Source organism: Bradyrhizobium sp. USDA 3364 (genome assembly GCF_054056355.1).
Genome location: NZ_JBSRYG010000002.1, coordinates 3894038 through 4009380, shown reverse-complemented (window position 1 = coordinate 4009380; position 115343 = coordinate 3894038). Strand labels below are relative to the sequence as shown.

The following is a 115343-nucleotide window of genomic DNA, read 5'->3' as shown; positions in this document are numbered from 1 at the left end:
CTTTCGTGCCTGCGCCTCTACACCGCCGTCGCCAAGGCGAACTCGACATAGATCTCGCGCAGGCGATCGGTGATCGGGCCGACCTTGCCGTTGCCGACCTTCTTGCCGTCGATCGCGATCACGCCCTGCACGAACACCGAGGCACTGGTGATGAAGGCCTCCTTGGCGGCGAGCGCTTCCTCGACCGTGAAGGCGCGCTCCTCGATGCGGAGCTGGCGCTCTTCGGCGAGCTTGACCACCGCCTTGCGGGTGCAGCCGGGCAGGATCTCGTTGCCGTTCTGCCGGGTCACGATGACATCGTCCTGGGTGACGATAAAGGACGAGGACGAACCGCCCTCGGTGACCTTGCCGTCCTCGATCATCCAGGCCTCGCCGGCGCCGGCCGCGGCCGCGGCCTGCTTGGCCAGCACCTGCGCGAGCAGCGCCACGCTCTTGATGTCGCGCCGCTCCCAGCGAATGTCGGGCACCGTGATGACGTTGATGCCGGTCTTGGCCGAGGGCGCGTTGATGATGTCCTTTTCCGAGGCGAACATGACAAGGGTCGGCTTGACGTCCGCCTTCGGGAAGGCGAAGTCGCGGCCCATATCGGCGCCGCGGGTGACCTCGAGATAGACCATGCCGTTGACGAGGTTGTTGCGCTTCACCAGCTCCTTCTGGATCTCCTCGATCCGCTCCAGCGTCTCCGGCAGCGCAAGCTGGATCTCGCCGACCGAACGCTTGAGCCGCGCCAGATGCGAGGCGTTGTCGATCAGCTTGCCCTCGAGCACCGCCGCCACCTCGTAGATGCCGTCGGCGAACAGGAAGCCGCGGTCGAACACCGAGACCTTGGCCTCGGAATGCGGCACGAACGAGCCGTTGACGTAAGCGATCTTTTCCACGCGAGTTCTCCTGCGGACGAAGGGGGAGTTTCGGGCCTTCGTATACGCAAATTGTTAACGGGGATAAACCCCCGAGGGGCCCCGTGGCCCTTCCCCGTCATTGCGAGCGAAGCGAAGCAATCCATGGCTCCGCATATGCGGACAGGTGGATTGCTTCGTCGCGGAGCCTGTCATCGGGCGCGCGTTCGCGCGACCCGTTGGCTCCTCGCAATGACGAGGATAGGCTCAGCCTAATGCTGCAGGATCTTCGACAGGAACTTCTGCGCGCGGTCGCTGCGCGGCGTGCCGAAGAAGTCGGCCTTCTTGGCGTCCTCGACGATCTCGCCGCGGTCCATGAAGATGACGCGGTCGGCGACCTTGTTGGCAAAGCCCATTTCGTGGGTCACCACCATCATGGTCATGCCCTCACGGGCGAGGTCGACCATGACGTCGAGCACCTCGCTGATCATTTCCGGGTCGAGCGCCGAGGTCGGCTCGTCGAACAGCATCGCGATCGGGTCCATCGCCAGCGCGCGGGCGATCGCGACGCGCTGCTGCTGGCCGCCGGACAACTCGGCGGGAAACTTCTTCGCGTGATCCTTCAGCCCGACCCGCTCCAGCAGCTTCATGGCCTTGGCCATGGCGTCGTCATGCTTGCGGCCCAAGACCTTCTCCTGCGCGAGGCAGAGATTGTCGATGATCCGCAGATGCGGGAACAGCTCGAAGTGCTGGAACACCATGCCGACGCGCGAGCGCAGCTTCGGCAGGTCGGTCTTGGGATCGTTGACCTTGACGCCGTCGAGCGTGATGTCACCACCCTGGATCGGCTCCAGCGCATTGACGCATTTGATCAGGGTCGACTTGCCCGAGCCGGACGGGCCGCAGACCACCACCACCTCGCCCTTGGCGACGCTGGTGGTGCAGTTCTTCAGCACCTGGAAGGTCGGCCCGTACCATTTATTGACGTGATTGATCTCGATCATGATGGCTCAGCTTTTTGTTTGGGCATGACCTTGTCGGAAAACCGGTTCCCACTTTTCCGGGTCATGCCTCAGCGAACAATGGCAATGCGCGCCTGCAGACGGCGGACGCCAAAGGATGCGACACAGGAAATGACGAAGTAGACCAGCGCGGCGAACAGATACATTTCGACCAGACGGCCGTCGCGCTGCGCGACCTTGCTGGCGGCGCCGAGGAAATCCGGGATCGACAGCACGTAGACCAGTGAGGTGTCCTGGAACAGCACGATGGTCTGCGTCAGCAGCACCGGCAGCATGTTGCGGAACGCCTGCGGCAGCACGACGTAGCGCATCGACTGCGCGTAGGTCAGGCCGAGTGCGCTGGCCGCGGCCGGCTGGCCCTTCGAGATCGACTGGATGCCGGCGCGCATGATCTCGGAGAAGTACGCCGCCTCGAATGCGATGAAGGTGATCAGCGAGGAGGCGAACGCGCCGACCGTGATCGGCCGCGACGCTCCGGTCAACCACTGCCCGATATAGGGCACCAGGAAGTAGAACCAGAAGATCACCAGCACCAGCGGCAGCGAGCGGATGAAGTCGACATAGAGGCCGGCGATGCGCCCGAGCACCTTGTAGCTCGACAGCCGCATCAGGGCGATCAGGGTGCCGAACACCAGGCCGCCGAACGCCGCGAGCGCCGTCAAGGTCAGGGTGAAGCGCATGCCCTCCAGGAACAGGTAGGGCAGCGCGCGGCGGATGACGTCGAAATCGAAATTGCCGAGCATCGTCATTTGCCCGTGATGTAGCCGGGGATCGCGACATAGCGCTCGAGGAAGCGCATCGCGGTCACCACGACGAAATTGAGAAGGAGATAGAGCACGGTCGCCGCCGTGAAGGCCTCGAACACCTGGAACGAGAACTCCTGCATCGAGCGCGCCTGCCCGGTCAATTCGATCAGGCCGATGGTGATGGCCACCGCGCTGTTCTTGATGGTGTTGAGGAATTCGGAGGTCAGCGGCGGCAGGATGATGCGGAACGCCATCGGCAGCAGCACATAGCGATAGGTCTGCACCGTGGTCAGGCCGAGCGCGGTCGAAGCCTGCTTCTGGCCGCGCGGCAGCGAGGTGATGCCGGCCTGCAATTGCACGGCAACGCGCGCCGACATGAAGAGGCCGACGCCGATCGCGGCCGTCCAGAACGGCGCATTCGGCAGCTGCTTCAGCCACAGCCCGGCCGATTTCGGCAGCAGCTCTGGCAGCACGAAGAACCACAGGAACAGCTGCACCAGCAGCGGCATGTTGCGGAAGAACTCGACCCAGCAGAAGCCGATCCACGACGCCGTCCGCGACGGCAGCGTGCGCAGCACGCCGATCACGGAGCCGGACACCAGCGCGATGATCCAGGCGAGCACCGATACCTTGACGGTGACCACCAGCCCCGACAGCAGCAGGTCGAGATAGGTGCCGGTCCCCATCGGGTTCGGCTCAAGAAAGATGTGCCAGTTCCAATTGTAGTTCACAGGTCCCCCACGCGGCCGCGCCGGTCACGCATTACGCCGACATCGCGAGCGGCGTCTATGCAAATGTCCGGCCATTCTCCTCCAAAAATGGCCGGACATGCTAGCTTTCAGGACCCGCGCCCGAAAGAGGGCGACGGGTCATACGCAGCGGTCAGTTGACCAGATAGGCATCCGGATCGGGCGAGTCCGACGGCTTCGCGAACTGCTTCTTCATCTCCGGTCCAGCCGGCGAGTTGAGATTGAGGCCCTTCGGCGGGATCTTCTGGGTGAACCACTTGTCGTAGATCTTCTGGCCCTCGCCGCTGGTGTAGAGCGCGGCGGTGGCGGCGTCGACGACCTTCTTGAACGGCGCATCATCCTTGCGCAGCATGATGCCGTACGGCTCCGGCTTGGAGAACGCATCCTTGGAGATGACGTAATCGTCCGGCGACTTCGAGCCGGCCACGAGACTTGCCAGCAAAATGTCGTCCATCACAAAGGCGACCGCGCGGTCGGTCTCGACCATCAGGAAGGCCTCGGCATGGTCCTTGGCCGGGATGATATTGACGCTGAGCCCGCGCGCGAGGTTGGCTTCGGTGAGCTGCTTGATGTTGGTGGTGCCGGCGGTCGAGACCACCGTCTTGCCCTTGAGGTCGTCGATCGAATTTATCTTGTTCGCCTTCTTCGTGACGTAGCGGCTCGCGGTCAGGAAGTGGGAATTGGTGAAGGAGACCTGCTTCTGGCGCTCGGCATTGTTGGTGGTCGAGCCGCATTCGAGGTCGACGGTGCCGTTGGCCATCAGCGGAATGCGCGTCGCCGAGGTCACCGGGTTGAGCTTGACCTCGAGCTTGTCGAGCTTCAGCTCCTTCTTCACCGCATCGACGATCTTGTAGCAGATGTCCATCGCGTAGCCGACGGGCTTCTGGTTGTCGTCGAGATAGGAGAACGGGATCGAGGAATCGCGGTAGCCGAGCGTGATCGCGCCGGTGTCCTTGATGTTCTTCAGCGTTCCGGTCAGCTCCTCGGCCTGCGCCTGGCTCGCGCCGAACGCGGCGGCGGCGAGCGCGAGGCCGATCAGATATTTGCGTGTCATACGTCTACTCCTTCGTGGAACGATGATTTAATGCGTGAGAATGTCGGCGAGGACGGGTGCGATGTAGCGGCGAAACTGCTCCGGATTCTCGCTCATCGGAAAATGACCGAGCTGCTCCATGATCGTGACGCTGGCGCCCCCTATTGCCGCTGCTGTCCGCCTCGTGTCCTCGGGCGTGCAGGAGAAATCATACTCGCCCGTGAGCAGATAGAGGTTGCATACTTTAGTATCGATTGACGCGACCCGGCCGCGCAAGTCGCCGTCGACACGGTAGAAATACAGGTCTCCCTCGAACACGCCGGGGCCGCCCTGCTTGTAGGCCCACAGCGTTTCCGTCCGCGCGGCTTGCGGACTCTGCGGGGCAATCAGCCCGGACACCAGCGCGGCGCAGACTTCGCCGCCGTGAACGTCGGGGCGGTTCAGCCAGCCGGTGTCATACCACGGCGCCTGGAAATCGGCAGCCTCGAGCCCGATCAGCGCGCGGAACTCGCTGGCATATTCGATCGCAAGGTTAAGCACGATGCGGCCGCCGATCGAGCAACCCATCACCACGGGCTTATCCAGCCGCAGCGCGCGGCAGAAGGCGCGGATGGTCTCGGTGTAGCGCGCAGTGGTGAGTTGGTATTCATCGCCGGTCCAGTGCATCGGCGGATTCGACTTGCCATGCCAGGGCATATCGAAGGCAATGATGCGGAAATTTTCGGCAAATTGCGCATCTGCGAGCAGATGCCGCCACTGCCGCGCGTCCGATCCCGCGGTGTGCAGGCAGACCAGCGGAATGCCCCTGCCGTTCTCCTCGAAATAGATGCGGTGCAGCTCGCCGCCGATCTCGACGTGAACGTAGCGGCCGACCATCGGCTCGATGTGACCGTTCATGATAGTGCCGCTCATGCTGCGGCCGCCGCGAAATGCTGCCGCGGCAGCGCCAGCAGGTCCTTGAAATATTGCAGGTGCGTCATGAAGGGATAAAGATCGCCTTCCAGCACCGCCTCGCCGCGCTTGGTCAGCGCCAGCAGATCGTGCCAGCCGGGCTTCGGCTCGGCCTGCCAATAGGCCGCCCAGGCCTGCGGCGTCGCCCGATAGGCGAAGCGCCACGAGCGCATCAGGACCGGCGCAGGCACGAGCTGGACGATCCGGCCGCTGCGGATCGCGGCATGAAACGGCCGCGCCATCGGGCCGATCAGGCAGTCGCAATCGAGCAGCCGCCCGCGCGAGACCAGCGCGGGAGCCCGGTCGAGCAATGCGGGAAGGCCGGCAAACGCCGTCGTCACAGCGTCGTCGGTGGCGTCAGGCGATAGCGTCATCTGTCGGGGAAAGTTTCCTGCGGGCGGACGACGCCATGATGGACCGGAAGGGCGCGGTCCCGCAAGGCACCGACGCCCTTTGGTTCCCCGGATTATTCGCTTGACCAAACGCCGCTTGCCGGTCAGGGCGCCGACCCGCGCCCCCACACCCTATGCAGCCAAAAACTGCCAATCGGTCCGACCAAGGACCGATCTAATTCCGCGGCTCGGCAGGCCGCGGCAGGCCAATTGTCGCAGCCGGCGCCTTCGCTCTTCCGTTGCCCGCGCCGTTCTGTCCAATGCGCTGTGACGTCCGTGCGATGACAGGGACGATCATTGCCAACGCCAAACAAGACGCGGCCGCGATCGAACGCGGCCACAAGGGAGAGATCGAGATGTCGCAGCGCAATCGCTTGATGGTCCTCGCCGCCGCCGCCGGCATGCTGATGTCGGTCGCGGCACAGGCGCAGGATTATCCGACCAAGCCGATCACGCTGATCGTGCCGTGGCCGGCGGGCGGCTCCACCGACATCTCGATGCGCGCGATCGCCGAGAGCGCCTCCAAGGTGCTGGGCCAGCCGATCGCGGTCGACAACAAGGCGGGCGGCGGCGGCACCGTGGGCCCCGCAACCATGGCCGCGGGCGCCAAGCCCGACGGCTACACCATCGCGCAGATCCCGATCACCGTGTTCCGCCTGCCACTGATGCAGGAGGTGTCGTGGGATCCGGCGAAGGATTTCTCCTACATCATCCACCTCACGGGCTACACTTTCGGCATCACCACCAATGCGGAGTCGCAGTTCAAGACCTGGCAGGACGTGGTCGACTTCGCCAAGAAGAATCCCGGCAAGGTGACCTATGCGACGCCGGGCACCGGCACCTCGCTGCATATCGGCATGGAGCAGATCGCGCTGATGGCCGGTGGGATCAAGCTGACCCAGGTGCCGTTCAAGGGCGGCGCCGAGACCAACGCCGCGGTGCTCGGCCAGCACACCATGCTGCAAGCCGATTCCACCGGCTGGCGGCCGCTGGTCGATGCCGGCAAGCTCCGCCTGTTGATGGTGTGGACCGGCGCGCGCTCGCCGAACTATCCCGACGTGCCGACGCTGAAGGAGCTCGGCTACCCGATGGTCTATGACTCGCCGTTCGGCATCGCCGGCCCCAAGGGCATGGACCCCAAGATCGTCGCCAAGCTGCACGACGCCTTCAAGAAGGCGATCGAGGATCCGGCCGTGATCGCGACGCTCGCCAAATACGACATGGTGCCGAACTACAAGAACACCGAGGACTACAAGAAGTTCGTGGTCGAGGTCACCGAGTCCGAGCGCAAGGTGATCGACACGCTCGGCCTGGCGAAGAAGTAGGACAGGCCGCGAAATCTCTCTCCGTCATTGCGAGGAGCGACCAGCGACGAAGCAATCCATCGTTCCGCACAGGCGGTGAAATGGATTGCTTCGCTTCGCTCGCAATGACGGGGATAGGTCGGTAGCCCCTTGCGACGCGACGAGAGCATCCCAATGACAGACCAAACCAACGTCAAACTCCGCCTCAACAATTCCGAGCTCTGGGGCGGCCTGATCGGGCTCGCGCTCGGCATCTTCGTGATCTGGTCGGGCCTGAAGCTCAAGCTCGGCACCATCAACGATCCCGGCTCCGGCTACGTGCTGTTCTACACCGGCATCCTGATGTGCGTGTTCGCGATCTCGATCATGATCGCGGCGGTCACCGAGGGCGGCCCGAGCTTCGCCTCGCGCTGGGAGAACGCGCGCTGGGGCAAGCCGGTCCTCGTTATCGTCTGCCTTACCGCGTTTGCCTTTGCGCTGGAGCCGGCAGGCTTCCTGCTGTCGGCGATCCCGCTGATGCTGCTGCTGTTGCGGGTGATCGATCCGGTGCGCTGGTCGCTGGCGATTCCGCTGTCCATCCTTGCCCCGCTCGGGATGTGGTGGGTGCTGAAGCACCTGCTCGCGATCCAGTTGCCGAGCGGCATGTTCGAGATCGGTTGAGCGCTGGCCATGGATACTCTCGTCAACGTCGCCCACGGCCTCGGCGTCGCGCTGCTGCCCGTCAATCTGCTCTACTGCTTCATCGGCGTCTTCATCGGCACGCTGGTCGGCGTGCTGCCCGGCATTGGCCCGATATCCGCGATGTCGCTGCTCTTGCCGGTGACGCTGTCGGGCACGCCGGAATCCGGCATCATCATGATGGCCGGCATCTATTACGGCTCGATGTATGGCGGCTCGACCACCTCGATCCTGGTCAACATCCCGGGCGAGGCCGCCTCCGTGGTCACCTGCATCGACGGACACCAGATGGCGAAGCAGGGCCGCGCCGGTCCCGCGCTCGGCATCTCCGCATTCGGCTCGTTCATTGCCGGCACCTTCTCACTGGTCGCGTTGATGCTGGTGGCGCCGTCGCTTGCCAGCGTCGCGATCGCATTCGGGCCGGCCGAATATTTCAGCCTGATGGTGCTCGGCCTCGTGGTGCTGACCTTCCTCACCCAGGGCTCGATGGCGAAGGCGCTGCTGATGGCCTGCATCGGTGTCGTGCTCGGCCTGGTCGGGCTCGACAGCATCACCGCGCAGCCGCGGCTGACCTTCGGCCGCATCGAGCTGATCGACGGCATCGGCCTCGTGCCGGTCGTGATGGGCCTGTTCGGCGTCGCCGAGGTGCTGCTCAACACCGAGCAGGCGATCAAGCGCGACATCATCAAGACCAAAATCACCCAGTTGCTGCCGAGCAAGGAGGATTGGAAGGCCAGCGCCGGACCGGTCGGCCGCGGCACCGTGCTCGGCTTCTTCCTCGGCATCCTGCCGGGCGGCGGCGCCGTGGTGGCGTCGTTTGCGTCCTACGCACTGGAGAAGCGGCTGTCGAAACATCCGGAGCGCTTCGGCCACGGCGCGATCGAAGGCGTGGCGGGGCCGGAATCCGCCAACAATTCGGCGGCCGGCGGCGCCTTCATTCCGCTGATGACGCTCGGCATCCCGCCGAATGTCGTGATGGCGCTGCTGCTCGGCGCCTTCGTGATCCATGGCCTGCAGCCCGGACCGCTGATGATCTCGCAGAACCCGACACTGTTCTGGGGCATCGTCGCCAGCATGTATATCGGCAATTTGATGCTGCTGGTGCTCAATCTGCCGATGATCGGCATGTGGGTGCAGCTGCTGCGGCTGCCCTACAACGTGCTGTTCCCGCTGATCATCCTGTTCACGATCATTGGCGTCTATTGCTCGAGCAACAACGTGTTCGACGTCCACGTCATGATCGCATTCGGCGTGATCGGCTATTTCATGCGCAAGCTCGGCTACGAGCCGGCGCCGCTCGTGCTCGCCTTCGTGCTGGGGCCGATGCTGGAAAACAATCTGCGCAAGTCGCTGATCCTCTCGCAGGGCGATCTGATGACCTTCGTGGAGCGGCCGATCTCGGCGATCTGCCTCGCCTTCGCGCTGGTGCTGCTGATCGGCCCGCTGCTGCCCTCGCTGCGCAGGAAGCGCGAGCTGGTGGCGCTGGATGAAGGGGCATGATCTCGCGCATCGCGTTCACCCTTGCCGGAAGATGGACTCGAATTAACAAAGCATCGCTGGCCGTCGCGGCCGGCGTCGCCATATGTCCTGATGCATGCGGTGAATAATCGCAGCGAGACGCACAGCCTCCGATCCTGACCAAGGACGCCGTCACTGGCTCGCTCTGGGCCAGGATCGGACGGTGCGCCGATTGTGAACAATCCGTCGGGATCGCCAAGCTCGATCACGCAACGCTTCGGTCGTCCGCGTTCCCCTCGCCTCCCCTTGGACAAGGAGGTCCCCGCGATGGCCGATCCTGTTTCCACGGCAAAAATCGCAACATCCGGTAAGGCCTCGCGCCGCGACTTTCTCTATGTCGCCACGGCCGCCTTCGGCGCGGTCGGCGCCGTTGCATCCATCATTCCCATGATCAGTCAGATGAACCCCGACGCCTCGACGCTGGCCGCGGGTGGACCCGTCGACCTGGACCTGTCGAAAGTCGCGCCGGGCCAGCAGGTGGTAGTGCGCTGGCGAACCCGGCCGGTGTTCGTGACCCACCGCACGCCGCAAGCCGTCGAGAAGCTGAAGGATCCGGCGCTGCTTTCCGAATTGGCCGATCCGCAATCGACCGAGTTGCAGCAACCGGACTACGTCGCGAACTGGCACCGTTCCGTGAAGCCGGAGTACGGCGTCGTGGTCGGCATCTGCACCCATCTCGGATGCATCCCGTTGTACCAACCGGACCCGAACGCGACCTCGCCCGCGCCGAACTGGCCGGGCGGCTATTTCTGCCCGTGCCACGGCTCCAAATACGATCTCGCAGGACGCGTCTATCATGGCGTGCCGGCGCCCTATAATCTGCCGGTTCCGCCGCATCACTTCCCGAGCGACACCATGCTCCGCGTCGGCGAGAACCCGCCGAACTCCGATTTCGAGTTTGCCACGATCCGGCAGATCTAGGCGGCGGGCACGTTTCGGTGGTCAGCCCGCCTTGGCCGCGCGCCCATTCTTTGGCGCCTGGGCCATCGCGCGGGCGAGCACCTGGGCTTCCTTCTTCAGTATGTCGGCGAGCTCGCTTTCGCGGCGGCGGATGCGGTCGGTCGCCGCGCCGATCGAGAGCGCGGCGACCACCTCGCCGGCGTCGTCGCGAACGGGAACGCCGACGCCGCCCATACCGGGGAATGCAGCATCGAGCAGCACGGTGTGGCCGGCCTTGCGCGCCAGCGCGATCCGCTCGCGCAGGAATTTTGGCGTGATGCGCGGCGATTTCGCCAGCCGCGGCACGATCACCTCGATGATGGCCTCGATCTCGGCATCCGGCAGCCAGACCAGAAGCGCCAGCGCGCCGGCGCCGACACCGAGCGGACGGCGGCTGCCGATCTGCAGATAATTCGGCTGCAGCGGATGGCTGCCGACCGAGCGCGCGAGATAGAGCGCCTCGACACCGGAGCGCACCGACAACAGCGCCGTATCCGCGGAGCGCTCCGACAGCCGCAACAGGCTTGGCTGCGCGAGCTCGGCGATATCGACCGAGCGGCGCGCGCCGACCGCCATCACCCGCGCCTCCTGGCCGAGCTCATAGGTCTTGGCGCCGGCGACCCGGCTGACGAAACCTTCCTCGATCAGCGAGTTGAGGATGCGCAGCGCGGTCGCCTTGTTCAGCGAGGTGGTGTCGGCGATGTCGGTTAGCCGCAGCGGCGAACGCTGCGCCAGCACGCGCAGGATCGCGCAGACCTTCTGGATCGCATTGAATTTGTCGGGTTGGCCCGGCTCCGGCAGAGGCCTCTTGCGGCTGGTCCGTGCGGTCGCAGTCGTGGAGGCGTTCATGTCCTGGCCTTCCTTGCCCTCAATCGAAATCCTGAGCCGGGCACGACGAAAAGACGCGCCCGGCGGCATCATCCTAAAACGGATGCTGCGCGCCGGACACCGTATACTTTCGTCAGATGAAACTCTGATCTCGACTATCCGCACTGCTTTGCAGCATTCGAGATATTCGAATTTCGTGTTACGAAATCAGGCGAGTCGCATGCGCCGGATCGTGAACAGCGCGCCAAGGCTGAGGATGCAGACCGCGGTGAGATAGTAGCCCGGCGCGAGTTCGCCGATCGGCGGAAAGCTCCCCATCCATGTCATGATCGCCGGCCCCATGCCGCCGAACACGGTGACGCCGATATTGTAGCTGAGACCGAGCCCGGTCGCACGCGTCGCGGGCGGAAACAGCTCCGACATCAGCGCGGCCAGCGGCCCGTAATACAGCGACTTGAGGATGCCGAGCCAGAGCACGCCGAACAGGATGACGGTCGGCGTCGGCTTGCCTGTGAGCAGCAGAAAGGCCGGGAAGATCGACACCAGCATCAGCAGCGCAAACAGGATCATGTGCGTGGTGCGTCCGATCTTGTCGGAGACGAGGCCCGCGATCGGCGCCAGCAGCGCGACCGCCGTCTGCGCGGCGAATGCGGCGATGAAGCCGACCGATGGCGCGAGATTGAGGGTCTTCACCACATAGGTCGGCATGTAGACGATCAGATAGTTGACCGCGGTCGACACCGCGAGCGCGCCGATCGCAAGGATCGTGGGAAGCATCTGCCGCGTGAACACCTCCACGACCGGTGAGCCCTGCTGCCCCGCCGCCGGCGGCGGGGTCGCATCGTCGACATGGTTGCGGATGTAGATGCCGACCGGGCCGATCAGCACGCCGAACAGGAACGGCAGCCGCCAGCCCCAGGATTGCAGGTCCTCGGGGCTCATCAGCGAGGTCAGGAGCGCACCGAAGCCCGCGCCCAGCAGGCCGCTGACGCCCTGGCTGGCGAATTGCCAACTCGCCACGAAGCCGCGCCGCTCCGGCATGTGCTCGACCAGGAAGGCGGTCGAGGAGCCGAACTCGCCGCCGGCGGAAAAGCCCTGCACCAGCCGAGCCAGCATCACCGCGATCGGCACCAGGATTCCGATCGTCTGATAGGTCGGCATCAGCGCCAGCACCAGCGTGCCAAACGTCATCAGCACGATCGACAGCATCAGCGAGGCCTTGCGGCCGTGACGGTCGGCATAGGCGCCGAGCACGATGCCGCCGATCGGGCGGATCAGGAACGACAGGCCGAACGAGCCGAAGGTCAAAAGCAGCGAGGTGGTCGGGTCATTGGCCGGAAAGAACGCCTTGGAGAGGTAGACCGCGAAATAGGCGTAGACCGAGATGTCGTACCATTCGAGCGCATTGCCGATCGAGGTGGCGACGATCAGGCGGGTGATGTTTTTCTTGTCGACCGTTGCTGCGCGCTGCGCGTCGGCCGGCGTTGATAGTGTCATCAGAATTTCCTTGGCAACGTCGTCCACCAATTGCTCGCCCCGTCATGCCCGGGTTTGCCCCGGGCATCCACGTTCATCCGTCATCCTGAGGTGCGAGCGCAGCGAGCCTCGAAGGATGCACGGCCCGGCTGGTGGCCGTCGATCCTTCGAGACGCGGCTGACGCCGCTCCTCAGGATGACGGGCAGGATGCGCCCCGCCCCTCAACCCTTGTGCGGTGCCTCGCCGAGATCCCAGAACAGGCCGGCCATGATGGTCAGAGCCTCCTCGGTCACCGGCAGCAGGATGTGCTCGTCGGGCGCGTGTTGCGAGCAGCCCGGATAGGAGTGCGGCACCCAGATCGTCGGCAGACCGAGGCCTTCCGAGAACACGTCGTTCGGCAGCGAGCCGCCGAAGTTCGGCAGCACCGCCGGCGCCTTGCCTGTCGTGGTGCGGATCGAGTTCGCCGCCCAGTCGATCCACGGGCTGTCCATGTCGGTGCGCGAGGCGCCGAAGCGTTGCGCGCCCGACACTTCGACCATCGGGAAGCCGTTCCTGTGCAGATGGTCGCGCACCCCGTCGATCACTTCGAGATACTTCGTGCCGACCACGAAGCGCAGTTGCAGCACCGCATTGGCATGGCCGGGAATCGCGTTGGCTGGCTTCTCGATATTGCCCGACGACATCGCCAGCACTTCCAGCGTGTTCCAGGCGTAGAGCCGTTCGGCCGCGGTCAGGCCCACCTCGCCCCAGTCCTCCGCCAGCTGAGGTTCGTCCGCCGATGGTTCGACCTTGACGTCGGCGAGCGCGGCGCGGACGCGGTTGGAGATCGGCGGCGGCTTCAGGATCTCGAGTTTCATGCGGCCCTTGCCGTCGACCAAGCTCGCGATCGCGTTGGCCAGGATCGTCGCCGGGTTGGCGAGCACGCCGCCCCAATTGCCGGAGTGATTGCCGCCCTCGCGCAGATTGACGTCGAGATGGATGCGGTTGCCGCCACGGCAGCCGAGGAAGATGGTCGGCCGCTCCGCCGACAGCCGCGGCCCGTCGGAGGCGATGAACAGATCGGCCTTCAGCTCCTCGCGATGCGCCTCGCAGACCTCGCGCAGGTCGGGCGAGCCGATCTCCTCGCCGGTCTCGATGATGAATTTGGCGTTGAAACCGAGCTTGCCGCCGCGCGCCTGCTTCACCGCCCGCAGCGCGGCCATGTTGATCGAATGCTGGCCCTTGTTGTCGGCGGTGCCGCGGCCGTAGACGCGATCGCCCTTGACAGTGGTCTGCCAGGGATTGAGCCCGTCGCGCCATTCGCCGACCATGCCGTCGACGACGTCGCCGTGACCATAGGTCAGCACGGTCGGCCGCGCCACGTCTTCCTGGTAGCCGGCGATCAGATAGGGCCCGCGGCCGGTCGGCGACTCGATCAGCCTTGTCTTGAACTCGAGCTCGGCGAAGGCCGGCTGCAAATTCTCCACCAGATAGGCGCGCAGTGCATCGGCCTTGTCGGCATTCAGGCTCTCGGTCTGGTAGCCGACCCTGCGGTCCAGTTCCTTCAAGAACTGTCCCGATTGAAAATGCTCTCGCACCTTTGCGATTGCGTCGGCCCGTGTCGCCATGATTGTTCCTTCGTCCGGTCGCGTCTTGGCATGAACTGATCGGAACGCCGCGTCGTGCATCCGGATCATGCTCCTTGAGGCGCGCAACCTATCGGGATCGGACCGCGACCGGAAGGGCAGGAAATGCGAATGGGCCTTGCCAAAACGGGGGAAGTCGCAACAAGTTGGTCGACGGGGAAGGCCCGGCATCGGGCAGGCGCTCAAGGTTTCGACAATGACAAAACAAATCCGGCTCAACGCCTTTGCCATGAACTGCGTGGCGCATCAGTCGCCGGGGCTGTGGACCCATCCGCGCGACCGCACCAAGGATTACAACAAGCTGTCCTACTGGACCGATCTGGCGAAGACGCTGGAGCGCGGCCGGTTCGACGGGCTGTTCCTCGCCGACGTACTCGGCGTCTACGACGTCTATGCCAATAGTCCGGATGCGGCGCTGCGCAACGCGGCGCAGACCCCGGCCAACGAGCCGCTGATGCTGATCCCGGCGATGGCCGCGGTGACCGAAAATCTCGGCTTCGGCGTCACCAGCAATCTCTCCTTCGAGCCGCCCTACCCGTTCGCGCGGCGGATGTCGACGCTCGACCATTTGACCAACGGCCGGGTCGGCTGGAACGTGGTGACCGGCTATCTCGATAGTGCCGCGCGCGGCGCCGGCAAGGACAAGCAGACCGCGCATGACGACCGCTACGAGCTCGCCGACGAATACATGGAGCTGGTCTACAAGCTCTGGGAAGGCAGCTGGGAGGACGACGCCGCGATCCGCGATGTCGCGCGCGGCATCTTCACCGATCCAAAGAAGGTGCATCGCGTGCAGCACGAGGGAGCCAACTATCGGCTCAACGCGATCCATCTGTCGGAACCGTCGCCGCAGCGCACGCCGGTGCTCTACCAGGCCGGCACCTCGCCGCGCGGCCGGCAGTTCGCGGCCGAGCACGCCGAATGCGTGTTCATGTCGGGCCCGTCGGCGAAGGTGATCGGCCCGCGGGTGTCCGCGATCCGCGAGCTCGCCGCCGCAAAAGGCCGCAACGCGGCCGAGATCCTGATGTTCTCGATGATGTGCATCGTGGTCGCGCCGACCGAGGCCGAGGCGAAAGCGAAATACGCCGAGTATCGCAGCCATATCAGCCACGAGGGCGCGCTGGCGCTGATGTCGGGCTGGACCGGCGTCGACTTCTCGACCTATTCGCTCGACCAGGAAGTCCGCCACGTGCAGAACGACGCCGGCCGTTCCGCGATGGACAACGTCACCCGCGCCGATCCCGACCGGGTCTGGACCGTGCGCGAGGTCGCCGAGCATGTCGGCATCGGCGGCGCCGGCCCGGTGGTGGTCGGCACGCCGGAGCAAGTCGCCGACAAGATCGAGCAATGGTTCGAGGACACCGACGTCGACGGCCTCAACGTCGCGTTCGCGATCTCGCCCGGCGATTTCGAGGACATCGCCGACATGCTGGTGCCGGAACTGACCAAGCGCGGCCGCTACAAGGAAGCGTATGCCAAGGGCACCTTGCGCGAGAAGCTGTTCGGCGAGGGCCGTGCGAAGCTCAACGACACGCATCCGGCGAGCCGGTATCGGGTGAAGCAGAGTGGTGCGGCGGAGTGACCTCCGCCGTCATTGCGAGCGAAGCGAAGCAATCCATCGCTCCGCGCATGCCGATGTATGGATTGCTTCGTCGCTACGCTCCCCGCAATGACAGCGGATAGTCCCGTCATCCTGAGGAGCGCGCTCTTGCGCGCGTCTCGAAGGATCGACGGCCACCGGCCGGGCCGTGCATCCTTCGAGGCTCGCTCCGCTCGCACCTTGTACTGGAGAGCCCTGCTATCTTTGTTGCGTTCAGGATGACGGGGATAGTTTGAGCGCACGCGGCGAATCTCAATTCACCGAATTGCTCACGACCACTTCGATCAGCTTCGCGCCCGGGCGGCTGAACGCCGACGTCATCGCGCCCTTGAGCTCCTGCGGGTCGGTGATCCTGATCGCCTCGAGCCCGAGCGAGCGGGCAAGCGCGGTGAAATCGACCGGCGGGTCGATGAAATCCATGCCGACATAATGATCGTCGCCATGGAAGGCGAGCAGGCGCTGCTTGATGATGCGGTAGCCGCCATTGTTCACGATGACGAAGGTCAGCGGCAGCTTGTGGTTGGCGGCGGTCCACAGCGACTGGATCGAGTACATCGACGAGCCGTCGCCGGAGTAGCACACCACCGGCCGCTCGGGATTGGCGAGGCTGACGCCGACCGCGGCCGGTAGGCCCCAGCCGATGCCGCCGGAGGCCAGCGCATGATAGCCGTAGCGGTCGCGATGCGGCCGCAAGCCGATGATCTGGCGCGACGAGGTCAGGCCCTCGTCGACCAGGATCGCGTTGTCTGGCATCGCCTCGACGACCTGCAGCGCAAGCCAATCCGGATCGATCGGCGAGGTGCGGCTTGCCTTCGATATCTGCTCGACCAGCGCCTTGCGCTTCGCCGCCCAGTTCTTCGTCGACAGCGCCGCGAGCCCTTGCGTTGCGCGCGCCTCCAGCGCGCTGCCGCCCGCCTCCTTCAATGCCGGCACCAGTGCGCGCAGCGTCTCCCTGACGTCGGCCTTGACCGCGATGTCGGCGCCATAGTTTTTGGCGAGATCGCTGTCGACCAGGCCGACCTGCACGATCGAGAGCCCATCCGGCAGCGGATCGACCTCGCTGTAGACGGACATCCGCAGCGGATCGCCGCCGAGCGCTATCAAGAGATCATGCGGCGCCAGCACGTCGCGCGCGACCTTCTGCAGCCGCGCGATCGCGCCCATGAAGCTCGGGCTCTCGGAGAGGAACTGCGCGCCATAGGGCGTCGACGACTGCCAGGCCGGGCAGCCCAGCGCCTCGGCGAGATCCGCCGCCTCGCGCAACGCATCGCTTTTCACGATCTCGTCGCCGACCACGATCACCGGACGCTCGGCCTTGAGGATGCGTGCAGCCAGCGCCTTGAGCGAATCCTCCGACGGCCTGACGCGCGTGTCGACGCGGGTCGCGCGGCCGAGCTCGATACCGGCTTCGGAATTGAGGATATCGCCTGGCAGCGAGATGAATACCGGTCCCGTGGGCGGTGTGGTCGCGATCTTGGCGGCGCGGCGCACGATCCGCGGCAAATCTTCGAGACGCGTCACCTCGACCGCCCATTTCACCAGGGGAGTGGCCATCTGCACCAGCGGGCCATAGAGCACCGGCTCGGTCAGGCCGTGGCCCTGTTCCTGCTGCCCCGCGGTCAGGATCATCGGCGTGCCGGTGAAGCTTGCGTTGTAGAGCGAGCCCATCGCATTGCCGAGACCGGGCGCGACATGGACGTTGCAGGCGACGAGCTTGCCGGAGGCACGGCTGAAGCCGTCGGCCATCGCGACGACAAGGCTCTCCTGCATCGCCATCACATAGGTGAGATCGGGATGATCCTTCAGCGCATGCATGATCGGCAATTCGGTGGTGCCGGGATTGCCGAACAGATGCGTGACGCCCTCATCCTTCAGCAGTGCCAGAAATGCCGAGCGGCCGGTAATGCGATTCTTCATGTTCCCTCCAGGCCTGCCGGCGCGTTGGCCGACGGGATCGAGGGGAGATGACCAAACTTGCGCGCGAGGGGCAATCGAGCGGCCGGTCATGGCCGCATTCCGCAGGCGCGCGCCTGAAGTCATGCGCGCCCTAGAACATGCCCTCGCGCTCGCTGCGCTTTTTCTTCTTCGAGCGCTGCCAGACCACGCCGGGATAGCCCTTCAGCGGCACCAGCGGCTCGCCGGTGTAGGCCCATTCCTGCAGTTCCTCGATCGCGATGTGATAGAGCGGCTGCCGGCCGGTGCGCCCCGAAAATAGCGCGCGCGGGATGTTGACCATATGCGGTGACCGCGCGCGTTCGTAGATGATCGGCGTGCCGCAATTGGCGCAGAAGCTGCGCACGGTCTTGCTCTTGGCGTCCTCGTAGCGCGACAGCTCGCTCTCGCCTTGCGTGATGCGGAAGCGCTTCTTCCAGCTGCCGACATAGGTCGCATAGACCGCACCATGGGCGCGGCGGCTGGCGGCGGTGTGATCGTGCCAGGCCCAGCGCGCCGGCACGTCGATCTCGAACCGCACCTTGCCGCACAGGCACTGGCCGGCCGCAGGCTTCGCCAGCGCCACCGGCTTTGGCTTCTTGGTCGGCTCGAATTCGTCGTCCGGAAACATCGGGGGACTCCCGGTTGGCTCACCGAGCTATCGTAGCCCGGATGCAGCGAAGCGAAATCCGGGGACGGTCGATCCGCGGGTGCAGAGGCCCCGGATTACGCTACGCTGCATCCGGGCTACAGAGCGGCGGAGTCAGGCCTGCGCCAGCTCGTCGTGCACGGGATAATCCGTGTAGCCCTTCTCCTCGCCGGCATAGAAGGTCGCGCGGTTGTATTTGGTCAGGGGATAACCGCGCTGCAGGCGGCGCGGCAGGTCCGGATTGGAGATGAAGTAGCGGCCGAACGCGATCGCGTCGGCGTGGCCCTCGGCGAGCGCGCGTTCGGCGCTGTCACCGACGAAATTGCCGGCCGTGATCAGCACGCCGCTCCACATCGGGCGGTACAGCACCATCGCCGACGGCACGTCCTTCCAGTCGACGTCGGCGCGGCCGGTGCCCGAGGCACGCGGCTCGATGAAATGCAGATAGGCGAGCCCGAACTTGTCCAGCGCCTTGATGGCGTGGCTGTAGAGCGGCATCGGGTCGGCCTCGCCGCTGCCGTTGGCAATGCCGTAGGGCGACAGCCGCACGCCGACGCGGTTGGCGCCCCACACCTCGGTCACCGCCTGCGTCACCTCGAGCAGGAAGCGGACGCGGTTCTCGATTCCGCCGCCATACTGGTCGGTCCGCAGATTGGTGCGCGATTGCAGGAACTGCTCGATCAGGTAGCCATTGGCGCCGTGGATCTCGACGCCGTCGAAGCCGGCGGCGAGCGCGTTCTTCGCGCCCTGCCTATAGGCCTCGACCATCAACGCGACCTCGCTGGTCTCGAGCGCGCGCGGCGTCTCATACTCGACCACCTTGCCGTCCGCCGTCATGCACTTGAACTCGGCGGGGATCGCGACCGCCGACGGCGCCACCGGCAGCGCGCCGCCGGGCTGGAACGAGGAATGCGAGACGCGGCCGACGTGCCAGAGCTGCAGGAAGATCAAGCCGCCCTTGGCGTGCACGGCATCGACCACCTCGCGCCAGCCCGCGATCTGGGCCTCGCTGTAGATGCCGGGAACGCCGGGATTGCCGAAGCCGGTGGCGACCACGGGCGAAGCTTCCGCGATCAGCAGGCCGCCCGGCGTGGCGCGCTGCGCATAATATTCCGCGTTCATCGGCCGCGGCGCGAGGCTCGGCGCGCGCCGCCCGCAGCCGCGTCAGCGGCGCCATCACGACGCGATGCTTGAGCTCGTAAGGACCGACCTTGAGCGGAGAGAACAGCGACGGAGGATTCATGCCTGCCCCAAATATTCTTACGTGGTTTCCATTTTATTCCGGGCGTGCTCCGCCCGGAAAACCGGTTACCACTCTTATGGATCATGCCCGTTATCTAACGGGTTCATCTTGTTCATAAAAGCGGGTAGTGGCAATCTGTTGCCGAGAGAACAGGTCTCCCATGTCGAAATCGAGCGCCTCATCGCTCCCCTCCCTGAGCGTCCGCATCGACCTCGATGCCGAGGACCGGATCGGACCGGGAAAGATTCTGCTGCTGGAACATATCCGGGAATGCGGCTCGATCTCGGCTGCCGGCCGCGCCATGGACATGAGCTACAAGCGCGCCTGGGACCTGGTCGACGAGATCAACCGCATCTGCCGGCAGGCCGCGGTGGAACGGCAGACCGGCGGCAAGAACGGCGGCGGCGCGGTGCTGACCCCGTTCGGGCTTTCCTTGGTGGCGCGCTACCGCAAGATCGAGCGCGATGCGGCGACCGCGGTGCGCAAGGATCTCGAGGCGCTGCGCAGCGACATCGGCAAGCCGAAGAAGGCCGCCGGGCGGTAAACGCACTGGACCTGCGGCCGTCACAGGGGCGCGCTGCGAAAATGTCGAAAACAACCCCATGCAAAGGAGCCGGCCGCCGCCGGCCTCGACAACGCAACTTGACACGTCGGGCAACTCAGGGATATATTTCTAATATTCCGAAATCGCGCCAAGTGCCCCCTGCAAGCGCAGGGCAATCGCATACGGAAACGTTCGGTGTCGTCCCGGCGTAGGCCGGGACCCATCACCCCAGGGAGCGGTTGCGGCGTGGGCGAACGACCACGAGTCTTCGTCAAACCAAATCCTGTGGTTGATGGGGTGGACGGCCCCCTACGGCATCAGTGTGCCAGAATGAGGTTGTTGCAAATCTCAGACAAGGGAGCCGTCCGTGAGAGAGATTATCCGCATTGGAATGGATACGTCGAAGCATATTTTTGTGCTGCATGGGGTTGATGCGGCGGAGCAGGCGGTGTTGCGCAAGAAGCTGTCGCGCAAGCAGGTGCTGGAGTTCTTTGCCAAACTGCCGCCGACCGTGGTCGGGATGGAGGCGTGCGGTGCGGCCCATTACTGGGCTCGGGAGCTTGGCAAGCTCGGCCATGAGGTGAAGCTGATGGCGCCGCAGCTGGTGAAGCCGTATGTGGAACGCAACAAGAATGACGGGCGAGACGCGGACGGGCTGTGCGAAGCGATGAGCCGGCCGCGGATGCGGTTTGTGCCGGTGAAGAGCGCCGAGCAGCAGGCCGCGCTGATGCTGACGGGCGTCCGCGACGGGCTAATCGCCCGCCGCACCCAGCTCAGCAATGCGATCCGCGGCTATGCGGCGGAGTTTGGCCTGGTCGCCGCCAAGGGACTGGACAAGATCGAGCCGCTGCTGGCACGGATTGCGCAGGACGAGAGCCTTCCGGCGCTGGCGCGTGAGCTGTTCGCCATGCAGGGCCGCGACTACACGCAGCTGCAGGGCGAACTGAAGACGATCGAGGCCAAGCTTTTGGCCTGGCACCGGGCCAACGCCACGAGCCGCCGTCTGGCCCAGATCCCCTCGGTCGGTCCGATCATTGCGACGGCGTTGGTGATGAAGACCCCCGACCCGCACGCGTTCCGCTCCGGCCGGTGGTTCGCGGCCTGGCTCGGCCTGACACCCAAAGACCATTCCACCGCCGGCAAGACCAGGCTCGGCAAGATCACCCGCGCCGGCGACGAGACCCTGCGTCGGCTGCTCGTGGCAGGAGCCACTGCGGTGATCCGGCAAGCAAGGCTCGGACGCGGCCAGCCCTCGCGCTGGCTCGTTGCGCTGCTCAAGCGTAAGCCGCCGAAGCTGGCGGCGGTGGCGCTCGCCAACAAGGTTGCCCGCATCGCCTGGAAGCTGATGGTCACGGGCGAGAACTACGACGCCGCACGGATCAATGCCGCGCCGGCAATCGTCACCTAAGAGTTTGGCCGGCCGGACGCTGCACTCGCCGGCCGAACCGGAGCTGCAAGAGCAGATGGAATGATCGATCGATCCAGCACGCGAGACAAGCCGCGGGACCCATTGGCCTTCAGAAGGTCGCCAGGTTGTTTGGCACTCGCGTCGCGGAAACCATCTTGGCCCAGCGGTCAATCCGACCGCATCAAACAGGCCGGACATATGGATGACAGCGATCCGACCAGTTCCAGAAACCTCTTGTGCCACGGGGGCCGTCCACATATGGGTCCCGGATCTGCGCTCCGCTTCGCTGCGCTTGTCCGGGACGACGAAGTTCCTTTGCCATATGCGATCCCCCTCCCCCCGCAAGCGGGAGAGGGAGCGCAGTGTTTTCGCGGCCCTAGCCCGTCTTGATCCAGACCGCCTTGACGTTGAGATATTCCTCGACGTGCTGCTTGCCGGACTCGCGGCCGTAGCCGCTCATCTTGTAGCCTCCGAACGGCACCGCCGGGTCCATCGTCTGGTAGCAATTGACCCAGACCGAGCCGGCGCGCAGCGCCTTGGCGACCTGGTGCGCCTTGCTGACATTGGTGGTCCAGACGCCCGAGCCGAGGCCGAAGGTGGTGGCGTTGGCGCGCTTGATCAGCTCTTCCGGATCCTTGAACGAGATCGCCGAGATCACCGGGCCGAAGATCTCCTCCTGCGCGATGCGCATGTTGTCCTGCACATTGGCGAATACCGTCGGCTGCACGAAATAGCCCTTCGACAGCGCGCCCTCGGTGAGGCGGCCGCCGCCGGCAAGCGCCCTGGCGCCTTCCTTCTGGCCGATGTCGAGATAGCCGGAGACGCGGTCCATCTGCTGCTGCGACACGAGGGGGCCGATCTGGGTGTTGGGATCGATGCCGTTGCCGACCTGCAGCTTCTTGCCGAACTCGGCGACGCGGCCGACGAATTCGTCATAGACCTTCTGCTCGACGAACAGCCGCGTGCCGGCGCTGCAGATCTGCCCCGAATTGGCGAACACCGCCATCGCAGCTCCCGGCACCGCCGCATCGAGATCGGCGTCGGCGAACACGATGTCCGGCGACTTGCCGCCGAGCTCGAGCGAGACCCGCTTGAGGTTGCCGGCCGAGGCGCGGATGATCGACTGGCCCGTGATGTGCGAGCCGGTGAAGGCGACCTTGTCGACATCGGGATGCGAAGCGAGCGCCGCGCCCGCGGTCTCGCCATAGCCCGGCACGACGTTGACGACGCCGGGCGGAATGCCGGCCTCCATGCAGAGCTCGCCGATGCGCAGCGAGGTCAAGGGCGATTCCTCGGCCGGCTTCAGCACCACGGTGCAGCCGGTCGCGATCGCGGGGCCGATCTTCCAGATCGAGGCCGTCAGCGGCCCGTTCCACGGGATGATGGCGCCGACCACGCCGATCGGCTCCTTCAGCGTGTAGGAGAAGATCTCGCCGGGCAGCGAGTTCTCGATGGTCTCGCCGTGGATCGCGGTCGCCTGGCCCGCATAGTAGCGCAGCATGCCGAGCGCGCGCAGCTTGTTGCCGCGGGTGCGGCTGATCGGCGCGCCCATGTCGAGCGTGTCGAGCTGGGACAATTCCTCGAAATTGGCTTCGACCAGCTCGGCGAGCTTGAGCAGCATGTTCTGCCGCTCGAACGGCTTCACCTTGCTCCACGGCCCTTCGAAGGCGCGGCGCGCAGCGGCAACGGCGCGGTTGATGTCCTCGGCATCGCCCTCGGCGACCGAGGCGAGCAGTTCACCGGTGGCGGGGTTGTGGGTTTCGAATTTCTTGCCGGAGGCGGCGTCGACCCATTTGCCGCCAATCAGCATCTGCTTGTAGGAGCCATCGGCATAAGGATGGCGCGTGATCGGAATAGCCTGCGAAACAGCCATGTTTGCACTCCCTGTCAAATTGTCGGCTGAGGTCTTTTGAAAGCGTTATATCCGGAATTCTACAGCGCAGGCGCGAAACCGTAAAGCCGAGCAGGCGTTGTCGAGGGCGGCGCGCATGAAAACCTCCCATGCGCCTGCGTGCGTGGTGCGCACCGTCGCGGCACGTTCCATGGCTTGATGGTTCGAGACGCGCGGCATTGCCGCGCTCCTCACGATGAGGTCTGCTACCCTCGCCACGAGGTCTGCTATAAGACCTCATCCTGAGGAGCCGCAAAGCGGCGTCTCGAAGGATGCAGCCCCCTTCTGAAAACGTCCTTGCCACATATGTGTCCGGAGACCGCCGATGCCCCACCCCGTGATATCAACCAATCATGTTGCCGTGATCACCGGAGGCGCGTCCGGCATCGGACTTGCCGCAGCGACGCGATTTGCCGCGGCCGGCATGAAAGTCTGCATCGCCGATCTCGGCGATGACAGGCTGAAGGACGCCGCAACGAAACTGTCGTCTGCGGCGCCGGGCGGCGCAGCCGATATCATGACCGCAGCCGTCGACGTCAGCCGGGCCGACGAGGTCGCAAGCCTCGAGGCCGCCGTCGCGAAAAAATTCGGCGGCACCGACATCCTGATGAACAATGCCGGCATCCAGCCCGGCAGCGCGATGTTCGGTCCATCCGACAATTGGCAGCGCATCCTTGGCGTCAATCTGTGGGGCGTGATCAACGGCACGCAGGCCTTTGCACCCGACATGATCAAGCGCGGAAAGCCGGGGCTGATCATCAACACCGGCTCCAAGCAGGGCATCACCACGCCGCCGGGCGATCCCGCCTACAACGTCTCCAAGGCCGGCGTGAAGGCGTTCACCGAGGCGCTGCAGCACGAGCTGCGCAACACCGACGGCTGCAAGATCACGGCGCATCTCCTGATCCCGGGCTTCGTCTTTACCGGGCTGACCGCGCGCGGACGTACCGAGAAGCCGCCCGGCGCCTGGACGGCGGAGCAGACCATCGACTTCATGATCGAGCGGCTCGAAACGGGCGATTTCTATATCCTCTGCCCCGACAACGACGTGCCGCGCGCGCTCGACGAACGGCGCATCCTGTGGGCCGCCGGCGACATCGTCGAGAACCGCCCGCCGCTGTCGCGCTGGCACAAGGATTACGGCGATGCGTTCGCCGCGTTCGTGAAGGGGAAGTAAACGCCGCCCGTCATTGCGAGGAGTGAAGCGACGAAGCAATCCATGCGTCCGTGCATGCGGAGCGATGGATTGCTTCGCGGAGCCTGTCATCCGGCGGCGCTTCGCGCCGACCGGGTGGCTCGCAATGACGTGGAGGCGTCATCGATCTCCCTCAATTCGCCCGCACCCGCAGCGTCGCCGGCTGCGCCACCAGCGCTTCGCCGAGCTCGCTCTGCTGCGCGCGCGGGATCGAAAAGCAGACGCTGAAGCCATCCGAGGTCTTGAGCGTCATCATGCCCTGGGTCGGATCGGTCGACTGCTCGATCGTCCATGAATCCAGCGGATAGGCATAGCGCAAGGTCTGGTCGCCGAAACGGGTCTGCAGCGCCTTGCTGATCAGCCCGGGCAAGGTCATCACCAGCGCGCCGACCTGGTTGATCGACAGGCGGATGGTTGCGGGCTCGCCCTTGCCGTCCACGAACCCCAGCGAAATGGCACAGCCGTCGGGCGCGACCTCGCAAGTGGTGAGCTCCTGGGTTTCGATCTGCATGCCGGCACTCCGGATCATCGTTATATTCATTGCAATATATCGCAGCGACGACCAGCGTCCAGCCCCCAAAGTATAGCAGCCGACCGTCCAGCGCGGCCGCGCGCGGCGTTAGAATAGATTGAAGCCCGCGGTGTTCCCGTTGACGCCACGCCGGCGACCGCGAATAAATGCGCGTGAAGATCAGGCTGACTTTTCTTCACGTTTTTCCTGAGAATTCATTCGGTTCGGCAGTGCGAAGCCCGCCCCTGGATGGCCGTGGCGCCCGTGTCGCAACCGTGATATACGTTAGAATATAGCGAGGTCCGCGAAGGGCCCGTTTGACCAGGGAGAGCAAAGCCAATGAGTGATTACAGTCTTCTCATCGACGGCAAGATGGTACCCGGCGACAGCACGATGCCGGTGCTCAATCCGGCCACCGAAGAGGTGGTGGCGCAATGCCCCCGCGCCTCCAGGGAGCAGCTCGACAAGGCCGTCGCCGCCGCGAAGGCCGCCTACCCGGCCTGGGCCGCAACCCCGATGGACGAGCGCCGCAAGCTCGTGATCAAGATGGCCGAGGTGATCGAGGCCAATGCCAGCGAGCTCGCCCACATCCTGACCGGCGAACAGGGCAAGCCGCTCGCGGATGCCACCGGCGAGGTCATGGGCATGGCCGGCTTCTTCCGCTATCTCGGCTCGCTCGACCTGCCGATGCGCGTGATCGAGAATTCCGGCGACCGCAAGGTCGAGGCCTATCGCCGCCCGCTCGGCGTGGTCGGCGCGATCATCCCCTGGAACTATCCGCTGCTGATCCTGGCATTCAAGCTGCCGTCGGCGCTGCTCGCCGGCAACACCCTGGTGGTGAAGCCTGCGCCGACCACGCCGCTCGCCTCGCTGCGCTTTGCCGAACTGGTCAAGGACATCCTGCCGAAGGGCGTCCTGAACTTCATCACCGACGCCAACGATCTCGGCGATCACATGACCAAGCACCCTGACATCCGCAAGATCTCCTTCACCGGCTCGACCGCGACCGGCCAGAAGGTGATGGCGAGCGCATCGCAGACCCTGAAGCGCATCACGCTCGAGCTCGGCGGCAACGACGCCGGCATCGTGCTCGACGACGTCGATCCGAAGAAGGTCGCGCCCGGCATCTTCGAAGGCGCGTTCCAGAACTCCGGCCAGGTCTGCCTCGCCATCAAGCGGCTCTATGTGCACGAATCCGTCTATGACGAGATCTGCAACGAGCTGGTCGCGATCGCGAAGAACACCGTGGTCGACGACGGCTCCAAACAGGGAACGAAGCTCGGCCCGCTGCAGAACAAGATGCAGTACGAGAAGGTGAAGGCGTTCCTCGACGACGCCCGCAAGAACGGCAACGTGATCGCCGGCGGCGCCGCGATGGACCGTCCCGGCTACTTCATCGAGCCAACCATCGTGCGCGACATCAAGGAGGGCTCCAAGCTGGTCGACGAGGAGCAGTTCGGGCCGGTGCTGCCGGTCATCAAGTATTCCGACAAGGATGACGTGATCCGCCGCGCCAACGCCACCACCTACGGCCTCGGCGCATCGGTGTGGTCGTCGGACATCAAGCGAGCGCACGAGATCGCGACCAGGATCGAGGCCGGCACGGTGTGGATCAACAAGCACCTCGACATGGCCCCGAACATCCCGTTCGGCGGCGCCAAGCAGTCGGGCATCGGCACCGAATTCGCCGAGGAAGGCCTCGCCGAGTTCACTCAGCTGCAGATCATCAACGGCCCGCCGGCCGCCTGATCGGAAAAACATGCGGCCGCGACGCTTCGGCGCCGCGGTCGCTCCACTCCTCCACAACGAGCAGAGCCCATCATGTTCGATGCCCAATGCGACCTCGCCGCCCTGGTCTATGACGACAAAGACGATCCCGACGCCGTTCTGCGCGATTTCGCCGGCGATCTGAAGGCGCACGGCACGCGCGTCGTCGGCATGGTGCAGACAGGCCAATGCGCGGATTCCAGCCTGTTGGCGGTGCTGGTGCATAACGGCGAGACGCTGCTGCTGGCGCAGCCGCCGAGCGAAGGTGCCACCGGCTGCAAGCTCGATCTGTCGCGGCTGCAGGATGCAGGCGTCCGCGTCGCCGACGCGCTCGCTGACGGCGCCGATCTCGTCATCGTCAACCGGTTCGGCAAGCGGGAGCGCGACGGCAAGGGCCTCGGCTTCGTGATCGAGCGCGCGCTCGGCGCCGATATTCCCGTCGTGATCGCGGTGTCATGCTCGAGCTTTGCGGACTGGATCAAGTTCGCCGGCGGGATGAGCGTGAAGCTCGCCTGCGACCGCCATGCGCTCGACGCCTGGTGGCGCAACGTCTCGCTGCGGACGGCGGCGAAGATCGCGCTGGATCACACCACGGTGTGCGAGGCGTTCAAGTAGATTGCGCTCCGCCAATCCACTCTCCACCCCGTCGTCCTGGCGAAAGCCAGGACCCATAACCGCCGAATTTGATCGTGTGCGGGATCGTAGCCCCAGCGTCGCGCAACAACTAGCGACTGGGGTAATGGGTCCTGGCTTTCGCCAGGACGACGCTGAACGTTTGGTCCCGCTTGTGAACCATACATTCACATTCTCTCGGGATGGCGGTACAAACAGAATCATGGGATGGGTTAGCTGACCCACCCTACGCAGCCTTTGCGATCACTCAGAGCGTTTCCTGCTTGTGGTCACAGTTCTTGCAGGTGAACTTGACGCGGGTCTGGCCCTTCTCGGCCTGCACCCGGTTCGGCGCGCCGCACTTGCCGCAGACGGCCTCGATCCGGGTGGTGCCCTGCTTGATGACCAGGTTCCGTTTTTCCATGGTTTCGCGGATCAGCCGTTCGGCTTCCTCGCGCAGCGATTGCTTCGACATCATCCCACCGGTCATTGGTTTGCGGGCCGCCTCTTAGCACGGCCGCGTGAAGCTTTGACAGGGGGTACGATCAGACAATCAACCGATCCACCGGCAACCGGAAATGCCGGGGTTTCACCGGTTTTGCCGGACGGCCGGCGCGGAAGACGTTGACGAGGCGCTGATCGCTGCCGATTTTGCCGAGCTTGCGCAGCCGCTCGTTGAAATCAGGGTGATCGGCCAGCGCCGAGATCGGACACGCCGCGAACCCGGCGCGGTCGATTTCCAGCCAGGTGCGGTAGAAATGCCGCCCCGTCGTGAGCGGATCCTCACCGACCGGACGGCAGAACAGGATGATCGCCGCTGCCGATGCGGTCTTGGTGTTGTCGGCGAGCAACGATGCCGCGACGCCGAGACGATCGAGCGCCTTGAACAGGTTGCCCAGCACGTAGCGGGCAGCCGTGGCTTCCACCGCATTCATCGCGAGCGCATCGCGGTTGAGGCCGTCGAGCAGATAATGCGGATGACCGGGCGACAGCCGCATCCAGTCGAGCAGCTCGGCCCGGTAGTCGTCGCCGCGGACGAAGGAGAATTCGGCCTGGTCGGCCCAGCCCGCGATATCCGCGATCACCCGGCGCTGACAGATGCAGATCACATCGTCCCGCGCGGCGGCAACCTCCGCCAACGCCGCCGCATCGTCGGACGAGGCCAGGAATTTGCCGCGCCACGACATGCGGCGTGCCACATGCTCCGCCAATGGATCGGGCGCAGCGCCGTGCCTGATCGCAAAGCTGCACAGCGCGGCAAATTGCGGCGACAGCGGCTGCTCGATCGTCGTCATGGCCGTGATCGCGAGGCCGCGGCGGTTGAGCGCGAGGCTCATGCCCTCCAGCGCCGCGCCGTGCGACACCAGGACATCATGTCCCGCGGGGTCCGCGACCGGCGCGCGGACGCTCGTGTCGTCGACCAGCGCCAGCCGCCCGTCGTCGAGCAAACGCCAGCGGGTCGGCTGGATGTTGTGGACGCTCGGCGCCAGCCGCGCCTCCGCGACCAGCTCGCGCAGCAGATCCGGCGTCAGCGCGCTCATGCTGCGGCCAGCCGCTTGGTGAACAGATGCAGCCGGTGCAGCGGCTTCGCCCCGACCTTCTCGGCCTGGCGCAGCGACGGGCCGTTGATGTCTGATATCCAGGTGCCGCCGAGCGTACGGTAGCCGGCCTGCTGCAACGCCAGCGCGGTGCGATAAAGCATCGCGCCGTTGAGCCCGCGATTGTGCAGGTCGCGGCAGACCGACTGATAGATCAGCACGGCGCGGGTGTTCATCATGCGGTGCTGCACGAATTTGAAAGGCGCCGTCAGCCCGATCCGGCCGCCGATCGCCCTGATCAATGGGTTGAGGTCGGGGATCGCGATGATCGCGCCGGCAGGGCGGCCGTGATGATAGACCACGGTCGAAATCCGCTTGTCGATGATCCACATCATGTCGCCGGCCTGGAACAGGTATTCGGCCGCGGTCGGCGGCACGAACATCGGATTGTCGGCAAAGCCGTCATTGAGGATCAGCCGCGCGTCCTCCAGCCGCACCTTGAAGGCGGAGCGCTTGATCGGCTGCCAGACGAAGTCCTTGTCGGCAAGCACCGCGCGCTGCTTGTCGCCGAGCAATTGCTCCGGCTTGCCGCCGTCGAGCGCGATCTCGAACGTCGTCATCGGGAAGGTCGCGGTGTAGCCCGTGCGTTCGAGGTGGTGCGCGATGTGCGGCGGCGACCACATCATGTCGGTGAACGGCGCATGGTCGAAACCGTCGGTCATGACGCCGATCTGCTGCATCGCCGTGAGATTGAAATTGCCGGCGATGCGGCTCATGCCGCGGGCGGACAGCCACTGCTCGGCGGCGCGCAGCAGCGCATCGGCCACCTCGGGCTCGTCGACGCAGTCGAAGAAGCCGAACGCGCCGTGGCGGGTGCCGTGCTTGCGGTTCGATGCGTCGTGGATCGATGCCGCGATGCGGCCGACCGGCCGGCCGTCGCGATGCGCGGAGAACAGCGCGTAACGGCCGTGGCCTTCGGTGACGAACGGGTTCTTCGCGGCATCGAACATCCGGTCGAAATCGCTCCACAGCGGCGGCACGTAGAGACTGTCGGGGCCATAGGCATTGAGGGCGGCGTCGAATGCCGCTTTGCGGTCGCCCTCTCGGATCTCTGTTGTCATTTGGCCTCCGGGGTCAGCGCCAAGAGCCGCCGCACCAGCGCCAGCGCAGTCTCGGTGGCGGGATCGGCCGCGGTGACGGGCACGGCGAGCACGATCAGGTCGAGCGGATCATGCGCGAGCACGATGACGTGGGTGGCGCTGTTGGCCGACATCAGCGAGACCATGCGCTCGGCGGCGGGGTCGTTCGGCGCCAGCCCCCACGGCGCATCAGGCCGGCGCAGCACGCGCCGCGTCGACAGGAAGTCGCGCAACAGCGGCGGATCGTAGAGCCCGAGCTCGTGTTCGCGGAAACGCCGCGCGCTTTCGAAGATCGGATGCCGCGCGAGCTCGGCGATCAACTGCTCGCGGGTTTGCGCCGGCGAGGCCGCGACCGAGTTGAGCACGCCCGGCTCCTGCGATTCGAACAGCGCCCGCAGCGCGTCGGTCATCAGGCCGATGGTCAGCACGCCGGCGATCGCCACCGCGACGAACCGGACCATCTGCGCCGCATCGACGTCGGGCGCCATGAAGGCGGCGGCCAGCCCCAAGAGGCCCGACGAAATCAGCCGCAGCGCCATCATCGCAAGCCCGTGCCGCCGCGTCTCGGCGCCGCCGCCGGCGATCAGCATCACGGTCACGGTGAGCAGCGCACCGAGCGCACCGAGCCGCACTGGAATGTCCGGGAATAGCGTGCGGAAGTCGGTCAGGATGAACGGGATCACCACCAGCGCGCCGACCGCCATGCGGCCGATGCTACGGTTTTCCGAGGCCATCAGCGCGGTACGGTCGCGCGTCGCCAGCAGCAGCGCGCAGGTGGCAAAGGCCAGCAGCTGGAACAGCGCCAGCGCGATCGCATAGGGCATCGCGAAGCGTTGCAGCCCGAACGTGCCGCCGAGGCCGAGCAGGATGGCACCCGCGAGCGCCGCGATCTTCACCGCGCGCGGCGCATGGCGGCGCAGGATGCCCTCGGTGACGATCAGCGCGCCGAGCGGGATCAGCGCGGCCGGGATCACCGAGAGGCGGTCGAGCACAAAGCTTCCGGTCCACCACGCCAGGCCGCGGTCGAGGAACAGGAGCGCGATCACGCCGAGCGCCAGCAGCAGGCGGCGGGTCAGCGGGCTGCGTGGATCGCGCCGGTAGAACGTCATCATCGCCACCGCGACGCCGATGGCACCGCAGAGATTGACGATTGAATCGGCAATCACCCCCGAGGTCATGCGCTGCCCGTCAATTGATCGATCGCGCGGCGCACCAGCGGGCGCATCATGGCGGCAAGCAGCGCATTGCGCGGCTTCTCGATCGCCGGCCGATGCGGGTTGAGGAACCAGCCGCGGCAATCGGTGCCGGAGGTGCGGCCGAGGATCAGCGCCACCGCCTCATAGGCCATCAGCATGCCGGTCGAGATCACCATCGGCGCGAACGACATCCGGCTGCGGCGGCCGGCGGCGACTTCGCCGGCGATCGCGAGATCGACATAGTTTCGCGACGAGGAATGCAGCATCACGTGCTCGATCTCGGCACGCATCGCTGCGCGGCGGTCGTCCTCGGTGATCGCTTTCCAGTCCTTGCCTGATGTCGGAAAGCCGAGGCGCTCTTCGGGCCGCGGATCGTGCGGACGCACCACGATCACCGACGGCAACGGCGACATGTAGGCGTCGATCACGGTCGACTCCGCGGACTTCGCGGTCCGGTACAGGTGCACGCCGGCAGCGATATCGTCCATGCCGTTGACGATGACCGGACAACGCGCGGCGATGCCGGGCAATTCATCGGTCCAGTTCTCGCCGAGCACCTCGATCTCGATGGTCGGGTTGATGCGCCTGGCAGCCTCGGCGGCGACTTCCGCCTTCTCGCGGCCGACCTCGTCGGCAAAGGCGAACACCTGGCGGTTGAGGTTGGAGACTTCGAAACGATCGATGTCGGCGATCACGAACTTGCCGACGCCGGCGCGCGCCAGCGCCATGAAGGCCGCGCCGCCCATGCCGCCGACGCCGCAGACGAACACCCGCGCCTGGCGCAACAGCTGCTGCTCGTGCTCGTCGATGAAGCCGATGTTGCGGCCGGTGAAGGAATAGTAGTCGAAGTTCATCGCGCGGCCCCGTTATCCTGCTTGCGCGGACGCAGCGTGCCGAAGGCGCGGCTGTCGTCCATCCAGTACACCACCGGCAGCACCAGCCGCTGCAACGCCAGCATCGCGGACGCGGCGAGCAGCGCCGGCAGCGAACCCGAGGGCACCTCGCTCATGACGTAGCGGCGCGCACCGGCCAGATCGACGCGGCCGAGCTGCAGCACGTCGTCACCGCGGCCGTAATCCAGCTCGCGCTCGCAGAACTCGTTGTAAACGGCGTCGCGATGTTTCGGCGCGATCTCAAAAGTCTTCTTCAGCGCATCCGAGCCGCCGGTATAGGCATTGGTGATGACCGAGCGCGCCTCGTCGAAGCCGGCTTCCTCGCCGACGCCGAACACCGCGCGATGCCGCGCCATGATGCCGCGCGCGAGCTGCAGATGCGCAAAGCTCTGCCGCGCCCCCGGCAACGGCGACGGAAACACGTCGGAGAAGGTGTCGCTGACCATGCCGACCACGGCCGGCACCTGGGTGACGTTGGAGATCCATTTCGGCCGCAACCCGTCGCGGGCGAACAGCACCAGCGCGGTCAGGCCGTAGAGCACCCAGGACAGCCCCTGCCCGCGCACATCGGGATCGACCATGACGAGGCCGAGATGGGTCACTTCAGTGGGCTCGCCGTCGAGCGGCACGTCCATCACCGACAGCGCGTTGAAGGCGATCGGCCGTCCGGTGTCTTCCTCGGAGATGACGGTGACGATGGCGCGCGACAGCCGCTCGGGCTCGCCGGAGAAGATGCCGTAGGTCAGGCTCTCCTCGGGCAGCGTCTTCGCAGCAACGATGCGGAGCTGCCCGACCAGCGCGTCGAGCTCGTCCTGCGGCAGCGACAGGCCGGGCGATTCGACGATGCGCGTGCGCTGCCCGGCCTGGGTGCGCAAGGTGAGATCGATGGTCGGCTGCGACAGCGCCTTCAGCCAGAAGCCGCCATGGCTGCGCAGGCCGTCAAAGGCCGCGCGCGCCTTCGCAATTGCCTTGGCAAGGCCCCTGCTGCCGCGCGACGCGGGCGTGCGATTGTCCGTGGACGCCATTTCTCTGTCCCTCGGGCGCGATCTCTGCACTGGCCCCTGTTAAGGAGCCATGAGCGCAACCCGGCGCGGTTTGCCGCAGGGTAAACAAGGCCTTCCGGAAACGGAACAAAGTTGCCCCTGCCACGTCCCAATCGGCGTTATCCCCTCGTCCTGAGGAGCTTGCGAAGCAAGCGTCTCGAAGAGACGAGGCCACGGACCGGGCCTCATGGTTCGAGACGGCGCTGACGCGCCTCCTCACCATGAGGATGAAGAACGGCGCAGACGCCCCGAACAACGAAAGCGGCGGGTGAAAAAGCACCCGCCGTTTCGTGCCGGACCCGGCTCACCCGGCCTTCTCACCCGGCCTTGGAGACTTCCATCAGCAGGCGCTCGGCCTTGGCGTCCTCGATGCGGTTCACGAACTTGCTGCTCTCGTAATTGTCGCGCACCGTCTTGGTCAGCGTGACGCAGGTCTGGACCAGCATCACAATGCCCATCGTCAGGTAGCCCTTCATCCAGAGGTCGATCGGCAGGAAGAACACGCCGACGGCGACGAGGAAGGCGGAGGCCGCGAAGGACGCGTAAGTGAAGGTCACCCAGCTGCCGCTGTGGGGTTGGATGGTCTGGTTCATGGTCGTCTCCTTGATGATAATCGGGTTGAAATTGATTTGGTTTCAGACTTCAGGGTTCAGGCTTGAGGTTTTCAAGGTTGCGGCGGGCGCTTGGCTTTCAGGCGCGCCAGCACGTCGTCGGCGGTCGATTTCATCCGCGGGCCAAAACCCTGCTCGGCGAGCCTTTCGGCGACGACGAGCGGGCCCGAGGCGGTATCAATCTCGAACAGCGCGTCGTCAGCGGCCTGGGCTTCCATCTGCCGCTCGCGCAGCCGCTTCAGCGTCGCTTCGGCTTCCGGCAAGGTCGACTCGTAGGGCCGTGACGCCTCGATGCCGCTGCGGCGCAGCGATCGCACCGCCTCCGAGGCACGGGCGAGCCTGCGGCCGCGATCGAGCTCGGCGATGCGCGCCTCGGCATTGGCGACGTGGCGCTTCAGCCGGACGATCTCCGAGGCGAACAGCGTGCGCGCGGTCATCGCGGCATCCCGTTCGGCTTCGAGGTTGGCGATCGCCTGCGCGGCGTCGCGGGCGAGGTCCTCCCGGCCGCCCTCGAGCGCCGCCGACGCGCGCACCTCGAGATCGGCGATCCTCCCGTTGGTGGCGTCGAGCCGGCGGCCCTCCTGCTGGTCGCCGGCGATGGCGAGCGCCAGCGTCCGCTTCGAGCGGTCGACGGCGGCGGCCGCATCGCGCATCTGCTGGTCGAGGATGACCAGCGCCGTCCGGTCTTGCAGTTCCTCTTCGGCGACTGCAACGGTGCCGCGGAAAAGAGTCAAAACAGTTTTGAACATTTGATCGCTCCCTGTTATGAGCATCGCTCATGAATCTCTTGTACCATATAATGAGCAACGCTCAAGAATTATTTGAGCGACGCTCACGACGACGGTTAACGACGGGTGAAACATGTCCAAAGCATTGGAACGACGTGCAAAACTGCGGGAAGCGCTGATCGAGGCGGCGGAACGGGCGGTTGCGGCAAAGGGTCTCGGCGGCCTGAAAACCCGCGACCTCGCCCAGGAAATCGGCGTCGCCAATGGCGGCGTCTACAATCTGGTCGAGGATGTCGACGAGCTGATCCTGCGCGTCGGCTCACGCACGCTGGCGCGGCTGGACGCGTCGCTGTCGCTGGCCGAGATCGGCGGGTCGGCGGCGCCGCGCGAGATGCTGGTGCGGATCGCGGTCGCCTATTGCGACTTCGCCGCCGACAATCTCGAACTGTGGCGCGCGCTGTTCGAGCATCGCATGCAGCCCGGCAAGCCGGTGCCGGAATGGGCCATCACCGAGCAGATGGAATTGTTCCGCCACATCTACAAGCCGCTCGCTACACTGTTCCCGCAGCGCACGCCGGCACAGCTCGGCGTCACCGCGCGCAGCCTGTTCTCCGCCGTCCACGGCATGGTCGCGCTCGGGCTGGAGCACAAGCTGATCGCGGTGCCGATCGGCCAGCTGCGCAGCGAGATCGCGACATTGACCCGCGCGATGGTCGACGGATTGACCGCGAAGAAGGAATAGCGCAGGTGCCCCAAACCAGCGGAACATCCGCGCGCGGCATCAGCTGCGGCAATCGGCGCCATGCTGCTTTGACAACCGATGTACTAGCAGAGCCACTGGTTTCGCGACGCCGCGACTTGTCTGCCGGCCGCGGGGTTCCATTTATTACACCGCGCAAGAACCGCCTGGCCGGGCGGCCTACGCATTGAAACAATCGAGGTCGCGACCGTGTCCAGCAATATCGATCCAGATCCGCAACATGATGACATCATGTACCCGCAGGTCCTCCCGTTTGTGCTGGTCCACGCAGGGTGTCTGGCGGCGATCTGGTCGGGCATCTCATGGCCGGCGATCGCCATTTGCGTCGCTCTATACTGGCTGCGCATGTTTGCGATCACCGCCGGGTATCATCGCTACTTCTCGCATCGGGCTTACGCAACGAGCCGGACGTTTCAGTTCATCCTTGCATTCCTTGCCCAGAGCAGCGCCCAGAAGAGCGTGCTTTGGTGGGCGGCGAAACATCGACATCACCATCTTCATTCGGACACCGAGCAGGATGTGCATTCGCCCGGGCACAAAGGCTTCGTGTACAGCCATCTCGGGTGGATCTTTTATCGGCAGCACGATGCAACTGAACTGACGAAAATCGCGGATTTTGCCTCGTATCCGGAGTTAATGTGGCTGCACAGATTGGAGGTCTTGCCGGCTATCGTGGTCGCAAGTCTGTGCTTCCTCATTGCCGGATGGCCGGGGCTCGTGGTCGGTTTCTTCTGGAGCACGGTGCTGCTGTATCACGCGACGTTCTGCATCAACTCGCTCGCGCATGTTCACGGACGCAAGCGCTACGTTACGGGCGATGACTCCCGCAACAATTGGCTGCTGGCCCTGTTTACGATGGGTGAAGGTTGGCACAACAATCATCACGCCTACCAAAGCAGTGCGCGGCAAGGCTTCCGCTGGTGGGAGATTGATGCGACCTATTACGTTCTGGTGGCCTTGTCCTGGCTCGGTATCGTCTGGGACATGAAGGCACCGCCCGCGCAGGTTCTACGCAACGAGCAGCGCTTGGGATCGCGCGTGATCAAGCGGACGGCTGAGCAGCTCGCCGGCCGGTTCAACCCGGAATACATCGCGCAGGCGATCAGATCGTCGGTCCACGAAACCGGATTGTCGGTGCGGGAAGCGCTTGTTCTGCTGCAGCACCGTGCCGACCTGCATCTGCCCAGCATCCCGACGCGTGAGCGGTTGCTGGCTGAAGCCCAGGCCATGTTCGCGAAGACGAGTTCGTTGGACGACATCGTCGACCGCGCCCATGAACTCCTCGTGGAATCGGTTTGCCTTCTGCTGGCCGTTCCCCTGCCGCTGGCCGGCGCAAATTCGAAACCTCAAGCGAGCCAGCGCTAGAGCATGATCCGGAAAAGTGGAAACCGGTTTTCCGAAAAGATCATGCTCAAACAAAGAGACGAGATCGTGATGCGTTTCCGCGGAAACGCATTACGACCTAGCGTTTTGCGGCCTCACGGCTCCATCGTGTAGCCGCGCCCGGGCTCGAGCGCGTAGATGGTCAGGAAGCGCAGCGGCCGTTCCGGGTCGCAATTGCGAAACACCGTGTGCGGAATATCGGGACGATCCTGCAAGGTCTCCCCTGCCCGATACTGCCGTGGCGCCTCGTCACCATAGGCGGATTCGGCAACGCCTTCGACGATGTAGACCACGCCGCCGACCGGATGCCGGTGCAGTGGAGCGACGCCGCCGGGCGGATAGGTCACCTCGGCGACGACGAGTTCGCGATGATCGCCGGGCAGCTCGAGGCGCTCGAGGGTCTTGCGCGTGACGCCGGCAAACCCGGCTTGGGGTGCGTTGGCGTTACCGTGGTTACTTTCAGCCATTGGAACCTCTATCCTGTCACGCGAGCCTTTGTCCCGATCCGGCTGACTATGGGGGCACACGCACGACGCAACAAGCGCCCAAGCATTTCAACAGGTGTCGCACGGATGAGGCGAAGTCCTTGCCACTCCTGCTCCGGCGTTGCAGGATTCCTGCGCCGAAAACCTTCAGCAGTGGGCCTTGCATGAAAATGGGTATCGTCACGATGCGATTGGCGGGAGTCGCCGCCCTGGCGCTTGTCCTTGCAGCGTCAAATGTCACGCCGGCGACTTCGGCGCAGGCCGTGCCGGAATGCTCGATGTCGGTGACACTGGCGGATTGGGGCGAGAATTCGACCGGCGATATCGACGTCGCGTCGGGCGAAAGCTGCCGGATCCCGATCGGAATCCGCGGCACCGTGACGGACTCGGCGATCTCGCAAAAGCCGGCCTACGGCAAACTGAAGAAGATCAACGCATCGACCTTCGAGTACAGGGCGAAGGCCAAGTACAAGGGCAGCGATACGTTCGCCATCAAGGCGACCGGTCAAGGGCCGAAGGCCTCCGGCACCTCGGTCATCACCGTGCGCGCGACCATCAAGTAATCGCCGGCTCGCGGTGAGCTGGTCGCGCGCCGGCAAACACGGCGCGCGACCGTTGCATTCGTATCAGGCCGGCCGGGCGCCGGTCCGGATGATCGAGCCGACATGCTGGCCGCGCAGCGCCGCGGTGAGACGGCCGGGAACCAGGCCGTTGACGACCTCCACGCGCTCGATATGCCGCGCATTCGCCATCACCTCGAGCAGCGCGGGATCGAACGGCAGCGTGCCCTTCAGCTTGGCGAGGTCGGCGAGGCTCGCCTCGCGCAGCAACTGCGCCTTCTTGCGGTTGGGACCGTTCGGATCGTCGGTGTACACGCCGTCGACGTCCTCGACGATGGTGAGCCCGGCTGCGCCGAGCGCGTCCGCAATCAGGAACGCCCCGGTGTCGGCGCGATGCAACGGGATGCGCGAGGCCGGGAATTCATGATGGTGATAGGGCGGAAACGCGCTGCCCACCACCGCGCGAGATGCGGAGAGATGGATCGCGAGCTGGCTCGCGATGGTCGGATGCTCGATATAGGACACGCCCTCCGGCGCGAGCAGGCAGCCCAAGATGTGGCCGTTCTGGCCCGCCTCGCTCGCGGCGAGCGGCTGAAGCGAGCCGACCGGCAGGCCGAGGTCGAGGCCGACGCTGTAGAGATGGCGGGCACGGATGCCGGCGCCCGTCAGGATCAGCATGCGGTGCTCGGGCAGCAGCGAACGCAGCTCGTCGACGATCGGCAGGATCGCCTCGTGGCCGCGATCCATGATCGAGCGGCCGCCGATCTTGATCACTTGCACCCAGGGCAGCAGCGGCATCGGACGGCCGCCGGCGACGGGACGGGTGAGATCGCTGTCGAGCAGGGTCTGGCGCGCGAGCGGCGAAGCGACGTGCTTGATGGTGTCATCCATGGTCGTCTCTCTTCAGCTCGCGGTGATGATGGTGCCGACATGCTCGCCCGCGAGCGCGCGGGTGAGGTTGCCGGGGACGAGGCCGTTGATGACCTGCACCTGGCGGACATGGCGCGCGGTGGCGAGCAGATCGAGCACCGGGAATTCGAGGATCGAATCCTGCAATCCCTTGGCCTTCATCTCGGCGACCGAGATCTTCGGGATGAAGGTGGCGCCCTTCGAGGTCTTCGGGTTCGCGCTGTAGAGGCCGTTCTCGTCCTTCACATAGATCATCGCCTTGCAGCCGAACTGCTCGGCAACCAGAAAGCATCCGGCGTCGGTGCGATAGGGCGGGATCATGCCCTCGGCGGCGGGCCGCATCCACAGCCCGTAAGGCGGCATGCCGCTGAAGATCACGGCGTTCACCTCGGCAAGATAGAGAGGAACGGCCGAAAGGCCCGCGCCGCTCACCGCGGAGATGCCGTGCTTGGCCAGCAGCTGGCCCAGCATCACGGCGTTCTGATCGGCAACGGAGGCACCGAGCTGCGAGAGCACGCCGGCCGGCAGCCGAAGCCCGGCGGCGATCGAGTAGAGATGCCGGGCGCGGGTGCCCGCGCCGGTCCCGATCAACAGCTTGTGCGCCTTGCGGGCCGCGACGATCTCGTCGACCAGCGGATAGACCGCGGCGCGGCCGCGGTCGATGACGCTCTGGCCGCCGATCTTGATCACCGTGGCATCCGGCAGGATCCGGAAGTCCGATGCCGCATCCGCCGCAGCCAAAAGCTGCGGGTCGGTCAGCGACCGCTGCATCAGGAGCGATTCAAGCTCCGCCGTCGTGTTTGCCATGAGGAACGTCCTTATCGCCAATGCGCCCGGCATTGCTTCCGTCGGCCCCGCGACATCCGAACCGGTCGCCACCGGCCGCTCGCGGAGGCCCGCAGCCGAACCGCACTGGTAGCGATAGTCCGGGCCGGTCTCAAGATGCAATGGCAATGGCCGGAGCCTACGATGGCTGGCCGAAACCGGCTCCGATAATTTTGCTTATTTGCCGAGGTTTGGCCTAGTAAGAGACTATGAATGATTTTACCCAAGCGCTGGAACTGGCTGCCAGCCTTATCGGCCGCTTTGATCCGGAGCTACGCCAGATCGTCGGCCTGTCGCTCGGCGTCAGCCTGACGGCGAGCCTCTTTGCCTTCGCGATCGGGGCACCGATGGGTACGGCGCTGGCCATCTACCGGATCCGTGGCAGAGTTGCGTTGATCGTCGTCGTCAATGCGCTCTTGGGGTTGCCGCCGGTCGTGGTGGGACTTGCCGTTTACCTCCTGCTATCCCGATCGGGGCCGTTGGGGGCGCTGGGGATCTTGTTTACGCCAACCGCCATGGTGATCGCGCAGGCCATTCTCGGGATTCCGATCGTCATTGCACTGGTGCACCGGACGATGGTGGGTGTCTGGGCTCGTTACGGCGATGCCCTTCTCGTCGACGGCGCTTCGCGCCTGCGTGCCACCTCGCCGCTCATGGCTATCGGACGCGACGGGCTATTGACCGCGTTTCTCGCTGCTTTCGGCCGGGCGATCGCAGAGGTCGGCGCGATCATCATCGTCGGCGGCAATGTGCGCGGGCATACGCGCACCATGACCACTGCCATCGCGTTGGAGACGAGCAAGGGAGAGCTAAGCCTTGCGCTTGCGCTCGGCATCATCCTCGTCATCCTGTCGATGACCGTGAGCGCGTTGAGCTTCCTGATCGGACGCATCTTGGCCGGTCGCTGAAGCGCCAAACAATCTTGTTGTTCAAAGGGAGATCGCTCGCATGAAGCACTGGTTCGGCTCACTCCGTATCCTCACAATCATCGCGCTTGCCGCGCTTGGCGGGCAGACCTTCACTCATCCGGGTTGGGCGGAAGATCAGACAATCGTCGTGGCGTCGACGACGTCCACCCAGGATTCCGGGCTGTTCGGTTACCTGCTCCCGATCGTCAAGCAGAAAGTAGGTCTCGAGGTGAAGGTGCTGGCACAAGGCACCGGTCAGGCGCTTGACACCGCGCGCCGCGGCGATGCCGACGTGGTGTTCGTTCATGCCAGATCAGCCGAGGAGAAGTTCCTTACGGAGGGATTCGGTGTGAAGCGTTATCCCGTGATGTATAACGACTTTGTCGTCATCGGTCCGAAGGACGATCCGGCAGGCATCAAGGGCAAGGATGTCGTCACCGCGCTGCGAACCATCAAGACCAGAGCCGCGCCGTTCGTCTCCCGTGGCGATCATTCCGGCACCCATATTGCCGAGCTGAGGCTTTGGAAAGAGGCCGGCATCGATATCGTGAACGACCGCGGCCCATGGTACAAGGAAATCGGCCAGGGCATGGGTGCGGCGCTGAACATGGCTTCGGCGTCGAGCGCCTACGCGTTGTCCGACCGCGGCACATGGCTGGCGTTCCAAAATCGCGGCGACCTGGCAGTCCTCGTTGAAAGCGACAAGCGGCTGTTCAATCAGTACGGCGTGATGCTGGTAAATCCGCTCAAGCATCCCACGGTGAAGAAGGAAGCCGGCCAGCGCTTCATCGACTTTCTGATTTCACCGGAGGGACAGAGCGCGATCGCCGGCTACAAGATCAACGGCCAGCAGCTATTCTATCCCAATGCCAACGATCCAAATGCTTGAAGGGAGCGGCCCGGTCGCGAGAGACCTTCGTCCAGTCCGCTAGATCGTGATGCGTTTCCGCGGAAACGCATCACGATCTCATCTCTTTGTTTGAGCATGATCTTTTCGGAAAACCGGTTTCCACTTTTCCGGATCATGCTCTAAATGGTGCCAATCAATCGTGGCAAGTCCGGTTGTGGCCCTTCGCGCCATCTGGTCGAGTTGCTGGCAAGGGACCCGCACAACCCGCCGCTGAGCCTGCAGGTTGAAAGGCGATCATGGTGTCCGGCGGCCCGGCGACGAGAGGGGCTTCCTTTTTGCTCGCCGCCGGTGTTTCCTCTGCACGGCGGAGAACAGGCATGCAGGGATCGCTGGGAGAGAAGATCGGCACGGGCGTCTTCGCTGACGTCCACGCCTGGGCGCCCGGTCGGGTCGTCAAATTGTCCAAGCCAGGTATCCCGCAGTGGGTCGTCCAGCACGAGATGCAAATGACCCGCGCGGTCTTCGCCGCCGGCGGCCCGGCGCCGGAGGTACTCGGCGAAGTCGCCCTGGACGGACGCTTCGGCATCGTGCTGCCGCGGTTCGATGGACCAACCCTGTTGCAGGCGACGCGCACCGGCGCCATCACGCGTCAACAAGCCGGCGCAATCCTTGCGACGCTCTGCCTTGCCGTTCACAAGACGCGACCGCCGCCGGGCGCACTCTCGCTGCGCGAGGCGATGGACGCCAGATTGCGGTTCGGCGGCAGCGTGCTTCCGGAGCGCATCACCACCGGCGTCCTTGCGCTGATCGAGCACCTCGCGCCCGATGACGTGCTGTGCCATTCCGATCTTCACCCCGGCAACGTGATCATGACGGCGCAGGGTCCGAGACTGATCGACTGGCTCGGCGCGGCTCGTGCGCCCGCCGCCTACGAGATTGCACAGTGCCATGTCCTGCTTGCCGAGATTGGCCCGGATCACGCCGACGATCCGGAGCGGGTCACGGTCAATTCGGTTCTGCAGGCGGAGTATGCGCGGCTGGCCGGCATAGCCCCTGCAGCGCTGACGGCGGCGATGCAGCCCTATTTGCCGATCGTCCGCGTCTTCCTCCTGCTCGGCGGGGCCATGCCTGACATGCGGGAGCGGCTGATCCAGCGCGTCGAGGCGGCCCTGCGCCCGGAAGGTTGAATTGTTTAGTGAGTCCGATCGCGTCCTAGTTCGGTGTGAAGATGACCTTGCCCTTGAATGCAGCCGCCTTGGCGATGGCTTCCGCGAAGCCCTCGAGGCCATAGATCCCGACGACCGGCGCGCTGATCGCACCTGACGCGACCATCGGCACGAGATGACCGTACATCGTCGCCAATGTTTCATCCGACGCCGTCTTGCCCCAATGGCCGAGCCAGAAACCGCGCACCGAGACCTCGTTGAAGATCACGCTCAAGGCCGAGCCTGAGAACGGCTGTCCGCTCATCGCGCTGTAGATGACCAGCACACCCTTCGGCGCAAGGCAGTTCATCAGGTTCAGGGCGGACGAGCCGCCGACGACGTCGAGCGCCAACAGGATCGGCGCCTTGCCGGTCTCCCTGGCGACGCGCTTGGCAAGATCCGGCCCGTCGACCAGCACGATGTCGCCGCCGGCCGACCTGACCTCATCCACCACCTCCTCGCGGCGGACGACGTTGACCGTCTTGAGCTCGAGCGACTTGGCGATGGCGATCACCGCGCGGGCCGTCGCGGAATTGGCGCCGTTCTGGATCACCCAGCCGCCGCGCGGGAGCTTCACGAAATCGGTCAGCAGCAGATAGGCGGTGGCCGGATTGACCGCGATCATGGACAGTTGCCGCACGTCGGCATCGTTGGGCAGCGGCCGCTGCCATGACGGCGTGAACCTGACGCGTTCGGTCCAGGTCGGGACCGTGAATGGGATCAGCGTGCGGTCGCCTACCTTCAGGTTCTTGACCTGCTCCCCCGCGGCAATGACCCGCCCGACGCCCTCGATCCCGAGCGTGGCCGGCGGCGCCGGCAGAAAGCCGTAGCGTCCGGCCATGATCATGAAGTCCGAATTGTTGATCGGCGCGGCTTCCACCGCGACCACCACCTCGTTGGGGCCGGGGCTACCTACGTCAGCCACCTCGTTCAGCTTCACCACGTCAGCCGGACGTCCGAACGCAACAACCTGCACCGCCTTCATGGCACGCTCTCCCGATTTCATTATGTACTTCTAAGTACAGAATTGATTTAGCGTCAATGGGCAAAAATACCTTCACAGCAAGGTGAAGGCTTCACAGCCGACGCGGGAGTACATAAAACGGCGACATGGCAAGGCCGCGCAGCTTCGATCCGGACGACGTCCTGGAAATCGCCCGTCAGGTGTTCTGGCAGAAGGGTTTTCAGGCGACCTCGCTCGACGAGATCACGGCGGCGAGCGGCATCGCCAAGCCGAGCCTCTATGCGGCCTTCGGCGACAAGCACGCGCTGTTCCTGAAAGTGCTGGACCGCTATCACGACGGCATTCTGGGCTGGGCCGAGCGCACCCTGGCGCAGCCGGAGCCGGCGCGCGAGGCGATCAGGCAGTGGCTCACCGGCTTCATCCCGTATTGCTCGGGCGAGAAGGGACAGCGCGGCTGCCTGTCGATCAACTCCGCGACCGACGGCTCGCTCGACCAGGCCGAGGTCCGCAAGAGCATCGAGCGGTACAACCGGCGGCTCGAAGAGCTGCTGCGCGCGCGGCTGCGCGGCGATCGCGCGGAGTTCAGGAAGGGGTTCGACCCCGACATCACCGCGCACACCATCATGGTGGTGCATGCGGGATTGCTGGCGCTCGCGCACCAGAGGCCGGATTCGAAGCGGGTGAAGGCCGTGATCGACCAGGTGATGGGCCTGCTAGCCTGACCTTGTCTGCACCGGCATTCCGGCCGCACCCGCTGCGCCTCTCACGAATGTGATTTATATGACGAACATCATCTATTGATGAATTGAACCCGACGACCATTTCCGGATTGGCTGACATGGGCTTCCGGAACTGGGAACCAGATGAACACATCGTTTTTGCGTGCGACGCTCACTGTCCTCACCGTCCTGCTGCCGATGCCGGCGATCGGTCCGGCCCAGGCCCACGACCATCAGCATCCCGAACTCAACGGCTGGTACGAGAGCCTGCACAGCGGCAAGGGGCCCTGCTGCGACGGCAGCGATGCGAAGCGCGTCGATGACGCCGATTGGGACACCAAGGACGGCCATTATCGCGTGCGCCTCGAGGGCGAATGGGTCGACGTTCCCGATGAGGCCGTGGTGCCCGGACCGAACCGCGCCGGCCACACCGTGGTCTGGCCGTATTACCTGAATGGCCACCCGCGGCCGCGCTGCTTCATGCCGGGCAGCATGGGCTGAGCGGGCCCGCAGGCGCACGGCGCAAGCCCGGCGATCAGAGCTCGAGCTGGATCCGATCGTCGCCTTCCGCCGCCGGCTTCGCCGGCACCGCACAGCAGATCAGCACCTCATCATCAGCCACCCCGGCGGTCGGCTCCTTAACATAGGTGACGGCGCCCGCCTGCAATCTGGTCCGGCAGCTTCCGCAATTGCCTTCCCGGCAACTGAACGCCGGGCTGAGGCCGCGCGCTTCCGCGAGCTCGAGCAGCGTGCCGGATTCCGGCGTCCAGCGCGCTTCCTTCAGCGATGCAGTGAAGGCGACCGGGACCGATGTGGTCGCGGGCGGCCGGCGCGGCGCCGCCGCACTGGCAACGTCGAACTTTCTCACCAGCGACGACGGACCAAACGCTTCTGCGTGAATCCTGCCGTCAGCAATGTTGTAGCCGCGCAGGGCGTCATAGAGCGACTGGGTGAATTGCGGTGGGCCGCACAGATAGAAGTCGTAGTCGTTGAACGGCAGCACGCGCGACAGCAGCGCCATGTCGATCCGTCCCGCGACGTCGTAGTCGGTGCCCTGCTCGGCGCCTTCGACGTCACCGAGCACGCGGATGATGCGCACCGTGCCGCCGGCGGCACCGGCGAGTTGCCGCAATTCGCCATCGAACGCGCGGTCCGCCTTCGCATGCGCGGCCTGGAACAGGAAGGTCGGCCGGATGCCGCGGGTGCGCAGGCCTTCGTAGACCACGTGGCGCAGCATCGCGAGCAGCGGCGTGATGCCGACGCCGCCGGCGAGCAGCACAGCGGGCCGCTTCTCGCGCGCATCGATGGTGAAGCCGCCAGCCGGCGCGCGCGCCTCGATGATGTCGCCGACATGGACGTTGTCGTGCAGATGCTGCGACACCAGGCCGTCGCGCTTGACGCTGATGCGATACATGCCGTCCGACGGCGCGACCGAGAGCGTGTAGGTGCGGATGAGCGGCTTGCCGGATCCGGGCAAGGAGACGCGGATCGGCAGATGCTGCCCCGCCCGGTGCGGCAGAAGCCCTGCGCCATCGTCCGGCTGCAGATGAAACGAGCGGATCGAGCGGCTCTCGTCGACGATTTTGATGACCTTGAACGGACGCTACTGCGCCGCGCGCTCGGTTGCGCGGATGCGATCTGCGGCCTGCACCCAGTCGCCGGTCATCAGCGCATTCGGCGACCAGCCCTCGGCCCGGAACGCCCAGCGCAGCGGCAGCGCGCCGCGCCGGCGCACCACGCGGCGGGCGCGAAAACTCCAGAGCCGTTCGGCGCCCTGGAACGCCGCGATCTCCGGTGAATCCAGGATCACTTCGGCATCGCCGGTCAGTTGCAGCAGGTCGCCGGTCTCGAAATCGACGAACACCAGCCCGGCCTTGCCGTTGACGAGGATGTTGCCGAGCGTGTTGAAGAACAGATTGCCGGCGAAATCGGGGACGGTCAGCGTGCCGTCGGCGGCGACGCGAACGAAGCCTGCCTTGCCGCCGCGATGCGAGACGTCGACCTGGCGATGGTCCTCGCGCTCGGCATAGGACGCCACGAAGAACGTATCCGCCGCCGCGATCATGTCGCGCGCGGCCTGATTGAGCGTCGTGCTCGTCTCGATCGCTCCGGTGAACGATTGATCCGGCTCGCGCACGAAAGTGAAATCCCGCAACTGGATGTATTGCGGACAATTGCCGAAGCTCTGGTCGAGCTCGAAGCTGAGTCCCCTGCCTGACGACGCACGCAGTAGCCCGTTGGCACGGTTGCGGCGCCGTGTGTGCAATTCGATTCCGAGCAATGCGATGGCCTCGCCGTCGCGCATGCCTTCGCTGACGGGATCACTGGGGTCGGGCCGCACATCGATCTCGAGGCTGCGCGGTGTCGGCGAGGAAATGAAGCCCGGCCGGCCGGCCAGCAGCGAGGCCCAGGCGTCGCCGCTGCGGTCGATGCTGCCGACCACGATGCAGGGGATTTGCGTAAAGAAATCGCGATGCTGGTCGGGCATGAAGTCGCGCACCGCGCGCTGACCGACGGCCTCCATCCTCTCGGCAACGCCGACCTTCTGCTGGATCGCCTTCTCGCCGGCATGCCAGGTCGGAAGCTTCTCCTTGGTTCGCCTGTCGCTCATCTCGTCGCCCTCCCTTCCCGGGATTGGACGGGCGTGCCCGAACGGCACGCCCGGTCACTACGTCATGCAGCCGCCGACAGACCCACGGGGGTCTTGGCAAAGGGCACGAAGCCCGGCAGCCCCTCGATCCGACGCAGGAAGGCGTTGACGCGCGCATAGGCGGAGAGATCGACGTTGCCTTCGGGCGCGCTCGACAGGTAGCTGTAGAGCGCGACATCGGCGATCGTCGGCTGCGCGCCGACCAGCCAGCCGCGATCGGCGAGATGGGCTTCGAGCCGCTTCAGCAGCACGTGCGCCCGCGCGATCACTTCTTCTGAATCGCGCTTCGCGCCGAATACGGTGATGAGCCGCGCCGCGGCGGGACCGAACGCGAGATCGCCGGCGGCGACCGACAGCCAGCGTTGCACGGCAGCAGCGCCCTTCGCATCCTGCGGCAGCCAATCGGTGCGGCCGAGCTTGGTAGCGAGATAGACCAGGATCGCGTTGGAGTCGGGGATGATGGTGCCGTCATCGTCGAGCACCGGCACCTGGCCGAACGGATTGAGCGCGAGGAAATCCGGCGTCTTGTGCGCAGCGGATTTGAGGTCGACGTCGATCACCTCGTGCGGAATTCCCAACAGGGAGATGAACAGACGCGCGCGATGCGCGTGGCCGGAAAGTGCAAAGTGGTAGAGCTTCATGGTGCCGTTCCTGATGTCGTGGGCGGGACCATTCCCGGCCGCGACCTCAAGGTGGCCAATTGCAGCAATTATTATAATTACCACCACCGGAACTTCATTGTTGCAATAATTGCAACAACGCGGTTTTCGCGTCATGGCCGGGCTTGTCCCGGCCACCCACGTCTTTCTTGCTATGGAAACGAAGACGTGGATGCCCGGGACATCAGGCGAGCGGAAGCGACGCTGTGCTTCGAACGGCGATGCCCGGGCATAACGAGGTTACGTACGCGTGTCCGTCAAACCTCGACGATCACGTAATTGTCTTCGATGTGCACCGGAAACGTTTCGGCGACGTAAGGCCCCTTCTGCAATTCCGCGCCGCTTTCGACCGCGACGGGATAGGAGCGGATCTTGAAACGCTTCGGGTCGAACCAGGACTGGCCGTTGCGCATGTCGAATTCCCAGCCGTGCCAGGGACAGCGCAGCATCTCGCCGACGCGGTCGCGCTGATAGATGCCGGGCTCCGGCGAGGTCAGGCGCGCGACGCAGGCCGCCTTCTCCAGCGGCGCACCCTCATGCGGGCAGCGATTGAGCAGCGCGAAGAACTCGCCATTGACGTGGAACACGACGATGTCGCGGCCCTCGAGGCCGAACACCTTGTTGCCGCCGGCCGGAATCTCACTGGTGCGCGCGACGATGTGACGGGTCATCGAGTCCTCATAGCGTTTTCAAGCGAAGTGGCCTTCCGGTTCGCGTGAAGAAAACGCGTCAAAACAAGAGTCAAAACTTGTAAACCGCGCGGGCGTTGCCGTTGAAGATCTTGCGCCGCTCGGCTTCCGTCAGCGGCGTCTTGAAGGCGTAGCGCGCGTCGTCATAGTCCCAGTGCGGATAGTCCGACGAGAACAAGAGCCGGTCGATCCCGACCCATTCGATCAGCTGACGCAGGTGCTTGGCTTCATCGGGCTCATCGATCGGCTGGGTCGTGAACCAGAACTGCTCTTTCACATATTCGCTCGGCTTGCGCTTCAGATGCGGCACCTCGCTGCGGAAGCGCTCGAGATGCTGGTCCATCCGCCACATCGTCGCGGGGATCCAGCCGAAACCGCCCTCGATGAACACGATCTTCAGCTTCGGGAAGCGCTCGGGAACGCCTTCCAGCACGAGGCTCGTGAGGTTCGAGGCCACCGTGTGCGCGTTCGACTGATGCTCCTCGCAGTAATAGGACGGCCAGCCGCCGCCGGTCGGTGCGTGCCCGCCATAGCCGCCGACATGGATGCCGAGCGGCAGATCGAGCTCCTGCGCGCGCTCATAGATTGGCCAGTAGCGGCGGCGGCCGAGCGGCTCGTTGGCGCGCGGCGAGACGTTGATCTGGATGTATTCGCCCGTCTTGGCGCAGCGCTCGATCTCGGCGAGGCCGAGGTCGGAGCCGTCCTGCCCGACCAGGATCGAGGCCTTCAGCCTGGGATCGCGATGCGCCCAGAATGCGAGCTGCCAGTCGTTGATGGCGCGCTGGATCGCGGCGCCGAACTCCAGGTTCTGCTGCGAGAAAATGAAGAGGTCGAGCACCTGCAAAATGCCGAACTCGACATCGAACGGATCGAGGTGCTGCTTGCGCATGAAATCCAGGTCGGAGCCGGGCACCCCGCCGGTCGGCGGCCAGGCATCGCGCCGCGCGATCAGGGGCGAGGAGCGCGGATAGGGCGTGGTGCCGATATAGGGCGTGCGCAGATGGCTGCCATATTCCTTCAGATGCTGCTGCCAGCGCTTCGGCAGGAACTCGTTGAGGTCGCTGTGCGCATGGATGCTCGGATGGATGTCGCAATCGATGATCTTGAGCCGCGGCGCCGCGGTCTTCTCCTGGTCGAGCATCGGGCGGTCGATGACGTCACTCATGCGATCCTCCTTTTACTTTTACGAGTCGAGTTTCAAGCGTGGAAAGGTTTCCAGTGGATTATCTTCGCTCATCCGCCTGACGATGCTGTCGGGCAGATATCGCGGGATCGGATCGTCGCCGTCGAACTGCCAGTGCGGGTAGTCGGATGCGAACAGGAACATCTTGTCGGAGCCGATCTGGTCGATGATGTCGGCAACGCCTGTCGCATCCATCGGCGCGTCGAACGGCTGCATGGTGACGCGGAAATGCTCGCGGATGATCGCGGCCGGCTCGCGCTCGACCCACGGCACCTCGACGCGTACGCCGCGCCAGGTCTTGTTGGCGCGCCACATGAAGGCCGGCAGCCAGCTGACGCCGGACTCCATCAGCACCACCGTCAGTCCGGGATATTTCCCGAACACGCCCTCATAGATCAGGCTCAAGGCCTGGGCCTGGAACGCCTGCGCTTCGGCGAGATAATATTCGTAGCGATAGGACGGCCAGCCGATCGAGCTCGGCGCGCCGCGATAGGCGCTGCCGGCGTGGATCGCGATCGGCAGCCTGTGCTTCTCTGCGGCCTGATAGATCGGCCAGTAGTGCCGCCGCCCGAGCAGCGTCTCGCCCTGCGAGGGCACCAAGACCGAGACGAAGCGGTTGTCGCCGGCGCGGCGCTCGATCTCCTCGACGGCAAGATCCGGCGCCTGGATCGGCACCACGATCGAGGCGCGCAGCCGCTTATCCTTCGCGAGCCACTCGGCCGCGATCCAGTCGTTGATCGCCTTGCAGAAGTCGGCCGCCATGTAGGAATCGAACACCGCCTGCGCGCCATAGACGACGTTGCAGATCGCGTGGCTGGCGCCGAGCTGGTCGAATGCGCCGCGCTGCACCATGGATAGATCGCTGCCGGGCTTGCTGCCGTCGGCCGGCCGCCAGTCGGCGCGGCCGGACAGCGGCATCGACGGCGGATAGGAATTGAGATCGAGCCCGTCGATGGCGCGGCTGACCACCTGTTCCCTCCAGTGATCGCTCAGATAGGGCAGCAGCGTGGTGCGCGTTCCCCCCACCGCGGGATGGATGTCGCAGTCGATGCGCGTGGCCGCCATGGCGTTCCTCGAATGGATATTCTTGTCTTCGTTGTTGGTGGCATCGCGGCCGCCAACCGGACTGTGACGCCGATGGCGCGTTCGCGCAAGCCGATCCACGCGGGGCCGCCCTGCCATCAGCGCGCACCGCCTCTCACGCGAAGTTGCGAGATGGCACGTGAATGACGTCACCTGATCAAGCTGCGAGACGTGCTAGCGATTCCGCGCCGCGGAAAGCGCCACAACAGGAGACGGGAATGAAACTCGGCCGATTGATTTTCCTCGCATGTTCATTGCCGCTGGCCTCGTCGGCCGCATGGGCCGCACCCGCGACCACGTCCGGCTCCGTCGCGCTGGCGCTCGCCGGCGTGGTGGCACCCTATTCCTCGCTGCCGGCCAAGGAGAAGAAGGCGGTCGCCGCGTTCTTCAACGGCGACAGCAATGTCCGCATCACCAGGAAGATCACCGTCACCGCGGACAAGGTGGTCTGCCGCGCCAGCAATGTCGACATCACCTCGCGCTCCTGCGCGCTGACCTTCGGCAGCACGACCCACACGGTGAAGGGAAGCACGGCCAACGCGATCTTCGCCACCGTGGCGCTCGCCGGCGTGCCCGGCGACGGCGCGGCGGGCACGATCTACGAGGCGCTGTCGAAACTATCCTGCACGCTCGATCCCAAGGTGATCAAGGACAAGGCCGGTGGCGGTGCGGATTGCAGCTTCGAGCCGGGCAACTAACCAACACGCTCGATCTCCGGCACGACGATGCCCAGCCGGGCGGCCACGCGGCGCGCAGTTTCCTCCCGCTGCGCCGTGATCGCGCGCGTCGCCTCGCGCGTCCGCTGCAGGATCTCGGGCGGCGCGGTCTCCGGCGTGCCGCTGTCGAACGGCGGTTCCGGCGCGTACGCCATATAGAGCTGGATCGCCCGTGCGGCGTCATCGCCGCGCAGTTCCGCTGCGAGCCGCAATGCACCGTCGATGCCTGCCGTAACGCCGGCGGCGAAGACATAGCTGCCGTCGACCACCACGCGTTTCGTTCACGGGCGTAGCGCCGAAGAGCGGCAGCAGATGGAACGACGCCCAATGCGTGGTCGCCCTGCGTCCCTTCAACAGCCCGGCCGCGCCGCAGATCAGGGCGCCGGTACAGACCGAGAAGATGCGGCAAGCGCCCGCCGCTTGCCGGTTGATCCAGCCGAGCACCTCCGCATCCTCCATCAGCGCTTCCTGACCGAATCCGCCCGGCACATGCAGCACATCGAGCGGCGGCGCATCGGCCAGCGTGGCATCCGGCGTCAGCCGCAATCCCTTGATGTCGCGCACCGGCTCCATGGTCCTGGCGTAGATGCGATAGGTCGAATTCGGAATCCGCGACAGCACTTCAAAGGGACCGGTCAAATCGATCTGGTCGACGCCTTCGAACAGCAACGAACCGATCCGTAAGTGGACATCATGAGCAATCATCGAACTTTCCTCGAGGTTTCCTGGCGCTATGGACAAAGCACATCTAGCGCGGCACGTTTCGGCGATGACGCCAAAGCCCCCACATTCTCCGCCAAAAGCCCGCCGCGTGATCGAAGTGCTGGCTTATCCGGCGGTGCAACTGCTCGACGTCACCGGGCCGTTGCAGGTGTTCGCGTCCGCCAACGCGCTGACGGCCAAGGCCGGCAACGCCGAGCCCTACGAGGTCCGCGTCGTCGCCAAGGATGGCCCGACGATCGAGGCATCGGCCGGCGTCGGGCTCGCGGTCAATCCATTGCCCGCGATCGGCAGCGCGGTCGACACGCTGATCATTCCGGGCGGCGACGGCGTCAACGCCGCGGCGGCCGACGACGTCCTGGTCGACTGGGTGCGCAGGCGCGCGGGAGACGCACGCCGCACCGCATCGGTCTGCACCGGCGCCTTCCTGCTCGCCGCATCGGGCGCCCTCGATGGCCGCCGCGCCGTGACCCATTGGGGATTCTGGCAGGAGCTCGCCGAGCGCTTTCCCGAGGTCCGCGTCGAGTCCGATCCGATCTTCGTGCGCGACGGATCGTTCTGGACCTCGGCCGGCGTCACCTCGGGGATCGATCTCGCACTGGCGCTGCTGGAGGATGATCTCGGCCGCGCAACGGCGTTGGCGGTCGCGCGCTATCTCGTGGTGTTCTTCAAGCGGCCGGGCGGGCAGGCGCAATTCAGCGAGATCCTGTCGCTGCAGGCAACCGACGACAGGTTCAGCGCACTGCATGACTGGATCAGCAACCATCTGGCCGGCGATCTCTCGCTTCCGACATTGGCGAAGCAGGCCGGCATGAGCGAGCGCAGCTTCAGCCGGCATTACGCCGAAGCGACCGGGCTGACGCCGGCGCGCGCGATCGAGCGCTTGCGGGTCGAGGGCGCGCGGCATCTGCTGTCGGAGACGCGGCTGCCGATCAAGCGGATCTCACAGCGTTGCGGTTTCGGCTCCGAAGAGACTATGCGCCGCAGCTTCCTGCGACTATTGGCCACCACACCGCAGGACTACCGCGCCAGGTTTGCGTGCTAGAGGGGAAGCGCACGCCGGCCCATGGCCGGCGCGCAGTGTTCGACACTCAGCCCTTCCAGGCATGCGCCTGCAGGCCCGCCTCCAGCGGCGGATTGGTCACGCTGCCGGTGTAGTTGGTGATGGTCGACGCCGCCACGATGGTGATCACCTCGAGCAGCAGTTCCTTGCTGAACCCGGCCGCCAGGAATTGCTCGGTGTCCTGCTCGTCGAGCCGGCCGCGCTTCTCGATCAACGTCCTCGCCACTGTCGAGAGTGCACCGAGCTGCTTGTTCGCAGGCGATCGGCCGGCCCGCATCGCATCGACGTCGGCCGGATCAAGCCCGGCCTGCAACCCGAGCGCGGAATGCAACGCGACCGCCCAGGTGCAGCCATTGGTCACGGCGTCGGTGAGCAGCACGGTCTGGATCTGCGGCTCGGAAAAGCTGCCGCCATGAACCTTGTCGAAGATGCCGAGAAAGCTCTGGATCAGCACGGGCGACGTCGCCATCGCTGCCGCAAGGTTGGGGATCATGCCGAACCGCGCCTCCACCTCGCGCAGCACGGGCTTTGAGGCTTCAGGGGCGGAGTCGAACGTATGGACAGGAAAACGTGCCATTGGAACGGCCTTTCAATGCGTTGATTGAACCCGAAGCCTCCGGACGCAACAGAGCTGTTGCGATCGACACGCAGGCGACCCGGATCAGTGCAGGCTATCTAGCCGCACCCGGACACGCGCGTTCGCCAAACTCCCCACATTCCGCGCCATCCGTCCGGCTCGCTCAACGAGCCGCACGGATGCGCACAAATGCGGACAAGTCGGCACCGCGCCAGCGCCACGGTGCCTAAGCTTGCGGGCATTGACCGTTGCGACAGATCGGCTTGTCGCCGAGGTTCTGCTCACTCACCGTATTCAATTCCGACTGGCGACATGAACCCCACAACAGAACCCGTCCCTTCGCGTCTGCAACCCGTGACCTGGTCCACCTGGCTCGCCTGGGTGTTCGTCTCCGCGCTGCTCTCCGTCTTCACCGCGCTGTCGGCAACGGCCATCGGCAAGCAGGTCTCGCGGCACGCCGAACACCGCGAGCTCATCATGTTTGGCCTTCTGGTCGCCCCCGTCCTTGCCACGCTGGCCTCGCCGCTGATGCAGGGGATCGTGCTCAAGCGCCTCCTGCCGAAGCTGAGCATCACGATCTGGTTTCTGGGCGCGCTGCTGTCGGCTGCGTTGTGGCTCGTCGCCGCCTTGCACGTCTATGGCCGAGGACCGGCCGTGATCGGCTTTCAGGCCGAGTTCCGGCTACAACGGGCCGCGTTGGCGGAGCGCGTGCACGGCACGCTGACCGCCTTGCGCATTCTCGACCTGCCATGGGGATCGTTCCTGGTTTGGACGATCGTGATCAGTGCGCTGACTTCGCTGATTCCGGCCTGCGTGCTCGGCATCGCATCCGGACGGCGGAGGACGACGCTGACATTCCTCACCGCATCGATTGTCGCCACCGTCGTCTCGGCGATCGTCGCGCAGCTCTATCACATGACCATCGACCCGCTGTTCTCGGACCAGTGGGCTCTCAATGGACAGCCGTGGTCCCGCCGCCTTCAGATGCTGGCCAGCCATTTCAGCGCCGGCGCGATCTGGGGTGCGACCACCGCGATTTTCGTGGTGCTGATGACCCGAGACCTCGCGAATACGGCCGCGCCGCGAGACCATGTCTTCGCTCTCCATCGCGCCGGCGGCATCGCCGCGGCGTTGATCGCACCCTTGCCTCTCGCGTTGCTGGCGCCGCTAGCGGCTTACTGGCTGAGGCCGTGAGGCCTCGCTGCCGGCGCTTCCGGCCTGCACAGGACGCTACGCCCCCGCCCAATCCTTGACCCGCCGCGTCACGATTCCGAGCAGGCGGCCGAGCGTGCCGCCGGCGGGGCCCTTCTTGCGCGCCAGAGCGAGCGGCGCGACCAGGCCGGTGGCGCGGTCGAGGCGGAGATAGGAGACGCCGGCGGTCTCGAGCCGCGCCATCGATTCCGGCACGATCGAAATTCCGAGCCCCGCCGCGACCAGGCTGAGCGTCGACACCATCCGCGTCGCCTCCTGCGCCACCTTCGGGCTGAAGCCCGCCGCCCGGCAGGCTGCGATGATGCTGTCATAGAGGCCCGCCCCGGTCGGGCGGCGGTAGAGGATCAGCGGCTCGTCGGCGAGCGAGGCCAGCGCAATCCGCCGCCTTGTGTCCTTGCGGGCGCGCGGATGATGGTCGGGCAACGCAACCAGCATCTCCTCGTCGAGCAGATGCGTGATCGTCAGGTTCTCCAGCCGCTCGCTCGGCGAGCGCACGAACGCGGCATCGAGACGATCCGCCTCGACGGCCTCGATCAGCTCGCTGGTCGAGGCCTCTTCGAGCGACAGCGTGATCGCCGGCGCGCGCTCGCGCATTTCGCGCATCACGCCGGTGACGAAGGGATGAAAGGCGGCCGACGAGGTGAAGCCGATCGCGAGCTGGCCCTCCTGGCCGCGGCTCGCGCGCCGCGCGGCCTCCACGGCCAGCTCGGTGTCGCGCAGGATCGCGCGCGCCTTGCCGACGAAGGCGCGGCCGGCGGCTGTCAGTTCGACCCCGCGCGGCTGCCGGCGGAACAGCGGTGCGCCGATCGCGGCTTCCAGCGCGCGGATCTGCTGGCTCAGCGGCGGCTGCTGGATGCCGAGCCGCGCAGCGGCGCGGGTGATGTGGCCTTCCTCGGCGACCGCGACGGCATAGCGGAGATGGCGCAGCTCGATCATCGGACGATCCATATGTAATGGATATGATAATTCCATGGTCCATATATTTGATATTTGGAGCATCGCAAACTAGGTTCGGATCGAACAGGACAAGAAACGGAGCCGACGCGCCGATGGATGCAGCCCCCGCTACCCTCACCAAGCACGAGGCGCCCGATATCGGCGAGTTGTTCACGGGCTTCTTCATCCTCGGATTGACCGGCTTCGGCGGCGTGCTGCCGCTGGCGCGCCACATGATGGTGGAGAAGCGCCGCTGGCTCACCGGCGCCGAGTTCACCGACCTGCTCGGGCTCTGCCAGTTCCTCCCCGGCGGCAACATCATCAACATGTCGGTCGCGGTCGGGCTGAAGTTTCGCGGCATTCCCGGCGCGTTCGCTGCAATCCTCGGCCTGATCGCGGTGCCGACCGCGGTGGTGATCGGGCTCGGCGTGATCTATGGCCAGTTCGCCAACGATCCGGTGGTGCGTCATCTGTTCGGCGGGCTCGCCGCCGCCGCCGCCGGGTTGCTGATCTCCACCGCGATCAAGATCGCCTGGCCGCTGCGGCGCGATGTCGTCGGCCTGTTGATCGTCACGCTCGGCGTACTGGCGATTGCGGTGTTCCGGCTGCCGCTGCTGCCGACGCTGTTGACGCTCGCGCCGCTCAGCATCTTCCTCAGGTCGAGGCAGGCGTCATGACTGCGACGCTTGTCACCCTCGCACTGATCTTCGCCGAGCTCTCGCTGCTCGCCTTCGGCGGCGGCAACACCATCCTGCCGGAGATGCAGCGCCAGGTGGTCGACATCCATCACTGGATGACGGCGCAGGAATTCGGCGCGCTGTTCGCGCTGGCGCAGGCCGCGCCCGGTCCGAACATGATGGTGGTCCCGCTGATCGGCTGGCATGTCGCGGGCTTCTCGGGCGTGCTGGTGACCTCGCTCGCCAAGTTCGGACCGTCGTCGCTGGTCACCGGCTTCGCGCTGCAACTCTGGGAACGCTTCAAGGACCGGCCGTGGCGCAAGACCGTGCAGGCCGGGCTCGTGCCGGTCACCGCCGGCCTCGTCGCCGCCAGCGCCGTCGTCATCACCCACACCTCGGTCTCGAGCTGGGGCACCATCCTGATCGCGGCTGGCGTCGCGATCGCCACCACCACGACCCGCGTCCATCCGCTGCTCGCGCTCGCCGCAGGTGCGGCGCTCGGCCTAACCGGCATCGGCCAGCCCTGACGCGCGGCGCGTGCGCGCTTTCGCCGCAATGGATGCGACGCCGGCAGCGGGTATGTTGATGTCGCCATGATCGACATGTTGAGCATCGACACCCGCATTGCGCGCCTCGGCTTGCGCGCCGGACGTCTGCACGCAGGCACTTAGCCGGCCGGCGATCCGCGCGCCGTCCGGATTCTTTTAAGACGTCATCAAGATCATTTCAGTCCGTCGCGTCGCGCGAAGCATTCGCGCGCCGGCGCTGTTGCGTTTCCGATCAACCCGCAAAGGTCAAACCAACATGACCCAGAGCATTCAGAATAGCTTTACCGCCGCGCCATTGCCGCCGATCGTCATCACCGCGAGCGAGGCGCATCGCCTCAGCGCGCTGGCGGATTCCAGCATGGCGGTGTTTCCCCGCGTGGCCCAGTTCCTCGCTCGCGAGACCGACAGGGCGAAGCTCGTCGCCGACGATGCGGATCTGCACGACGTGGTCCGCATGGGCTCGCGCGTGCGCTACCGCGACGACGAGACCGGCGACGTCAGGGAGGTCGTGCTGGTCTATCCGCACGAAGCCGACATCGCGCTCCGGCGCATCTCGGTGCTGACGCCAGTTGGCGCCGCGTTGATCGGATTGTCGGTCGGCCAGACGATCGATTTCGAGACGCCGAGCCACCAGACGCGTGCGGTGACGATTTTGGCGGTGTCGCATCAGGGTTAGAGCGCGACGCTTCCACATTCGGTGTAAGGGAGCCACCGGCGGAAGGGCTCCCTCCCCCCTTGCGGGGGAGGGTTGGGGAGAGGGGTGCCACACGGCACACGCTCTCAACATTTGAAAGACACGCGACCGCAGTAGCAAGGGTGGGGCTCGGGTCGGTCATCTCGCCCGGGGCCACCCCTCTCCCCACCCTCCCCCGCAAGGGGGGAGGGAGCCTGACGAGCATGCTCACCTCACATCAGCGATGATGCGTGCTCACCTCACGTGGACAGGTCACGGGTGTGCGCGCGCTATCCGAACGCTCGCTGACCGCAGCCTCACGCCGCGAGGTGGCAGCTCTGCCCCATTTCGAGGCCGTGCCGGCGGCCGCGCGCGATGCCTTCGGCGATGGCTTTCACGACAAGCTCGGCGTCGTCGGGCGAAAGGTGGTCGAGCGGCTGCCACGCACGCAGGATGTCGCGTGCGCGATCCAGATCGCCATAGATCCCCAGGGGAAGAAGCGGCTTGATCGACATGTCGGTGGCTCCGAACCGCAAATCTGCTGCGAGCCTATCCCAGCCGGACCGGCCGAGCCATGCGTTCGAGAGTCGAGGTGACCGGCTTCGCCGATCGCCGATGCATAGCGAGGGCGCTTGCCGCCCCCGCCATCAACTCACTCCGCGCCGGAGCCGCCCTGCACGATCTTCTCGTTCAGCTTCTGATCGACGGTCTCGACCGTGCGGTCGATCTCGGCGCTGGGGTTACCGAGCTGGTGCGAGATCAGCTTCACCAGGAGGTCGACGCGCTCGATGAACGGCGCGCCAGCGGCGACCGCGCGGGCCGCCGAAGACGGCTTGAGCAGGCTTTCCGCCGCCTTGGCGTATTTCGCGAACGGCACCTGGTCCGCCGGGTCGGCGCCGAGCTTGCGCGCGATGCCGTCGACATGGTCATAGATCGCCTGCGAGCGCGTCAGGTCGCCGTGGACGGCGTCGCGGATCGATTGCGGCTCGGTCGGCGTGATGCAGCGGTAATTGCCGGTCAGCAGCATCGACCACTTCGCCAGCGGCACGAACAGCGACGAGAACACTTTCAGCTTCACCGGCACGTCCTGGCCGTCGAGCGTCACCGCGTCGATGTCGGCTTCGAGCTCGCGCAGCACCTTGTTGTGCTTGTCGTCGGCGAAGGCGGAAGCCTTGAAGTTGGTCGGCAGGCCGACATGCAGCACGTTGGCCTTCTCCTCCGGCGGACGGAAGGCCTGCGGATCGGGCGAACACAGCGTGACGAGGCCCGGCTCGAAGCGCTCCCAGACCTGCGCATTGGTATAGGCCTCCTCGAGGTCCATGCCGGCGAGCGCGGGAATCCGCTTCAGATACGGCAGCGGCGGCATGTTCATGATCGACAGGCACGGCAGCTTGGCCGCTGCGATCTTGATCATCAGCACGCGCACCGTGTGATTGGTGTATTGCGGCTCCTGCATCGCCAGCCCAACCATGTCGTAGCGCGACACGTCGACATCGGCGGGCGTGACGGCATCGAGCTTGCCGGGCAGGTCGCGCGAGAAGATCGAGCGATGCTCCTTCTCGTCGCGCAGCTTGATGCGGACCTCGGTGCCTTCGCGGTTGATCAGGTCAGCAGTGTTCTTGCGGCACACCAGGGAGACATTGTGCCCCGCCATCAAGAGCTTGGTCCCCAGCAGGGAGCCGTAGGAAGCTCCCAGAATCAGAATGTTGCGTGCCATGCTCTCTCCAAAAGATCGCTGGTGTATGGTATGCCACCGTCTATCGCAGATCGACAAGCTGCTGCCAAGGGGATTATCTCGCGTGCGGTTTTTCGTTCCGCGATCAGGAAGGGCATTCGAGCTTGCAAGTCGCCGCCGACCCGACGGATCGGGCTGAAGAAATCCTCGTCTCAGCTTCCCGGCTGTTTGCCCGCCACTCCTATGCGAACGTGACGATGGAGCAGGTCGCGGCGTCGGTTCGGGCCGTGCCGGGCGCGCTGTATCACTATTTCCGCGACAAGGAAGATCTGATCTTCCACTGCTATCGGCGCGGGCTTGATATCTACCGGCATGAAATGGAGGCGGCCGCCGAGCCCGGCATCGACGGGCTCGAGATCGTCAGGCGCTTCGTGCGCGGCAGGCTGCGGCCCGAAGGCCAGCGCATGATCCTGTTCACCGATATCGATGCGCTTGCCGCACCGTACAGCAGCGAAGTCCATGCCAAGCGCTGGCAGAATGCCGCGCTGCTGGCGGACATTCTGGATCGCGGCGTCGCCGACGGCTCGATCAGCTGCGACGAGCCGCTGCTCACGGCGGTGGCGCTGATCTCCATCCTGGACTGGGTTCCGTTCTGGCTGTCGGAGCGCGACTACTACACGCGCCAGCAGGCGATCGATGCCATCGACGACATCATCACGCACGGCGTGTACCGGCGCGAGATCGCCGTTCCCGACATGCCCGAGCCGCTCAGCCTCGCGCCTTTCCTCGAGACTCGCGCGAGCTTGAACAAGCGGGCGGCAAAATTCGACAGGATGCTTTCGATTGCCTCCGACAGCTTCAACCGAAGGGGCGCGTCAGGCACGTCGCTCGAGAGCATCGCCATGGATGCCGGCATGACCCGCGCCGGCATCTACTATCACTTCAGCGAAAAAGAGAGCCTGCTGCTGGCGTGCCTGCGCCGCGGGCTTGCCGGCGAGATAGCCATTCGCGAGCACCTGCAGGACCAGAACCTCGGCGCATTCGATCACATCGTGCAGCGAATCCGCCTGCTGTTGATGCTGCACGATACGCCCTGCGGTCCCAAGGCGACCTACCACAACATCAATTATCTCAACGACGCCGACCGGAAGACCTATGTCGGAGACGTGCTGGCGACGATCCAGCAGGATCAGAACAGCTATCAGCGCTGGATCGACGAGGGCCGCTTCCGGCGCATCGATACATATTTCGCCGAGCGGATTTTAACCGGCATGGGGCATTGGTATCCGATCTGGTTCAAGACCAGGCGCGACTGGTCCCCCGTGCAAATCGCCGATCATTTCGCGCGACTGTTCCTCTCGGGCCTCAAACCGCGCCAGCACGCGGCTTGAATCGCTGGAGAGATGCCAGTGTTCTCCTTCCCCCGGAAAGGGGGAAGGTCGGGATGGGGGTCAGCCGCAGGCGAAGCTGTATGCGGAGAGAACCGATCCCCACCCGCTTCGCTCTGGCGAGCGAAGCGACCTCCCCTTTTCAAGGGGAGGTTAGGGCAGCGGGCCTTGAACGAGCTCGGTTCCAAATGGTGAACCAGAGCGCGCGCCTCATCCAAAAGTTTACTTGTGGTTCAAAACGGCGTCGGATTCCGGCGGCTTATAGCCTATAACATCATGGTACCTTCCGCTAAAACTTGACGCAGTATTCAAAGCGAAAGTTGCGAAGGCTCGGCAATTGAGGTTATGAGACGGCCTCGATCGCTGAAGATCAAGAAACACGAGCAAGGGAGAACGCAGGATGCATAAGCTGATCGTTGCCGCCGCGGCAGCGCTGACGGTGTTGGGGGGCGCGGCCTCCGCGCAGGAAACCATCAAGATCGGCTACATCGATCCGCTCTCCGGCGGCGGCGCCAGTGTTGGTGAAGGCGGCCTGAAGACGTTCCAGTATCTCGCCGACGAGTTGAACGCCAAGGGCGGCATCCTCGGCCACAAGGTCGAGATCGTCCCGCTCGACAACAAGACCAATCCGCAGGAAAGCCTGGTGCAGGCGCAGAAGGCGGTCGACGCCGGCGTCCACTACATCACGCAGGGCAACGGCTCGTCGGTCGGCGCTGCGCTGGAAGACTTCGTCACCAAGCACAATTCGCGCAACCCCGGCAAGGAAGTGCTGTACTTCAACTACGCCGCGGTCGATCCGAGCATGACCAACGAGAAGTGCAGCTACTGGCATTTCCGCTGGGACGCGAATTCGGACATCAAGATGGAAGCGCTGACCAACTACATGAAGGGCCAGACGTCCATCAAGAAGGTCTATCTGATCAACATGGACTATTCGTTCGGTCAGTCGGTGCGCACAACGGCGCGCAAGATGCTGGGCGAAAAGCGGCCGGATATCCAGATCGTCGGCGACGAACTGCACCCGATGCTCAAGGTCACCGACTTCTCGCCCTACATCGCCAAGATCAAGGCGTCCGGCGCCGACACCGTCGTGACCGGCAACTGGGGCCAGGACTTCGCACTGCTGCTGAAGGCCGCGGCTGACGCCGGCCTCAAGGTCAACTGGTACACCTATTATGCCGGCGGCGCCGGCGGACCGACCGCGATCAAGCAGACCGGTCTCGAGAACCAGGTGTTCCAGATCAGCGAAGGCGTGCCGAACTCCGGCAACAAGGCGGCGATGGATTTCGAGAAGGACTTCCGCGCCAAGACCGGCATTTCCGTGTGGTATCCGCGCGCGGTCAACGAGATGCGGATGTTCAAGGCGGCCGCCGAGAAGGCCAATTCGATCGATCCGGTGAAGGTGGCGGCAGCGCTCGAAGGCATGAAGTTCGACGTGTTCGACGGCGGCGAAGGCTTCATGCGCAAGGACGACCACCAGTTCTTCCAGCCGATCTACATCTCCTCGTTCGGCTCGCTGGCCGACAAGGCCAAGGAGCCGTTCGACGAAGAGAACACCGGCTGGGGCTGGCATATCGTCTCCAAGATCGACACCGATCACACGATGCTTCCGACCACCTGCAACATGAAGCGGCCCTGATCGGTCGCTTCTCTCCCGTCATTCCGGGGCGATGCGAAGCATCGAACCACAGGTGCGCAATTGCGCACCGGGGAATCTCGAGATTCCGGGTTCGGTCCTGCGGACCGCCCCGGAATGACAGGTAAGTTCCTTCGTTCGACAGGTCTTGATCACGTGAACCGTTCCAGTCCCAAGCGAGTGCGCCGTGGCTGAGCTGATCGTCATCTCGACGCTCAATGGCGTCCTGTTCGGCATGCTGTTGTTCCTGCTGTCCAGCGGGCTCACCGTCATCTTCAGCATGATGGGCGTGCTCAACTTCGCGCATGCCAGCTTCTACATGCTCGGCGCGTTCTTCGGCTATCAGCTCACCCGCTGGATCGGATTCTGGCCCGCCTTGGTGCTGGCGCCGCTGCTGGTCGGCGCGGTCGGCATGGCGGTCGAGCGCTACGGCCTGCGCAACACCCACAAGCACGGCCATGTCGCCGAGTTGCTGCTGACCTTCGGGCTGGCATTCGCGATCGAAGAGATCGTCTCGATGATCTGGGGCAAGAGCCCGGTCGACTACCGCGTCCCGGCGATACTCGACTTCCCCGCCTTCACCGTGTTCTCCACCAATTATCCCGCCTACAAGATCTTCATGCTGGTCGTGTCGGTCGTGATCTTCATCGCGCTGCTGGTCACGCTGAAGAAGACGCGGGTCGGCCTCATCGTGCAGGCCGCGCTGACCCATCCGAGCATGGTCGGCCATCTCGGCCACAATGTCGGCCGCGTCTTCATGCTGGTGTTCGGCGTCGGCAGCGCGCTTGCCGGCCTCGCCGGCGTCATCGCCGGGCCCTCGCTGGTGACGCAGTCCGACATGGCCGCGCTGCTCGGCCCGATCCTGTTCGTCGTCATCGTGTTCGGCGGCCTCGGCTCGCTGCCCGGCGCCTTCATCGCCTCGCTCTTGATCGGGCTGATCCAGACCTTCGCGGTCGCGCTCAACGGTTCGCTCGCCAGCGTGTTCGGTCCGCTCGATCCGAGCCTCGGCCCCTCGCCGCTGACGGACATCTGGAACGTCACGATCGCGCAGATCGCGCCGATCCTGCCCTATCTGCTGCTGGTGCTGGTCCTGATCTTCCGCCCCATGGGCCTGTTGGGGACGCGCGAGTCATGACGAACGCTCCCACGCCCTCCCTCGCCGCAGCCAAGCAGGAGTCCGGCGGCGCCCTCGGCTTCTACGGCGTCTGGCTGGTCGCAGCCATAGCGCTGGTCGTGCTGCCGCTGGTCTTCTCGTCCGGCGGCGCGCTGACCTCGTTCAGCCTGATCGGCATCGCGATCATCTTTGCGCTGTCCTACAACATCCTGCTCGGCCAGACCGGCCTCTTGTCGTTCGGCCACGCCGTGCAATACGGCCTCGGCGGCTTCCTTGCCGTGCACGTCATGAATGCGGTCGCCAACCACAACTGGCCGATCCCGCTGCCGGCGATCCCGCTGATCAGCGGCATCGGCGGCATGGCCTTCGCGCTTCTGGTCGGCTGGGTCATGACCAAGCGCGCCGGCACCGTATTCGCGATGATCTCGCTCGGCATCGGCGAGCTGGTCGCCTCGTCGTCGCTGATCCTGCGCAGCGTGTTCGGCGGCGAATCCGGCATCACCACCGACCGCACCTCGCTGATGCCGATGTTCGGCTGGACCTTCGGGCCGCAGATCCAGGTCTACTATCTGATCGCGTTCTGGGTGCTGGTCTCCGCGATCGCGATGTACGCGCTGACCCGCACCCCGCTCGGGCGCATCTGCAACGCGGTGCGCGACAATCCGGAACGCGTCGAGTTCATCGGCTACGATCCGCATGTGGTGCGCTATCTCGCCTACATGTTCGCCGGCTTCTTCGCCGGCATCGCCGGCGGGCTCACCGCGATCAATTTCGAGATCGCCAACTCGGCCTATCTCGGCGCGACGCAATCGGGCCTGGTGCTGTTCTCCGCCTTCATCGGCGGCACCGCCTATTTCTTCGGTCCGATCCTCGGCGCTATCCTGGTGACCTATCTCCAGCTCGGGCTGACCAGCGTCACCTCGGTCTGGCAGCTCTATTTCGGCATCATCTTCATCGGCATCGTGATGTTCGCACCGGGCGGCATTGCCGGCATCCTGATGAAGCACCGCCCGCTGATGCGCGCCGGCACGCTCGGCACCGTGATCCCGGCCTATCTGGTCGCGGTGATCCCGACGTTGGCGCTGGTGCTCGGCATCATCCTGACCATCGAAACCGTCGCCCGCTTCTCGGGCGGCGCCGTCATCAACCTGCTCGGCATCCCCTTCGTCGCGACCGCGCCGACGACCTGGGCCGCCGCCGCGGTTCTGGTGGTCGGCGGCTTCCTGGTCGCGCGCATCACCTGGCGGCGCGTCGCCGAAGCCTGGGATCGCGCCGCGACGGTAGCCCGTGATCGGGGGTATCTCGCATGACCGCGGCCATTGAAGTCAACGCCGTCGAGAAAAGCTTCGGCAATGTCGCGATTATCCGCGACCTCAACCTGAGCGTCGCCAGGGGCGAGCGTCACGCCATCATCGGCCCGAACGGCGCCGGCAAGTCGACGACGTTCAATTTGATCAGCGGCCACATCAAGCCGACCTCGGGCGAGATCCGCCTCAACGGCGAGGTGACCTCGGGCTTGCGGCCATTCGAGATCAACCGGCGCGGGCTGTCGCGCTCGTTCCAGGTGACCAACGTGTTCGCCCGCATGACGGTGTGGGAGAACGTCCGCTGCGCCGTGCTGTGGGCGACCGGTCACCGCTACGCGTTCTGGAAGAACGTCGACAGTCTGCCCGAGGTGAGGCAGCGCACCGCGCAGATCCTCGACGACATCCATCTCAGCCATCGCCGCGACGTGCCGGCGGGCCTGCTCACCTATGCCGAGCAGCGCGAGCTCGAGATCGGCATCACGATCGCCGGCGGCGCCAGCGTCATCATGCTGGACGAACCGACCGCGGGCATGAGCCACGCCGAGACCGAGCGCGCCGTCGCGCTGATCCGCCGCCTCACCGAGGGCCGCACGCTCGTCATCGTCGAGCACGACATGAGCGTGGTGTTCGGCCTCGCCGACCGCATCTCGGTCCTGGTCTACGGCCACATCATCGCCTCCGGCACGCCCGAGGAGATCCGCGGCAACCCGAAGGTCAAGGAAGCCTATCTCGGCGAGGAGGTCGACTGATGCTCGAGGTCAGGAATCTTCACGCCTATTACGGCAAGAGCCACATCCTGCAGGGCGTCGATCTCGACATCGCCGCCGGCGAGGTGGTGAGCCTGCTCGGCCGCAACGGCGTCGGCCGCTCCACCACCGTCAAGGCGATCATGGGCGAGGTGCCGCCGCAGGGCACCATTCGCTTCAAGGGCAAGGACATCGCGGGCCTGCCGAGCCACAAGATCGCCCGCCTCGGGCTCGGCTATGTGCCGGAGCATCGCGACATCTTCCCGAGCCTGACGGTGCGCCAGAACCTGATCCTCGGCATCAAGGACCCGCGCCGCCCCGGCAAGTGGCGGCTGCAGGAGATGCTCGACATGTTCCCCAACCTCGCCCGCCGCGCCGACACGCCGGCCGGCGTGCTGTCGGGCGGCGAGAAGCAGATGCTGACCACCTGCCGCACCCTGCTCGGCGACCCCGAATTGATGATGATCGACGAGCCGACCGAGGGTCTCGCGCCGCTGATCGTGCAGCAGGTCGGCGAATTGATCGCGCGGATCGCCAAGGCCGGCGTCGCGATCCTGCTGGTCGAGCAGAAGCTGTCGATCGCGATGAAGATCTCGAATCGGGTCTACATCATGGGCCACGGCCGCGTCGTGTTCGAAGGCACGCCCGAGCAGCTCAAGAACAACGCCGCCATCCGCGAGGAATGGCTCGAGGTGTGAGGCGGACAGCCTCGACAATCCGCGAACATCGGCCGTTGGGCGACGCAAGCGCCTGTTCTCGATCAGAGTCTCGCGGCCCCGCTGGATCCCTTGCGTCCGAACCGAACGCCGCGCGGTGAATCGCCGAAGCGGGCCCGGAACAGGCGGTTGAAATGCGAAACGTCCGAGAACCCCACCTCCAGCGCGATATCGGAGATTCGCTGACGACCGGCATCGGATCCGGTGAGCAACTGGAACGCTCGCTGAAGACGCAGCTCGTTGAGACGCTCGGTGAACGATGATCCCGACGACGCCATCAGGCGCTGCAGATAGCGGGGCGAGATGCCCTGCCCGCGCGCGACCGTCCGAACACTAAGTCCGGGCTCCTCGAAGTGGAGGGCCATGTAGTCGAGTGCTGCATTCTGCCGCGCAGCCACGACGGCGCTCGCGCTGCTCTCGCCCAACGCAGGACACTCGTCGAGTGCGAGCGCCAGGAGATCATGAATGTGGTGCACGACCATCTCACGAAGCCCGGGAGCGCTCAGGGCTCCCGTCTTCAACACCGACTTCAGATATGCCGTGAACAAGCGGAATGCTTCCGTTTGGTGCCAGATCGGCCGCATGGCCAAGCCTTCCACATCAGTCACGCGCTGCGCCAGCACCGCGCGCGGCACGGCCAGGCCGAACTGCAGTCCTTCGACATAAGTCACGCTGACAGGTTCGGAATGCAGAATCGCGATTGCATCGGTGCCGCGAAGCTCAACGTCCTCACCGCGCTGCGACAGCCGACTTCTCGCGGACGAACAGAAGATGACGCCGATGGAGTCATCGCCATCGGCAAGGTTCGCTTGCAAACGCGCGAAACGCATGGACGTGCCTTTGAGCGCGAGCGTACGCAAACCCTGAACCGAGCGCAGGGACGCATCGGCCTGGAATGGAACGTCCGATAGTGGCTCGATATCGGCGTGCACGATGCATCGTCCAAAGTACTCGCGCCACAGAGCGACCCGGATGCGCTCCGGATGGTCACGCGTCGAAAATCGATACGATGAAAAATCGGCTGCGTCCGTAGGCATGGGGACCTCCAGCCTTACAAAACATCAGAACGAAATGCCGCGGCACACCACAGCAAGTCCCTGCATTTTGCAGTTCACGCACCGACCTTTGCTCAATCCGTGCGCACGAGTCCAAGAAACCATGCTATCGGTCTGCTAGTCTCACTCGCCTGTGATCAATGCTGGTGTGAACTGGTTCACTCGGTGGTCAGAATATTACGTGTATAATAACTGCGAAAGTCGAGGCCTGGATTTCCCCTTTAGGAAGAGAAGGTCGCGGTGGCTCTATTTAGGATTGCTGCTATCGCATCCAGTTTGGATATTCCTAGCGACGTGCAGAGCGTAAATCAGTTTTGCGATCCCGCTCGCAATCGATTGAACTCAGGACACTGCGGGCAGACTACTTTGTAGTATTTTGATATCGAATTTATTTTGCTGTCACAGCGACATCGCTGGCAGAGTTCATCGGACATAAAACTATCCCCGGCACCGTTTTTTGCTGCCGGTTGAAATGGTCGAAATCTGTCACGTGGCAAGTCAACCTCAGTGATCAAGAAGGCGTTCGATCATGTCCATAATATTCGACATGCTTTATCAGGAGTACTGTCGCGCCCGCCTCGCCGAGATGCGGAAGCAGCTTTTGATACCGGTCGTCGGCGAAACCCAGCAGAGGCCGTCGGAAGACAGCGATCCTGCTGGCCCCCGTGATTGCGACCGGCCGACGAAGACGTTGCCAACGCTCGGGTAGCCGGCGCACACAATCCCATAGGTATGCCGGAGGCTGGTTCCGCACGCACGCGCCTCGGAGCATCCGAACGTCTCAAGGACCGTTGCCCGATGAGGCCGTGCGCGCACGCCGGACGGATCAACAGATGCATGATCGAACGCACAGCTCGAAGCGATTGATCGGCGAATCTCCGCCGGACTTCAGATCGGCCGGCCGCGACCCGCGCATCGATGTGTGTCGCGGGATCGCGTTATGGTGGATCTTTCTTGATCACATCCCAAACAACGTCGGAAGCTGGTTGACGCTGCGCAACTACGGCTTCTGCGATGCCGCCGAAATATTCATGTTCATCTCGGGCGTTACCTGCGCGCTGGCCTACGGCAGAGCATGTCAGCGCGAGGGCTGGGGAGGCATGATCGGCCGTTCGCTGCGGCGGGGCTGGGACATCTATGCCGCCTTCCTGCTGCTTACGCTCGCCTGCGCCATCCTCGTCTACCTCGCAGGCAGCGATTCGCTTGCCGATGAGAGCAATACGCGAATTCTGTTCGAGCGTCCGGGCGCGACGCTTGCGCACGCCGCGATCCTGCAATACCGACCGGTCAATACCGATGTCTTGCCGGTTTTTGTGGTGTGTCACGTCTTGTTCGCACCGCTGCTGTGGCTCCTGCTGCGCGCGCCTAACCTGACGCTTGGCCTTTCGTCGCTGCTCTACGCACTGGTGCACATCTTCCGATGGCGGGTTCCGGCCTGGCCCGACGGCGTCTGGTTCTTCAATCCACTGGCCTGGCAGCTTCTGATCGTGCTGGGCGCATGGTACGTCATCGAGGGGCACAAGATCCGGAGCTGGGTGATATCGCGCCCTGCGCTCGTTCTCGCCCTGCTCTATCTGGCGCTCGGCCTGGTCCTTGCACTGGGTCGGGACATCAAGCCGCTGGCTTTTTTGACGGACCTGCTGTTTCCAATGGACAAGTCGAACCTCAGCCCGTTGCGGCTACTGCATTTCCTGGCTCTTGCGATCGTGGCGTTGCGGCTCGTTCCGCAGGACTGGCGGGGCCTATCGACGCCGGTGCTGCGCAGCGCGCGGTATTGTGGCGCGAATTCGCTGCCGATCTTTTGTCTCGGCGTCCTGCTGGCGCTGGTCAGCCAACTTGATCTGTTCGACATATCGAACTGGCTTTCGATTCAAATCGCCCTCAGTTCTGCGGGCGTCCTGCTGATGATCGTGGTCGCGACGCTGCTGGACGCGCTCAGCACCAGGCGGGAGCGGCGGCCCCCGGTGAACGGGGCTGATCGCGTGATCCCCGCCGCCGGTGCAAACTGGAAAGTTCGGGATCGCGCAGGCAGGACCGCTCTTGGTCCGCTTCAGAACGCGCACAACGTCCGCGTCCGCACCACCGTCGCGACCTAGGCGGACGTTGCGCCTCCATAAGCCTTAACCAGGCATGAGGAACGCCACGACGTCGCCATCCTGCTGGTCGAGCAGAAGCTGTCGATCGCGATGAAGATCTCGAACCGTGGCCTGCATCACAGGGCACGGCCGCGTCGTGTTCGAAGGGCCTCCCCGAGCAGCTCAAGTCCAACGCCGCCATCCGCGAGGAACGGCTTGATGTGTGAGGCGAGGCCGGGCAGGCACGGCAAAAGATCAAAAGGTGCCGAAGTACAGGACCCAGATCAAGGCGATCAGGAGACTGTGGAACCAGACGATGGACGCCAGGAATAGCCAGTCCTCTCTGGTCATGGGGCCGAAAAATCCGGCCCAGGCGTGGCGACAGCGACACGCGAGTTGAGACAAGAGGTTTGAACGCATGGCGCTGCCTAGCGGAACACGATCCGCCAGGTCTTGCTCATATGTGACAACTACTTGAGGGCTTGTGTCAGCCCATCACCGAACGCCGTTCGAACTGCGATAGGCCCTTGGCGTGAGACCGGTCCAACGGACGAACGCATGTGTGAACGAAGAGACTTCGCTGTAGCCCAATAACCATGCGATCTTGGAAATCGGCAGTTCCTCATCTTCGAGGTAATGCCGCGCAAGCGCAATTCGAAACGCCTCGAGGATGTCTGAAAAGCCATCCCCCTCCAACGATAACGCCCGAGCGAGAGTTCTCCGGCTCATACCAAGACGGCGCGCGACCGTCTCGGCGTTGGCTTTGCCGTGCGGCAGCAACTGGGCGATCTGATCTTCGACTCGAGACCGCACACTGGTCCGTCTTGATGCCCGGCTGGTCAGCGCTTCGTCGGCATATTGAAGCAACATCCTGTTGAGATGCAGATCGGCGCCCACGACGGGTAGCGCGCCGATCTGGGAAGGAAACAGGGCCTCATCCCTGTCGGCGGCAAATTCGATCTCACATCCGAGAAAGGATCGCACGTCCAACGGTGTTTCCCGTCTGGCATGCTTCAACTTGATTTGCTTTGGGACCAACCTACCATCGGTCAGTGCGCGGCAGATACGGACCAGCGTAATCAGCCAGAATTCCGCGTGGTGACGATCCGACGACCGATCGAGGTTGACATACTCGAATCCCATGGCGAACCCGCGCTCAAGAGAGCTCCGCAGCCGCACCCCCTCGTTGTTGATCGCGCAGTAGCGTCCGCCGATTTGCAAGGCGTCAACAAGATGCTCCGATGACGCCATGACGTAATACAGAAGCCCGATCTCCCCCAGCTCGAAACCCTGGGCCAGATGGAATCCGAAGCAATCGTCCTGCAGTTCCCTGGCAGCGAGTTCGAGCAGCCTGACCTGCGCTCGCGCGTCGATGCGGCGCTTGCGATCCTCGACGTCGTCGATTGCCAGGCCTGCGGCAGACACGATCGGAGCCGGGTCAACCTGCGCATCCCGCAGTCGGGCACATGCGAGGCGCGCGATCCCCCCGGCAGAGCTCGGTATCGATGGTAAGGCCCTCGCAAGCCGTGTGGCGGTTTTCATTCGGCACCGAACTGTTTTCCCGCTCAACGTCGGGAGCTTCTCGGATCGGATTTTGACCTATGTCAAATGAGCTCATGTGTTCGAGGCATCCGGTCCGACACCATCTCGCAATTTAATGACCCGGGATCACAAGACGCAACGGCAGCAAATCATCTAGCCGATTGCGTCCGGGCTGCTCCCATTTGTGCCTGAAAATCACGATTTCGGCTTCAACCAGGTCCACGCAACGGCGAATTCATGAACGACATGGTGAGGCGTCGGGAAAGCCTTCAGACTGGCGCCGCGGCAAACGGCCGGATGAACTGAGCCGTGGCCGGAGAAGAACGCGCTCAACAGAGCGGCATTCATCGGTCAATCCGTTTCCTGATCACCGAAGGCGAGACCGCAGGCACCTGGCGTTACTCGTTTTCCATCGGCGATCGCAACTTCACCGGCAAAGTCCAGGCGGTTCTGGGGTTGCTGGCGGCGCGCCGCGTCAAGATGAAGATCAACCGGATGCTTAAGCAAAATGTGCCCGGAGGAGGCGACGAGACGCCGCCTCCGCCCGTCCCGCCGGCTGATCCCAAGGAATAGCGCAGCAGACGTCCCGCCCTAACTCGGCCGGATCAACGCCACGACATCCCCGGCGCGCAGGGTCTGGCCGGGCTTGACCGGCACCGACGCAATGCGGCCCGCCGCCGGCGACAGCACCGATATCTCCATCTTCATGGACTCGATGATGGCGAGCACATCACCGGCCGAGACCTCGGCGCCCTCCTCGACCAGGATCTTCCAGATGTTGCCGGGGACTTCGGAGAACGCTCCGATCTGGCCATCGGGAATGCCGGTCGCAGCGGCACTCGCATCGACCAGTTCAGCCGGTGCCTCGTCGAGTTTCATCTCGCGCCAGCGCTGCCGTTCGGCATCGAAGGCCGCCTGCTGCGTTGACTTGAACGCGGCGATCGACGGCTGCGCCTCCCCCAATGTCCTCGCATAATCGGCGTAGGAGAACTCGCCCTGCTCGATCCTGATGTCGTATTGCCCGTGCGGGAATGCGGCGCGGGCGTCGAGCAGCTCATCGGCATCGACCGGGAAGAAGCGGATCTTGTCGAAGAACCGCAGCAGCCAGGGATGGCCCGGTTCGAACACCCGCGTCGTGCGCCAGGTGTTCCAGACCTGGATGGTGCGGCCGAACAGCTGGTAGCCGCCCGGCCCTTCCATGCCATAGATGCACATATAGGCGCCGCCGATTCCGACCGCGTTCTCCGGCGTCCAGGTTCGCGCCGGATTGTACTTCGTGGTCACCAGCCGGTGTCGCGGGTCGAGCGGCGTCGCAACCGGCGCACCGAGATAGACGTCGCCGAGGCCAAGCACGAAATAATCCGCGTCGAACACGATGCGGCGGACATCGTCCTCGCCCGCAAGCCCGTTGATGCGCCGGATGAACTCGACATTCGACGGACACCACGGCGCGTCCGCGCGCACCAGTTCCTGATACTTGCGCATCGCAAGCTCGGCCTCCGGGTCCCGCCACGACAGCGGCAGATGCACAATGCGGCTCGGCACCCGCATGGCGTCGACATCAGGCAATTCGCGCTCGATCCGCCTGAGCACGTCGAGCAGCCTTCCCCGCGACAGCGCCGTGCCGTCGTAATGGATCTGCAGCGAGCGGATGCCGGGCGTGAGATCGATCAGGCCGCCGAGCTTCGCGTCCTCCAGCGCCTGCGCCAGTACGTGCACGCGCAGCCGCAGCGCGATGTCGAGCTCCATCGGGCCATATTCGACCAGGAGATTGTCGTCGCCGGCGCGGCGGTACACCACTGGGATCGGCCCATTCTCGTTGCGGCCGATGACGGCCGAGCCGAGCTCGGGCGCCTTCAGGATCGTGGGACCCGCAACCGGATCGTCGCGTTTGACCGGCACGAAGCGGACAGTGTCGCCCGGCCTGAGCTGGCCGATCTTCCAGAGCTCATCGCGCGCGACGACCGCCGGACAGACGAAGCCGCCGAGGCTCGGCCCGTCGGGCCCGAGAATGATCGGCATATCGCCGGTGAAATCGATCGAGCCGACCGCATAGGCATTGTCGTGGATATTCGACGGGTGCAGCCCGGCCTCACCGCCGTCGGCACGCGCCCAACGCGGCTTCGGCCCGATCAGCCGCACGCCGGTGCGCGCGCTGTTGAAGTGCACCTCGTAGCTTGATGCGAACAGCGTTTCGATATCCTCGTCGAGGAAGAAATCCGGCGCGCCATGCGGACCATAGACCACGCCGATCAGCCAGGCCGAGGTGAGCTCTGCCCGCTCGTCCTCCGTCGCGCGCCGCGGCGCGGCGAGATCTGCTGACTCTGCACCGATATGCAGCACGTCGCCCGCCTTCAGCGCGCCCGTCGCATGACCGCCGAAGGCGCCGAGTGCGAACACCGCGCGCGACCCGAGAATCTCCGGCACGTCGATGCCGCGACGCACGGCGAGATATGTGCGCTGGCCTGGGCCCTTGATGCTGCCGAGCGCGAGCGTCTGGCCCGCGCGCACCGCGACCGGCTCGTGATAGGCGACATCAGTGCCGTCGAGTGACGCCTTCATCTGCGCGCCCGCGAGTGCGACGATCGCATCGGTGTTGAAGCGCAAGGTCGGCCCGTTGACCGTCAGCTCCAGCGCGGTCGTCGTCTCGGGGTTGCCGACCACGCGGTTGGCGAGGCGAAACGACCGCTCGTCCATGGGACCGCTCGGCGGCACGCCGACATGCCAGAGGTGCAGGCGGCCGGGCAGTTCCTGCACGCCGCTCTGCGCTCCCGGCGCGACGACGTCGATGGTGCGGGGGCGATAGCCGAACGCGCCGAGGACGCTGGTCGCGACCCGCCCGCTGCGGAACACGTCGGATGCGGCGATGGCGCGCAGATAATCGAGATTGGTCTCAATGCCGGCAACGACCGTGTCATCCAGCGCCTTTGATAGCCGCGCGATCGCGGCCTCGCGCGTATCGGCCGACACGATGATCTTGGCCAGCATCGGATCGTAGAACGGCGACACTTCGGTGCCGGTCTCGATCCACCCGTCGATCCGCGCGTCCGGGGAGAAGCTGACCTGCGTCAGCCGGCCCGCGCTCGGCCGAAAGCCGGCGCCCGGGTTCTCGGCATAGAGCCGCACCTCGATCGCAGCTCCCTTCGGCGCGAGCGCGCCTGCCTGGCCCAACACGTCCTCGCCGGCCGCCTGCCGGATCATCCATTCGACGAGGTCGACGCCATAAACCTGCTCGGTGACGGGGTGCTCGACCTGGAGGCGGGTGTTGACCTCCAGGAAGTAGAAGTCCTCGCGCTCGACGTCGTAGATGAACTCTACCGTGCCCGCCGATTCGTAACATACCGCCTTGCCGAGCGACACCGCGGCCGCGTGCAGCCGCCGGCGGATCCCGGCGGAGAGCCCCGGCGCGGGCGTCTCCTCAAAGACCTTCTGATTGCGACGCTGCAGCGAGCAGTCGCGCTCGCCGAGCGCCACCACATCGCCCTTGCCGTTGCCGAAGATCTGCACCTCGATGTGGCGGGCCCGGGCGACGAACCGTTCGAGATAGACCCGGGCGTCGCCAAAGCTCGCCCGCGCCGTGCGCTGCACCGATTCGAAGCGCTCGCGCAGCGTCGCCATGTCGTGGCAGAGCTGCATGCCGATGCCGCCACCGCCGGCCGTGCTCTTCAGCATCAACGGAAAGCCAATCGCTTCGGCTTGCTGCACCGCCTCGTCGATGGTCTCCAGCAGGCCCGAACCCGGCAGCAGCGGCACGCCGCTCCGTTCGGCGATCTCGCGCGCCTTGTGCTTGAGGCCGAACGCATCGAGATGCTCAGGCCGCGGCCCGATGAAGGTGATCCCGTGCTCGGCGAGCCGTTCGGCAAAGCGGCGGTTCTCCGACAGGAAGCCGTAGCCGGGATGCACCGCCTCTGCGCCGGTCGCAAGACACGCCGCCATGATCGCATCGACGTTCAGATAGCTTTCGGCGGCCGGCGCCGGACCAATGCGCACCGCCTCATCGGCGTCGAGCACCGGCCGGGTGAAGCGGTCGGCGTCGGAATAGACCGCGACCGATCCGATCCCCATGCGACGCAATGTTCTGCCGATCCGCCCGGCGATCTCGCCGCGGTTGGCAATCAGGACCTTGCTGAACATGCCTCACGCCTCCGGCTCGAAGATCGTCACCTGGACCGGCGTCGGGAAGAAGCCGTTGCAGGGGTTGTTGATCTGCGGGCAGTTCGAGATCAGGCAGAGCACGTCCATCTCGGCCACCAGCTCGATCGCGTCGCCGGGCCTGGAGACACCATCGACCACGGTGAAATTGCCGGCGGGATCGATCGGCACGTTCATGAAGAAGTTCAAATTCGGCACGATGTCGCGCTTCGACAGGCCGTGCCTTGCCGCTTCGATCACGAAATTCTCGCGGCAGGCGTGCTGGTAGCGGGTCTGATGCCCGAACCGCACGGTGTTGCTCTCGCACGAGCAGGCGCCGGCCGAGGTGTCGTGCAGGCCGCAGCTGTCGGCGGTGACGCGCAGCATCACGCGACCTTCATTGGACATGATCCTGGTGCCGAGCCCGACATAGGCCGAGCCCTGCGCGCGCAGCGTATCCTGCCCGCTGTAGCGCTCGCCGAGATCGTCAGCACGATAGAACAGCGTATCGACCGCCTGCTGGCCATGGGTGTCGGTGATCCGCAGCGTCTGCCCTTTGCGGATGATTGCCGACCACGGCTGGCGCGCGGGAATTTCGACATCGAGAACGACGCGGCCGCGGGCCTGAACGGATTGCGTGGTCATCGCGCGGCTCCTTCGCCGATCTCGCCGAAGTACAGCGCATTGTTCTCGTAGGCACGAACTGCCTCGGCGGTCGCGGTGCGGCACAGATCGTCGGCGGCGAGCTTTGCCGAGCGATAGCGCACGATCTCCACGCTCGCCTGCGGATAGGCGGAAGCCGGATCGAGCGGATGCGGACAGTTTGACAGCGCGATCAGCAAATTCATTTCTGCGCGCAGATCGACGAAGTCGCCCTTCTGCCTGCGTTGATCCGACCAGATAAACTTGCCGCCCGCGTCGATCGAAACCGGTGCAAAGAAGCTGACGCAGGGATGCACATCGCGGCGGTCGAGCCCGAGCTTGGCCGCAGCGAGAACAAAGTTGTCGCGCGTATTCCGGAAATGTCCCTCACCGTATTTCGCCTGGTTGGTCGCCGCGGTCGAGCCGCCGACCACGGCGTCATGCGCGGCGCTGGTGTCCTCCGTGATGGCGAGCAGCGCGCGCCCCATGTCCGACAGCAGCACGCGTCCCTTCTGCAGCCGCGCCGCCCACTGCACCTTGATGGTGTCGGCATGGTTGAGCCGCTCGGCGGTGTCGGCGGCATTCCAGGCGAGCAGGCTGACCGCGGATGGCCCCGACGTGTTGACGATGCGCAGCGTATCGCCGCGGTTCAGCCGCGTGGTCCAGTACCAGCCGGCCGGAATCACCTCGCGATGGATGATCGCGTCGGCCGCGATCAGCGCCGCGTCGCGCGCAGTCGGCGCCGGCAGCGCGCGCGGCGCGTGCTCCTGCCCGGCCGCCTTCAGCTCGTTGTAGCGTCGCGTATGCGCCGCGACCTCGGCGTTCTGTTCCTCTGTGAGGATCATGGTTGCTCCTTCAAGACGAGAGCGCCGGGCCGTCCCGGCTGATGCTCCTTGCCTGATCGGGTCGTCCCGACCGGAGCTGGTTGAGCCGATGGCCGCAGCTCGGCGCTGCGGCGTGGAAAGATCTCGATGTCGCGCGACACCGTGGCGCCGTAGCGCTCGCGCTCCTCGGGGCGGTTGCGCTGCCGCTCCAGCGCGATCACCCGCGTCGCGAGCCCGAACGCCTCGCTGAGGTCATGCGTCACCATCACGACCGTCAGATGGGTCTCGTTCCACAACCGCTTCATCAACAGATGGATGTCGGCGCGGATGCCCGGATCGAGCGCGCCGAACGGCTCGTCGAGCAGCAGGATTTTTGGACCGCGCATGATCGCCTGGGCAAGCGCGAGGCGCTGCTGCATGCCGCCGGACAGTGCGGATGGATATTTGCTCTCCTGGCCGGCGAGCCCGACCTCTGCAAGCAGCTTCATCGCTTCGTCGGCGGCCGCGCGCCGCGTTGCGCCGAACAAGCGGCCAGTGAATCTAGCATCGCGCAATTCGCGGCCGAGCATGACGTTCTGCAGGACGGTCAGATGCGGAAACACCGAGTAGCGCTGGAACACCACGCCGCGATCGGCATCCGGCTCGCCGGGCAACGGCCTGCCGTCGACCAGGATCTGGCCGCGGCTCGGCTGTTCCTCGCCGAGCAGCATGCGGAGCAGCGTGGTCTTGCCGCAGCCGGACGGGCCGACCAGCGCGATGAAGGCGCGCGGCTCGACCTCCATCGTGATGCGCTCAAGCACGATGTGGTCGCCATATTCCTTCCAGACGTCGTCGAAGCGGATTGCGCTCATTCCGCCCTCACCGAGGCAAACCAGGGAAACACCTTGCGCTGCATGAGGCGCAGGCCGACATCGATCAGGAACGCGAGCAGCGTGATCCAGGCGACGTAGGGGATGATGACGTCCATCGCGAGATAGCGGCGCACCAGAAAGATCCGGTAGCCGAGCCCGGAATCGGAGGCGATCGCCTCGGCCGCGATCAGGAACAGCCACGCCGGCCCGAGCTGCAGCCGCAGCACGTCGATCAGCCGCGGCAAGGTTTGCGGCATCGCGACGCGCAGCGCGATCTGCCAGGTCGAGGCACCGAGCGTCTGCGCCTTGACGATCTGCTCGCGCGGCAGCTCCTGCACCTTCATGGCGAGATCACGGATCATGCAAGGCAACGTCCCGATCACGATCAGCGCGATCTTGGAATTCTCCCCGAGCCCCATCACGATGAACAGGATCGGCAGCAGCGCCAGCGGCGGCACCATCGAGGTGACCGACACGAACGGCCCGAGCAAGGCATTGGCGCCCGGCAACAGCCCGATCACGATGCCGAGCACCAGCGCCGCCACCGTCGAGATCGCCAGCGCCGAGCCCAGCCGCCCCAGGCTGGCGACGGTGTCGGACAGCATCAGGTATCCGCCGGTGCGCGGATCGACCTCGAACGCCATCTGCTTGACCGCCTGCACCATGCTCGGCAACGCCGGCAGCAGCTTGTCGTTCGGGTTCTGCGCGAGCCGCGCGCTGGAGCCGGCGAAGTAGGCGATTGCGACCAACAGGAACGGCAGCGCGAGCAGATAGAATCGCGTCTGCCGTCCCGGCCGTATGTTCACAAGTCGCATCGTCGGCTCCTGGCTGAGGCGTCGTGCTGCGGTCAGAGCTTGCGCTCAAAGCTTCCCCTTGGCGGCCTCGTCCATGTAGGTCGGGTCGAAGCGCAGCTTGACGTTCGCCTTGTCGCCCAGCACCGACTTGTCGGCGAGCTCGATGCCGACGGCATCAGCCGATTTCGCGCCCTTGCCGAGCAGGTCCTTCTCGAACAGGAACTTGCGCACCCGATCCATGGTCGCGCCGACGGTCTTGCTGCGCGTAAAGGCTTCGGCGTCGGTCGCCTTGTCGAACAGTTTTGTGGTCGAGAGCTGGCTGTCGAAGCCGGCGAGGTCGGTGCCGGAGGCCTTGGCCATCGCCTCCTTGGCGGCTTTCGCAGCAGGATCGTTCGCCGTCATCCTGGACAGCGTCTCGTACCAGATGCCGACCAGCGCCTTGGCGAAATCCGGATTGTCCCTGGCCACCGCGGTGTTCACCACCATCAGGTCCATGATCTCGCCGGGAATCTGCGAGGAGTCGAACACCTTCCTGGCATCGGGCGAGCCGAGGATCTCCGTCACGATCGGATTCCAGGTCACGACCGCGCTGACATCGGGCGTCTTGTAGGCAGCCGCGATATCGGCATCCGACGTGTTGACGACCTTGACGTCCTTCTCGCTGAGCTTGGAGGTCTCGAGCGCCCGCGCCAGCAGATAATGCGACACCGAGAACTCGACCAGATTGACCGTCTGTCCCTTGATCGCGGCGAGATCGGCCTTGTTCTTCAGGATCACGGCATCATTGCCGTTGGAGAAGTCGCCCATCACGACCGCCGTCGTGTCGACGCCGCCGGCTGCGGGGATCGACAGCGCGTCCATGTTGGTGATGGTGACGGCATCATAGCCGCCGGCGGTGTACTGGTTGATCGACTCGACGTAGTCGTTGAACTGCTTGACCTCGATCGCGATGCCGTATTTGTCGGCCCACTTCTTGACGATGCCGGTGTCGGCCGCATAGCCCCACGGCATCCACCCGACATAGATCGACCAGGCGACCTTGAAGCTCTTCTTCGGCGCAGCGTCGGCCGGAGGTGCGGCCGCAAGCACGACCGCGCAGCCGATGACAACAGAGCGAAGGAATAAAGAGAACTTGTTCATTGCCGATCCCTCTTGCGAAACTTCACAAAAAGGGACTGGCGAAAAGACCATCGCTCCGCCAATCCCTTGGCTGACGAGGTCTCCCGGGCTTTTATCCCGCCGTGCACCTGCGAGGATGTCTCCCCCGCAAGCGGCTGCTCTCGGACCAGCACCTTGCTTGGCAAGATCGGAACCCTAGCGGCCAACTCAACGCTTTTGATGCACGAGCCGTGCCATCGCGCCGGTATTTGAATCTCATAAGATTTTCCGGTGCGCTGCGTTCGACGGCCACGGCGCGCTGCTTAAAAACTACGCAGGCCTGCCCAGAAATGGCTCTGTCATTTCATCGAGGTCATCAGCAGGATGACGACGAGGGGGATGTTCGATGCGCAAGCTCTTGAGTGCCCTGTGCGGCAGTCTCTGGCGTGGCCTGCACGGCCGCTACGGCCTTGCGCCGGCATGCGACGTCGGCGGTGCAAAGAGCAAGCGGCTCTGAATCCGGTGACTACCTCTACGGCATCATCCCCTCATCCCGAGGAGCCCGCAGAGCGGGCGTCTCGAAGGATGTAGGTCGCAGTCGGGCCTCATGGTTCGAGACGCGCGTTCCGCGCTCCTCACCATGAGGGGCTTGTGACGCGATAGGTCTACTCAGGCCTTCACGGTGTTGATCGCGACGCTTTCCTTGTAAGCCGGCCGTGCGGTGACGCGGTTGAGATAGGGCGTCGCGACGTCACAGACCCCGACGCCGTAGTCAATCGCCCATACCAGGCAGGTCGCGAGCAGGATGTCCGCGCTGGTGAACTGATCGCCCATCAGATATCTGCGGCCGTCCGACAGCGCGACTTCGACGTGCCTGAGCTGCTGGCGGAAATATTCCGCGGCCTTGCCGACCACGTCGGGCGCGTGGCCGTAGATGTGCGCGAGACCCTGGAGACCGTGGCGTCGCATCACGTAGAGGCTGGTCGAGTCCAGCTCGGCCACGATGAAGAAGCACCATTCCAGCCAGCGCGCGAAATCGCGCGGCTCGATCGGCACCAGCGAAACATCGGGATTGGAATAGGTGCGCGACAGATAGGCAACGATCGCGGCGCTCTCACCGATCGTGAAGTCGCCGTCCTGCAACAGGGGTATCTTCTGGCGCGGGTTGAGCAGCGTGTATTCGGGCGTCTTGGTTTCGCCGGAACGCGGCAGGATCGGCTTGCAGCGATAATCCAGTCCCAGTTCGTGCAACGCCCAATGGGCCCGGATTGTCCGCGATGTCCCCACGCCCCACAGCGTCAGCGCCTTCGGCATGGCATCACCATTTCTCGACCGACGGCCGCAGATCGAGTTCATGGCTCCAGCCGTCGCGACTTTGCTGGTGCACGAACCAGTAGGCCTCGGCGATCGAGGATGTCTTCGTCAGGGAATCCGGCGCGATCTCCGATGCGTCGATGCCCCTGTCGACCATCCGCTGGTGAATCGCCGGACTGTCGACACCGGCATCGATCAGGAGATGGGCGACATGGATGTTCTTCGGCCCGAGCTCACGCGCCATCGCCTGGGCGACCGCCCGCAGGCCGAACTTCGCGGACGCAAAGGCGGTAAAGCCGCTGCCGCCGCGCACGCTCGCGGTCGCGCCGGTGAACAGCATGGTGCCGCGACCATGCCGCAGCATGTGCCGCGTCGCCTCGCGCCCGACCAGGAATCCGGCGAAGCAGGCGAGCTCCCAGGCCTTGAAGAACAGTTTCTCGCTGGTCTCGTGGAGGTCCTTCTTGACGTTCGAGCCGGCATTGAACAGGCAGACCTCGATCGGTCCGACCTCGCGCTCGACCCGCTCGCACAGCTCCTGCACCTCGTTCTCGCGCCGCGCGTCGAGGGCAAAGGCGTGGACCCGGCCTCCGGCGCGCGTCAGCTCCTCCACGAGCGCGCCCGATTTCGCAGGATCGCGCCGTGCGATGCAGACGGAGTAGCCGCCCGCCGCGAACCGCCGCGCGACCGCGGCGCCGATCGCATCGCCCGCGCCAACCAGCAAGGCAGTCTTGTTCCTCTCGGCCATAGGATATCTCCCACCGACGGCGTTCTTTCAGTTCGAAAATCGTGACGTTGCGCGGCGCGGCCGCTCAGACCGCGCGCACGGCCTTCTGCGCGATCATGTCTTCGATGGCGGCCTCGCCGTAGCCGAGATCGCGCAGCACCTGCCTCGTATGCTGGCCGATGCGCGGCGCCGGGCCGCCGATCGCCGCAGTATCGACCTCGAACCGCGCCGCCGGCTTCGGCTGCCGCACGGTGCCGACCCCGGGCTGCTCCAGCTCGGCGATCAGCCCGCGGGCCACCACCTGCTCGTTGGCGATGATCTCGCCGCGGCGCAGGATCGGCGCGCACGGCACGTCGGCCGCATCGAGCCGCGCCAGCCATTCGGCGGTGGTGTGCCTGCCGATATAGTCCTGCATCTTCTTGATACGCGCCGTCGCGTTGACCGAGCGCGACGCCGGCGTGGCGAAGCGCTCATCGGCGGCAAGCTCCGGATCTCCGGTGGCCTTGCAGAAGCCCTGCCATTCGGAATCGGAGATCGTGCCGCAGGTGAGGTAGCCGTCCGAAGTCTGGAACACGAGATCGGGACGATCGTTCGGATCCGACGCGGTCTGCTCGCGGCCGACCACGGTGTATTGCATCATGCTTTCGGGCCAGAGATAGGCGATCATCGCGTCAAGCATCGCGACCTGGATGTGCTGGCCGCGGCCGGATTTCTCACGGGCATACAGCGCCGCCGTGATCGCCTGCGCGGCATAGACCGCCGTCGTCTTGTCGGCGACGATGGTCCGGATCATCTGCGGGCGGTTGGTGACGGGCTGCGCCTGCACGTCGCAGAAGCCCGACAAGGCCTGCACGATCGGGTCATAGACGCGCTTCTTGGCGTAAGGTCCGTCCTCGCCGACGCCGCTGATCGAGACATAGATCAGCCGCGGGTTCTTGCCGCGCACCTCGTCCGGACCGAGCCCGAGACGTTCCATCGTGCCGGGCCGGAAATTCTGCACCAGCACGTCGGCCTCTCGAACCAGCTTGCCCAGCACCTCGCGGCCGGCATCGGTCTTCATGTCGATCGAGAGCGAGCGCTTGCCGCGGTTCGACGAGATGAACAGCGCCGAGAACTCGCCGGTCTTGTCGACATTGGCGCGGCTGCGACGGGTGATGTCGCCCCCGATCGGCTCGACCTTCAGAACATCCGCGCCCTGATCGGCCAGAAACATCGTCGCGAACGGACCGGAGACGACGCGCGGTCAGATCAAGTACGCGAACTCCCGCCAATGGCCCTGACATGCGTTGCTTCCTTCTCCAATGCGATCCCGGCATACGATGGACCATGCACAGGCGCTTGCGGGAAACCGCCGCGACTTGCAAAAAAGCGCCGAAACTCAGGCCCGGCGCTGCTGCCGGAACGCCGACGGGCTGATGCCTATGGCTTGCCGGAACGACGTCGAGAAATGCTGGGCGTGGCTGAAACCCGACGCCAGCGCGATGCTGGTCAGGCTCTCGTCGGTGTCGCTGAGGCGGCGCTTGGCCGATTCGATGCGCAGGCCGAGCACGTAGCGATGCGGGCTGGTGCCGGTGCTCTCCTGGAAGGCGCGCAGGAAATGCCGCTTGCTCAGGCCGGCGACATCCGACAGCGCCGACAGCGAAATCGTCTCGCCGAGATTCGCGCGCACGAACTCTTCGATCTTCCGCAGCTTGAGTGCCGGCAATCCGCCGCGGCTCAGCGGCTTCACCGGTTCCATGCCGCGCGACAGCCGCGCCATATGGGCCAGCGCCTGGCTGGCCCAGCCCTCGGCAAACAGGTCGAACAGATTGTCGGGCGTCGCGGCCTCCTCGCAGAGTTCGGCGAGCCCGCGGCAAAGTTGGGCATGCCCGAACGCAATCGCCGGCCGTTCGATCAAACCGTTGAGGCGGCTCTGCACGAACGTTGGATCGAGGAACACGACAACATAGTCGAACGCGGGCCCGACTGACCATTCGCCCTGGATCTCGGTGCCGGCCGGAAACAGCGCGAGGTTTGCCGTTTCGGAGAACTCATGCTCGACAGGCCGACCGTTGATGGTGGCCCGCAACCGCGAGCAGCCGTTGCGGAACCAGAACAGCGTCAGCTCGGGCTGGCGGAAATGCCAGTTCATCCGCGGCCGGGAGGTCCGGCTGAGCAGCTCGACCCTGACCGGCTCTGACCTGGCGATCACGGACGACACCAGTTCACCGCCGACGTGGCGGACAAACCGCTCCGGACGCGCTTCCTCCATGGGACATCTCCTCCGCGTTTGGCACGGATGGTAGGTTCCAAATCAGAATTGACTATCCGACGGCGGAAATCCAGCCCTTTGTCGGCTGATCGCCAAGATGTTAGCGGGGGATGCAGGGAACAGCGGCGCAAGCCCGATCATGGGCCCCGGCGTCACCATCGACGGAGACGACGTTTACCCCGCGACCCGCAGCGCGGTCACCGCGACGCAGGCGTTGCCGAACGGAATCAGCACCACCTGCGCGCCGTTCGGCAGCGCCATCGTCGAGAGATCGCCGAGCGCGCCGCTTTGCCCGTTGAGCTTGGCGAGTTCGGCGGCAACCGTCGGGCAGTTTTCCGCCCGGGGCGTCACCCGCACCAGATTGCCTTCGCAGGACGATCCGACCGGCGCGGCAAACACGACGCCGGCGGCCTGCTGATTGGGTTGGCCCTGGGGGACCTGGTTGGGTGCGAGCGCGACCAGCGACTGCACCGAATGCGAATTGCCGGCCTTGGCGTCCCACTGCGACTGCGCGGTGTAGTTGGAATTCGTCGCGAGGCCGCGGCCGAGCGTCCCGAACAGGTTGGCGCAGGTCGCGATGTTGCCTTGCCGCGCATGCTCGTCGAACACGGTCGGTTGCTGCCCCGCCTGCTGCGGCGGAACGGACGCCGCGGCAGCAGGCGGCGTCTGCGCCTCCTGCGGACGCTGCTTGTGTGGCTGCGGCTTCGCCGTGGCGGCGGGCTTCTTGGCCGGCGCGGGCGTCCCGGGCTGCAATGGTATCGGCTGCGTCTGCTGCGCATAGACCACGACGCCGGCGGCACCGAGCGCGGCCACCACGACCGCGACAAAGATCAATCCAAGGGTGCGCCGCATCGACCATTCGTCCTTTTCACTTCGCGTTTCAGTTTCGAGCCGGATCCCGGAACGCCACATCCGCATGTCCGACCCCGGCTCATTTCAGTTTCGCCAGCACGCCGGACAGTCCGTCGAGCGGCGCCTCCAGCACGACCGGTCCTTGCGGAAGCTGATAGGACACGCGGCACGGCGTCGCCGCGCGGATGTGCCGTCTCAGCACATTGCCGATCGCAATCGTGGCAAAGCAGAAATTGGCATCGCAGCGATCGGTCTGCGCGACGATCCGGTCCGGACTGTCACCCATGGCGAGCTCGATCTGCGCGCCGACGCCGGCGGCCGCGGGAATGCGCATCGCCATCAGCGGCTTGCCGTCGGCGGTCGCGATCAGCGACCAGTTGAACACGACCGCGCCCTGCGCGTTGACGATCGACTGCGTGACGTTGCAGACCCGGCGCTTGGATTTGAGGCTCTCGTCGCAGATCAGGGTCCAGTTCTTGAACGGCTGGATCATCCGCCTGAACTCGCCGAGCGTCTCGCCTTCCGGCACCACGACGTCCGACGGCTTCACGGCGTAGGCGGATGGCGGCGCGCCCTGCGCGGCTGCGCTCGCCGCCTGCCCGAGCCAGATCACCGAAGCCAGACACGCCAGCCGTCTCGTCGACGTCAGGGTCAATTGAGCGTCAGACTCACGCCGGCGCTGACGCCCCAATCGCCGCCGGCGGTGGTAGCCGCCGCGTTGGTGCGCAGCTTGCCGTTCTCGCTGGTGTAGCCGATGCCGAACGCCAGCGCGCCCTGGCTGCGCCAGACGCCGCCGCCGGCCGATGCGCTGACCTTGCCGGGCCGGTCGTCATAGCGCAGCGACGCGGCGGCCATTCCGATCGCGGCCGCACGCCAGGCATCCTGCCGCACCTCGCCGATCCGGCCGTTGAGCTGCTCGAACGCGCTGTTGAGCTGGTTGACGTTGACCGCATCGGTGCCGTTGACGCCCGCCGCCACATTGCTGATCGTCACCGGCGCGCCGTTGCCGCTGTTCAGCGTCAGCTTGTTGGTGGTGCCGCCGGAGCCGTCGCTGTCATAGCGGATCGAACTGTTGGCGAGCGCCTGGAGCTGGCTGACATTGACCGCATCGGTCGCGGCCGACCCCGCGGCGACATTGGTGACGCGGCGTTCCGCCCCGGACGAGCCGACCGACACTTCGCCGGTCGCAACGCCCGCGACGCTTTTGCCGACCACAGGCGTATAGGCCGCATCGCTCAGATTGGCCGTCGTGGTCGCGTTGGCGCCGAGCGCCAGCGAGTTGGCCGCCGTCGCCTTGGCGCCGGCACCGATCGCGACCGAATTGTCGGCCGACGCGGCCGAGCCGTTGCCCATCGAGATCGCGTTGGCGCCGCTCGCGACCGATTGCGGCCCGATCGCGACGCTCTCCGCGCCGGTCGCGGACGAATCCGCCGCGGTCGAATTGGCGTGGAAATATTTGACGCCGCCGCCACCGGAGCTGATGTTGTTGACGGTGTTGTAGAGAGCGTCGAGCGAGGTGTTGGTGGCCCATAGCTGCGATCCGTTGATCGCGTCCGTCGAGGTCGAGCTGATCTGGCCGGCGGCCACATTGGTGATGGTGCGCTCGGCGCCGGCGCTGCCGACACTGACGGTCGAGGTCGGCGACGTGCCGGCGAAATTGTAGGTGGTGCCGCCGATCGTGGTGCTTGACGTCGCGACCACCGCCGAGGTGGTCGAATTGGCGCCGAGCGCGACGTCGCCGGCCTGCGCCGTCGCCTTGGCGTTCGGACCGAGCGCGACGCTGGTCGGGTTGGTGGTCTGGGCTCCTGCGCCGATCGACACCGACTGGATGCCGCTGGCCTGCGCATTGGTGCCGAACGCGATCGAATCGGCGAAGTTGGAGACCGAGTTCTGGCCGATCGCGATGCCGCCGGGCGCGGTCTGCGCCACGGTTGCGCCAAAGCCCATGCCGATGCCGTTGTCGCCATTGACAATCGTCTGCGGTCCGACCGCGACCGAATTGTTGCCGACCGCCAAGGAGTCGGCCAGCGTCGAGTTGGCGTGGAAGTATTTCGTGGTCGTGGTCGCGAACGACGTCAGCGCGCCGGTCAACTGCCGCACGGTGACGGCGTCGCTGGACTGGGTGCCGTCGGCAACGTTGGTGATCTGGCGGTAGCTCGTGGCATTGCCGACCGACACCGCGCCGAGCAGCGCGAGATCGGTGGTGTTGTAGGGGATGATGGTGCCGCCGATCGTGCCGGACGCCGGCGCGAGCGCGCGGTTGGAGATCGAGCCCGAGCCGAGCGCGACGCCGTCGGCGACGCTGGCCTGGGTGTTGAAGCCCAGCGCGGTGGAATTGGCCGCGGTCGCCGACGCGGCGACGCCGGCCGCCATCGAGTTGGCTCCGGTCGCGCCATTGTTGTTGTAGTTGGCCTGCTGGGTGCCGCCATCGTTGACGCCGTAATAATGCGTCAGGCCGTTGCTGACCACGGTCGAGAGGCTGTCGATCGCCGAGGTGGCGGCGAATAGCTGCGAGCCGTTGACCGCATCGGTCGAGCCGTTGCTGATCCGGCCCGCCGCGACATTGGTGATGGTGCGCTCGTTGCCGACCGTGCCGACGCTGACGGTCGAGAGCGGGTTGGTGCCGGCGAAGGCGTAATTGGTCGTGCCGATGGTGATGCCCGACGTGCCGACTGCCGCTGTCGTCTGGCTGCCCGAACCGAGCGCGATATCGTTGGCGTTGGCGGCGGTGGCGCCGTTACCGATCGACACCGAACCGCTGCCGGTCGCGGTCGACACCGGTCCGATCGCAACCGAATCAGTTCCCACCGCGTTGGAGTCGGCCAGCGTCGAATTGGCGTGGAAGTACTTGATGCCGCCGCCGGTGCTGATGTTGTTGACGGTGGTGGCGAGGCCGTCGACCGCCTGGTTGGTGGCCCAGAGCTGCGAGCCGTTGATGGCGTCGGTCGAGGCGTTGCTGATGCGGCCCGCCGCGACATTGGTGATGGTGCGCTCGGCGCCGGGCGCGCCGACGCTGACGGTCGAGGTCGCCCCCGTGCCGGCGAAGCTGTAGGTGGTGCCGTTGATCACCGTGTTCGGCGTGTTGACGACGGCCGCGGTGACGCTGCCTGAGCCGAGCGCGACGTCGCCGGCGCTGGTCGCCGCCGTGGCGCCATTGCCCAGCGCGACATTGCCCGCGAGACCGGCCGCGCCTGCGGTGGAGCCGTTGCCGAGCGCGACGGAGCCCTGGCCGATCGCCTTGTTGTTGTCGCCGATCGCAACCGCGCCATTGGCCTGGTTGGCGGCGGTGGCAGTTGCGGTGCCGTCGCTGTTGGCGATGTTGTTGGCGCCGCCGGTGAAGGCGCCGGTGCCGCTGGCATAGCTCGGATCGCCGATCGCCACCGCGCCGTCGCCAAAGGCGACGTTGTTCGCACCGATCGCCACAGCGCTGCCGCCGGTTGCGTACGCGCTGGTGCCGATGGCAACCGCGTCGGCGGTGTCCGCGCCAGCGGCGGTGCCGATGGCGACCGCATTTGTGGCGAGTGCCGATGAGCCCGCTCCGACCGCGACCGCGCTTGGCGCTGTCGCGTTGGAAATCACGCCAAGGGCGACGGAACCATCACCACTGGCAACGGCCGAACGGCCACCGGCGAACGAAGTTGCGCCGCTGGCGCTGGCGCCGGCACCAACCGACGTTGAGAACGCTCCCGCCGCGCTGGCCCCGACGCCGGTCGCGAGCGAACTGGTGCCACTGGACGCCGCATTGTTGCCGATCGCGATGCCGCCTGTCGCCGCACTGTTCACGATCGCCCCCGATCCGATCGCGACCGATCCGCCTGAACTCAGAGCCTGCGCCTGATTGCCCACTGCGACGGCGAAAGCCCCGGACGCGATGGTGGAACTACCTCCGGCAAATGAGTTGATACCCGATGCGGTAGCCTGCTTGCCAACAGCCGTTGCGCTATCCGCCGAGGCAACGGACGCATAGCCGCCGGCCCATCCATAGTTGCCGGTAGCCTGGGCCGCTGTTCCGATTGCGGTTGCGTTGTCGGCTCCGCCCCTCGCGTTGATGCCCAAAGAGATCGCTTGAGCGCCGGTGGAGATCGAGCCGCCACCGATCGCCGTGCTGTTCAAACCACTGGCAGTGGAAGACTCTCCCAAAGCAAGGGTGTTTGCTTGACTCGCCGCCGCGTTAGGGCCCAAGGCGACCGCATTGATAGCAGCGGCGTTTGCGAGGTATCCCATCGATACGGCGCCCGTCCCCGAGGCGGTCGCTTGGGTGCCAACCGCGACGGCCAGATTGGCCGACGAAACCGACTGACGTCCGATCGCGATCGCATCGACCTGGGATGCGGTCACATCCGTGCCAATGCCGATGGCACTCTGCGCAAGAGCGCCCGTTCCAGCAGCCGTGCGCGATCCGAGATAAAGGGAATTCAACTGCGATGCGATCGACTGGAAGCCGATCGCGATGGCATTCTGGGCGCTTGCGGTCGTGCTGGTGCCTTGGGCAACGGAATCCAGTCCGGACGCCGATGCCGCACTTCCAATCGCGATGGCGCGCAGGCCGCTCGCCGACGAGTTAGTGTCGATCGCCACCGAATCGGTGCCCGTCGCAGACCCGCCGCCAAGCTGCACGCTTCCCGCGCTGGCGGCCGAGGCGGTGACAATCGCGATGGCGAACGCGCCGAGCGTCGTTGCAACGGCCGACCCGCCAAACCCCAGCGTCCCGAGACCCAGGCGGTCCCGCTTCACGCCAAGGACACGATGCGCCTGCCGCAGAACCGTCAGCAGCCGGCGCCGCAACGAGCGGCTGTCCGCGTCACCTGAGGCGACCCAGCTCCGCACGAAGGCGGTGCGGCCTTGAGGCTTCAGCGATGCGGTTGAAGCTTTTGTGACAGCCATGGTGCGCCCCCTGTATGACATCTTGACCAGACGTCGGAGGCGCCGCGCCGCTGCAGACCGGATGCGAGCCCACTGGACACGCATATGAAGGAATCAAGAGCGCGCGATGCGCGCTCGTCTTCCGGTCTTGGTCGATGATCTCTCAGCGAGCGCGCTATGCCACCCAGCGCTCGCTCGACCACCCCACCATCGTTGCCCCGAGTCGTCATAACAGAAAATGATAGACATATATTTGACAACGTCACTCAGCAGGCCGTCCAAATAGATGGCAGATCGTCTCACAAGTTGAACGATCATTAAGACACACGGTACGCGGACGCGACATATGAATCCGACCGTGCACTGATCGAGCGCAAGACGCGCCGGATTGATCGATCAGCGTTGCGATTCGGCCTTCAACCGGCAGTTGATCTGCGGCGCGCCTGTTCGCGCATCTGGCGCGGGCTGACGCCGAATTCGCGGCGGAATGCGCGCGTGAAATCCGACGCCAGCTTGAAGCCGTGGCGATAGGCGATCTCCTGCACCTGCCGGTCGGGATTGCCGACAAGTTCGGCATGCGCCGCGCGCAGCCGCTTGCGCAGGATGTAACCGGCAACGCCGCCGACGCTCTCGAATGCACGGTAGAGGTTGGAGCGCGAGATCCGCAATTGCTGCGCCACCCGATCCGGCGTGAGATCGAAGTCGCCGAGATGCGTCTCTATATAAAGGCGCGCCCGTTCGAACAGCACCGATTCGATCGCACCGCGCGCCTGCTCCAACCGGTCCGAGGAGAGCTGAATGCAGGCGGCGATCATTTGCGCGGTTGCCCGCCCCGCCTGCCTCAGCTCCTCCGGGGACATCAGGACCAGGCGCGTCTCGAGTCGGTCGAGATAGTCGGTCAACAGCTCGATCAGATTGCCCGAGAGCGGGATGTTGCAGGCGTCGTTGAGCTGATCCGCCACGTCGGCGAACGCCCGGCGCGGCAAGGCGAGCACCAGGCCATCATAGTTCGTGATGCTGCCGCGGAAATCGTCATCGAGCGCGATCAGGAACATCGCGCCCGGCCCGGCCTGCATCCGCCGATCGGCGGTTTCGAAGCTGGCCTCGCCGGAGCGCACCCGGAACAGCCACCAGATGTCGACCGGCGCGCCCTGCGACGGCTCGGCCGCGCGCGCGAATGTCTGATCGGCAAAACGCCCCGACGTGAACACGACATCGGCCATGTTGCAGGTCAGGTACTCCACCTCGAAGCCCTGCGCGGGGCTGTGGCCCTCGGGCGGCGCGACGTCGACCAGCGAGGCCATCCGCGTCTTCCAAACCTCGAACTGCTCCGGCGGCGGATAGGACCGGGTCGTGAACAGCCGCGGCACCGCCGGGGCGATGTCCCGGATGTTTCGGGGTTCGCGCGGCAAGGGAACTCGTTCCAGGAGCTTCGCTGCGCTCACCGGCATGTTGTCGTCTTGTGGCATGTACTTTCGTGCCCCGTTGTCGCAAACGACGAGCGTCGTCTCAACGGAAGCGCATTCCCAAGGTTGCGTCGCCGGCCGCTGGCGCACAGGCGAATTTGAGGCGGACAAGGAAGCAGCATTTTCGGATGGGGACATCACCCGCCTAGGCCGGCCGCTCCTGATAGGGCCGACGAGTCCTGCGGCAGTCGTGCTCACACATGGCATTCATCATCGTCGCATCATTGCCGGACCCTCGCAGAAGCTCCGTCACCGAGTCCCGCCTGTTTGATCTAGAGAACAATCCGCGCGAGAGCCAGAGGGGCCGCGGCGTGCGCCACCAAGAAAATCCAAAATTGCATTCGTGCGATGCGATCGGGCAACGCATCGTCGCAGAGACTTCGGAAAATTTTCTCGATCTTCGCGCCGAAACGAAATGCATGTCACGCGCAAGACGCGAGCAAAGCACGCTACGTGACACACCGCGAAACCCGCTTGCGGAGCTCTCGTCAACCGCGTCCGAGGACGCTTGCCCAATCATGTAGCAATCCGCTGCGTGCGACGTGATGCGATCCCGGCGAACCGCGCAGCTAGACTGCACGAGGCGCACATGTTGTCGCACGCTGCGGCATTCTCCGATCAACGTCGAGATGACGAAGGTCATAATGGCTCATATATTCGCCGGCGAACAAGACGGCTTCGAGCGGCCAGGCCTTGCGTTGCCCGATCCGGGCGAGCCAAGCCGCAAACCGCGGATGGCTTGCGAACCGTCCGTGCACGACGGCCAATTCCTGCCGGAAGACCGGCAGTGAGAGCACCCTCTCGATATCGGGCTCCCTGATCTTCCAGATCCCCGGCGGGATGAAGCCATGCACCTCGAGTTCATAGAGCTCGTAGATCGAGTAGATGGCTTCATGGACAATCCGGCGCTCCTCCAGCGTCATCTCGACGGTACCGTCGGCGCCGGGCTCGAGGAACGCCGCCATCGGCAGGCGACGGCGCAGATCGGAAATGCGGTCGGAATATCTGAGGAAGATGTCGGCGCCCAGGCGCCGGTTGTTGGTGTGGAGCGCGGTGTAGATCGCCGTGACGCCGACGATGATGGTCCCGAGCGTCATGAACTTCAGGATATGATCGAGCACCGTGGTCTCTCCCCTCTGCCGCTTCGCAGGCCGTGAGCACAATTTGACACGCAGCGTGATGGAAGGCACGCGCCAGCCAGGAGGCGGCGCCAATCGACCCGTGGAGAGAACGGACCTCGGCAGACCGCACGGTCAGGCGGCGCGGTCACCGCAGGAAAAGAGCCCCGCCGTGCGGTGGGGCTCTTGCTCGAGCATCCTATGTCCAGCTCGGATATCCTATTTCCGATCGGACTGTTGCGCCGGCGTCTGCGCGCTCTGGCCTGCGCCTGACGATGGCGGATTGCTGCTCTGGTGGGATTGGCTGGACTGTGCGTCCCGGCTGGCACCCGGCCGGTCCGCGCTGCCCTCACCAACGGTGGACTGGCTGCCTGGCGCAGCCTGTCCCGTCGTATTGTGCTGCGGGGCTTGCTGCTGAGCCGACGGCTCATGTCCGGTCCGGCCGGATGTCGACTGGTCCTGCGGCGCGTTGGCCCGACCCGTCGTTTGTTCATCCCTCGTTTGTCCGGTGGTGTTCTGCTCGGCAGGCTGCTGCCGTCCACCACCCTGGCCGATCGTCGACGGCTCTCGCCCCGCACCCTCGCCGATCCTGTCGGACAGGCCCAACGCTGCAACCGTGCGCGTGTCGACGCTGCCGCTGGTCGCGATTCCCTCCCGGCGCTGGAACGTGATCAACGCCTCTCGGGTTCGCGCCCCCATGACACCGTCAGCCTCGCCGACCAGCAGGCCGCGGTCGATCAACACCAGCTGCACCTCGCGGATCTGCTGCGGGCTGAGCTCCATCATCGCATAGCTATCGCTGCTGCTGCGATGGTGGCTGAAGCGCGTCCGCGGGCCGGCCGGGACCACGTCGACGACCCGGCGATCCCGGTCGAGGAACACGACTTCATCCTCGACGATGAAGAAGCTGTCGTCGCGATAATACGGGAACGCATCGATCAACACCGGGAAGGCGGCGACCGACACGACGTTGAACCTCCGGGGCACCACCACGCCCGGATTGACCGCGAAGTTGATCGCGTTGGCGTTCACGCGCGGCGCATTGCGCGCCGACAGCACGGAGCGCTGGATCGTGCTTTGCTGTTGCGCGGTCACGGTGCGCCCGGCCTCGGTCTGAACCGTTGCATTCGATTGAGTGCGAGCGGTTGCACCGGCCTGTCCCTGAGCCTGACCGGTGGCCTGTTCGGAATTGACCTGTCCGGATTTCCCAGCGGAGTTAACCTGACCCTGCGTCGTGCCGGATTGCTGGGTGGCCGCGCCCGTGGTCTGGCCGGCTCTACTGTTCTGGCCAGCCGTTGTGCTCTTGTTCTGGCCCGTCGGTGTGCTCTGGCCGGCTGTCGGGCTCGTGCCCTTGCTCTGTCCGGTGGTGGTGCCCTGACTGCGGTTCGCAGTGCTGGCACGGTTCTCCTGCTGCCGGCTCTGCCGCGTTGTCGCGTTGCCGCGTTCGCGGGATTCAGATCGGCCCATCTGGTCGCGCTGACTTCGGCTCTGGCCGACGGTCTGCTCTTGTCGGCCCTGACTGCGCTGACTCTGCCGCTCGCCTCTCTCCTCTGCGCGGCCGCTTTCGCGGGCTTGCCCCGTGGTCTGGCCCTGCACGCGTTCGCCGCGCTGGGTAGCGCCGCGACCGATCTGACCTTCGGCCCGACCGCTCTCTCGTGCGCCGCCTTCGCCGCGGCCAACCGTCATGCCTTCGCTTCGCGACGCTCCGGGACTTCCATGCATTGTGGCACCGGAACTGCCGGCCGACGGGCCTGCGGATCGGCCGTGTTCGCCACCGCCGGCTCCAGCGCCAATGCCAATGCTGCCACCACCGGCGCCTTCGCGCATGCCTTGCGCCGACGCGAGACTGACGCCGGCCAACAGCACAGCTGTCGTCAGCAGAAACTTGCTCTTCATGGTCTTGCTCTGCATTGCCGATTCCTCCTGCAATATTGCGGCTATCCGGTTCGCGAAAGCTGACGCCACTTGCTGGCGCTTCTAAGCTGCGGCCGCGTTTCAACAAAGCCTGTCGAGCTACGCGGCACATGCGCGCGCACCGCTCGCCGATGAACCTGCCTTACTGGGAAACAACGTCCCGGCCCGCGCCGTTCCTAGACGCGCGCCCGACGCGACATTTCGCGCCGAAGGAACAGCTTTGGCATTATTCTCGGCCACCTCGGTATGGCGCCGAATCCCGTTTCAGGAACCGATTGCCGCCTTTTCCTGTCTCGCATTGGGCACGGTTCGAACGCACACCGATCATCCGCCGGCGCAAATGGGATGAGTTCCGTTCAGTCGTGAACACTTGTTCCATCGCCCGCAGCTTGCACCGTCGCGCGCAATCGAGGCTCTTCTGGCCGCAGTTCTTCTTCAGGACGTCCTGCCATCACCGCCGGAGCGCCGCGATTCGAAACCAACGCTGACCTGTCCCGTTGACCGGCTGGGCAATCAGTATCGAGGAGGATGTCATGAGGAAAACAGCCCTTGTTCTTGCAACAGTCGGTGCGCTTGGGGTGGGCGCCATCGCAGCCCCGGCGCCCGCCGAAGCGCGGTGGGGACACGGAGGGTGGGGAGGATGGGGTCCCGCGCTCGCAGGCGGATTGATTGCCGGCGCAGTCGTCGGCGGCCTCGCCTCGTCAGCCTATGGCTACCCCGGCTATGGCTATGGCTACCCCGGTTACGGCTATGGCTACGCGCCTGCCTACTATGCGCCTGGCTACGCCTACGATGACGACTACTACGCCGCGCCGTATCGTTGGGGCGGCGGATACACCACGACATATTATAGCGGGTACAGGCCGGCCTATTACGGCTACCGCTATCGTCACGTGGTGCGGCCGGCCTACGCCTATTATGGCGGTGGCTACCGGCGTTGGCATCGCTGGCATCGTTGGTGAGACCGGATAGAAATTCGCCGAGCCGAGCGCGGGCATAGCGGTCGGTTCGGCCGGCATGATGACGCCGGCGTCACTGGCGACGGCGGTCCGCGACGTCGAGCGAGCCTGCCCGGGCTCGGAACCATTTGGTTGTCGATCAGTCGTCGAACCACACGAGATCCACGCAGAACTGCATCGGAACCCCCGGATAGTTCTACCGTCGACGAAAGTCTCAACAAATGGGCCCCGCCCCCATCGTAGATTTGTAACCATCTTGCAAATCGTTATCGCGCAAAAGTCGCGGGCGGCCTTCACGCAACGTTTTGCAAACTCCAGACTGCCTACCGTCGCCGGATATTTGAGTGATAATGGGGACCGGGGAGATGGTTGGACTGCGGCCGAATATTTCACTACGGCTCGGGGCCGCGATCAGGGAACGGCATTCTGGCGTCGAGAGCGATCCAGCCGCTGCGTCGGCCGGGGCAAACTCGGAGATCGAGCGCCTGCGCGGCGTCATTTCGCGCCTGATGCACACGGCGGCTCACGACCAGCTGACCGGGCTTCCGACGCGGAGCCTGCTGCTCGAACGTCTCGACCGTGAACTGGCACGCGAGGCTGATGACGGCACGCGGATCGCGGTTCTGTTCGTCGATCTCGACAACTTCAAGCTCGTCAACGATTCACTCGGCCATAGCAGCGGCGACAAGGTGCTGTCCGAGATGGCGCGGCGCATCGTTGCATGTCTTGGACCCGAAGATACTGCGAGCCGGTTCGGCGGCGACGAGATGGTCGTGCTGCATCCGCAAGCCTCGGACTCGTCCGGGGCGGCACTCGGCAGGCGAATCCTTGCCGCTTTGGCCGAACCGATCCTGCTCTCCGGCAAGGAAGTCGTGGTGTCGGCAAGCGTAGGGCTCGCGCACTGCAAGCCCGGCACGAAATGCGCCGAACAATTGCTGCGCGAGGCGGACACCGCCCTCTACGCGGCCAAGGCCCGCGGCCGCGCACGACTGGCCGAGTTCAACGACGAGTTGCATGCCCGCGCCGAGAAACGCGTTCAGATCGAATCCGATCTGCGGGCGGCGTTGCGGGAATCGCAGCTGTTCGTGGAGTATCAGCCGCAGGTCCGCCTGAAGGATGGATGCGTCGTCGGCGTCGAGGCACTGGTGCGCTGGCGACATCCCGAGCGTGGCATCATCTCGCCCGCCGACTTCATCCCGGTCGCCGAGGAATGCGGGCTGATCGTCAGGATCGGACGTCAGGTGCTGCAGGAATCCTGTCGCCAGCTTGCCGAATGGACGAAGCTGATGCCGGGCCGGCCGCTGGCCATGACCGTGAACGTGTCGCCGCGCGAGATCGCGGAGCCGACCTTCATCGAGGATCTGCGCCAGGTCCTCGCCGACACCAAGGTCGATCCGACGTCGCTGTGCCTGGAAATCACCGAAAGCGTGATGATGAGCGCCCCGGAGGAGGTCGTCCAGGTCCTCGACCAGATCCGGCAGCTTGGCGTGTTTGTCGCGATCGACGATTTCGGCACCGAACATTCGTCGCTGTCGCGCCTGCGCGACATGCCGGCCGAAGTGCTGAAGATCGATCGCAGCTTCATCGACGGTCTCAGCAGCGAACCCGGCGACACGGCGATCGTCTCATCGATCCTGAGCCTGGCCTACGCCATGGGCAAGCACACCATCGCCGAAGGTGTGGAACGAAGCGAACAGGCCGCGATGCTGCTCCGCATGGGCTGCGACGTCGCGCAAGGGTTTTTCTTTTCGCGGCCCGTGGCGCCCGAACAGATCGCGCCGATGCTGACCAAGGCATTGTGGCATCCGCGCTCGGGACGCGCACTGCACGCCGCGCAACCCGTCGAGGGACCGGTGCGGCGCGGCCACCACTACTTCATCGATGAGTTCCTCGATCACATCGGGGCGCCCATGGGCACCAAGGCGACGGTGTCGCGATGATGTATCTCGTCATTGGCCTCAGCAATCTGGCGATCGGGCTGGCCTACGCTGGCCTTGGGCTGTTGTCGGCCTGGGAAACGATCACGCTGCACCGGTACCGGGGCTGGTCCCGCTTCGGGATCGGCTTTTCGATGATGGCGGCAAGCTGCGGTCCGCATCATCTGGTGCATGGCCTTCAGGTGCTCCATGGCGAACGCATTTCCTGGTCGATGTTCGCCGTCACCCTGCTCGGGCTGCCGGCAGGGCTCACATTCGTTTTCCTGCGCTTCGAGACGATGCTGGGCGGTCAGGGCGAGCGATTGATCCCGGCTTCGCCGCACCGCGCGATGTTGCTGGTCGGCGGCTTCGCCATCGTCGCGGGCTGGTTGACGGCCTCGGCGATGGCCCAACCGGGCGCGAACATCCCGTTCCTTTGCACGTCAGCCGACGCTGCGGCGCTCACGACGGCTCCGGGCACCTGGATCGACGTCGCCACGGTGACGTTCTTCGCCAACGTGTTCGTGACCGTGACCTACGGCATGGTTGGCTGGTATCTGGCTGACCATCAGGTGCGCCGCTATCTTGCGACCGGCGTGTGGTCGCTGTCCGGCGCGGCCCTGACGGGCGTGTTCTTCACCTGCGCCCTGATCCACCTGATCGACGCCACGACCCACGGCAGCGGTTCGATGCTGGTCTTCGACCTGATCGGCATTCCCGCCTCGGTCTATTTCCTCTGGGTCGTCGAGCAATTGCACAGCGACTCCGTGTTGGACTGGAATCGTCGTCCGCTGGTCGGCGCCGCGGCCGCGCCGGCGCGGCCGTCACCGTGGAGCGGCGGAGGCGTGCCGCACTGACCGGCCGTTTTGGGCCGGCGGACGGCATCTCCCTCCCCCGCAAAAGGCAGCTCTATTCCTTTACAACGAAATTCTTCAGGCGAAGTCGGCTGCGGTGTTCGGCCGGCGTCTCGCGGCCAGACGGATCAAGGCCACGAAAGTAGCCCTTCTGCCAGCGTTGCTGCACGGCTTCCGATTCCGGACGCTGCAAATCGGCATTGAAGGTGCTGCGAGATTCGGACCACAGTTTGTGCTCGCGCTCGAGGTCGGGCGCTTTCGACAGAACCGACACCTGCGGCTCTATCCGCTCAAGCACGCCACGCTCAACGGGAAAAAGGTGACAATACGGCTCACCCTGCTCGAACCTGATCTTCGTATTTGGTCGCGTGAACAGCCAGTTCATGGTGAAGGTGTACGATGACCAGTCCGTCTCGACGATCCCGCTCAGCGGCGCAATGGCGTCCTTTGGCCTGTTGATCGGGCCGGTGACGAAGAGGTCGAAACCCGGATCGGTCCGGAACAGGCACGGGACGTGAAAGGTGAGCACGCCGTGCCCGAAATGGCCCAAAGCCGGCGCATAATTGCTGACATCGGGCTCGACCTGAACGGCCTCTTTCGCATTGAGCCCGCTCCATTGCGCTGAAAATCCCGCCGGACAAAGCAGCTCCCAACCGTGAGCATTCGCAATGTTGAGCGGCAGGCAACGATAGGCGAAGCGCTGATCGGTCGCATCCATCCAGTCGCGTTCGAGCGGTGCGGGACGTATGTGAACCGCGTGACCGTCCATGACATATGCAAGGAGCTTGGGCATTGGACCTGATGCGACCTCATTGTGAAAACCAGCCCGTGCCGCTGCTTGGTGGCCCGGTGAATTTGTAGTTCAGTCCGACACGAACGACATCTTCCGTGAATTTCGCCGAGTGATTCCACGCAAATGGACTGAACGCACCCACGTTCTGCGGCGCCGGGGTCGACTGATCACCGAGATCGACATGGAGATATTCGAGCTTCGCCGTCCATGGACCGCTCAGGACAGTCTCCCAGCCGAGGCCCGCGGTCCAGCCGGGCTTCACGCGAGAGTCGGATCCGGCAAATCGAAAGCCCGTGAACCCCGGATAGTCCGTTGCGGTCGAAAAGCCGAAGTCAGCATATGCCAGACCCGCGGTCAGGTAGAGCATGTTCGATGGGTTTGCGAGGACCCCCAGGCGTCCGCGAACGGTGCCGAGGAAGCTGGATCGGAAGCTGTTCTCCCAAGTGTTGGTCACTCCGGCGACCAAAGGGAACGGTCCCCGCAGATTCGATGACCGCAGATCAGTGTAGTTGAAATCAGTTTCGAGCCCAACGATGGTCTTGTCGTACTGCACGTTGCACGACAGGCCGGTTCCAGCCGTCAGCCCGCCGGTGCGCAGGGCGGCGTTCGACCCGGCTTGCTGGGCCGCAAGCTCGGGGAGGAGCCCGGTGGCTTGCGCAGAATCAGCGATGGCTCCGTTCGGCGCAGAACTGAACGCGGTTCTGCCCGAACCGTAGCCGGCGTTGATGCCGACGCTGCAGCCGGTCCAACTGAAGGGCATGACCGGCGGCGCCTTGACCGGCATGTACGCGGCATAAGACGAGTTGGCCTCGTCGAATTTCAGGCGGAAATGCGCTTTCGCCTCCCACGCATCGATTCCGGGCGTGAAGAATGACAGATAGCCGCCCGACAGCCACAGTTCGGCTTGCGATCCTAGTCGGGCGCGAACGCCACCGCGCAACTGTCCGTGCCAGCGCGTGAGCCCAACGTCCGCGCCATCGATGGTAGTGACGGTGTCGACCAGTTGCTGGGTGTCGTACCGCAACGTGGCCTGAACGAACGGCTGCACCAGAAGCCGCTGGTCGAGAACGAAATCCCGATTGAGTTCCACCGAACCTTCGACATGACCCCAGCTGTAACTTTGACCGGGGATCGGAAATCCCTCGCCGCTCGTGACGCCGGAGACGTCGTCGTGGGCGTGAAACACCGTGAACCGGGGCAGCACCCGCATCCACGGCGTATCGAACATCCCCGTCACGCTTGAGGACAGGAAAACACGGTTGACCGGCATGCTGGTGCCAAGCCCGAACGCGTCGAAGGCACGATCGAGCCGCACGTAGCCGAGCCAGGCATCAAACAGCGTCGTCGGGTTGATGAGCCAGCCCACATAGGGCCCACCGCCGACTCCTGACTCGTAGAGCGAGGCATTCAGTCCATCGTAGGTGACCCTGGTGCTTTCCGGGTTGAACGCAAAGCCCACGACGAGGTCCGGTCTGACCCGATAGTCGAGTCCGTAGGTGACTTCCGACAGCGTGCCCTGCGAGGTGAGCCCGACAACCCGGTCGGTGAAATTGACCTGGCGCGGTGTCGTCCATGCGCGCCAGCCGCCGCCCATCGATGCACCGACGGGACTGGTCGCAACGCCTGCCCGGCCGAACCCCGCCAGGATGGCATCCGAGATGAAGTAGTTGCGCGCAAGATCCGTCCCCAACGCGCGCGCGAGGTTCGCATGCGGCACCGGCATAGGCGGTGGTGGCGGCGGCCCCGGTGGTGGTGATGGCGGAGGCGGTGGCGGTGGTGGCGGCGGAGGCGGAGGCGGCGGCCCCGGTGGTGGCGGCGGAGGCGGCGGCCCCGGTGGTGGTGGTGGCGGTGGGGGTGGCGGTCCCGGCGGGAACGGCGGGAACCACGGCGGCAACGGGATAAAGCCGTTTGGAGGGGGTGGCGGCGGAGGCCCAGGTGGTGGAGGTGGCGGCGGCGGCGGCGGCGGCGATATCGAACACAGTTGGTTGCGGAATGCATTCAAATCATTCGATACCGACTTCTCGCCGATCAACGGTCCCAGCACGCTGCCATAGGCCCTGAACTTCTCATGGTCAGCGATCGAGGATGGAAACACCTCGGTAGACGTCTGCGTCTGAAGATCGAGGAAGGTCGGCCCGCCGGTGATCGAGTTTCCGTTCTGGTTGAAGCGCCACATGAAAGCGGTTTGCGGGTCGCCCTGCACGCTGCTTGCGTTGATGCAATAGTCGTTGGTCGCGGAGCGATAACCGTCAAAATTGAGATGAATTCGATCAGCTGCGAACGCGACATGCCCGTGAACGAGCGTTGCAGCCGTTCCAAGCAGAAGTGAACGGAACGTCTGTCGATATGCTGAAGAACGCGAGCGTTGGCTATCGGTTGCGACCAGACGTCCGGCGGGCTTTGTCGATACGAGGCAAGCCAGTTGGATTCGCCGCACGTCCATCCGAGGTCTCCGCCGCGATTGCACCTTGTCGTTGACTTCAGAATAGAGTCTCCGGCCGCATAATTGTGGCGAGAGGGTTTGCTACCTGAAATAGTTTCATAATGTTGCTGCTTCGCAACTGGTCGCGCAGCATCTGCGGCGAACGACTTCGATGTCGCGCTCATAGGTTGCAGTCTCGAAAGGAACCGCCCGCTCATTTGGCACGATTTGCACATCCGTGATTCGCCACCGTGGTGAATCTAGCGTTGCCCAGCCAATCCTCGATTGAGGATGGCATGCCGCGAAGAAGCGGATCACTGAATTGCCCGACGGCGCAAGCCTCGCGACAAATATATTTCGATTTATCAAAAATTTGTCTCAATGCTAATAATCCGAAGTCTCACCCCATCGAGGGGCGCTTCACGATCGTCGCGAACGTGGGTCGAGCTGCGGTGGACGCCGAGCGCGCGACGGACGAGAGCATGCGAGGCGGACGGGGGCGGAACGAAGAACAAGGCCCGGACGATTCATGTCGCGGGAATGCGAGGCCGTGCTTCCATCCACACTGTCATCGCCCGGCTCGCTGCCTCCGCTGAAGCTTCGGCGCGCCAGGGATTCATGGCCTCGTCGAAGCCTTGACGAAGACGGGACCGGGCGATCCAGTCCCCGCGGCCTCTCGGTTCAAAGCACCGGCGTCTCTGGAATACCGGATCACCCGCTTTCGCCTACGCCGGTGATGACATCGTACAAGCTGTTTGGCAGTTGAATCGGAAATCGCGGCTTCGTCATTGCGAAGCACGGCCTGTCGAGCCCTAGCTCGCGGCAACAGGCCCGCCTTCGCCCTTTGGGCTTCGGCGTGGCATCCTTCTCTCGCTTCGCTACCATGGGACCGAGCGCAGCTTGCGGCGACAGTCCGTCTTCGCTTTCGCTAGCTCAAGCTACGCCGGACACGCTCCGACCTGAAGGTCTCCGCGTGGCTGCGCCACGCGAAGCCCGTCAGGGCGAAGCGTGGTGGGTGCGACAGGGATCGAACCTGTGACCCCTACCATGTCAACGCAGCGCGCTGACAGAAACTACAGTGAAATCCCTCCCGATCCTGCCGCAAATGTCCGCAAACGTTCACGTTCGGATCACGGCAATCTTGGGCATTTCTTGGGCCGGGCCCCACCAGAAATGCGAAGCCGGCGCAGGGGCGGCAACCTCTGCACCGGCAAAACCAATCTGGAAGCGTCTTCGCCCGCAGAACGTGACATAGCCGCCGCTCAGGCGCAACACCTTCAACGCCTCTTCGCCCTGCCCCTCGCCACCGCGGCCCAACTCGCTGAACTGGCATTCCCCATTGGAGGTGGCCGGTGAGCAGCAAGATCCAGCAAACCATCAGCCGCGCCGTCGGCGGCAGCGTCGCCATCGCGAGCATCCGCGACCCAGCCGACGGCACGGTAAAGTTCACCGTCACCTATTCGAGCCGTGCGACCTACTGGCAATCGCGGCATCGATTTACCGAGGTCGAACACGCACAGGCAGGCGCCCTCGCGCTATCGGACTTCCTTGGCGCGGAGGTGCACCTGTGAACAAGATCATCACCCTGCCGCCGGTCAAGCCGGCGACAACGCCGAAGGCGCCGCGCGGCGACCTCTCGACAGCCGCCACCGCCCTCCGGGAGATGCCAGCCCTGCAGCTGCTGGTCGCCTTCGACGACTTTGCCAGACGCCCGATGCTGGTGAAGCCCGGCCCTTGGGAATTTGATCCACACAGCTTTGAGCCCCGGCCGTGGGAAAGCACCGACGACCTGCGCTTGACCGAGTACCTGCAGCAGTCAGGAATCCCGGTAAAGCCTAGAACGGTTGGCGAGGCCGTCGAGCTCGTTGCCCGAGAGAGGTCGTTCAATCCCGTGATCGACTATCTGGATAGCGTCGAGCACGATGGGCTCGGCCGCGTCGACCACTTCTTCCAGAAGTATTTCGGCGCCGATGACAGCCCCTACTCGCGATCGGTCAGCCGTTGCTTTCTGATCGGCTCCGTCGCTCGCGTCATGTGCCCCGGCGTGAAGAACGACCACCTGCCTGTGCTCGAAAGTGCGCAGGGCGAAGGCAAGTCGACGGCCTTGAAGGTGATGTTTCAGCCGTGGTTCAGCGATGAGCTGGCAGACTTCGGCAGCAAGGACGCCGCTCTGCAACTGATGGGGATCTGGTGTCATGAGCTTTCGGAGATGGATGCCTACTCTCGCGCTGAGGTCGGTCGGGTCAAGGCGTGGATATCCCGCACCGTCGACCGTTTCAGGCCACCCTACGGCTATAGGGTTGCCGAATTCCCGCGCAGTTGCGTGTTTGCGGGAACTACAAACCGCGATGAGTATTTGCGGGACGAAACAGGCAACCGGAGATTTTGGCCGTTGAAGACGGGCAAGATTAACCTCACCGCGCTAGGCGACGACAGAGACCAGATATGGGCCGAAGCCGTTCGACTATATCGGGCCGATGTCAAATGGTGGTTGATAAACCCCGAAGCGTTGAGGCAGGCCAAGGCCGAACAGTTGGCGCGCGTTGTCAGCGATCCTTGGGAAGCCATCGTCGCCGATTACACCGCCGACAAGAACCAGGTGTCGACCCCGAGCGTGCTGTCCCACGCCATCGGCTTGCCGGTGACCCAACACGATCAGAAGTCCCAAAACCGGGTTGCCGCATGCCTCATCAATCAGGGATGGACCCGCTTCCAGGTCAGGACTGGTGACAAACGCAGGTGGGATTATCGGAGGCCGGCGTGAATTTTCGCCTCCTGTCACCACCTGAAACCGGTGACACCGTCGATAGTGGTGACGCTAGAAGTACCCATAAACATTGCTTTGTCACCAGTGTCACCAGTGTCACCAGTGTAGTTACGCGTATAGGTGCGCACACATACGCGCAGGAGAAAGTTTCAGACCTAAGGGGTGACACCGGTGACACTGGTGACAGCCCAGTGCGCTGTGGTGCGCTGTCCGCTGTGGTGGTTCCGGATCCTATCACCCAGTCCGGCTCACACGGCAAGACTGAGCAAGCGGGGTCGACGGGTAAAAAGCTGAGGAGCACATCGCATGGATGACCTCAGAGCGATCCGCGCTGACCTGGCTGCCCTATTGGAGCGCGTCGACCGCGCCTTAGGTGCGACCGCGTCACCAGCAAGCAATGGTCCTTCCGCCAGCGACGATGACCTGATCTCGACTGCGGCCGCTGCGCTACGATTCAATCGGGACCAAGAAACTATCCGCCGGTGGTGCGCGATCCACGGCATCGGCTTCAAGGTGGTTGGACGCTGGCAAGTGTCGGTTCGGCGCCTTTATGCCTTTCAGCGTCGCTTGAAGAAACCTGTGTGATGTGGGTTTTGTTGGATTTGAGGGTTTGCCGGTGTGGGTTTCGCTCGCGACACAGGCGTCATGACCTATCGACCGTTGCCATTTCCAGCTCGATACGTTGATCGCCTGGTGGTCTCAGCACCGCAGGACTTCGGCCGTGCCGTGCGCGAGGCCGCAGCTAAGCAAGGCCTGTCGACCGCGGACTTCGTCCGCTTGGCCGTTGCAGAACGTGCCGCCGATGCCGGCATCGCATGCCCGCGGCTTCCCATCCTTTCGAACTCGACTTTCACGCCCGATCGCATCACGCGGCGGGTCAAATAGGAGCGCGCCCATGAATCTTCCATTCTCCCGCGGATCGGTGACCAAGCTTGAGGATGCCCTGACGAAAGACACCAAGGCGCTGGAAGCCTTGGAACAGGAATTGATGAAGGCGTCGGCCGAGCTCGAAACGCCTGACGTCGATGCGACCGATGACGATTTGAAGGCTCTGCTCGCAAAGCGCGACCTGGCCAAGGTCCGGGTCGACCAAGCGCGCAATCGGGTCCGCAAGAGTGAGCAGGCGCTGAGTGACGCCCGGACGGCCGCCGCCGAAAAGGAGCTGAAGGAGTCGTTGGCACGCGTCAACGCCATGGGCGCCAACGCGCAGAAGCAGCTCGAGACGTTCCTCGCCACCACCAACAAAGAGGCGCAAAAGGTGTTGCGCACGATGGCGCAAGCCGAACTCGCGCGCGAGGAGCTGAATCGCAAGTTGCCCGAAGATCAGCGGATTCAGCCGTTCGAGCTGGCCGTGCTCATGTCGCCCTCGATCCCCCGTCAGGATATCTCCCGAACGCGGGAACTGCACTGGCTCAACCCGCATGGCGGCAAACCTTTCGGTCCGGAATTCGCCCGCAAAATCAAGGACAGCGGCAACGGCACCGCTTATCTCTCAAGTCCAGGAACGGACTATAGCGCTGGCCACACCATAAATATCTCGCGTCGACAGTATTTCGATCGCATCCGCTATTCAGACTGGGTGCGCGGTACCGGCGCATCGTCATTGGCGGAGGTTCTGGCCCTCCCGGGCCTTCGAGGCGGCGTCCCTGGTTGGGAGCCCATGTCCCGACCGTCGCCCGAAAGCATCTTGCAGGAGCTTGATCGGATCGAGAACGCGGAAGCACCGGCGGACCGCGTTCCTGAGGTCAAAGAGCTGCTCGAGGCCGTCAGTCCGGTCTTCACCACCGTCGACGAGCTGAAAACTTGGGAGGCCGAACAGGCAGCCCAGGCCAAGACGGACGAAGCCGCCTGATCCCAGAGGGCACAATGAAAGGGACGACAATGTCAGTGCAACAGATGCCTTCGGCGCGTCAGATCTACGCTCAGCGCCGAGCGGCCAGAGAAGCGCGGTCAGCCGCCGTCAGTCTCGACGCGCTGCTTGGCACCAGTAGGCCAGCTGTGTCGGTGAATGCGAGCCCGGCCGCTGACTTGGATCACAACTCGATCTACGCCCGGCGCCGGCAGGAAGCCCAGCGGCGCGGCAGCATCCGATGAGCAGCTTGGGTCGGGAAACGTGGTGCGGGCGCGCGCCGGGCGGATTCCGACCTGCGCGGGGGGCGGCGCGTTGTGGTGCCGTCGGTCCCCCCGCGCGAATTCCCGGTCGATGTCTCCATGGTCGTCGATCCAAAGCCGCCGCGCGCCGTTCTGACCGGTCGGCGCGCGGCGGCACACCATCATGAAGGGGAATGACTGATGCACAAAGTTAACCGCAACGTGAGCCGAGGCTGGCTCCGGACCATGGCGCAGACAGTTTGGCAGGGAGGCAGGAAGAGACCGGCTGTCCTCTCGGCGCAGACCGCCGAGCGACTGATCAGCACCGGCAAGGACTCGGAGTTGCACAGGCTCGTGAAACGCGAAGGCATCTCGCTCTCCGAGGCCATCAAGCGCGTTCAGCAGGTTGTGGCTGGTAAGCCTCGCTCGGCAGCACCAAGGCGGGCTGCCCCTCCGTCGAACTCGGTAGAGCTGATCACAACGCCACTCCCGGCCGACGCTGGCAGCTGGGACCAAGCGATCGCCAAGGTCAACGCCGAGTACCGGGTCACAGCACCGCTGAAAGGCTGAACCATGACGCACCACACGGTACCCGACGCACTCGTCACCCTCCGACCGGGCCAGCCGGCCATCCTGATGGCAGATGGCAAAATCGACTACGACCGCGCCCGGCCGCTCGAAGCCAGCGAGGAGCGCATCCAGCTGCCCGAGCTATCGTCACGGCCGCCCGGCCGATGGGTCATTACCGTCGACGACAGCCCAACGCTGAGCATCCTTCCCATCGGCACCAAGATCATATTGGCAGTCTTTGCCGTCGGCGACCTGAGGTCACCACCCATGGACGGCAAGACCGTCATCTTCCATGGCGTTCCGGCCGACAAAGCCATCCGGATCAATCCCCGCGGCTGCACAGTCACCGGTGATCTCGACAACGAGCCGGGCTGCGAGAGCATCACGCTAACGAAGACGGAGGCCACCACTTGGCAGCTGGCCGGGCTTAGCGGGTCCTGTCAGCGCCTTGCAGCAATACGGGCTGCAAGTGCGCTCGACATCGCTAGCGGTAGACCCTGAAATTCTTTACGCACCCGCGCAGTTTACGCGGGCAACCGAGGTAACGACGACGATGGGACTTAGCCGACGGGAGTTCGCGAAGCGGGAGGGCTGCAGCGAAGGCGCGGTGCGAAACGCTTTGAAACAAGGGCGTTTGTCAGCGATGACGGATGGCACGCTCGACGCTAGCCAGCTTGGCGGTCGATGGCTTCTGAACCTCCGCGGAACGCGTGAGAGGCGCGTAAAGCGCGAGGCCCACGCCGCGCAACTTACGCAGCAAGATGCGCAGGACGACATCATCCTGCGCATGAAGCGAGGCGGAGGGCAGATCAGTTACGGCGTTCTGGCCGACAAGTTCGAAGCACTCACCGAGCGCCTGTTCGACGTGACGGCCGACGACGCCCTCGATCTGAACATCTTGGAGTTCTACGTGGGGGTCTATTACCTCCTTCTGTGGATGACGTCGGTCCTCGGAGGGAGTCCGGCCGAGGACGGCGAATTCACGATCACAAAGGACAGCTGGGATTACGCCATCGGGGTGGCCTTTCAGGCAGCTACGGAGACCGACAACATGGTGGTCGTAGCCGGCCTCTTACGTGGCCAGCTCGGAGCCGCCGCGGTGGAGATCGTCAAGGCACAGGAGGTGCGCGGTCGTGGCTAAGGGCAAGAACGAAATCCTGCTCAGCATCGCGCTCGAGGGCGACCAGGACGTCAAGAGGACCGGTTGAATGAAACTGACCATCAAGATCAAAGGTGACGTTGCCCAGATGTTGGATGGTGAGAGCAGGCGCGTCGCCACGGCGCTGACCGGGGCGTTTCGAGCTGCCGGCGACAGACTGAAGCAGGGTGGTCGGTCAGCCATCGCGGCGGGCGGCTTCTCCTCGCGATGGCAGAATGCGTTCCGAGTGAATGTCTATCCGAAGAATGGAACGTCCACGTCTCCGCGGATTTTCGGGTTTCACAAGATCAAATACGCGGGCCAATTCCAGGACCCTGAGCCGGTTGTCGGCTCGCCCTACGTCTGGCTGCCGATCGAGAAAAACCTGCCCGGCGGCACGCATTGGACGCCTAGCAAGTACTCGCGGACGATTGGCCCGCTGAAGAGCGGTCGTCATGGGACCCGCCCGATCCTGTTCGGACAGATTTCGGTCAATCGCGCTGGTGCGCCGCTCAGGCTGACGCGCAAGGGTGTTCGCCTGACGAAGGTCCGCAAGATCTGGCTGCCGGTGTTTGTCGGGGTGCGGTCAGTGAGTGATCCAAAGCGTTTCGACCTCAACGCGGAGGCGGAGAAGGTAGCCTCCGAGATCGGCGAGCTCTTCGCCGCAGAATGGAGCAAAACCGGTGGCTAAAGGTAAAAACGAAATTCTGCTTTCGATCGCGCTCGAAGGCGATCAAGACATCAAGAGCAAGCTGCAGGCCGTCGGCGACATCGGCAAGCAGTCCTTGACGGGCATCGAGAAGAAGATCGCTGATACCGGGAAGGCCTTCGACAAGGTGGTGCCTGAGAGCGGCGGCGGGTTGCAGAAAGCGTTGGCGCCGGTATTGGAGACATCGGGCATCCAGGGTGCGCTATCCGGCGTCACCGGGCTCCTGAGCCGGTTCGGCGGGGTTATCGCTGGTGGTGGTCTGCCAGCCGCTCTCGCTGCAATCGGCGCCCATCTTGCCAAGATCCGTGAGGAAACCGACGGCACGGCAACGAGGCTTAAGGCGCTGGGTGCAAGCGAGAGTGCGCTGGGCAATTTGCGCCAAAGTGCCAGGACCATTGACGCCGAGCCCAAGGATCTGACGGCTGGTTTTGAGGATTTCTTGCCCGTCAAGCGACGGCAGGAGCTTCAGTCGCCGTTCGGCGTCTCCGACATTTCCGAAGACAAGTTCCTCGCCGCCCAACGCGCGCTGACAGCCGGCGGCAAGATCGACCGCCTTCAGACCCCGGACGCGGTCGCGAGAGCGAACAGCTTCTTGAGAGGCATCCTTCAACCTCATGACATCGGCAACGGCGAACAAGCCCCCGGCCTCGTGGCAGGCGGGCTCTCCGGCCTCTCGCCGAGCCAGGCCAACCGCGTCGCGCGCGCGATCGGGGGGCAGCTCGGTACGCCCATCCGAAACGCAGATGAGCTACAGCTCCTGCTCGAGCAGAAGGACAAGCAGGGTCGGTCGCCCGTGGTCCGCCCCAGCACCGTCTTCGACGCGCTTCGACAAGATGAGCCCGCGGCGCGCGCGGAAGCAGAAAAACATCGCACCATCGGCGATGCGAACGACCGTCTGAAGGGGCGCTTCAATGAACTTGGGCAGTCATTCGGCGACATCCTGGGCGAACCTGCCGGCAAGGCGGCGACGGGCGTCCCGGATGCCATTTCGGAGGGGCTCCGCCACATCAGGGAACGGGTCGATGCCAATAAGCCGACTGCAGAGGCTTTCGGCGAGAGCGGCCGCGATTTGGGCGACCGGACAGGTATTCCCGGCGCCGGCCGCGCGGGCGAATTGCTCGGCAGAACGGAGGGCTTGGCATTCGGGCTGGGGCGCGATGCAGTAAGAGGCTACGGCGCGATCGGAAACTCGATCGGCGAGACCCTCGGTAACACCACGATTGGTGGCTTTCTTGGCAGGGCTTTGGTTGACCCCGGCGCGCTGCAGGAGAAGCAGCGTCCCGGTGCTGTCCAGCCAGACCAGCAGCAGCCTCCGCAACCGGCGGCTCAACCGCAGGCGCAGCAGCCGGCGACCCTTGGCCCCCGAAGCGAAGCCCAGCCACAGCAACCTCCGCAGCAGGTTGCGGACCTGGGCGGTGCATTCCTGCGAACTCTACTGGAGTCGGTCTCGGCCGCGGCGAACAATGCCAGCAAACCGGACCTGAAAGTCGACGAGCCTGCCTCCGGCGGCATCCGGGGCGATGCCGGCGACATCGGGAACAGCGTTGGTTCAATCCGTGAAGGCGTTGCAGCGATTGCGGCGGCGCTGAGCGAAGCGGCCGCGGAGATTAGAAGCAGCGCGAAGGGCGAGCCCGTACAGGTGCAGGCGGCCGCGTGGGGTGGCTTGATTAGGCGTCGTCTTGACGGTGGAGGCCATGTCAGCGGTCCCGGTACCTCGACCTCGGACAGCATTCCGGCGATGCTCTCCGACGGCGAGTATGTCATCAGAGCCTCTGCGGCGCGCAAGATCGGTCGCGGCGGTCTGGACTGGCTTAACGCCGGGATGCCCGGCTATGCCGACGGTGGCGACGTGGACAGCAGCGTCGTCGGAGACACACTCGCAAACTCGAATACGCTTGGCCCCGGCGACCATCAGATAACCTTTGATCCGGCCACCGGTGGCGCGTGGATTGACGGCATTCTTCACACGCCAGGCGACCCGATCCTGGAAGATTCCTTGGTCAAGCAGGCCATTGCGCAGTCAAAAGCTGGCATGAACGCGCAATCGTCGAAGAGGAAAATACAAATCAGACTTCGTCGGTCGATTTGGGCACAGCGACGACAGCGACACCTATGTCGCGAACGGCGGCCCGATCGGGCACTTTGCTGATGGTGGTGCAGTCGGCGGGCTCCGAGCCTATTTCTCGCGGCATTTCGCCGACGGCGGACATGTCAGCTTCCCTCAGCTTGCAATCGGCAGCCCCGTTGGTTTCGACGGCAGTATCGGCAGCGGCTCCGCTCCCTTGTTGAGCTCTAACAGCAGCGACGCTGAGCACTTCGGCACCGTCGACCTCCGCACGAACCATGGCGACTTTCCCGTGAAAGCTTCGCGAGATGTTCTAGGGCAAATGACGAAGGCCGCAGGTGATGCATCTCTCGCGCAGACCGGCCCGCGTCCGAGCTGGTATGGGGGCAGGTGAAAACATGACGGACCGCGATGAGATAATTCGCCGGGAATTGTTCGCTCTGATCCACGACTCGGCGACCACGAAGCGTGACGGTGGACTCGTCCTCACGCTCGACAACATCAATCCGGCCCTGATCGAGTTCGTCCGAGGCCACGATATCTATGTGGTGTTCTGGAGCGAAGGTGGTGCCGATCATCCGCTTCTCATTCGCCAGTCCACAAAGGATCACGGCGGGTTAAGAGGCAACGCAGCATTCGTCAAGGATTATGCAACCGCTCTGGCGCTCCGTGTTGCCTGCCAATCAGACGACAACGTTGCGCCGGACGTGGTCTCGATGGAGATGACGCCGGAGATCGAGGCGCTGCTTCGCGCCGAGGGCAAGCTTTCGGCTGTCGTCGAGTGGAGCGAATGACAGACAGGCCGGAAAGCCGCAAGACGCACATCACCCGCATCTTCGGTACTAATCGTTCGGGTGACATTCTGTCCGATGTCTGGGCCGATGTTGAGCGAATGGACATCATCAAGAGCTCACATCAAGTACCGCCCGATTTGCAGTGGCAAGGCCTGCAGCGTCAGTTGCGATGGTGCGATGATCCGAACGCCGATGACTATTCGGAGGACGGCACGCCGTCACGGATTATGGAGACGGTAAAGGTCTGTGATCCGGCGGCGACCGAAGATCTCGATGATCCAGATGAATGGATACCCATTCAGGTCATTAAAGGACTGAAGTCTCGCGTCGAGACCGGTACAGAAGTCAACGGCGGCACCGCGATGAGCCGCTTTCTTGCGAGCGTTACGCAACAGGAATTGACAACCGCGCGCAAGATCGAGGTGCGAAAAATCTCGCACCATGACACGAGCATCGATGACGACGCGCAGGCGGCAGCGGATGCTGGGCTAAAGCAATATGTCGTCCCCAGCAATCAGTACGAGAAGGACGATAGCACCAAGGACGACACACAGTACGTCGACCACGAGATTATCACCTATCTAAAAACGAGCGGGAATCATGGTGACGTGAGCGGGCAGCGCGGACAGACTAAACTGCTCAATCAATACCTCATCGACGAGAGCGACGATCCTGATGGCTCGGTAACTGGCAGCTCCGGCTATAATCCGCCGTACAGGCTCGATCCATACCAGAACATCATCAACGTGAAGTTCGGGCTGGATCAGCAGTATGTGGCGTCATGGTACAGCACTGGCGCGGACGGATCGGTGCCACCGACGAGCGATTTTGACGGCAACTCGGGTGCTACTGTTGGCAGCTGGACGGTCTTCACGGATGGCTATATCGCATCAGGCTCGATAGAGATCAAGCAGGGCGACAAGACGATAAGGAAGAAGGTCTACTTGCAGGCGGATTTTAAACCGCAAGGTGACCTGACGCCAACGCCGGTTCAGCTGGGTGAGATCAAGAATGGTGCAGTTACTTGGAGCACCGTGTTCAACGCGCCGGGGCGTGTGACAGCAATAAGCTATGCGAAGGACAAATTCTTCGTGACATCGGTTCCGGATAGCGACGGTGCGTAATCCGAAGCAAGCCGGCCACTGATTCCGACGCAACCCGGCCACCGATTCCGACGGAAGTCGGCCACCGATTCCGATCGAAGCCGGCCACCCTGTTGAGACCGGCCTGACGCTCTCGAAGACGGCGATCGAATCGCGGACCAGCCCCCCTTTGCGGCCGAGCAAGGGGAGGTCTGATGCCCGCCGAGAGAGCGCCGATGCGGAAGGTTCGAGAAGTTTTGAGACTGCGGCACGCCCTTGGCGTGAGCGAGCGGCAGATCGCCGTCACCGTCGGCATCAGCCGATCGACGGTTGGCGAGTATCTGCGGCGGGCTGCCGTGATCGGCATCACCTGGCCGGTGCCGGAAGGGATGGACGACGGCGAGCTCGAGCGCCGGCTGTTCACGCCGCCGACATTCGAGGAGAAGCCGGCGCGGCCGTTGCCCGACTGGACGGCGGTGCACCGGGAGCTGAAGCGGCGCAGCGTGACGCTGCTCTTGCTGTGGGAGGAATATCGCGCGGAGCACGCGGACGGCTATGGCTACAGCCGGTTCTGCGATCTCTACCGGAAATGGAGCGAGACGATCTCGCCGACCATGCGGCAGGCGCATGGGCCTGGAGAGAAGCTGTTCGTCGACTTCGCGGGCGACACGGTGCCGGTGTTCGACGCCGCTACCGGCGCGCAGCGGCTGGCCCATGTCTTTGTCGCCGTGCTGGGAGCATCCAACTACACCTTTGCCGAGGCGCGCTGGTCGGAGGGGTTGGCTGACTGGATTGCGGTGCACGTCAATGCTTTGCGGGCGATCGGCGGCGTGCCGAAGGCGATCGTCTGCGACAATCTGAAATCCGGCGTCACCGCCACCTGTCGCTATGAGCCGGGCATCAACCGCACCTACCAGGAGCTGGCCCAGCATTACGGCACCGCGATCCTGCCCACGCGTCCGCGCAAGCCGCGCGACAAGGCGAAGGTGGAAGTGGCGGTGCAAATCGTCCAGCGGTTTGTGCTGGCGAGGCTGCGGAACCAGCGCTTCTTCTCGCTTGACGAACTCAACGCGGCAATCCGCGAGGCGATCGCCGACCTCAACGCCAAGATCATGCGCAAGCTCGGCGTGAGCCGCAATGAGCTGTTCGCGCAGATCGACAAGCCGGCGCTCAAAGCCCTACCGCCGATGCCGTATCAGTATGCCGAGTGGAAGAAGTGCCGGGTCGCGCCCGACTATCACGTCGAGCTCGCCGGTCACTACTACTCGGTGCCCTCACGTCTGATCCGCGAAGAGCTCGAGGCGCGCATAACCGACAGGACGATCGAGATCCTGCACAAGGGCATCCGGGTGGCCAGCCACGCCCGCTCTGACGTGCCCCATCGCCACACCACGATCCCGGAGCACATGCCGAGCGCGCACCGGCGCTATGCCGAATGGACGCCGGCGCGGATCAAACGAGAAGCCGCCAAGATCGGCCCCGCCACGATCGCTCTCGTCGAGGCGATCATGAGAGCCAAGCCACACCCCGAGCAGGGCTTCCGGGCTTGTCTCGGCATTCTGCGGCTCGCACGCAGCTACGGCTCGGCCCGCATCGAGGCCGCCTGCCAGCGCGGCAACGACATCGGCGCGACCACCTACGGCTCGATCAAGTCGATCCTGCAGCACGGGCTCGATCGCGCCTACGCGAATGAACAGCCGCCGGACGGGCCACCAATCCGACACGGCAACATCCGCGGCACCGATTACTACCACTGAAGAAAGGAGAGACGATGTTGACACATCCCACTCACGAGCGCCTCGTCGCGCTCGGGCTCAATGGCATGGCGAAGGCCCTCGACGAACAGCAACGACAGCCTGACATCGCCGCGCTGGCCTTCGAGGAGCGCCTCGCGCTGCTCGTCGACCGCGAGGCGACCGAGCGCGAGAACAAGCGCCTGGTCGCCCGGTTGCGGTTCGCAAGCCTCCGGCAAAACGCCGTCGTCGAGGATATCGACATGAAGGCGCCGCGCGGACTCGACAAGCCGCTGTTCCAAAAGCTCGTCGCCGGCGAGTGGATCGACCGGCATCAAAACCTGCTCATCATCGGCCCGACCGGCGTCGGCAAGAGCTGGATTGCTTGCGCCTTGGGCCACAAGGCCTGCCGGGACAACCGCTCCGTGCTCTATCAACGGCTGCCGCGGCTGTTTGAGGCGCTCGCCCTCGCGCGGGGCGACGGCCGCCATGCTCGCCTCCTCAGGACCCTGGCGCGCGTGGAACTCCTGATCCTTGACGACTGGGGGCTTGCCTCGATGACGGCCGAGCAACAACGCGACCTGCTGGAGATGATGGAGGATCGCCATGGCCGCGGCTCAACCGTGGTGACAAGCCAGCTCCCGGTCGAGCATTGGCATGAACTCATCGGCAACCCAACCATTGCCGACGCCATCCTCGATCGCCTCGTGCACAACGCCCACAGGCTCACCCTCAAGGGCGAGAGCCTGCGCAAAGCCGCCGCCAAGCGTCAGACGCTTGACGACGAGGCCGCCAACTGACCTGATGACGACGTCGTCGCGAGAGCCCGCCTCGGCAGGCGGCCGGGATCATCGGAATCCCCGGCCGGCTTCCATCGGTACAGGCGGCCGGCTTCGCTCGGAATCCACGGCCGACTTCATCGGAATGCGCAAGCGACGGCGTGCAATGCCTTTTGTCGATCACGCAGGACGGCAGCAAGTTTACGACAGTCCAGCCATGGGCAGGCTTCAGCGCGCCGAACGGCGGTGGCAGCTCTTCGAATGTTGCCTACCTAAACGTCGGAACCGCGGAAAACCCCGTTGATCGTTACGTCATGACGGGCACGACGCTCGTGACAGAAGATGTCACTGTGCCTGCGGAAGTGATCTCAGAAGACCCTGCGGGCCTGGGCTGCAACGACGGTTACACTGAGACCGTATTCGATACGAATTTCGCCTGGGCTACATCGTCGAATGGATTTAGCTGGAGCACGGGATATTCCCCGGCAGTGTATGAAGGGATTGCCGGTAGTGCAGGCTCCGCTGGCCCAACGATCGCGGCGGGCAACGGCGTGTTTGTTGCTGGTGCGGGTCGTAAGAAAAGCTTCGCGGAAGCAGAGCCTGTGGTGTTCTCGTGCTGTGTTGACTACGGGCCTCCAGTCGGTGGCCACTGCAACATTCTGCAAGCGACCCGCCCTGAATTCGTTTTGAATAGCGCCGCTGTTGCGGTGTCGCGGGATGGCCGCACATGGCAGACCGTCGCTTTGCCTGGTGCCGAGGTGAGCAGCAGCGTTGATGGCGACACGGCATCGAATGGCAATCTCGTTGTGTTCATCAAACATAGGCAAAAGCCACCGAAGAAGGGCATCACGGGGTTCTTCATCGCGACGAGCCAGACGGGCGGCCCGCATCCTCACGGCAGGATCTACAAGTCGGAGGACGGCTTCAGCTGGGAACTCATCGGCTCGACCAATGATCGGCTTTATCAATACCTCAGTGCCATCGCTGAGACGCTCCGCAACACGGAATCGGTTTGATGCCCTG

General features: G+C 64.7%; 104 protein-coding genes, 3 pseudogenes and 1 riboswitch. Of the genes and pseudogenes, 50 read left to right on the top strand and 57 right to left on the bottom strand.

The features are described from left to right. Positions 1-17 precede the first annotated feature (17 nt). The 7 genes from ACVILL_RS18945 to ACVILL_RS18915 all read right to left on the bottom strand — a co-directional run bounded on the left by ACVILL_RS18945 (position 18) and on the right by ACVILL_RS18915 (position 5711). Positions 18-878, bottom strand: a complete 861-nt coding sequence (locus ACVILL_RS18945; protein ID WP_456730442.1) for a D-amino-acid transaminase — start codon at positions 876-878, stop codon at positions 18-20. Between the two features lie 230 nt (positions 879-1108). Next, on the bottom strand, positions 1109-1840 hold the full coding sequence (locus tag ACVILL_RS18940; RefSeq protein WP_456730441.1) for an amino acid ABC transporter ATP-binding protein: 732 nt from the start codon (positions 1838-1840) through the stop codon (positions 1109-1111). 68 nt (positions 1841-1908) lie between these two features. Then, positions 1909-2601 (bottom strand): amino acid ABC transporter permease, encoded by a 693-nt coding sequence (locus tag ACVILL_RS18935; protein ID WP_456730440.1) that lies wholly within the window; start codon positions 2599-2601, stop codon positions 1909-1911. 2 nt (positions 2602-2603) lie between these two features. Continuing rightward, positions 2604-3335, bottom strand: coding sequence for an amino acid ABC transporter permease (locus tag ACVILL_RS18930; RefSeq protein WP_456730439.1), 732 nt, complete (start codon positions 3333-3335; stop codon positions 2604-2606). A gap of 151 nt (positions 3336-3486) precedes the next feature. After that, entirely contained in the window at positions 3487-4407 is a 921-nt protein-coding gene (locus tag ACVILL_RS18925) for an amino acid ABC transporter substrate-binding protein (RefSeq protein ID WP_456730438.1), read from the bottom strand. 27 nt (positions 4408-4434) lie between these two features. Further along, positions 4435-5298 carry an alpha/beta fold hydrolase gene (locus ACVILL_RS18920; RefSeq protein ID WP_456730437.1) on the bottom strand — a complete coding sequence of 288 codons (864 nt, stop codon included), beginning with the start codon at positions 5296-5298 and terminating at the stop codon, positions 4435-4437. Next, the gene (locus ACVILL_RS18915) at positions 5295-5711 is read right to left on the bottom strand and encodes a hypothetical protein (protein ID WP_456730436.1); all 417 of its coding nucleotides are present in this window, start codon (positions 5709-5711) and stop codon (positions 5295-5297) included. Before ACVILL_RS18915 ends, ACVILL_RS18920 begins: the two co-directional genes overlap by 4 nt. A 374-nt stretch (positions 5712-6085) precedes the next feature. On the opposite strand from ACVILL_RS18915, the gene ACVILL_RS18910 reads away from it, so the two are divergent. From ACVILL_RS18910 to petA, 4 genes are all read left to right on the top strand, one after another. After that, positions 6086-7054, top strand: a complete 969-nt coding sequence (locus ACVILL_RS18910) for a Bug family tripartite tricarboxylate transporter substrate binding protein (protein ID WP_456734296.1) — start codon at positions 6086-6088, stop codon at positions 7052-7054. A gap of 153 nt (positions 7055-7207) precedes the next feature. Then, a complete protein-coding gene (locus ACVILL_RS18905; RefSeq protein ID WP_456730435.1) occupies positions 7208-7693 on the top strand; it encodes a tripartite tricarboxylate transporter TctB family protein in 486 nt (161 codons plus the stop codon). Between the two features lie 9 nt (positions 7694-7702). Next, complete coding sequence (locus tag ACVILL_RS18900) at positions 7703-9211, top strand: tripartite tricarboxylate transporter permease (protein ID WP_456730434.1); 1509 nt, start codon at positions 7703-7705, stop codon at positions 9209-9211. A gap of 285 nt (positions 9212-9496) precedes the next feature. After that, positions 9497-10150: a ubiquinol-cytochrome c reductase iron-sulfur subunit gene (petA, locus tag ACVILL_RS18895; RefSeq protein ID WP_456730433.1), complete on the top strand. Its 654-nt coding sequence runs from the start codon at positions 9497-9499 to the stop codon at positions 10148-10150. A gap of 21 nt (positions 10151-10171) precedes the next feature. On the opposite strand, the gene ACVILL_RS18890 is transcribed toward petA, so the two are convergent. The 3 genes from ACVILL_RS18890 to ACVILL_RS18880 all read right to left on the bottom strand — a co-directional run bounded on the left by ACVILL_RS18890 (position 10172) and on the right by ACVILL_RS18880 (position 14080). Next, positions 10172-11017 carry an IclR family transcriptional regulator gene (locus tag ACVILL_RS18890; RefSeq protein WP_456730432.1) on the bottom strand — a complete coding sequence of 282 codons (846 nt, stop codon included), beginning with the start codon at positions 11015-11017 and terminating at the stop codon, positions 10172-10174. Between the two features lie 186 nt (positions 11018-11203). Beyond that, a complete protein-coding gene (locus tag ACVILL_RS18885; protein ID WP_456730431.1) occupies positions 11204-12493 on the bottom strand; it encodes an MFS transporter in 1290 nt (429 codons plus the stop codon). Positions 12494-12694: 201 nt separating this feature from the next. Beyond that, complete coding sequence (locus tag ACVILL_RS18880; protein WP_456730430.1) at positions 12695-14080, bottom strand: M20 family metallopeptidase; 1386 nt, start codon at positions 14078-14080, stop codon at positions 12695-12697. Positions 14081-14294: 214 nt separating this feature from the next. Between ACVILL_RS18880 and ACVILL_RS18875 the strand changes: the two genes are divergently transcribed. Then, complete coding sequence (locus ACVILL_RS18875; RefSeq protein ID WP_456730429.1) at positions 14295-15680, top strand: LLM class flavin-dependent oxidoreductase; 1386 nt, start codon at positions 14295-14297, stop codon at positions 15678-15680. 270 nt (positions 15681-15950) lie between these two features. On the opposite strand, the gene ACVILL_RS18870 is transcribed toward ACVILL_RS18875, so the two are convergent. The 3 genes and pseudogenes from ACVILL_RS18870 to ACVILL_RS18860 all read right to left on the bottom strand — a co-directional run bounded on the left by ACVILL_RS18870 (position 15951) and on the right by ACVILL_RS18860 (position 19522). Beyond that, positions 15951-17615 carry a thiamine pyrophosphate-binding protein gene (locus ACVILL_RS18870; protein ID WP_456730428.1) on the bottom strand — a complete coding sequence of 555 codons (1665 nt, stop codon included), beginning with the start codon at positions 17613-17615 and terminating at the stop codon, positions 15951-15953. A gap of 130 nt (positions 17616-17745) precedes the next feature. Then, complete coding sequence (locus ACVILL_RS18865; RefSeq protein ID WP_456730427.1) at positions 17746-18261, bottom strand: GFA family protein; 516 nt, start codon at positions 18259-18261, stop codon at positions 17746-17748. Between the two features lie 132 nt (positions 18262-18393). Beyond that, positions 18394-19522, bottom strand: a pseudogene (locus tag ACVILL_RS18860) (alkene reductase). A 160-nt stretch (positions 19523-19682) separates the two neighbouring features. On the opposite strand from ACVILL_RS18860, the gene ACVILL_RS18855 reads away from it, so the two are divergent. Beyond that, on the top strand, positions 19683-20066 hold the full coding sequence (locus ACVILL_RS18855) for a winged helix-turn-helix domain-containing protein (protein WP_456730426.1): 384 nt from the start codon (positions 19683-19685) through the stop codon (positions 20064-20066). A 367-nt stretch (positions 20067-20433) separates the two neighbouring features. After that, entirely contained in the window at positions 20434-21474 is a 1041-nt protein-coding gene (locus ACVILL_RS18850) for an IS110 family RNA-guided transposase (RefSeq protein WP_456729119.1), read from the top strand. 376 nt (positions 21475-21850) lie between these two features. Here ACVILL_RS18850 and ACVILL_RS18845 read toward each other — a convergent pair whose 3' ends face one another. Continuing rightward, positions 21851-23347 (bottom strand): aldehyde dehydrogenase family protein, encoded by a 1497-nt coding sequence (locus ACVILL_RS18845; protein WP_456730425.1) that lies wholly within the window; start codon positions 23345-23347, stop codon positions 21851-21853. A 343-nt stretch (positions 23348-23690) separates the two neighbouring features. On the opposite strand from ACVILL_RS18845, the gene ACVILL_RS18840 reads away from it, so the two are divergent. Continuing rightward, positions 23691-24542 carry an SDR family NAD(P)-dependent oxidoreductase gene (locus ACVILL_RS18840; protein ID WP_456730424.1) on the top strand — a complete coding sequence of 284 codons (852 nt, stop codon included), beginning with the start codon at positions 23691-23693 and terminating at the stop codon, positions 24540-24542. A 151-nt stretch (positions 24543-24693) separates the two neighbouring features. Here the strand turns inward: ACVILL_RS18840 and ACVILL_RS18835 are convergent, their stop codons facing one another. Next, positions 24694-25071 carry a hypothetical protein gene (locus ACVILL_RS18835; RefSeq protein ID WP_456730423.1) on the bottom strand — a complete coding sequence of 126 codons (378 nt, stop codon included), beginning with the start codon at positions 25069-25071 and terminating at the stop codon, positions 24694-24696. A 339-nt stretch (positions 25072-25410) separates the two neighbouring features. Between ACVILL_RS18835 and ACVILL_RS18830 the strand changes: the two genes are divergently transcribed. Beyond that, a complete protein-coding gene (locus ACVILL_RS18830) occupies positions 25411-26820 on the top strand; it encodes an aldehyde dehydrogenase family protein (RefSeq protein WP_456730422.1) in 1410 nt (469 codons plus the stop codon). A 72-nt stretch (positions 26821-26892) separates the two neighbouring features. Then, positions 26893-27453 (top strand): DUF2478 domain-containing protein, encoded by a 561-nt coding sequence (locus ACVILL_RS18825; protein ID WP_456730421.1) that lies wholly within the window; start codon positions 26893-26895, stop codon positions 27451-27453. Between the two features lie 265 nt (positions 27454-27718). Here the strand turns inward: ACVILL_RS18825 and ACVILL_RS18820 are convergent, their stop codons facing one another. The 8 genes from ACVILL_RS18820 to ACVILL_RS18785 form a co-directional block, all read right to left on the bottom strand. Further along, the gene (locus ACVILL_RS18820; protein ID WP_035651034.1) at positions 27719-27925 is read right to left on the bottom strand and encodes a hypothetical protein; all 207 of its coding nucleotides are present in this window, start codon (positions 27923-27925) and stop codon (positions 27719-27721) included. A gap of 70 nt (positions 27926-27995) precedes the next feature. Then, entirely contained in the window at positions 27996-28991 is a 996-nt protein-coding gene (locus tag ACVILL_RS18815; protein WP_456730420.1) for a hypothetical protein, read from the bottom strand. Continuing rightward, positions 28988-30109, bottom strand: a complete 1122-nt coding sequence (locus tag ACVILL_RS18810) for a GNAT family N-acetyltransferase (protein WP_456730419.1) — start codon at positions 30107-30109, stop codon at positions 28988-28990. The genes ACVILL_RS18815 and ACVILL_RS18810 overlap by 4 nt, the downstream gene beginning before the upstream one ends. After that, positions 30106-31305 (bottom strand): hypothetical protein, encoded by a 1200-nt coding sequence (locus tag ACVILL_RS18805; protein WP_456730418.1) that lies wholly within the window; start codon positions 31303-31305, stop codon positions 30106-30108. The genes ACVILL_RS18810 and ACVILL_RS18805 overlap by 4 nt, the downstream gene beginning before the upstream one ends. Further along, positions 31302-32177, bottom strand: coding sequence for a HesA/MoeB/ThiF family protein (locus ACVILL_RS18800; RefSeq protein WP_456730417.1), 876 nt, complete (start codon positions 32175-32177; stop codon positions 31302-31304). The genes ACVILL_RS18805 and ACVILL_RS18800 overlap by 4 nt, the downstream gene beginning before the upstream one ends. After that, positions 32174-33241, bottom strand: coding sequence for a hypothetical protein (locus ACVILL_RS18795; protein ID WP_456730416.1), 1068 nt, complete (start codon positions 33239-33241; stop codon positions 32174-32176). The genes ACVILL_RS18800 and ACVILL_RS18795 overlap by 4 nt, the downstream gene beginning before the upstream one ends. Positions 33242-33576: 335 nt before the next feature. Then, positions 33577-33852 (bottom strand): YiaA/YiaB family inner membrane protein, encoded by a 276-nt coding sequence (locus ACVILL_RS18790; RefSeq protein ID WP_456730415.1) that lies wholly within the window; start codon positions 33850-33852, stop codon positions 33577-33579. Between the two features lie 71 nt (positions 33853-33923). Continuing rightward, positions 33924-34619, bottom strand: a complete 696-nt coding sequence (locus tag ACVILL_RS18785; RefSeq protein WP_456730414.1) for a PspA/IM30 family protein — start codon at positions 34617-34619, stop codon at positions 33924-33926. A gap of 112 nt (positions 34620-34731) precedes the next feature. On the opposite strand from ACVILL_RS18785, the gene ACVILL_RS18780 reads away from it, so the two are divergent. Both ACVILL_RS18780 and ACVILL_RS18775 read left to right on the top strand, forming a co-directional pair. Then, complete coding sequence (locus tag ACVILL_RS18780) at positions 34732-35340, top strand: TetR/AcrR family transcriptional regulator (protein ID WP_456730413.1); 609 nt, start codon at positions 34732-34734, stop codon at positions 35338-35340. 207 nt (positions 35341-35547) lie between these two features. Next, positions 35548-36723, top strand: a complete 1176-nt coding sequence (locus tag ACVILL_RS18775; protein ID WP_456730412.1) for a fatty acid desaturase — start codon at positions 35548-35550, stop codon at positions 36721-36723. 113 nt (positions 36724-36836) lie between these two features. Here the strand turns inward: ACVILL_RS18775 and ACVILL_RS18770 are convergent, their stop codons facing one another. After that, positions 36837-37208, bottom strand: coding sequence for a cupin domain-containing protein (locus ACVILL_RS18770; protein ID WP_456730411.1), 372 nt, complete (start codon positions 37206-37208; stop codon positions 36837-36839). Between the two features lie 296 nt (positions 37209-37504). Here ACVILL_RS18770 and ACVILL_RS18765 point away from each other — a divergent pair, with 296 nt between their 5' ends. After that, on the top strand, positions 37505-37789 hold the full coding sequence (locus ACVILL_RS18765) for a hypothetical protein (protein WP_456730410.1): 285 nt from the start codon (positions 37505-37507) through the stop codon (positions 37787-37789). A 63-nt stretch (positions 37790-37852) separates the two neighbouring features. Here ACVILL_RS18765 and ACVILL_RS18760 read toward each other — a convergent pair whose 3' ends face one another. Together ACVILL_RS18760 and ACVILL_RS18755 are read right to left on the bottom strand one after the other, a co-directional pair. Then, positions 37853-38677, bottom strand: coding sequence for an amino acid kinase family protein (locus tag ACVILL_RS18760; protein WP_456730409.1), 825 nt, complete (start codon positions 38675-38677; stop codon positions 37853-37855). 12 nt (positions 38678-38689) lie between these two features. Then, positions 38690-39502, bottom strand: coding sequence for an amino acid kinase family protein (locus ACVILL_RS18755; RefSeq protein WP_456730408.1), 813 nt, complete (start codon positions 39500-39502; stop codon positions 38690-38692). Positions 39503-39729: 227 nt separating this feature from the next. Between ACVILL_RS18755 and ACVILL_RS18750 the strand changes: the two genes are divergently transcribed. The 3 genes from ACVILL_RS18750 to ACVILL_RS18740 all read left to right on the top strand — a co-directional run bounded on the left by ACVILL_RS18750 (position 39730) and on the right by ACVILL_RS18740 (position 42465). Continuing rightward, positions 39730-40428: an ABC transporter permease gene (locus ACVILL_RS18750; protein ID WP_456730407.1), complete on the top strand. Its 699-nt coding sequence runs from the start codon at positions 39730-39732 to the stop codon at positions 40426-40428. A gap of 40 nt (positions 40429-40468) precedes the next feature. Next, entirely contained in the window at positions 40469-41317 is an 849-nt protein-coding gene (locus ACVILL_RS18745) for a substrate-binding domain-containing protein (RefSeq protein WP_456730406.1), read from the top strand. 338 nt (positions 41318-41655) lie between these two features. Continuing rightward, a complete protein-coding gene (locus tag ACVILL_RS18740; RefSeq protein ID WP_456730405.1) occupies positions 41656-42465 on the top strand; it encodes a phosphotransferase in 810 nt (269 codons plus the stop codon). A gap of 25 nt (positions 42466-42490) precedes the next feature. Here the strand turns inward: ACVILL_RS18740 and ACVILL_RS18735 are convergent, their stop codons facing one another. Further along, complete coding sequence (locus ACVILL_RS18735; RefSeq protein WP_456730404.1) at positions 42491-43468, bottom strand: MDR family NADPH-dependent oxidoreductase; 978 nt, start codon at positions 43466-43468, stop codon at positions 42491-42493. Positions 43469-43593: 125 nt separating this feature from the next. Here ACVILL_RS18735 and ACVILL_RS18730 point away from each other — a divergent pair, with 125 nt between their 5' ends. Next, positions 43594-44169 (top strand): TetR/AcrR family transcriptional regulator, encoded by a 576-nt coding sequence (locus tag ACVILL_RS18730; RefSeq protein ID WP_456730403.1) that lies wholly within the window; start codon positions 43594-43596, stop codon positions 44167-44169. Positions 44170-44310: 141 nt separating this feature from the next. Beyond that, complete coding sequence (locus tag ACVILL_RS18725; RefSeq protein WP_456730402.1) at positions 44311-44667, top strand: hypothetical protein; 357 nt, start codon at positions 44311-44313, stop codon at positions 44665-44667. A gap of 34 nt (positions 44668-44701) precedes the next feature. On the opposite strand, the pseudogene ACVILL_RS18720 reads toward ACVILL_RS18725, so the two are convergent. From ACVILL_RS18720 to ACVILL_RS18700, 5 genes and pseudogenes are all read right to left on the bottom strand, one after another. Next, positions 44702-46777, bottom strand: a pseudogene (locus tag ACVILL_RS18720) (FAD-binding oxidoreductase). 62 nt (positions 46778-46839) lie between these two features. Next, complete coding sequence (locus ACVILL_RS18715) at positions 46840-47457, bottom strand: glutathione S-transferase family protein (RefSeq protein WP_456734295.1); 618 nt, start codon at positions 47455-47457, stop codon at positions 46840-46842. Positions 47458-47732: 275 nt separating this feature from the next. Then, entirely contained in the window at positions 47733-48146 is a 414-nt protein-coding gene (locus ACVILL_RS18710) for a Rieske (2Fe-2S) protein (protein ID WP_050422879.1), read from the bottom strand. 70 nt (positions 48147-48216) lie between these two features. After that, positions 48217-49329: an amidohydrolase family protein gene (locus tag ACVILL_RS18705; protein WP_456730401.1), complete on the bottom strand. Its 1113-nt coding sequence runs from the start codon at positions 49327-49329 to the stop codon at positions 48217-48219. Between the two features lie 18 nt (positions 49330-49347). Further along, positions 49348-50412: an amidohydrolase family protein gene (locus ACVILL_RS18700; protein ID WP_456730400.1), complete on the bottom strand. Its 1065-nt coding sequence runs from the start codon at positions 50410-50412 to the stop codon at positions 49348-49350. A 236-nt stretch (positions 50413-50648) separates the two neighbouring features. Here ACVILL_RS18700 and ACVILL_RS18695 point away from each other — a divergent pair, with 236 nt between their 5' ends. Next, the gene (locus ACVILL_RS18695; RefSeq protein ID WP_456730399.1) at positions 50649-51128 is read left to right on the top strand and encodes a hypothetical protein; all 480 of its coding nucleotides are present in this window, start codon (positions 50649-50651) and stop codon (positions 51126-51128) included. On the opposite strand, the pseudogene ACVILL_RS18690 reads toward ACVILL_RS18695, so the two are convergent. Further along, positions 51125-51851 (bottom strand): annotated as a pseudogene (locus ACVILL_RS18690) (DJ-1/PfpI family protein). The gene ACVILL_RS18695 and the pseudogene ACVILL_RS18690 overlap by 4 nt on opposite strands. A 109-nt stretch (positions 51852-51960) precedes the next feature. On the opposite strand from ACVILL_RS18690, the gene ACVILL_RS18685 reads away from it, so the two are divergent. After that, the gene (locus tag ACVILL_RS18685) at positions 51961-52911 is read left to right on the top strand and encodes a GlxA family transcriptional regulator (protein ID WP_456734294.1); all 951 of its coding nucleotides are present in this window, start codon (positions 51961-51963) and stop codon (positions 52909-52911) included. A 46-nt stretch (positions 52912-52957) separates the two neighbouring features. Here the strand turns inward: ACVILL_RS18685 and ACVILL_RS18680 are convergent, their stop codons facing one another. Further along, positions 52958-53506, bottom strand: coding sequence for a carboxymuconolactone decarboxylase family protein (locus ACVILL_RS18680; protein ID WP_456730398.1), 549 nt, complete (start codon positions 53504-53506; stop codon positions 52958-52960). A 381-nt stretch (positions 53507-53887) separates the two neighbouring features. On the opposite strand from ACVILL_RS18680, the gene ACVILL_RS18675 reads away from it, so the two are divergent. Then, positions 53888-54700, top strand: coding sequence for a hypothetical protein (locus ACVILL_RS18675; protein WP_456730397.1), 813 nt, complete (start codon positions 53888-53890; stop codon positions 54698-54700). A gap of 36 nt (positions 54701-54736) precedes the next feature. Here ACVILL_RS18675 and ACVILL_RS18670 read toward each other — a convergent pair whose 3' ends face one another. After that, positions 54737-55651, bottom strand: a complete 915-nt coding sequence (locus ACVILL_RS18670) for a LysR family transcriptional regulator (protein WP_456734293.1) — start codon at positions 55649-55651, stop codon at positions 54737-54739. A gap of 116 nt (positions 55652-55767) precedes the next feature. Here ACVILL_RS18670 and ACVILL_RS18665 point away from each other — a divergent pair, with 116 nt between their 5' ends. From ACVILL_RS18665 to rnk, 3 genes are all read left to right on the top strand, one after another. Further along, positions 55768-56331 carry a chromate transporter gene (locus ACVILL_RS18665; RefSeq protein ID WP_456730396.1) on the top strand — a complete coding sequence of 188 codons (564 nt, stop codon included), beginning with the start codon at positions 55768-55770 and terminating at the stop codon, positions 56329-56331. Continuing rightward, positions 56328-56858: a chromate transporter gene (locus tag ACVILL_RS18660; protein ID WP_456730395.1), complete on the top strand. Its 531-nt coding sequence runs from the start codon at positions 56328-56330 to the stop codon at positions 56856-56858. The genes ACVILL_RS18665 and ACVILL_RS18660 overlap by 4 nt, the downstream gene beginning before the upstream one ends. 277 nt (positions 56859-57135) lie before the next feature. Continuing rightward, positions 57136-57555, top strand: a complete 420-nt coding sequence (rnk, locus tag ACVILL_RS18655) for a nucleoside diphosphate kinase regulator (protein WP_456730394.1) — start codon at positions 57136-57138, stop codon at positions 57553-57555. A gap of 314 nt (positions 57556-57869) precedes the next feature. On the opposite strand, the gene ACVILL_RS18650 is transcribed toward rnk, so the two are convergent. Both ACVILL_RS18650 and ACVILL_RS18645 read right to left on the bottom strand, forming a co-directional pair. Then, positions 57870-58067, bottom strand: coding sequence for a hypothetical protein (locus ACVILL_RS18650; protein ID WP_456730393.1), 198 nt, complete (start codon positions 58065-58067; stop codon positions 57870-57872). 137 nt (positions 58068-58204) lie between these two features. After that, the gene (locus ACVILL_RS18645; protein ID WP_456730392.1) at positions 58205-59269 is read right to left on the bottom strand and encodes a ketopantoate reductase family protein; all 1065 of its coding nucleotides are present in this window, start codon (positions 59267-59269) and stop codon (positions 58205-58207) included. Between the two features lie 122 nt (positions 59270-59391). Between ACVILL_RS18645 and ACVILL_RS18640 the strand changes: the two genes are divergently transcribed. The 6 genes from ACVILL_RS18640 (at position 59392) to ACVILL_RS18615 (ending at position 66116) form a co-directional block, all read left to right on the top strand. Further along, positions 59392-60618 carry a TetR family transcriptional regulator gene (locus ACVILL_RS18640; RefSeq protein ID WP_456730391.1) on the top strand — a complete coding sequence of 409 codons (1227 nt, stop codon included), beginning with the start codon at positions 59392-59394 and terminating at the stop codon, positions 60616-60618. Positions 60619-61015: 397 nt separating this feature from the next. Further along, positions 61016-62254, top strand: coding sequence for a branched-chain amino acid ABC transporter substrate-binding protein (locus ACVILL_RS18635; protein WP_456730390.1), 1239 nt, complete (start codon positions 61016-61018; stop codon positions 62252-62254). 184 nt (positions 62255-62438) lie between these two features. Further along, complete coding sequence (locus tag ACVILL_RS18630; protein WP_456730389.1) at positions 62439-63386, top strand: branched-chain amino acid ABC transporter permease; 948 nt, start codon at positions 62439-62441, stop codon at positions 63384-63386. After that, positions 63383-64675 (top strand): branched-chain amino acid ABC transporter permease, encoded by a 1293-nt coding sequence (locus ACVILL_RS18625; protein WP_456730388.1) that lies wholly within the window; start codon positions 63383-63385, stop codon positions 64673-64675. The genes ACVILL_RS18630 and ACVILL_RS18625 overlap by 4 nt, the downstream gene beginning before the upstream one ends. Beyond that, a complete protein-coding gene (locus tag ACVILL_RS18620) occupies positions 64672-65421 on the top strand; it encodes an ABC transporter ATP-binding protein (RefSeq protein ID WP_456730387.1) in 750 nt (249 codons plus the stop codon). Before ACVILL_RS18625 ends, ACVILL_RS18620 begins: the two co-directional genes overlap by 4 nt. Then, complete coding sequence (locus tag ACVILL_RS18615; protein ID WP_092123845.1) at positions 65421-66116, top strand: ABC transporter ATP-binding protein; 696 nt, start codon at positions 65421-65423, stop codon at positions 66114-66116. The genes ACVILL_RS18620 and ACVILL_RS18615 overlap by 1 nt, the downstream gene beginning before the upstream one ends. 62 nt (positions 66117-66178) lie before the next feature. On the opposite strand, the gene ACVILL_RS18610 is transcribed toward ACVILL_RS18615, so the two are convergent. Next, positions 66179-67171, bottom strand: a complete 993-nt coding sequence (locus ACVILL_RS18610) for a helix-turn-helix domain-containing protein (protein ID WP_456730386.1) — start codon at positions 67169-67171, stop codon at positions 66179-66181. A gap of 851 nt (positions 67172-68022) precedes the next feature. Between ACVILL_RS18610 and ACVILL_RS18605 the strand changes: the two genes are divergently transcribed. Next, positions 68023-69285 carry an OpgC family protein gene (locus ACVILL_RS18605; protein WP_456730385.1) on the top strand — a complete coding sequence of 421 codons (1263 nt, stop codon included), beginning with the start codon at positions 68023-68025 and terminating at the stop codon, positions 69283-69285. 474 nt (positions 69286-69759) lie between these two features. Here ACVILL_RS18605 and ACVILL_RS18600 read toward each other — a convergent pair whose 3' ends face one another. Continuing rightward, on the bottom strand, positions 69760-70806 hold the full coding sequence (locus ACVILL_RS18600; protein WP_456730384.1) for an AraC family transcriptional regulator ligand-binding domain-containing protein: 1047 nt from the start codon (positions 70804-70806) through the stop codon (positions 69760-69762). A gap of 309 nt (positions 70807-71115) precedes the next feature. Between ACVILL_RS18600 and ACVILL_RS18595 the strand changes: the two genes are divergently transcribed. Then, positions 71116-71379, top strand: a complete 264-nt coding sequence (locus ACVILL_RS18595) for a hypothetical protein (RefSeq protein ID WP_456730383.1) — start codon at positions 71116-71118, stop codon at positions 71377-71379. Between the two features lie 18 nt (positions 71380-71397). Here ACVILL_RS18595 and uca read toward each other — a convergent pair whose 3' ends face one another. From uca to ACVILL_RS18515, 16 genes are all read right to left on the bottom strand, one after another. Next, complete coding sequence (gene uca, locus ACVILL_RS18590) at positions 71398-74940, bottom strand: urea carboxylase (protein WP_456730382.1); 3543 nt, start codon at positions 74938-74940, stop codon at positions 71398-71400. A gap of 3 nt (positions 74941-74943) precedes the next feature. Then, a complete protein-coding gene (locus tag ACVILL_RS18585; protein WP_456730381.1) occupies positions 74944-75582 on the bottom strand; it encodes an urea amidolyase associated protein UAAP2 in 639 nt (212 codons plus the stop codon). Then, a complete protein-coding gene (locus tag ACVILL_RS18580) occupies positions 75579-76424 on the bottom strand; it encodes an urea amidolyase associated protein UAAP1 (RefSeq protein ID WP_456730380.1) in 846 nt (281 codons plus the stop codon). Before ACVILL_RS18580 ends, ACVILL_RS18585 begins: the two co-directional genes overlap by 4 nt. Then, entirely contained in the window at positions 76421-77254 is an 834-nt protein-coding gene (locus tag ACVILL_RS18575; RefSeq protein ID WP_456730379.1) for an ABC transporter ATP-binding protein, read from the bottom strand. Before ACVILL_RS18575 ends, ACVILL_RS18580 begins: the two co-directional genes overlap by 4 nt. After that, entirely contained in the window at positions 77251-78069 is an 819-nt protein-coding gene (locus ACVILL_RS18570) for an ABC transporter permease (RefSeq protein WP_456730378.1), read from the bottom strand. Before ACVILL_RS18570 ends, ACVILL_RS18575 begins: the two co-directional genes overlap by 4 nt. Before the next feature lie 45 nt (positions 78070-78114). Beyond that, on the bottom strand, positions 78115-79188 hold the full coding sequence (locus ACVILL_RS18565; protein WP_456730377.1) for a putative urea ABC transporter substrate-binding protein: 1074 nt from the start codon (positions 79186-79188) through the stop codon (positions 78115-78117). A gap of 78 nt (positions 79189-79266) precedes the next feature. Beyond that, positions 79267-79377: riboswitch (guanidine-I (ykkC/yxkD leader) on the bottom strand. Positions 79378-79815: 438 nt separating this feature from the next. After that, positions 79816-80460, bottom strand: coding sequence for a glutathione S-transferase family protein (locus ACVILL_RS18560; protein WP_456730376.1), 645 nt, complete (start codon positions 80458-80460; stop codon positions 79816-79818). A gap of 4 nt (positions 80461-80464) precedes the next feature. Next, positions 80465-81205 (bottom strand): SDR family NAD(P)-dependent oxidoreductase, encoded by a 741-nt coding sequence (locus ACVILL_RS18555; RefSeq protein ID WP_456730375.1) that lies wholly within the window; start codon positions 81203-81205, stop codon positions 80465-80467. Between the two features lie 64 nt (positions 81206-81269). Then, on the bottom strand, positions 81270-82397 hold the full coding sequence (locus tag ACVILL_RS18550) for a CaiB/BaiF CoA transferase family protein (protein ID WP_456730374.1): 1128 nt from the start codon (positions 82395-82397) through the stop codon (positions 81270-81272). Between the two features lie 165 nt (positions 82398-82562). Next, the gene (locus ACVILL_RS18545) at positions 82563-83435 is read right to left on the bottom strand and encodes a helix-turn-helix domain-containing protein (protein ID WP_456730373.1); all 873 of its coding nucleotides are present in this window, start codon (positions 83433-83435) and stop codon (positions 82563-82565) included. 174 nt (positions 83436-83609) lie between these two features. Next, positions 83610-84287, bottom strand: coding sequence for a hypothetical protein (locus ACVILL_RS18540; protein ID WP_456730372.1), 678 nt, complete (start codon positions 84285-84287; stop codon positions 83610-83612). Positions 84288-84366: 79 nt separating this feature from the next. Further along, the gene (locus ACVILL_RS18535) at positions 84367-84942 is read right to left on the bottom strand and encodes an invasion associated locus B family protein (RefSeq protein ID WP_456730371.1); all 576 of its coding nucleotides are present in this window, start codon (positions 84940-84942) and stop codon (positions 84367-84369) included. Next, positions 84939-89171 (bottom strand): beta strand repeat-containing protein, encoded by a 4233-nt coding sequence (locus tag ACVILL_RS18530; protein WP_456730370.1) that lies wholly within the window; start codon positions 89169-89171, stop codon positions 84939-84941. Before ACVILL_RS18530 ends, ACVILL_RS18535 begins: the two co-directional genes overlap by 4 nt. A gap of 395 nt (positions 89172-89566) precedes the next feature. Continuing rightward, a complete protein-coding gene (locus tag ACVILL_RS18525; protein WP_456730369.1) occupies positions 89567-90619 on the bottom strand; it encodes a helix-turn-helix domain-containing protein in 1053 nt (350 codons plus the stop codon). Positions 90620-91185: 566 nt separating this feature from the next. After that, complete coding sequence (locus ACVILL_RS18520; RefSeq protein WP_456730368.1) at positions 91186-91737, bottom strand: hypothetical protein; 552 nt, start codon at positions 91735-91737, stop codon at positions 91186-91188. Positions 91738-91953: 216 nt separating this feature from the next. Continuing rightward, on the bottom strand, positions 91954-93645 hold the full coding sequence (locus ACVILL_RS18515; protein WP_456730367.1) for a peptidoglycan-binding protein: 1692 nt from the start codon (positions 93643-93645) through the stop codon (positions 91954-91956). Between the two features lie 536 nt (positions 93646-94181). Between ACVILL_RS18515 and ACVILL_RS18510 the strand changes: the two genes are divergently transcribed. From ACVILL_RS18510 to ACVILL_RS18500, 3 genes are all read left to right on the top strand, one after another. Beyond that, entirely contained in the window at positions 94182-94610 is a 429-nt protein-coding gene (locus tag ACVILL_RS18510; RefSeq protein WP_456730366.1) for a hypothetical protein, read from the top strand. A 347-nt stretch (positions 94611-94957) separates the two neighbouring features. Further along, positions 94958-96547: a putative bifunctional diguanylate cyclase/phosphodiesterase gene (locus tag ACVILL_RS18505; protein ID WP_456734292.1), complete on the top strand. Its 1590-nt coding sequence runs from the start codon at positions 94958-94960 to the stop codon at positions 96545-96547. Next, positions 96544-97380, top strand: coding sequence for a hypothetical protein (locus ACVILL_RS18500; protein ID WP_456730365.1), 837 nt, complete (start codon positions 96544-96546; stop codon positions 97378-97380). Before ACVILL_RS18505 ends, ACVILL_RS18500 begins: the two co-directional genes overlap by 4 nt. Positions 97381-97432: 52 nt before the next feature. Here ACVILL_RS18500 and ACVILL_RS18495 read toward each other — a convergent pair whose 3' ends face one another. Both ACVILL_RS18495 and ACVILL_RS18490 read right to left on the bottom strand, forming a co-directional pair. Next, complete coding sequence (locus ACVILL_RS18495; protein ID WP_456734291.1) at positions 97433-98146, bottom strand: DUF6065 family protein; 714 nt, start codon at positions 98144-98146, stop codon at positions 97433-97435. A 40-nt stretch (positions 98147-98186) separates the two neighbouring features. Next, positions 98187-100613 (bottom strand): outer membrane beta-barrel protein, encoded by a 2427-nt coding sequence (locus tag ACVILL_RS18490; RefSeq protein ID WP_456730364.1) that lies wholly within the window; start codon positions 100611-100613, stop codon positions 98187-98189. 1331 nt (positions 100614-101944) lie between these two features. On the opposite strand from ACVILL_RS18490, the gene ACVILL_RS18485 reads away from it, so the two are divergent. From ACVILL_RS18485 to ACVILL_RS18415, 15 genes are all read left to right on the top strand, one after another. Continuing rightward, complete coding sequence (locus tag ACVILL_RS18485; RefSeq protein WP_456730363.1) at positions 101945-102163, top strand: hypothetical protein; 219 nt, start codon at positions 101945-101947, stop codon at positions 102161-102163. Beyond that, positions 102160-103356, top strand: coding sequence for a VapE domain-containing protein (locus tag ACVILL_RS18480; RefSeq protein ID WP_456730362.1), 1197 nt, complete (start codon positions 102160-102162; stop codon positions 103354-103356). The genes ACVILL_RS18485 and ACVILL_RS18480 overlap by 4 nt, the downstream gene beginning before the upstream one ends. A gap of 309 nt (positions 103357-103665) precedes the next feature. Then, positions 103666-103944: a hypothetical protein gene (locus ACVILL_RS18475; RefSeq protein ID WP_456730361.1), complete on the top strand. Its 279-nt coding sequence runs from the start codon at positions 103666-103668 to the stop codon at positions 103942-103944. Positions 103945-104004: 60 nt separating this feature from the next. Beyond that, entirely contained in the window at positions 104005-104244 is a 240-nt protein-coding gene (locus ACVILL_RS18470) for a hypothetical protein (protein WP_456730360.1), read from the top strand. A gap of 10 nt (positions 104245-104254) precedes the next feature. Further along, complete coding sequence (locus ACVILL_RS18465; protein WP_456730359.1) at positions 104255-105211, top strand: hypothetical protein; 957 nt, start codon at positions 104255-104257, stop codon at positions 105209-105211. Positions 105212-105651: 440 nt separating this feature from the next. Further along, positions 105652-106020, top strand: a complete 369-nt coding sequence (locus ACVILL_RS18460) for a hypothetical protein (protein ID WP_456730358.1) — start codon at positions 105652-105654, stop codon at positions 106018-106020. Positions 106021-106023: 3 nt separating this feature from the next. Next, positions 106024-106521: a hypothetical protein gene (locus ACVILL_RS18455; protein WP_456730357.1), complete on the top strand. Its 498-nt coding sequence runs from the start codon at positions 106024-106026 to the stop codon at positions 106519-106521. Between the two features lie 142 nt (positions 106522-106663). Further along, on the top strand, positions 106664-107161 hold the full coding sequence (locus ACVILL_RS18450) for a hypothetical protein (RefSeq protein ID WP_456730356.1): 498 nt from the start codon (positions 106664-106666) through the stop codon (positions 107159-107161). A 67-nt stretch (positions 107162-107228) separates the two neighbouring features. Continuing rightward, positions 107229-107849 carry a hypothetical protein gene (locus ACVILL_RS18445; RefSeq protein ID WP_456730355.1) on the top strand — a complete coding sequence of 207 codons (621 nt, stop codon included), beginning with the start codon at positions 107229-107231 and terminating at the stop codon, positions 107847-107849. Then, complete coding sequence (locus ACVILL_RS18440; RefSeq protein ID WP_456730354.1) at positions 107842-110016, top strand: hypothetical protein; 2175 nt, start codon at positions 107842-107844, stop codon at positions 110014-110016. Before ACVILL_RS18445 ends, ACVILL_RS18440 begins: the two co-directional genes overlap by 8 nt. A 314-nt stretch (positions 110017-110330) precedes the next feature. Continuing rightward, the gene (locus ACVILL_RS18435) at positions 110331-110726 is read left to right on the top strand and encodes a hypothetical protein (protein ID WP_456730353.1); all 396 of its coding nucleotides are present in this window, start codon (positions 110331-110333) and stop codon (positions 110724-110726) included. Then, a complete protein-coding gene (locus tag ACVILL_RS18430) occupies positions 110723-111850 on the top strand; it encodes a hypothetical protein (RefSeq protein ID WP_456730352.1) in 1128 nt (375 codons plus the stop codon). Before ACVILL_RS18435 ends, ACVILL_RS18430 begins: the two co-directional genes overlap by 4 nt. A gap of 194 nt (positions 111851-112044) precedes the next feature. Beyond that, positions 112045-113565 (top strand): IS21 family transposase, encoded by a 1521-nt coding sequence (gene istA, locus ACVILL_RS18425; protein WP_456727992.1) that lies wholly within the window; start codon positions 112045-112047, stop codon positions 113563-113565. A gap of 14 nt (positions 113566-113579) precedes the next feature. Beyond that, on the top strand, positions 113580-114341 hold the full coding sequence (gene istB / locus ACVILL_RS18420; RefSeq protein ID WP_456727991.1) for an IS21-like element helper ATPase IstB: 762 nt from the start codon (positions 113580-113582) through the stop codon (positions 114339-114341). A 152-nt stretch (positions 114342-114493) separates the two neighbouring features. Beyond that, on the top strand, positions 114494-115336 hold the full coding sequence (locus ACVILL_RS18415) for a hypothetical protein (RefSeq protein ID WP_456730351.1): 843 nt from the start codon (positions 114494-114496) through the stop codon (positions 115334-115336). The last annotated feature ends 7 nt before the right edge of the window (positions 115337-115343 follow it).

Coding starts and splice junctions, on each gene's coding strand:
- ACVILL_RS18940 (WP_456730441.1), bottom strand. CDS start 1,840: ATGATCGAGATCAATCACGTCAATAAATGGTACGGGCCGACCTTCCAG.
- ACVILL_RS18935 (WP_456730440.1), bottom strand. CDS start 2,601: ATGCTCGGCAATTTCGATTTCGACGTCATCCGCCGCGCGCTGCCCTAC.
- ACVILL_RS18925 (WP_456730438.1), bottom strand. CDS start 4,407: ATGACACGCAAATATCTGATCGGCCTCGCGCTCGCCGCCGCCGCGTTC.
- ACVILL_RS18920 (WP_456730437.1), bottom strand. CDS start 5,298: ATGAGCGGCACTATCATGAACGGTCACATCGAGCCGATGGTCGGCCGC.
- ACVILL_RS18915 (WP_456730436.1), bottom strand. CDS start 5,711: ATGACGCTATCGCCTGACGCCACCGACGACGCTGTGACGACGGCGTTT.
- ACVILL_RS18910 (WP_456734296.1), top strand. CDS start 6,086: ATGTCGCAGCGCAATCGCTTGATGGTCCTCGCCGCCGCCGCCGGCATG.
- ACVILL_RS18905 (WP_456730435.1), top strand. CDS start 7,208: ATGACAGACCAAACCAACGTCAAACTCCGCCTCAACAATTCCGAGCTC.
- ACVILL_RS18900 (WP_456730434.1), top strand. CDS start 7,703: ATGGATACTCTCGTCAACGTCGCCCACGGCCTCGGCGTCGCGCTGCTG.
- petA (WP_456730433.1), top strand. CDS start 9,497: ATGGCCGATCCTGTTTCCACGGCAAAAATCGCAACATCCGGTAAGGCC.
- ACVILL_RS18890 (WP_456730432.1), bottom strand. CDS start 11,017: ATGAACGCCTCCACGACTGCGACCGCACGGACCAGCCGCAAGAGGCCT.
- ACVILL_RS18885 (WP_456730431.1), bottom strand. CDS start 12,493: ATGACACTATCAACGCCGGCCGACGCGCAGCGCGCAGCAACGGTCGAC.
- ACVILL_RS18880 (WP_456730430.1), bottom strand. CDS start 14,080: ATGGCGACACGGGCCGACGCAATCGCAAAGGTGCGAGAGCATTTTCAA.
- ACVILL_RS18875 (WP_456730429.1), top strand. CDS start 14,295: ATGACAAAACAAATCCGGCTCAACGCCTTTGCCATGAACTGCGTGGCG.
- ACVILL_RS18870 (WP_456730428.1), bottom strand. CDS start 17,615: ATGAAGAATCGCATTACCGGCCGCTCGGCATTTCTGGCACTGCTGAAG.
- ACVILL_RS18865 (WP_456730427.1), bottom strand. CDS start 18,261: ATGTTTCCGGACGACGAATTCGAGCCGACCAAGAAGCCAAAGCCGGTG.
- ACVILL_RS18855 (WP_456730426.1), top strand. CDS start 19,683: ATGTCGAAATCGAGCGCCTCATCGCTCCCCTCCCTGAGCGTCCGCATC.
- ACVILL_RS18845 (WP_456730425.1), bottom strand. CDS start 23,347: ATGGCTGTTTCGCAGGCTATTCCGATCACGCGCCATCCTTATGCCGAT.
- ACVILL_RS18840 (WP_456730424.1), top strand. CDS start 23,691: ATGCCCCACCCCGTGATATCAACCAATCATGTTGCCGTGATCACCGGA.
- ACVILL_RS18835 (WP_456730423.1), bottom strand. CDS start 25,071: ATGCAGATCGAAACCCAGGAGCTCACCACTTGCGAGGTCGCGCCCGAC.
- ACVILL_RS18830 (WP_456730422.1), top strand. CDS start 25,411: ATGAGTGATTACAGTCTTCTCATCGACGGCAAGATGGTACCCGGCGAC.
- ACVILL_RS18825 (WP_456730421.1), top strand. CDS start 26,893: ATGTTCGATGCCCAATGCGACCTCGCCGCCCTGGTCTATGACGACAAA.
- ACVILL_RS18820 (WP_035651034.1), bottom strand. CDS start 27,925: ATGTCGAAGCAATCGCTGCGCGAGGAAGCCGAACGGCTGATCCGCGAA.
- ACVILL_RS18815 (WP_456730420.1), bottom strand. CDS start 28,991: ATGAGCGCGCTGACGCCGGATCTGCTGCGCGAGCTGGTCGCGGAGGCG.
- ACVILL_RS18810 (WP_456730419.1), bottom strand. CDS start 30,109: ATGACAACAGAGATCCGAGAGGGCGACCGCAAAGCGGCATTCGACGCC.
- ACVILL_RS18805 (WP_456730418.1), bottom strand. CDS start 31,305: ATGACCTCGGGGGTGATTGCCGATTCAATCGTCAATCTCTGCGGTGCC.
- ACVILL_RS18800 (WP_456730417.1), bottom strand. CDS start 32,177: ATGAACTTCGACTACTATTCCTTCACCGGCCGCAACATCGGCTTCATC.
- ACVILL_RS18795 (WP_456730416.1), bottom strand. CDS start 33,241: ATGGCGTCCACGGACAATCGCACGCCCGCGTCGCGCGGCAGCAGGGGC.
- ACVILL_RS18790 (WP_456730415.1), bottom strand. CDS start 33,852: ATGAACCAGACCATCCAACCCCACAGCGGCAGCTGGGTGACCTTCACT.
- ACVILL_RS18785 (WP_456730414.1), bottom strand. CDS start 34,619: ATGTTCAAAACTGTTTTGACTCTTTTCCGCGGCACCGTTGCAGTCGCC.
- ACVILL_RS18780 (WP_456730413.1), top strand. CDS start 34,732: ATGTCCAAAGCATTGGAACGACGTGCAAAACTGCGGGAAGCGCTGATC.
- ACVILL_RS18770 (WP_456730411.1), bottom strand. CDS start 37,208: ATGGCTGAAAGTAACCACGGTAACGCCAACGCACCCCAAGCCGGGTTT.
- ACVILL_RS18765 (WP_456730410.1), top strand. CDS start 37,505: ATGTCGGTGACACTGGCGGATTGGGGCGAGAATTCGACCGGCGATATC.
- ACVILL_RS18760 (WP_456730409.1), bottom strand. CDS start 38,677: ATGGATGACACCATCAAGCACGTCGCTTCGCCGCTCGCGCGCCAGACC.
- ACVILL_RS18755 (WP_456730408.1), bottom strand. CDS start 39,502: ATGGCAAACACGACGGCGGAGCTTGAATCGCTCCTGATGCAGCGGTCG.
- ACVILL_RS18750 (WP_456730407.1), top strand. CDS start 39,730: ATGAATGATTTTACCCAAGCGCTGGAACTGGCTGCCAGCCTTATCGGC.
- ACVILL_RS18745 (WP_456730406.1), top strand. CDS start 40,469: ATGAAGCACTGGTTCGGCTCACTCCGTATCCTCACAATCATCGCGCTT.
- ACVILL_RS18740 (WP_456730405.1), top strand. CDS start 41,656: ATGCAGGGATCGCTGGGAGAGAAGATCGGCACGGGCGTCTTCGCTGAC.
- ACVILL_RS18735 (WP_456730404.1), bottom strand. CDS start 43,468: ATGAAGGCGGTGCAGGTTGTTGCGTTCGGACGTCCGGCTGACGTGGTG.
- ACVILL_RS18730 (WP_456730403.1), top strand. CDS start 43,594: ATGGCAAGGCCGCGCAGCTTCGATCCGGACGACGTCCTGGAAATCGCC.
- ACVILL_RS18725 (WP_456730402.1), top strand. CDS start 44,311: ATGAACACATCGTTTTTGCGTGCGACGCTCACTGTCCTCACCGTCCTG.
- ACVILL_RS18715 (WP_456734295.1), bottom strand. CDS start 47,457: ATGAAGCTCTACCACTTTGCACTTTCCGGCCACGCGCATCGCGCGCGT.
- ACVILL_RS18710 (WP_050422879.1), bottom strand. CDS start 48,146: ATGACCCGTCACATCGTCGCGCGCACCAGTGAGATTCCGGCCGGCGGC.
- ACVILL_RS18705 (WP_456730401.1), bottom strand. CDS start 49,329: ATGAGTGACGTCATCGACCGCCCGATGCTCGACCAGGAGAAGACCGCG.
- ACVILL_RS18700 (WP_456730400.1), bottom strand. CDS start 50,412: ATGGCGGCCACGCGCATCGACTGCGACATCCATCCCGCGGTGGGGGGA.
- ACVILL_RS18695 (WP_456730399.1), top strand. CDS start 50,649: ATGAAACTCGGCCGATTGATTTTCCTCGCATGTTCATTGCCGCTGGCC.
- ACVILL_RS18680 (WP_456730398.1), bottom strand. CDS start 53,506: ATGGCACGTTTTCCTGTCCATACGTTCGACTCCGCCCCTGAAGCCTCA.
- ACVILL_RS18665 (WP_456730396.1), top strand. CDS start 55,768: ATGGATGCAGCCCCCGCTACCCTCACCAAGCACGAGGCGCCCGATATC.
- ACVILL_RS18660 (WP_456730395.1), top strand. CDS start 56,328: ATGACTGCGACGCTTGTCACCCTCGCACTGATCTTCGCCGAGCTCTCG.
- rnk (WP_456730394.1), top strand. CDS start 57,136: ATGACCCAGAGCATTCAGAATAGCTTTACCGCCGCGCCATTGCCGCCG.
- ACVILL_RS18650 (WP_456730393.1), bottom strand. CDS start 58,067: ATGTCGATCAAGCCGCTTCTTCCCCTGGGGATCTATGGCGATCTGGAT.
- ACVILL_RS18645 (WP_456730392.1), bottom strand. CDS start 59,269: ATGGCACGCAACATTCTGATTCTGGGAGCTTCCTACGGCTCCCTGCTG.
- ACVILL_RS18635 (WP_456730390.1), top strand. CDS start 61,016: ATGCATAAGCTGATCGTTGCCGCCGCGGCAGCGCTGACGGTGTTGGGG.
- ACVILL_RS18625 (WP_456730388.1), top strand. CDS start 63,383: ATGACGAACGCTCCCACGCCCTCCCTCGCCGCAGCCAAGCAGGAGTCC.
- ACVILL_RS18620 (WP_456730387.1), top strand. CDS start 64,672: ATGACCGCGGCCATTGAAGTCAACGCCGTCGAGAAAAGCTTCGGCAAT.
- ACVILL_RS18615 (WP_092123845.1), top strand. CDS start 65,421: ATGCTCGAGGTCAGGAATCTTCACGCCTATTACGGCAAGAGCCACATC.
- ACVILL_RS18610 (WP_456730386.1), bottom strand. CDS start 67,171: ATGCCTACGGACGCAGCCGATTTTTCATCGTATCGATTTTCGACGCGT.
- ACVILL_RS18605 (WP_456730385.1), top strand. CDS start 68,023: ATGCATGATCGAACGCACAGCTCGAAGCGATTGATCGGCGAATCTCCG.
- ACVILL_RS18600 (WP_456730384.1), bottom strand. CDS start 70,806: ATGAAAACCGCCACACGGCTTGCGAGGGCCTTACCATCGATACCGAGC.
- uca (WP_456730382.1), bottom strand. CDS start 74,940: ATGTTCAGCAAGGTCCTGATTGCCAACCGCGGCGAGATCGCCGGGCGG.
- ACVILL_RS18585 (WP_456730381.1), bottom strand. CDS start 75,582: ATGACCACGCAATCCGTTCAGGCCCGCGGCCGCGTCGTTCTCGATGTC.
- ACVILL_RS18580 (WP_456730380.1), bottom strand. CDS start 76,424: ATGATCCTCACAGAGGAACAGAACGCCGAGGTCGCGGCGCATACGCGA.
- ACVILL_RS18575 (WP_456730379.1), bottom strand. CDS start 77,254: ATGAGCGCAATCCGCTTCGACGACGTCTGGAAGGAATATGGCGACCAC.
- ACVILL_RS18570 (WP_456730378.1), bottom strand. CDS start 78,069: ATGCGACTTGTGAACATACGGCCGGGACGGCAGACGCGATTCTATCTG.
- ACVILL_RS18565 (WP_456730377.1), bottom strand. CDS start 79,188: ATGAACAAGTTCTCTTTATTCCTTCGCTCTGTTGTCATCGGCTGCGCG.
- ACVILL_RS18560 (WP_456730376.1), bottom strand. CDS start 80,460: ATGCCGAAGGCGCTGACGCTGTGGGGCGTGGGGACATCGCGGACAATC.
- ACVILL_RS18555 (WP_456730375.1), bottom strand. CDS start 81,205: ATGGCCGAGAGGAACAAGACTGCCTTGCTGGTTGGCGCGGGCGATGCG.
- ACVILL_RS18550 (WP_456730374.1), bottom strand. CDS start 82,397: ATGTTTCTGGCCGATCAGGGCGCGGATGTTCTGAAGGTCGAGCCGATC.
- ACVILL_RS18545 (WP_456730373.1), bottom strand. CDS start 83,435: ATGGAGGAAGCGCGTCCGGAGCGGTTTGTCCGCCACGTCGGCGGTGAA.
- ACVILL_RS18540 (WP_456730372.1), bottom strand. CDS start 84,287: ATGCGGCGCACCCTTGGATTGATCTTTGTCGCGGTCGTGGTGGCCGCG.
- ACVILL_RS18530 (WP_456730370.1), bottom strand. CDS start 89,171: ATGGCTGTCACAAAAGCTTCAACCGCATCGCTGAAGCCTCAAGGCCGC.
- ACVILL_RS18525 (WP_456730369.1), bottom strand. CDS start 90,619: ATGCCACAAGACGACAACATGCCGGTGAGCGCAGCGAAGCTCCTGGAA.
- ACVILL_RS18515 (WP_456730367.1), bottom strand. CDS start 93,645: ATGCAGAGCAAGACCATGAAGAGCAAGTTTCTGCTGACGACAGCTGTG.
- ACVILL_RS18510 (WP_456730366.1), top strand. CDS start 94,182: ATGAGGAAAACAGCCCTTGTTCTTGCAACAGTCGGTGCGCTTGGGGTG.
- ACVILL_RS18505 (WP_456734292.1), top strand. CDS start 94,958: ATGGGGACCGGGGAGATGGTTGGACTGCGGCCGAATATTTCACTACGG.
- ACVILL_RS18500 (WP_456730365.1), top strand. CDS start 96,544: ATGATGTATCTCGTCATTGGCCTCAGCAATCTGGCGATCGGGCTGGCC.
- ACVILL_RS18495 (WP_456734291.1), bottom strand. CDS start 98,146: ATGGACGGTCACGCGGTTCACATACGTCCCGCACCGCTCGAACGCGAC.
- ACVILL_RS18490 (WP_456730364.1), bottom strand. CDS start 100,613: ATGGACGTGCGGCGAATCCAACTGGCTTGCCTCGTATCGACAAAGCCC.
- ACVILL_RS18475 (WP_456730361.1), top strand. CDS start 103,666: ATGGATGACCTCAGAGCGATCCGCGCTGACCTGGCTGCCCTATTGGAG.
- ACVILL_RS18470 (WP_456730360.1), top strand. CDS start 104,005: ATGACCTATCGACCGTTGCCATTTCCAGCTCGATACGTTGATCGCCTG.
- ACVILL_RS18465 (WP_456730359.1), top strand. CDS start 104,255: ATGAATCTTCCATTCTCCCGCGGATCGGTGACCAAGCTTGAGGATGCC.
- ACVILL_RS18460 (WP_456730358.1), top strand. CDS start 105,652: ATGCACAAAGTTAACCGCAACGTGAGCCGAGGCTGGCTCCGGACCATG.
- ACVILL_RS18455 (WP_456730357.1), top strand. CDS start 106,024: ATGACGCACCACACGGTACCCGACGCACTCGTCACCCTCCGACCGGGC.
- ACVILL_RS18450 (WP_456730356.1), top strand. CDS start 106,664: ATGACGGATGGCACGCTCGACGCTAGCCAGCTTGGCGGTCGATGGCTT.
- ACVILL_RS18445 (WP_456730355.1), top strand. CDS start 107,229: ATGAAACTGACCATCAAGATCAAAGGTGACGTTGCCCAGATGTTGGAT.
- ACVILL_RS18435 (WP_456730353.1), top strand. CDS start 110,331: ATGACGGACCGCGATGAGATAATTCGCCGGGAATTGTTCGCTCTGATC.
- ACVILL_RS18430 (WP_456730352.1), top strand. CDS start 110,723: ATGACAGACAGGCCGGAAAGCCGCAAGACGCACATCACCCGCATCTTC.
- istA (WP_456727992.1), top strand. CDS start 112,045: ATGCGGAAGGTTCGAGAAGTTTTGAGACTGCGGCACGCCCTTGGCGTG.
- istB (WP_456727991.1), top strand. CDS start 113,580: ATGTTGACACATCCCACTCACGAGCGCCTCGTCGCGCTCGGGCTCAAT.